This is a genomic window from Flavobacterium noncentrifugens, from assembly GCF_900100375.1.
GTDB lineage: Bacteria > Bacteroidota > Bacteroidia > Flavobacteriales > Flavobacteriaceae > Flavobacterium > Flavobacterium noncentrifugens.
In genome coordinates this window covers 749,729-865,071 of sequence record NZ_FNEZ01000002.1, presented here as the reverse complement: position 1 = coordinate 865,071, position 115,343 = coordinate 749,729, and the positions used below count along the sequence as shown (strand labels likewise).

The following is a 115,343-nucleotide window of genomic DNA, read 5'->3' as shown; positions in this document are numbered from 1 at the left end:
TCTGTTAACTCTACTACTATAACCCGCTCGTTGGTGATCCAGCCATTTTTGAAACGATACCCTTTTCTGACATTTAATACCTCTGGTTTGCCAATTAATGCTTCCCGCGCTGCATCGAGTGCGCTATCGGAATTATTTCTACTAACCGATTGACTAATAGCAAGAGGCGATACGCCTGTCGGATTCGAATTAATGCTAATACCTCCTATATCAACAGTGATTTTTATTGGAATCGTTGCCTCGAAAGTAAAGGTGTTATTAGATACTGGCAGCATATTTACAGGTTTGTTCACTTCGTCGTTGTTAGCTAACGATTCGGCGGTGGCCAGCCTAGTTAATGTCCCCGATTTTAATTTACTTAAAAGGCCTTTAATTATGGCAGCCGGCACAGCAAAATTAGCTTGCAAATATAATCCGGCAAAATGTAAGCCTACAGCTTTTCCCGTTGCCAAGCTAATTACTGCTGAGCCAGAGTTTCCACCTAACGTAGAACAGTCGTGTTGCAATTCATGTTCCTTAACTTTTAGAATAATACCCGGTGCAAGTCTTTTTTTATCATAAATATTTTTAAATACGCTTAAAACGAGTTCCTGATCTGGCACATCAGGATCACGTGCCGGATAGCCGATGGTTACTACTACTTCACCTTCCCCAACAGTATCTGCCAATGGAATTGGTTTAGGCAACACTGGTCCGTTTAACATACTTTTAACCTTTAAAAAAGCAACATCTGGCTGGCTATTATCATTCTCAGCCATCCATAAAACACGATCTATTGCAAATTCGAGCGTATTTGTACGTTGGTCTTCTTCAAGAAAATCCATTTGTGCTGATTGATAGCCGCTTGGATAACCCATTTTAAAAGCAAATCCTTCATTATTTTGACTGAAAAGACTTGCGACGTGACGATTTGTTACAATGATATTTGTATCAATTAACCAGCCTGTACCCACCCAGTTATATAGGATGTTATTCTTTACCTCAACTCTGCCAATAGAAGGAATTACCCCATTTAGAACCACATCTTTATCCATGATACGAGCTTTCCAAACCTCGACATCCGGCCCTTCGAATTCAGGCACAACTTTATTATCCCTGATTACGAGTACGGGTCTCAGTCTAGCTAATGCAATCGCCTCTTCTACTTTATTGTCAGCGAGTAGCGAGATATTGTTTAACTGAACTTTTTCAGAAATTATCTTGGTTGAGGCTTTTTCAATTAAAGTAGGTGATTCTTCGGTCCGCTGCGATGCAATATATTCATTGTATAATTCGGGATCATTGAGCTTTGTATGCTCAAGCAAAGCTGACAAGCTGCCGTTTCGGGGTTGAGTCATGTTTATATTGTGTTAAGGTTGAATTTTTAAACTAATGTTTGAATAAGGCCATACCAAGAAACGCATCTTTATCATTCATGAATGAGGGCGGACAGAAATAGTATCCTCCGGAAACATTTGATAAAACGCCGCTACCATACATAATATCAATACCAGTTCCCGGTTCAGGAAAATCAGGATTGGTTTGCCAGCTTTCAACCGGCCATTCAAATTGTTTTCTGAGGTTACGCGTAAACGCAAGAAATAATAAGCCACACGCTATTTTATCAGTACCGGTTTCCAGACCATCAAAATAAGGATAGCCACGCCTTAGAAAACGGCGTTCCAAATCTGCTACACCAAATAAATCTGTACCAGGCCTTCTTGGCTGCACCTTCCTAATATGTGCTGTCAATGGGCCATCTGCTTTGTCTTTTGGGTTAGGATATACGGGTGCCATTCCGCTGGGGCCTGATACCTCTCTTGAAAGCGGTACGCCTGAATCCTTTTTCCTGCCAATCATTTTTTCCTGTTCGTGATTTGCGAAAGCTTCCCAAAAAGGCAAATTCTCTCTTATTTTACGCCATGCAAGGTATGCTCCATTCGTTGCCCAGGCAGGTTCTCCATCGCTTTGTGTTACATATACAAATTTATCCAATTCGTCATCTTTGCTATTGGATAAATTGTCTATCCCGTCGTCAAACCTTAAAAATTCACGTCGGTCAGGTCTCGAAAATCCTTGATCAATCGTTTTAACAATTATACGCTTTTCCTTAATTCCCTGTTGCCCCCAATTTCCTTGACTTAAAGCCCTCGCAATAGAGATATTCACGTACGGGTGGTCGCTTGATATTAAAAAAATCAGGTCAGTCGCGGTTTTACTGGGATCAAATGTATCGCCTGTTACTTTGGGCATGGTTCGAAGCCACCTTGGTTTTAAATGTCTGATGCCAAATCTGTCATCGCCATCAGCAGTAATAAAAAGTAAACTACCCAAACCAACAGTTATAGTAACTCGCCAGGTTTTTGGTATTTCCTTTAATACTGGTATATGGTTATCATCTGGCAATCTGGTTATTTGTGCTTTGACAAAACTTGATAAGCTTTTAAACAAGCTGCAAAGCGATTCCTTTGTATCGACATTTACATTAGCTGTAACGACAGTTAAAAAATTCTGCGGGTCAATTCTGCCTGCCCGCTCGAAAGCATACTGTTCTTTTGCCGCTTCGTCATCCAAAATAATTTCAGGCGGAGAAACAGGCCATTGTGGATCTGTGATACCAGTTTGAAACGGACCATTTACTATTGGCTGCGGAAGTGGGAAGTTTATTATCATAATCGCTTAAGAGATGAATAGTGGACGGCGCCTGTGCTGTTCTTGGTGCTCTGGAAAAAGACATATAAAGAACTCCGTCCAACCGCCCATTCGCACACGTAAGAGATTGTAACTATCTGGGTCTTTTTGGGCATTGGCAAACGTAGCTGGATCAGCTACCGTATAGGTGGATATAGAACCCCCATTACCGTTAGCAAAGTCCCTAAGTCGCGCGACTAACTGATCTACCGGGTAATCTTCCGGCAAATTATAATCAGCAGGGGCTCCATCGCCTAATCTGTTCATGGAAGAATCAACATAACTTTCAAAACTTTTCTCAAGCGTGCCAACGCGAGCATGTCGACTCACACCATTAGCTGGTATTGCTGCAATATCGCGATGAACAGGCGCCGGGGAAAGATCAGATGCTATTGCGTCTCCAGAGCGACGACCATCAGCAGAGGCGCCCAAGAAAGACCCGCTGAACATATATTGCTCGAATGTTCCGACGCCGGGAATGAGTGAAATATCAAAAGTGTTTACGCTGTTATTATATCTATTTTGAAGTGCTTTATAAGCTTGCTGATGAACAGATGAAGAAAATGTATTATGCACGCAATCACAAAAAGTATTGATAAGATCCCAGGCCAATACGTCAACTTCCTTATTTCCGAAGCCGAATTTTGCTTGATCATTACATAGCGTTCTTATTTCATCAATACGTTTTGGTGATACAGCGATACCCAACGCAGGCAAAACATTTTCGTTCGAATGTATCAACCCTGCTCCCCAATTTGTAGAAAGCGCGGTCAATAGCTCGGTTAGGCTAAGTTCTTTTTCTTCGAAAACAAGTTTTTTTATTGCATAAAGGGAATCTGCTGCTGTACTAATACCAGTAAGTAAAGGCGAGAAAACATGGTATCTGGCTCCTCCGTCTGTTAAATCCCTGCCGCTTTCAATGCATCCGCCTATAAACGCTGATAAAAGTGGCGAAGGACAAACATTAACTTTATTGCCATAGTTAAGCATTAAAGTGTTGATATACCTGTGGCAACTCAAGACCATGTGTTCTTTTATCAATTTTAAAAACTTATCCCAAGATGTAATGTCTGGAGCAGCTTCCGTACGCCAGCTGTCTTTGGTCCCGATTAGGTGTATTGGTCCCGCGGCCGCAAGACCAGCACCGCGGTTCAATGCTTTTTCAATGAGTTCGGGAGCGGAAACAAAACCAAAGCTGAACTCGGATTCTCCGGCAATCATAGTTTCATAACAGCCATCGCAGGCATAATTGCGGGCGGCAGATAAAGAAATTTTTCCAGCCCCGCCTTCAATTAATCCTTTGATAATCTTATCATCATTTAAAAGAACTGGATGAGCACCGCCGCTTAATAAAGTTTGTGCTGCTAATTCCAGTATATCCTGTGGAGTATCAGTATGCACGCGTAGGTCAAGCGTTGGGCTATTGAGTGGTAATCTTCTTGAGCTTTGTATACACATGCGGGTAACCGCATTACTGGCATCTGTAACATATTGTTCATCATTAGGAAGTACTCCTCCAATTGTTATTTGTTGCATCCATTGATTTGCTAAACCACCCTGATCATAATTTGATGAACCAAAGAAGCCCGTTAACACGCCATCAGTTGCCGTACAACGGTTTTCAATATGACGTCTGTTTAGCATAGCCCGCTCCCCAAGCTTTATCCAGAAACAATCTAAAATCTCTTGCGCAGCTGTAGGCGTTAAAATTCCATTCCGGACGTCCCTTTCGTAAAATGGAAATAAAATTTGGTCCAGACGACCAATAGGAACAATTTCGGCCGTCCAATGGAATGCGCAGTGCAAAATATAGATACACTGAACTGCTTCGATAAAAGTATCCGGTTTTTGTGCAGGTATTTTAATCAGTCGTTGAGCGGCAGCAATCAATGAACTTATGCGAGCGTCACCATCAGGGAGCGTTGCAGCAACTCGCTTAGCCTCTTCAGCATACTGACTTGCGAAAAAGATAACGGCTTCGAGTGAGAGTTTTACCGAAGTGTAAAAATTTTCTTGATCAGGATTTTTTGCAGCGAGTTTTTCACAATCGTTTATAATGGCATTAAAACCAACAGTCACAGCTCGTTCATGGTTTGGCACAATGTGTCCCATTGGCGAACGTTCGCTCAAGTAACTAAGCATCGCTGTTAACCTTTCGTCTTCAGTTAAATACAATACAAATTCTTTTCCTTGACCAACCGAAAAAGGAGGCATTGTACCAAGTACCAACTCATCTGGATCGACACTAAAAGAACCAGCTTTTTCCGCGATAAATGGGTTTGTTATAACTTCAAACATTCTTTTAACCGCAAGTGATTTGCGAATGGAAACGGGAAGTTTAGCTAGTTCATCTCGTTCTTCTTCTGATAGGTCATTGCGATCCAAAAACAAGTGGCCAACATCATTTTCGTCAAGCCAAAGTGGTTTTTCTTTCCATCTCTGGAATATTCTTTCCAAAAGTCGGCAGACGCGAGGGGAAGGCAAGTCAATATGACCGGTATGAAGAGAAGTAAGGTATCTCCAATAATCAACATCGTTATGGTGCATCGCTTAGGTTTAGAGTGATTAATTCATTGATTTATAATGTTATAAAGTTAGTAAAATAAATATATATACCTCAAATTATTTTTTAATTACCATGAATTATTAAAATTTGAAATTTAGTTCAAGCTTGTTCGATACAGAGCGGAGAGAGTAGCAAATTAACGCCTGCGATTTATAAGATATACCTGCAAATAGACCGTTCTCCCAACACCTTTACTTCCGCATAAAGCTCCCCACATATTCCAACATCTTAACCTGCAAACTTTCCATCCACTGGTGGAACTGCAATAGTCTACTTAAGGTTAGAACGTATAGAACAATGGAAAATAATCCGATCGCTAAGAAGGCTGTATTTATAAATCAGATTAAAAAAATTTATGAGAATGTAAGTCGTCCGAAGGAAGAACATAATCTTGAAAAAACATCTTCTTATAAAAAAGTGGTTCTTGAATTGAACGAAAAGGGAGAATACACAATGACGCATGTCGATATAAGTAAAAGAAAAAAACAAACCAACTTTCGAACGTACCTAAATCGGGCAGTTTATATTATGGGTGACAAAAAAATCAAAAAACAAGCTAGGAAATCTCGAAAGATTGTTACAACTGAAATTCAGAAAAATTTACAAAAACCATAATTAGTTACCCCTATAATTACCCCTTCATAAAATTACCATTGCGGAAACACTGTAAATAAAGGGCTAACCAATTTAAGTTGTAATCCAGTCGAGGTCACGAATAAATCGCAAAAAAGAAAAAACGCCAAGTTTACTTGAGCGTTTTTTTTATTTTAGTGATTTTCAAAGCGGAGCTATTTTGGATCTTGGAACAAAATCCAGTCGAAGTCACGAAATAAAAAGTTCTAAATCAGATTTGGAACTTTTTATATTTAATCTTAAACCATAAGTCCAACTTACTTTTTCACATTCCAGAGTTGTATTTTCTGATATATTCTCTCGTTTTTAGCCCAGATTCTTTAAGATCTGAATCTTTCCAAAGCCCTTCTGACTTTGCAGTTTTTTTCAAAATAGAGCAGCTTTCGTCTTTATCAGATACCGACCATACGATCCAGCTGAGTTGCTTTGCTTCCATCCAGTTGATATATTCTTGCCAGGCCTTATAATTTAAGGCACCGTCACCTGTAGCTTCCATTCCGGCCGATTCTGAAATAAACACAGGAAGGCCGCTTTTAATCGCTTCGTCGGTGCGATCCCTGAGCCATTTTTCATGGGTCGCTGCATAAAAATGCATCGTATACATTAAATTTGAAAATCCTTTTATTGGATCTGCTGCAGGCAAATGAATGTCCTGATCCCAGTGCGGACAGCCAACAAGAATAATGTTATCAGGATCATTTTGCCTAATCTCAGCAATAACCTCTTCTGAATAGGCTTTTATTTCTGGCCAACTTTCCTCATCAGGCTCATTAAAAATCTCATAAATCACATTGGGATGCTTGCCGTATTTTTTAGACATTTCTGCAAAGAAAACTTTGGCTTCCTTAAGATTGATATTATGGCTGTGCCAATCAATTATGACGTAAATGCCTTCTTTTATGGCACCGTCGACAACGGCACAAATTTTTTGTTTTGCGAATTCAGGATCCTGAAGGTAATTGCGGTCGCCAACTTCTATTCCCATAGCAGCACGGACGACATTGCAATGAAAATCATCTTTGAGCCAGCCTACTGCTTTTTGATTGTAAAACCTGGGCCAGAAACTGTGCCACCCAAAACTCATTCCGCGAAGGGAAACTGGTTGGTTGTTCTGATCTGTAAGTTGCGTGCCGTTGACATGAAGTTGCCCGTGTTGTTTTACAAATTGCGCCTGATTTGCCATTGTAAAAAAGAACAGCAAAGCACTAAAAATGGATTTGTATTGCTTCATTATTTTGTAAGTCTTAGTACGATAACATCGTGTGCGGCCAGGTTTTCTTTGAAAGGTTTAGCGGTCGTACCGTTATTTTTATTTTTCCAGAGGTCTTTTATTTGATACGTTTTTTGGTTAAAATCGGCGGTAAAGCCAAAATCGGCATCTGATAAATTATTTTTCTTCCAGTCAAAAACGATATTTTTAGAACTTTCACTTCTGTTGATAAAGGCAATTGCCCAATTTCCATCAGACAAAGGTTTTACCCAGACATCAAGGTTTTTTTCGGGCGAATATTGAAATGCCTGAATGCCAAGTTTGTCCTGATTGATTGCAATCAATTCCTTGTTTGTCAGTATTTGTTTGGTTTCAGGAGACATTTTCCTCAAATCATTGCCCGCTATCAAAGGCGATGAAAGCATGCTCCAAAGTGAAAAATGGGTTTTGTCTTCGGTATCTGTCATGCCGTCACCTACTTCAAGCATGTCAAAATCGTTCCAATGGTCGGGTCCGGAAAACTTCCGAATGTCTTTGCGCATTTCTGCAATTTTCATGAATCCCCACGATGACCAATTGCCTTCATGCTTGTCTTCACAATCAAAGCAAGGAGAAATATCTCCAGAAATACGCCAGAGGTTTCCGATGGGTTTGCCCCATTCCCACGGTTTGGTATCGCCCCATTCGCAAAGGCTGAAAACAATTGGTTTTCCTGCTGTTTTAAGTGCATTGCTCATCGTTGCGTAAGCTTCTTTAGAATTGATTCCTTCGGTATTGCACCAGTCGTATTTCAGGAAATCAATGTTTAATCCGGCATAAAATCGCGCATCCTGATATTCATAACCGCGCGTTCCCGGATATCCGCCGCAGGTTTTTGTGCCTGCACAATTGTAAAGCCCGAATTTTAAACCTTTAGAATGTACATAATCGACAAGCGATTTCATTCCGCCGGGAAATTTCTTAGGATCCGGAACGAGGTTTCCATTGGCATCACGCTCCCTTGTCATCCAGCCATCATCGAGTACGATGTAATTGTATCCTGCGGCAGCCATTCCTGAAGAGACCATGATGTCGGCAGTTTCTTTTACGAGCTTTTCATCAATATTGGTTTCAAAAGTATTCCAGGAATTCCACCCCATTGGCGGAGTCATTGCAAGCCCTTCGAACTTTCCAACAGGCTGGCTATGCGTATTTCCCTGGCTAAAAACGGCAATTGTCGATGTTAAAGCAATCAGGGTTGTCCTTATTATTTTCATCTGTGTAAATTAAAAAATTATTAAAAAAACAATTCCCTGATAAAGCTACCAGGGAATATGTTCAACTAACTCAAACAAAACGTAAAATATTATCTTAGTATAAAACCAATATCGTCGAAGAATAATTTGTCGCCTCCAGCATTTGCAAATTCCTGAATCACAATTTCATTGAGGGAAGCTGGCGCGCCGCCTAGGTCGGCAAACGGAATAACGACTGAAGTCCAGTTGCTTGTGAATTCAATTTCTTTACCTGCACCATTATTTCCGTTCACGTAAATTTTTACTTTGCCAGCTGGTTTGGTGCTTTTTAACGAAATCCTGATCCCAGAATATGGGGCAGTTGAAACAGGTGATGCAAACATTGGGATTTTAAATCCGGTATATGCGGTATAATTGGCTTCGATTGAACTTTCTCCCTGTATTTTAATGCTCGTATTAACGGTAAAGCCGGAACCGTCCCATGGACCCAGCCAATTTTCAACAAAGCTGGCACGTGCGTCATCGTAAATTGCAGTGCCTATGGCTTGAGGTGCCGTATTTGAGCCTGAAATTGTTGTCACTTCAACATAGTCGTAATTGGAATCGGCAGGCATTACAAACTGGATTTCTGTCATTGTAGAAGAAATGACCGTGGCGGCCGTTGTCCCAACAGTAACAACAGGATCAAGGAAAAAATCACCATAAACCGTAACCGTTTCACCTGCAGCGGCATTGATCGGATTAAAACTATTTACAAGCGGTGCTGGCGGTGCAATCACAAAATGATATACTGCAGTTCCATTTGCGGTAACGACCTTCAACTCATCCGACGCATCGGCATAAGGCGTATCAATGTCGATATTGACAATAATCGTATTATCAGTCACAAATGCCGGATTAAAATAAGTATCGGTTTCGTTAAAATATACTTTTTGGACAGACGTAAATCCTGATCCGGAGATGATGTAATAATTATTGGCATACCCTAAATTAACCGGCGTCAGCGCAGTCGGATTTCCATTATCATCCACTGTAGATGCGCTGACACTCGAGATTACTGGAGGCGCACCAACATTTGTTTTGCTGTCGTCGTCACTACACGAGTTTAAGGATAAGAACGACAATAGCAATAAAAGAATGCCAATGCCTGAAATTTTTAGACTTTTCATAATACTGTTTTTTTAATTGAAGTTATAAGGTACAGGCGGCTGGGTCAACAGCGGATTTTTAGCAAGATCGTCTTCCGGGAACGGAATCAGGAAATCGCCTGGCTCAGGTGTAAAATATTCGGCTGTAATACGGTTTCCACGGTTTTGAGCCGCCATGATTGTCGTTGCCTGGCTTCTTGAAATGCGCCCAAGATCAAACCAATAATCCCCTTCGAAACACAATTCTTTCCTTCTTTCTTTGAAGATATCATCAAATGTGATCGATGCCAGATTTGACAATCCTGCCCTGGCCCTAACCGCATTGAAAGAAGCAAGTGCACCTGCATCGGAAGTACTTCCGGCATTGCCTAAAGTGGCTTCGGCGTGAATCAAAAGCAATTCTGCATATCGCATGATGTAGGTATTGTTGTCCATCATTCCCCACTGGTCTGCCGGGCCTGCCGCGTCCCCTTTGATTCCGAGGCAATACTTTTTGATTGCAGCGCCTGCATTTTGCCCGCCAATTTCATCTGCCGAGGGAACTGTTAAAAATCCGCCCTGCACCACTTTTACATCCGGATAGGAATCTCCCGGTAACATGATCGTTTCTTTTCTTCTAAGGTCACCCGCAGTAAAAGCAGTCAATACATCCTGAGATGGGGCAAATACGCCACCGTAAGAAACATTTGAAGTAGATACGGCGCTGGTCTGGATGCCGAATTGCGTATTGCAGTTGTTTGCCGAGCCATAATTTCCGTCACCTTTCCATTGCAGCGCAAATATGGATTCTTCGTTGTTATTTCCAGCATATTTAAATAAGTCACCAAAGTTTTTACCCGGCAACATGCTACCACCCAATAATTTGAATTCCCCGCTATTGATCACTTCTTCTGCCGTGGCTTTAGCTTTAGCATAATCTTTCATGTACAAATAAGCTTTGGCAAGCATGGCTTTCGCCGATCCTTTAGAAACCCTTCCGTTTTCGGCATAATTTGATCCTCTGGTCTTGGCATTCAGCTTTTCTGCTGCCATCAGGTAATCCCTTTCGATCAGAGTATAAATGTCTTCAGTTCTGTTCACCGGAATTTTTGGTGTTGACTGATAGTTCAGGTTGTTTTCAATAATTGGAACCGGCCCCCACATTCTTACCAAGTAAAAATAAGCCGTCGCTCTCATGAAATAAGCCTCGCCGATGGTATTTTGCAATACGCTGTCGGAAACGTCCGGGCCAACACGGGCGGCAAGAAAATTAATGATCGAATTGGCCTGAGCCACATTTGCCCAGAGCGAGCTCCATCCTCTTTTTAATTCGGGATCGGTACCTGTAAGCGAAAAGGTACGCAAGGCATTCACATCCGACGAATTGGTATACATATTTCCCGAGCCTACTTCTGTAACTGCCCAGAAAAATTTGTTTTCAAGCTGAAACCAGGTTCTGCTGTAAAGTCCGTTTGTTGCAGATTCGACCTGCTCGTTTGTGCTGTAATAAGCATCAAGGCTGATGGCATCTTCAGGTGGCCTGTTCGTGAAATCTTCCGTACAGGAAGCCATTGCAAACAGAGCCAACATTGCAGTAAAAAATTTATAACCGTTTATTTTTTTCGTTTTCATTTCGATTTTTAATTAAAATTCTACATTAACGCCTACAGAATATGTCCTTGGTGTTGGATATCTTCCGTTGTCTACACCTGTCAAAAGCGGATCTTGGTTGAATGACCCGATTTCAGGATCATAACCATCATATTTCGTGAACGTGTACAGATTCTGTGCGCTGGCGTAAAGTCTTACTCTTGACATCTTTAGTTTTGAGATCAGGTCGGCCGGAAGCGAAAACCCAAGAGTCACGTTTTGGATGCGCAGGTAAGATCCGTCTTCGATATATCTGTCTGAAATATTGATGTTTGGCGTACTTGTGCTGTTTACCGGCCTTGGATTTGCTGCATTGGTATTGGTCGGCGTCCAGAAATCGGCAGCGGAAACCAATTGGTTCGTATACAATTGTGAATTCGAAGTTCCATTTCTTTTGGTTAGGTTAAGGACATCATTGCCTTGCGAGCCTTGCAAAAATACCGATAAGTCGAAATTGCCATACTTGAAATTATTCGTGAAACCATACGTAAAATCAGGATGCGGGTTTCCGATAAAAGTTTTGTCATTCGCATCAATCACGTTGTCGCCATTGACATCTTTATATCTGATGTCTCCAAGATAAGTCTGCCCTGGAGCAGTTCCTATGGTTTGGCCGAATTGCAATGGTGCCGCATTAAGTTCTGCTAAATTGTTGAAAATTCCCTGCGTTACATAACCGTAAAACATCCCGATTGGGTTCCCTACTCTTGTATTGGTAACATCTACCGGCTGGTATCCATTGGTATTCACAGCAGAAGTCAATGGAAGTCCGTCCTGGATAGACAACAATTCATTTTTGTAATGTGAAACGACCAACGTTGAATTCCATGAAAATTTCCCGGTGCCTTTCGTACTGTAGTTGAATGTCAGGTCATACCCTTCGTTTTGCATTTCACCAAGGTTTGAATACGGTGCTGCGATTCCGCCATATTGCCCGCCTTCATTCGGTAAATCTCCTGTGAGGTACACTGCCAATGGCACCTGGTAAAGGAATCCTTTTGATTTTTTATTATAGACATCAATGTTTACAGCAAGTCTTGAATTAAATAATGTAAAATCCATTCCAAGGTTTTTTTGTTCTAATGATTCCCAGGTCAAATCCGGATTTGGGAAATTTGAAGGCAAAAAGCCCACACCCAAACCTGAGTTTTGCTGTCTTAAGATCGCACTATAGCGGTTGTTCGGGATTTGCTGGTTTCCGGTTTCCCCGTAACCAAACCTGAATTTGATGTTGTCGATGTATTTGCGTGTCGATTCCATAAAACTTTCAGCCGATAATTTCCATGACACTGTAAATGCTGCAAAATCCCCTTTTTGTTTTTGTCCTTCCGCTGCGGGATCAAATTTAGATGAAACGTCCTGGCGAATTGAGCCCGAAATGCCATATCTGCCTGCATAATCATAGATGATACGCCCAAAAAGCGATGCTATCGATGCGCTTCCTTTGTAATAATCTACTTTTCTGTTTGCAGGATCTGCAAGGTTTAAAGTGTAGATATCATTGGTCTGCAATCCCTCGGCTGTAGCCAACATGCCTTCCCAGTGGCTGTCAAGCGCTTCCTGACCGGCAAGAATTGTAAATTTATGGTTGTTAATGCCAAAATCGTAAGTCAATAAATTTTTGATGTTTGTAGAGTACCAGTTTTGCCTTCTTTCCGCAAGATCCGATGTCAGGTTGTATTGTGAACCCCGGTCGAATGACGGTGCAAATTCTGTATTCTCATTAAATTCTGTATTTGCAGATACTTCTATCCTGTATTTCAGACCTTTAAAAAGATTGGCTTCTGCATAAATATTTCCGAGGAAGTTTTTACGTACGAGTTTGTTTTCTTTCGTCAAAGCTTCTGCAACCGGATTGAAGTAATTGACATTCTGGCCTGCCGGCGGTGCAGCAAAGCTACCGTCAGGATTGCGGATCGCCATATCCGGAGCCTGTAGCAAAGTATTGCTGATCAAACCCTGGTAACTTTGGTTGATCGTAACGGTTTCATTTGAAATCCCTGCATTAAGGTTTGCACCTACACGAAGCCACGGCTTTACTTTCGTATCCAGGTTTAGCCTTGTCGTATAACGTTTGTAACCTGATCCGATAATAATCCCTTCCTGGTCTAAAAATCCTGCAGACAGGTAATAACTGGTATTTTCTTTTGCTCCTGAAAATGAGATCTGGTGGCTTTTTGCCATCGCAGTCCTGTAAATTTCCTTTTGCCAGTTTGTCCCATTTCCAAGGAGTTCAGGATGTGCAAATTCCGGACGGATGACATCGCTTGGCAATGCCGATGGGTTGTATAAAACGGCCAACTGGTTCTGGTATCTTGCATATTGCTGAAGGTTCAGCACATCGAGTTCTTTGTAAATCGTTTGGGTCGAAGTATAGCCTTCATAGGTGATTTTACCATTGCCGCTTTTCCCTGATTTGGTTGTGATGATGATGACGCCATTCGCTCCGCGTGATCCATAAATCGCTGTCGCAGATGCATCTTTAAGGATGTCAATCGACTGAATGTCATTCGGGTTGATCATCGACAACGGACTCACTGCATTGCTTCCGCTTCCGCCGTTAGATGAAAAATCGTTCCCTGCAACAGGTCGACCGCTAGTGGAACGTCCGGTCGCATCACCCGAAACCGGAACACCATCAATAATATATAGTGGCTCGTTTGTACCTGTAATAGATGTCGTTCCGCGCACCCTAATCGATACTGCACTTCCCGGCTGGCCACTGTTATTTGTCACCGAAACTCCAGCCGCTTTTCCTTGAAGCATCTGATCAACAGAAACCTGCTTCAAATTCTCTAAGTCTTTTGTTTTTATCGAAGAAATGGCACTGTTGACATCATTCCGCTTTTGCGTTCCGTAGCCAATTACAACCACTTCGTTAAGATCTTCACTGCTTTGTTTAAGTTTGATGTTTATGGTTGTTTTGCCATTTACACTTACCGTTTGGCTGGTAAATCCAACAAAACTAAAAGTAAGGGATGCATCGGCAGGGACATTGATTTCAAATTTTCCGTCAAAATCTGTAGAAACGCCTTTAGTGCTGCCTTTTAAGGTAACTGAAACACCCGGCAAAGTGAGTCCTTTATCATCAGAAACCACACCTTTAACGAGTGATTGTGCCTGAGCAGCGCTGCCCGCGAGTAATAATAACAACAGCAGTGGAATTCGTCTGAAAACGAAATCCCAATGGCTTAAATAAGACAAATGTTTTTTCATAATGAAGTGAAAGTTTAAGTTAGTTTGTTAATTGCTGAATGGTGAGAAACAGTAATCTTTTAGGTCATTGTAAATATTCGATTATAATTAACAAATCTATAACACACCTTAACATCAAATTAATATTATTATATCATTTGATGATAATATTTTTGCTTTATAACGATTGCGGAAATGAATTCTGTAAATAATCTACCTTATAATTATATTATCAGTAAATTACAGGCTTAATATATGATATTATAGAAATTTCATAATTATTATAAGATCCTTCTGAGTCCTGAAAAATCTTCCCGATACTGGCTCGGCGTACACTTTTTTATCACCTTAAAGTTTCGGTTAAAATTGGCTATATTATTAAATCCCGATTTGAAGGCAATTTCAGAAATGCTCAAATCTTTTTCAACCAGCCAACGCGCGGCATAACCCACACGGATGTTATTTACGTAATCTACAAAAGTCTTTCCGGTGCGCTTTTTAATAAAACGGTTGAACGAAATCGTGCTCATGCTTGCCACATCTGAAACCATTTCAAGAGTGAGTTTTTCAGAAAAATTCTTTTGTACAAATTCATAAATCAATTTCATTTTATCATACTCTTCAAACGTATCGGCATCTACTGTAAAAGTTGACAAAAGCCTTTGATTCCTTGAGTTTGCAAGGTCATACAACACCGAAATGATCTCAAGGAAATAATCCATTCCGTCCAATCTTGAAATTTTAAGCAATCTTGGCGTAAGCGCTTCTGCTGTTTCTTTTGAAAAAAGGATGCCGTGAATCGAACGGTGAAACATGTCTCGGATTGGCGTCATGATTTTCCTGGAAAGCAAAGATTCATGCAGCAGGTCGTTGTGAAACTGTATCGTAATTTCGTGTATTTGCTTGTTCCTGCATTTGTGCAATTCCCAGCCGTGGTATAGATTTGGACCAACGAGGACGAGCTCAATTTCTTCAATTTCTTCAATATTATCGCCCACAACCCGTTTAACACCTTTACCGTTAAGGATAAAATTGATCTCAAATTCCGGATGGTAATGCACCGGAAAATCAAAATTGTCCTTGATCCGGTCAAAAACCAGAAAACTGTCGCCTGAAGAAAGTGGAGCGATTTCCCTGTAGAAATTTTTTTGGCTGTTCATAATTGATAATTTTACTGCAATAATATGATATATAATTGATAAAATACTATTAATTAAAAGATGCCCGCCCAATTATCTTTGAAAAATACATTTAGCGTATTCCTAAAATATGATGGCAATTCAGAAGCGCAATGTTTTTTTAAGCCATTAAATTTATATTTTTAGTAAATACTGCCGAATTTTACACCTAAAAAACCGACGATGACCAAAACCTTATATTATTTTTTTCTTACCGCACTGATAGCTTCATGTTCCGGCTACGCGCAGGTAAAAAAATCGTCCTCTGCCCTTTCCGATCCGAATGCGACGCCAGAAACAGTCGTGCTCTACAACAACCTTAAAAAGTTTGCACAAAAAGGCATCATGTTCGGTCATCAGGATGATCTTGCTTATGGTGTGAACTGGAAATACGAACCCGGAAGAAGTGATGTCAAAGATGTGACTGGCGATTATCCTGCAGTTTACGGCTGGGATCTTGGCGGACTCGAAAAAAAATCAGATAAAAATATTGACGGAATCCCATTCGACAAAATGCGCGAATTCATCAAAGATGCGCGAAAACGAGGCGGAATCGTAACGATAAGCTGGCATACCGACAATCCGTTAACCGCAAAAAATGCCTGGGATACTACTCCAAAAACATTAGTTTCAATACTTCCCGGAGGCCAAATGCATGAAAAATTCAAAGGCTGGCTCGATGAAGCGGCAAAATACCTGAATTCTTTAAAAGATGCCAATGGAAAACCGATTCCCGTGCTTTACAGGCCGTATCACGAACTCACCGGAAACTGGTTTTGGTGGTGTAAAAACAACGCTTCGCCAGAAGATTTTAAATCATTATGGAAATTCACCCTCGGCTATTTGCAGTCCAGAGGCGTACACAACCTGATTTATGTGTACAACACCTCTGATTTTAAAACACGGGAAGAATTCCTTGAATATTATCCCGGAGCCGGTTGGGCCGACGTATTGAGCTTCGACAATTACCAATACAAAGATCCGGCTACCGACAATTCTTTTATCGAAAATTGCCAGCGGCAATTTGGTACTATGGATGCGGTCGCCAAAGAGCAAAACAAACTGACTGCTTTCGCGGAAACTGGCTATGAGCAAATTCCTTACAACAAATGGTGGACGCAAACACTTCTGCAAGCCATCGGCAATTATAAGATTTCATACGTTTTGGTCTGGAGAAATCACGGCTGGAACGAATACATGAATCCGCCACGCATGCATTATTACGCGCCATACAAAGGGCAATCGAGTGAAAAGGATTTTGTTGATTTTTACAATCTGAGCAATATTTTTTTTGAAAAAGACGCCGCAGCTGCCAAATTATACACCAAATAAATCCAAGACATGAAATTATCCACTATAGACCTTATTATTATTGGCGCTTATTTTTTACTGATGATCGTAATTGGCCTCATCATGAAAAACCGTGCAAAGAAAAGTAAGGACAATTACCTCATGGCCGGAAAAAAACTGCCTTGGTATATGCTCGGGCTTAGCGATGCCAGCGACATGTTTGATATTTCAGGAACGATGCTGCTGGTAAGCATGGCATTCCTTTACGGATTTAAAAGCGTCTGGATCCCGTGGATGTGGCCGGTTTTTAACCAGGTTTTCCTAATGGTATTCCTGAGCAAATGGCTACGCCGAAGCAATGCCACGACCGGAGCTGAATGGCTGGGAACGCGTTTCGGGTTGACAGACAAAGGCGTTCGGCAAAGCCATGCGATCGTAGTCGTTTTCGCTTTAATGCTTTGCATCGGATACATGGCTTATGCATTTGTTGGCGTAGGCGAATTCCTCGAAATATTTATTCCATACGAATCCATAAAAGAATATGTTCCATTTCTTGACAAGCATCTTGAATTATTTTTACCGGGAACTACTGATTATGAAACGGCGCTTTTTGCAGCCAAAAACACCACAGCACAATTCTACGGCATCAGCATTTGCATCGTAGCCACGTTTTACAGCATAGTTGGCGGAATGCATGGTATTGTCCTGGCCGATTTCATCAAATACATGATCATGATCTTCTGCTCTATTTTTGTTGGGATTATTGCAATGACGCATCTGGCCAATTCCGGAATTGTCATTACGGATCGCATGCCGCTGGGCTGGGACAATCCGCTTTTCGGAAAAGAACTCGGCCTCGACTGGAGCCAGATTCTTGGTGACGCACAGGTTAAATTGCAAAAAGACGGTTACAAATTATTCTCGGCCATCGTAAGCATGATGTTTTTCTCGGGCGTATTGAAAAGCCTTGCTGGGCCTGCGCCGAATTACGACTGCCAGAAAATCTTAAGTACGAAATCACCTGAAGAAGCTAGTAAAATGAGCGGATTCATTTCAATCATCCTGCTCCCGATCCGGTATTTCATGACGATGGGGCTTTGCATTTTGGGCGTGCTTTATTTCAAAGACCTAAACCTGCACCGCACAGCCGACGGCGTGAATTTTGAAAACATCATGCCTGCTGTCATCAACAATTACTTGCCTGTTGGCCTTGTCGGATTGGTGCTTGCCGGATTTCTCGGTGCGTTTATGAGCAACTTCTCCGGAACGCTGAATGCCGGCCAGGCGTATATCGTAAACGACATTTACCTCAAGTTCTTCAACCCCGATGCGCCACGCAAAAAAGTGATCAACGTGGGTTACATTTCCGGTATTGTCATGGTTTGCCTCGGCGTCGGGCTTGGCTTATTGATTAAAGATGTCAATATGATCTTCAACATTATTACGGCCGGACTTTACGGTGGTTTTGTTTGTGCCAATGTTCTAAAATGGTACTGGTGGCGCTTTAATGCCAACGGCTATTTTTACGGAATGCTTGCCGGGATCATTGCCAGTGCCATTCCGCCAGCCTTGTCCGTTTCGGGCGTAACAACTTTTTTTGACGGTACGCGCATGTTGTATTTTTTCCCGGTATTCATCATCATCCAACTGATTGCCTGCATTATCGGTTCGTATGCCGCGCCTGCAACCAATACCGAAACCCTAATCGAATTTTACAAAACCGTCAGGCCGTGGGGATTCTGGAAACCGATACACGAAATCGCATTGGCTGAAAATCCTGGACTCGAACGCAACAAGAACTTCAAGGTCAACATGCTCAATATCGTACTCGGAATTGCCGGGCAAATTTTATTAACGCTGCTGCCGATGTACCTGATCCTGTCCAAATGGAATGCGCTGGGCGTGGTCATCGCGCTGCTTTCGGTCATTGTGTTTACCATGCGTAAAACCTGGTGGCAATGCCTTTCCGATTATTAGAACCTGAATACATTTAAGAATATAAACTTACCCACATGTCTAAAACAGAAACAATTGCAAAAATCCACAATTACGACAGCCTAAACAAGTCGCACCAGGAATTGATCGCAATGCCAAACCTGCCGCTTCAAAATTCGAACGGAATATATGATCGTTATGAAAATCCGATACTCACGGCTGCTCATGCGCCTTTGGAATGGCGGTATGACCTGAATGCGAAAACAAACCCATTCGGGATGGAACGCATCGGGATCAATGCCACATTCAATGCCGGGGCGATGAAATTCAATGGCAAATATGTGCTGGCTGTTCGCGTGGAAGGTGCCGACCGCAAATCATTCATTGCAATTGCCGAAAGCCCGAATGGTGTGGACAATTTCAAATTCTGGGAAAAACCATGTGTCATTCCACAAACATCAGAACCAGATACGAATATCTACGACATGCGCTTAACGCAACACGAAGACGGCTGGATCTACGGGATTTTCTGTACAGAAAGAAAAGACCCGAAAGCGCTAAAAAGCGATACGAGTTCGGCTATAGCCAATGCGGGAATTGTGCGTACCAAAGATTTGATCAACTGGGAAAGATTGCCTGATTTGATTTCGAACACCGGCCAGCAAAGAAATGTCGTCCTGCATGCCGAATTTGTCAATGGAAAATATGCATTGTATACGCGTCCGCAGGATGGTTTTATCGATGTAGGCAACGGTGGCGGCATCGGATTGGGATTTGTAACCGACATGAAAAATCCTGTTGTAGAAAACGAAACGATCATCTTCGGAAAAGTGTACCATACGATTTACGAACTCAAAAACGGTCTTGGCCCAGCACCGATTAAAACAGAAAATGGCTGGCTTCATCTCGCCCACGGCGTAAGAAATACCGCTGCCGGATTGCGCTACACCTGTTATTTATTCATGACTTCGCTTGAAGATATTTCGAAAGTAACGCATGTTCCTGCAGGTCATTTCCTGGCTCCGGAAGGTATTGAACGAGTTGGCGATGTTTCCAACGTCTTGTTTTCAAACGGCTGGATCGCCGATGATAACGGAACGGTTTATATATATTATGCTTCATCCGATACGCGCATGCACGTCGCGGTTTCTTCAGTAGAAAAATTGGTTGATTATGTGTTGCATTCGCCGCAGGACACTTTTACTTCAGCAGGTTCGGTACAAACGATTATTAAACAAGTAGATCACAACAAAGAAATTTTATAGCGATGACTTACGAAATCGAACAGCTCCGCAAAGAAATGACTGCCGAACTCGATGCGATTTTATTGTATTGGGAAAAGCAGGCTGTTGACAATGTAAATGGCGGGTTTCTGGGGCAAATCGATTGCAATGAAATCAAGATTACCGATTCCGAAAAAGGTTCGGTTTTAAATGCGCGGATTTTATGGACGTTTGCGGCGGCTTATCAAAATACTAAAAACAAAGTTCATCAAGCGCTTGCTGAAAGGGCTTTTCATTATCTGGCCAATACTTTTTACGATCCGGAATTTGGAGGTATTTTTTGGAGCGTTGATCATCTCGGCCATCCAAAAGATACCAAAAACCAGATCTATGCGATCGCTTTTGCTATTTACGGACTTTCGGAATATTATGCGATTTCAGATGATCCAAAAACACTCGAAATGGCGATCTGCTTGTATGAAAAAATACAAAAATACAGCTACGATCCTATAAACAAAGGCTATCTCGAAGCATTCACGCGCGATTGGAAACCGCTGGACGACCTTCGCCTCAGCGATAAAGATGCCAACGAAAAGAAAACGATGAATACACATTTGCACATCATTGAGGCGTATGCGAATCTTTATAAAATCTGGCCAGATGCCGATTTGAAAAATATCATTACTGAATTGCTCGAAACCATCGAAACCCATTTTATCAATACCAAAACCGGACACTTAAAGTTATTTTTTGACGAACAATGGAAAGAACGCCCGGATGTGATTTCATACGGACACGACATCGAAGCCGCCTGGCTGCTGCTGCAATGTGCAGAAGTAACTCAGGACGAAAAATTGATTTCCAGGTTTCGCGATTATGCCATTTTAATGACCGATGCGACAAAAGAAGGCATTGATTCTGATGGCGGGCTCTGGTATGAATTTGATCCCGAAACAAAAACGTTCGTAGCCGAAAAACACTGGTGGCCGCAGGCGGAATTGCTGATCGGGTTTTACAATGCCTGGCAGCTCACGCGCAATAAAAGCTATCTTGATGTGGTTTTTACAAACTGGGCATTCATCAAAAATCATATTATCGACAGCAAAAACAGCGAATGGATCTGGGGCGTTTACGAAGATTATTCCCCTATTTTGAAAGACAAAGCAGGATTCTGGAAATGCCCGTATCATAACGGCAGGGCCTGCCTTGAACTAATTCACCGCATTGAAAATCCATAAATTGTATGAAAAATAAATTAGCTTATTTTCTTGTTTTACTTCCGATGTTTTGCCTGGCGCAGGCCAATCTGGTCAAAAACGGCGGATTTGAATCGGAGTTGAACTTTTGGCGCGGAGAAAACGGAACGCTGTCTGCTTACGTCAAAAAATCCGGAAAAAACGCGCTGAACATCAGTCAGTTTTCCGGGAAACAATGGAAAGGTTATGACCAGATTTTGGTGCTCCCGGAAACCAGTTATGCTGTTGAAATCAGTGCCTGGATAAAAACCGATGCCGTTGAAGGCGGAAAAGAAACTTATAACGCTGCGGTTGTGACGGCAGAATTTGCTACATCATCTGAAAAAAACATCCGTTATGAAAATCTAGCGACCGTTTTAGGTACGACCGATTGGACACTTTACAAAAAAACAGTTAAGGTTCCCGAAGATGCCAAAAAACTCCGCCTGATGCTCGCATTGGCAGAAACAAATGGCTCTGTGTTTTTTGATGACATCAAAGTCATTGCGGTTTCCGAAGAAAATTACAAATTGATCCAATCCAATACCAAATAAAATTAAAGATTATCCGGATGAAAAAGCTTTCCTATTTTGTTTTGCTGGTTTTATTTTATGGAAGCGGCTGCTCTTCAGAAGATCAAAAACCTGAAGAAAACCCAACAATTGCGCCTGAAGAGGAAAGTGTATTGACTCCGCAAAACGTCCGTACTTATATTTCCGATCCCAATGCCACTGATGAAACCGTCGCATTGTTTTACAATCTGATCAAACTGTCGAAAACTGGTTTTGCTGTTGGCCAACAGGATGCTTTTAATGCTTTTTACCAAAACAACAGCGGCGATTCAGATATCAAAAAAACGACCGGAAATGATCCTGCTTTGTTGGGTTCCGATTTTATGTTTATCACCGATAAAAACAATACCGGAGAAGCATCAAACTGGTTCCATCAACAGGAAATCATCATTACAAATGATGTGAAAGAAGCTTACAGCAAAGGCATGATCAACATTTTCTGCTGGCATTTGCGCGAGCCAAACCATGAAGAAAGTTTCTATGCATCGGATATGACCGACACAGAAAAAGCAACTGCTTTTAGAAGCCTATTACCCGGCGGCGCGAATCACGATTGGTTTAAATTGAAACTTGATAAAGTAGCTTTAGTACTGAATGCGCTTAAAGATGCAAACAACAAATCGATCCCAGTCATTTTCAGGCCTTTTCACGAGTTTGACGGAAGCTGGTTTTGGTGGGGCGCCAATTATTGCACGCCTGAAGAATACAAAACAGCCTACCGGTTTACCGTGGATTATCTGAAAAACACTAAAAACGTTCACAACGTACTCTATGCTTTTTCTCCCGACAATTCGTATGCAACCGAAGCAAATTACCTAAGCCGCTATCCCGGCGATAGATATGTAGATGTTTTGGGAATGGACAATTACGGCGACCTGAACAATCAGGGATCGGCTGGTGCCGGGCGCGCCAATGCCAAGCTCAAGATACTTTCGGATCTTGCCAATGCCCGGATTAAAATTGCCGCACTAACCGAAACAGGTTACCAGGTTACAGTTTCAAACCCTGTGATTCCGAATTGGTTTTCCGATTATTTGTACACCACAATGACCGGAAACAATATCAACCTGGCTTTTGTAATGTTTTGGAACAACAGCAACAACGGTTATTATGTTCCAACACCATCATCATCTAACGCTGCAGATTTCATTCAGTTTGCAAACAAGCAAAAATCATTGCTTCAAAACGAATTGCCTGATCTTTACCACATCGGAAACTAAAAACTTACTATTATGAAAATACCTCTGCTAAGTATTGCGGTAGCAGCCGTTATACTGAACGTTGCCGACGGTTATGCCCAAAAGAAAACCTATATCAAAGTAGAAGGAACGCATTTTGTAAAAGATGGCAAACCGTATACTTACATCGGTACAAATTATTGGTACGGTGCGTTATTGGCCTCCAAAAAATACGGAGACAGGGAACGGTTGTTGCGCGAACTCGACCTGATGAAAAGCAACGGAATCGACAACCTCAGAATTCTCGCCGGGGCCGATGGCGGCACTTACGATTACACCGTTTCCCCGGCTTTGCAAACTGCCCAGGGAAAATATGATGTGGAATTGTTTGACGGACTAGATTTCCTACTTTCACAAATGGAAAAACGCAACATGTATGCGGTTTTATACCTGACGAACAATTGGGAATGGTCGGGCGGCATGTCGCAATATTTAGAATGGAACGGTTACGGAAAAATCCCGAACCCAAACATCAAGCCCAACACCTGGCCGCAATTCATGGATTTTACTAAACAATTTTACAGTTGCGATCCGTGCAAAACCGGATTTGAAAACCACATTCGTTATGTTTTAGGCCGTACAAATGCCTACACCAAAAAGAAATATACCGAAGACCCTGCAATTATGGCGTGGCAGCTTGCCAACGAACCGCGCATATTTTCCGTTGATAATGAGGCTGCATTTACCGAATGGCTCAACAAAACAGTAGTGTTTATTCACAAACTTGATAAAAACCACTTGGTTTCTACCGGATCTGAAGGCAAAGCAGGTTCGAATGACGATCTGGAAACTTTTGCCCGAACGCACAACAACCCCGGAATCGATTATTTAACGATGCACATTTGGCCAAAAAACTGGGGCTGGTTCAAAGCAGAAGATGCTGAAAACACCTTGCCGATCGCCGAAAGCAAAGCGCTTGAGTACATTAATGGACACGTTGCCGTCGCCAAAAAATTAGGAAAACCAATCGTGATCGAAGAATTTGGATTGCCGCGGGCAAATGAAAGTCTGCTACCCGGAACTTCTACAGCAAGCCGCGATGCATTTTACGAAGTGTTCTTTAAAAGATTGGCCGAAAGCAAAAAGGCTGGCGAAACATTGGCCGGAATTAATTTTTGGGGATTTGGAGGCGAAGGAAAAGCGGTCAATCCAACAGGAAAATGGAACAAAGGCGATGCGCCGACTACCGATCCGCCGCAGGAACCGCAAGGCTTGAATAGTGTTTTTTCAACTGATGCTTCCACGCTGAAACTAATTAAGCAATACAACAACCAACTGCAATAAACCGAAAAAGGCTGCCCATAATCCGGCAGCCTTTTTTCACAAATAAACAAACTTCTCTTTCTTGCTTTTTTGAGTCTTCCAACTCTGAGTCGATCGACAATTAGTTAAGTTGGAAACTACTTTCAAGCCCTTTATCAGAACTTCCTCCAACCATGATTTTAAACATGCCCGGCTCAACTAAATAATTCCCTTCGTTGTCATAAAAGCCCAGTTCTTTATCGGTCAGCGTGAATGTGATGGTCTTACTTTCTCCTTTTTTAAGGCTTGCCAATTCAAAACCTTTGAGTTCTTTTACCGGACGTGCAAGACTTGCGGATTGGTCGTGAATGTACAATTGCACCACTTCTTTTCCGTCAAAATTTCCTGAATTGGTCACTACAACTGATACTTTTATCGCTTCGCCTTTTGCATAAATTGCCTTGGATACTTCAAGATTTTTATATTCGAAAGTGGTGTAACTTAATCCAAATCCGAACGGAAATAATGGCGTTTTTTCTACGTCTGAATAATGCGACCAAAATACATTTTTATCGCTGTCAACCGGGCGGCCTGTGCTGTAATTGTTGTAATAGATCGGCACCTGCCCGACATTTCTCGGAAACGAAACCGGTAACTTTCCTGACGGATTGTAATCGCCATAAAGTACTTCTGCGACTGCATTTCCCGTTTGGGTTCCCAAATGCCACGCTTCAACGATCGCCGGAATATTGGCTGCAGCCCAAGGCAATGCCAAAGGACGGCCATTGTTAAGTACCAAAACTATGTTTTTATTCACTTTATAAACTGCCTCAAGCAATTCCTGCTGGTTTCCCGGAAGGTCAAGATTCGTACGGCTGCGCCCTTCGCCGCTTTGAAAGCCGTTTTCGCCGAGCACCATTACAACCACATCTGCTGTTGCAGCTGCTTTTTTTGCCGCTTCAAATCCGCTTTCATCCGTTGTATTGAAAACCAATTCTTCGGTAAATGACGTTTTTCCAATCGTAAGATCGGTTCCTTTTTCGTATGCCAATGCAGGATCATATTTTTGCATGCCTTCGAGAACGGAAACTGCGGTATTGTCATCGGAAGCGATGCGCCAGCTTCCGAGTGGGCTGTTTTTATCTGCAGCCAATGCGCCGATAAGCACTACTTTTTGTCCTTTCTTTTTCAACGGCAACAATCCGCCATCATTTTTGAGCAGGACAATTGATTTTTTCGCCATATCCAGAACCGCATCGTTATTGGCTTTGCTGCCAATGGTTTTTTCATGTGCTTCATCGCAATATTTGTATGGATTGTCGAAAAGGCCCAGTTCAAATTTGACCCTTAAAATCCGGCGGACTGCATCATCAACCAAAGATTCTTTTACTTTGCCTTCTTTGACCAATTTAGCAAGTTCTGCGACATACAAATGCGATTCCATATCCATGTCCGAACCTGCGTTTACTGCTTTCATCGTAGCTTCTGCCCCATTTGCGGCATAGCCGTGTGCGATCATTTCGCGCACCGAAGCCCAATCAGAAACGACAAATCCGTCAAATCTCCATTTTCCTTTTAAAATGTCCCGTTGCAGGAAGGCATTGCCCGTTGCCGGGATTCCGTTTAGGATGTTGAACGAATTCATCAGCGTTTTTACACCTGCATCGACTGCTGCTTTAAACGGTGGCAAAACGACGTTGAACAAAGTCGAATTGCTGATGTCTACCGTATTGTAATCGCGCCCGGATTCGGCAAAACCATAAGCGGCAAAATGCTTCGCACAGGCTGCAATTTTGTTATTTCCTGAAAAATTATCGCCTTGAAAACCTTTAATTCTTGCTGTGGCGATTTTACTGCCGAGATATGGATCTTCACCTGCGCCTTCCATCATCCGGCCCCAGCGCGCATCCCTTGAAATGTCTACGTTTGGCCCGAAAGTCCAGTTGATCCCTGCGGCAGAGGCTTCATCCGCTGCAACGGACGCTGAATTTTTAATCGCGTCCATATCCCAGCTCGCGGCTTCTGCGAGCGGAATCGGACTTAAAGTTTTATAACCGTGGATGACGTCAAAACCAATAATTAGCGGAATGCCCAAACGTGTTTCCTCAACGGCGATTTTCTGTACGGCGCGCACTTCTTTAACACCGCGAACCGTAAGCATCGAACCTACCCAGCCTTTTCGAAGGTTTTCATATTTAAGTTCGGCATTTCCGCCTTTTGGCGCCGGCCCGGTTACATCCCAGAATCCGTTGTATTGATTCATTTGCCCGACTTTTTCCTCGAGCGTCATTTCCTTCATCAACAGGCTGATGCGTTCCTCAATTGGTTTTTTCGCATCGAGATGTTGTTTTTTCTGTGCATTCATATTGGCAAGGCTTAGTACGGTAAAAATTCCCGTAATCAGGTATTTATGGTTCATGGTTTGGTTTAATTTAAGTCAAAAATAGAAAGTCGAAAGACTTTGCAGTTATTCGGAGACGAAAGTCGAAGCCGGCAATTGTGCCGCATTAAATAAATCCGGCTGCGCATCGTTTTTCCAGGCGTAACGCACTTTTACGGGTTTTTTGACCTTATCGGATTTTACGATTATCGTATTGTTTTTGATTTCGGCTTTGGCGGGAAAATAGCCATTGTCTGCTCCGGCGATTTCGAAAAAGTTTGACGTTTTATTTTTAAAATGAAGGCCATCGGCGTAAGCAAAGTGAATGATAATGTTGTCTTTTTTTATACTTATTTTTTCATAGACCGGACCGAAAGCTTCCCCTGTTTTTATTCCGTATGTCTTGTCCAATGCCAGGTTTGCGAGCCTGACGCCAACCGATTTTTTATCTTTCGGATGGATGTCATCGGTTGTAGAAATATCTCCGGTAACCACCATTGCCGTATTTTTTACATCCATCGAAACCTTTCGCTGCGCGTTCCGGATTACTGCTCCGCCATCATGTTGATAACCGTCGTTAAAAGGAGCGATCTGTACGAAATAAAATGGAAAATCATCATTCCACAATGCCCTCCAGGAATTGATCAGGCTTGAAAATGTGAGTTCATAAACAGTCGAACCCACATTAGATTCGCCCTGATACCAGATTGTTCCTGCAATGCGGAATTGTACCAATGGATAGATCATCGCATTAAATGCACGCCCAGGCTGTTTCGGGCCCCAAATGTCTTCTTTTTGTTTTGTGGCAGCAGCAAGCAGGATCGGGTCATTTTGTACCAATGCTTCGGGCATCCAGATTTCAGCAGGTGATCCGCCCCAGCTTGACGATAGCAATCCAACAGGAATTCCGTTTAATTTTTCCTGGAGTTGCAGCGCAAAAAAATATCCGACAGCACTGAAATTTTTCATACTTTCTGGCGTACATGCTTCCCAGTTTCCTTTGAGATCGTTTTGCGGCGTGGTAGCGGTAAGTTTTGGAACCGTAAAAAAACGGATGTTTGGATGGTTGGCCCGTTTGGCTTCTTTCTCCCCATTTTTGATGCCCCAGTTGGGTGTCATTTCCATATTAGACTGTCCGGAACACAGCCAGACTTCACCAATTAGAATGTCTTTTAAAATGACTTCGTTGTATCCTTTAAACGAAATTGCAAATGGACCGCCGGCATCAGGCGTTTCTACGACCACTTCCCATATTGCCTGGCTGTTTGTTTTTATTACATATTCCTTTTGGTTCCAGCCGATGGTGATCTTAATTTCTTCATTTGGATTGGCCCAGCCCCAAAGTTTTACGCCTGTGTTGCGTTGCAGCACCATGTGGTCTGATAATACAGAGGGAAGCGTAATGTTTGCAAAGCCTTTTATCGAAAGTAAAAATGCAAATAAAAATCCTAATTTATTTTTCATCAAGCAGTTTTTTTAGGTAAGGGTGGAGTTGGTCGGCCATGATTTTATCATCTGCAATATCGGGATGAAAACCGCAACCATTGGGCTGCATCGGTTTGAATTCGAATATCGAGATGGGTTTGTGCTGCGTATCATTCGCAAAAGCGGCGGCAACTTCCTTGAGGCATTTTACCAGCAAGGTGTTGCGATCACCAGAAACCATTGGGCTATTCATCAATACAATCCTTGTTTGTGGCGATTGTTTGTAAACGGTATGGATAAAAGCAATGTATGCTTTGGTAAATTTAGCGGCATCAAAAGGCAGTCTCGGTTTGATTTTATCGCCTTCAGAAAGGTCATTTGTTCCCAGGCAAATGGTTACAATATCCGGATTGAAAGTAGAATTATATTTTTTGGATGCATCAAGATTTAGGTACAAATTGTCATAAACATCGGGAAGTACCGGCTGTTCGGTGTGCTCATCATTCCAGTTTCGGTAAATTCCGTATCCCGAAACTGAACTCAGTAACATCCTGGCCTGAAGACCGCGTGCTGTAACCGGCCCGTAAGAGAAATAGGCATTGTGCTGGTCAAACCATTGCCCGGTATTGCATGGAATTTCAAGATCATTGCCCATGCCGCAGGTGATTGAATCTCCTATAAATTCAATTTTCTTACTGGTAACTAAATCCATCGGAAGTAATTTTTCTGCGGTTGCGCTAGAAAATGCTACATTTCCGTTGGCTGCTTCAGTAGCCTTAAATATTTTTAAAGTATGGATGCCGGCAGTAGCTGTGACAATATAGTTTGCCGCAATACTCTCAATTCGTTGCCTGCGCAGGTATTTTCCGTCGAGTTCGAAAACTATAAAGTTATAATGATCCCAGGTGTCGATTGCCTGCAAAGACAAGCTACATGAATTCCCATTAAATTTAAATCCAACCCACGATGCAGAACCGATGAGAATTATTTGGTCGTTTGTTATTTCAGTACGCCCTTCAATCGTATATATACCGGTTTTCGATGCGCTTGCAATTGCACACACAAAAGAAAACAGCATCAACGGCAGGTATTTGTGCTTGCCCATTCTTTAATTTTTAAGGTAAAGATAGTCAAGCCTTTTAAAAACAATAGATACAAAATCATCAAATAACGCTACAAATCCTTCATAACTTTTAGGTCTTTAATGAAATTTGCGGTATTTTTTATGAATAAATGCAAGATGGGAAGTTTTGCTAGATGGTAAATTTCTTTAAATGTTGCCTAAAATGATTTGAGAATTTCAAACAAAAAAGCCCTTACAAACGTGTAAAGGCTTTTTCGCTTTATCCATTCCCCAACGAATAAATATCTTTATTTTTTATCCATGGTTAAGATATAATTTCCAGTTGCTGCTCATTTCAATGATGCGCTGTTTTTTTCCTTTTCCGACAAGTGTGGAATCGATTTCTAAATGGCGATGGGTCTTATTTTCAAATACCTCAACAAAGGTTTTGATAATGTCTTCTTTTGATTCTTCTTCCATCGGGTTTAAATGTTTTCCTCTTACATTCAGGCTTACATAAACACAATCTTCATACGCAGTTGTTTGATCATCTTCTAGCGGCAAACCTGCCAGGCCCGGATTGTAGCCAATATATTCAATACTCACATCTTGAGTGAGCAGAATGTGAAGAACCGTATCTATGACACTTTGTTTAAACTGCTCCCTGCTGTTTTCTGGAGGCGATTCAATTGAGCCGCAAATCTTTACTTTAAGTGTTGTTGTATCGTTAGTTTCCATAGCTGTAGTTTCTTCCAAATTGACGAATTTTACAGCTATTTTACATTATACGATTTGCAAAAATGGTTGTATGATATGCATAGTTTCCAAAAAAAAACCTCCAGATCTGGAGGTTTTAAATATGAACTATGATACTTGTCTTTTTCTAAGTTTCAGTATTGCAATGCAGGCGCCTGCAATTAAACCTGTATATAAATACCCATCAATTGGTGCAGCCGGCTGATCGTCAACATCAGGATCAAATCCTTCTTGAGCCATTACTGGCTGAATCCCCAATACCATCAGTAAAAAAGCCAGCATGAATAGGTTCTTTTTCATATGATTTTTTCTCTTTTTCATGCAATCTTTATTTTATAATTAATTTTTCAATCGTTGTGTTTCTACCATTTGAAATATGTACCATATAAATACCGCTTTGCAAAGTATTTTTCGGTTGTACTTTCAAAATTCCGTTTTCAGAAGCTCCTGTTGTGCTATAAACGGTTTGTCCCAATGTATTGACTAATTTCACATTTACTGCTCCATCGGTACCTGTTGGAAGTTTTACAAAGAATTTATCTGAAGCTGGGTTCGGATATATTTTCAATGCATTTGCAAAAGCGTTCTCAGAAGTGGCAAGCAAGTTTTCAAATACAATGTCAAAACGATTGGCAGCAATACTTTCTGCAACTGCATTGTCAACAGTAAACGGAACCGTTGTTTCTGAATCATTTGTCAATGCTGTTCTGGTATTGGTCAATTTGTCCAATAAATAAGCATTAACATTTGAAATCCCGTTAACGGCAACCTTATAAACGTAACTTGTCGTTCTGTATTGTGTTTGTGAAATCGGGATGATATCTAATGCAACCGGCAAAGCCCTGCTTTCATAACTTAATATTTTCCCACTATTCATCAATCCGATATTCTCATCCTGATTGGTTGGTTTGATCGCATCGAAAGCATCAACCTCATTCGTGTAATTTTCATCAAAACGAACTACAAAAGCATCTGCAGCCACTCCATTTGCTGCAAGAACAGTACTGTCATATAATGTAAACACCATATTAGCCGGATTTTCTTCAGCTTTGAATATTGTTGCTGTAGCTATTGCCGTATGCTTGTGCGACTCTTTGAATGTCAATGTCGGCGCACCGGCAGTAGCAGTCTGAATAAAGCAAGCTTGTCCTGGCTGAAGGTATTTATCTGCTACAGATCCAGAGAAATTGTTGCTTCCGGCAGGTAAAGTGACTGTAACATAAGCTCCTTTTGTATTTCTTGTCGGATCCCAAACGTAATAGAAATTTTTATTCAGTAATGATGAAGCATCAGTCATTACGGCAGCCATGTCAACAGGCGCCTGATATGGATTTCCAATAAGGCTGAAACCGCTTGCATTTTGGTTTAAATCAGTCACCACAACATCACCCGTTTTAATTGTACCTGTCGTACGCAAAGTCGTTACCGATGAAGGCGAATTGTTTAATGCTTGATTTACTGTACGGTCACCACGTACCAAAATACGGTAAGGAACACCAGCAACCATTGGTACATTTGTACTTGTTGATGCGAACCAACTTGTGCCTGCCGCAGGGTTTTGATTCAAAAAGGTGTATAATGACGGATTGTTACTGCCTGAAACGTCAAATCCATTCGTTGCACCACCAGCACCAGTAATATCAGTACCAAGCCCTACAGGATCGATAGTCGGCGCGCCTTCTTGCCAGTTTGAGCGAATTGTTTCTCCTGTAGTTGGAGAAGACAAGAAGCGGAAAGCCCTTCTTGAAGGAATAAATCTCTCAATAGTCAAATTACCGCTAATAGTACCAGTTACGGGAGCAATCATTGCTGTTGTATTGATATTACTTTTTAAAGTAAGGTGATTTCCTGTTGCAAATGTTCCAGCTGTAAGAGTAAGAACACCTGTTAGATCGTTATTACCTAACATCGTCACTCCTGCCGTGTTGTTTATAATAAGATTCTTAATTGTATTGCCCTGGAAGGCATTTGAAGGAATCGTCTGTGCAGATGTGCCCAAAAATGCAATTGTTCCGTTTACCGTATTTATCACCCCTGAATTATTGATAGCTCCTGCAATATCCAAAACACCGGTATCATTAACAGTAACACTAGCACCACTTGCTACAATAAGGTCTTTACAAATACCAGTAACAGACGAAAGCAATGGATAAACTGTACCTACAACCGGAATATTTGCACTGATTGTAGTACTTGGAACTACACTGCAAGTCCAGTTGCTCGCCGTATTCCAGTCAGAATTTGTAGCTCCAGTCCAGGTTGTAGATGTTGCTGTAATTGATGTCAGACTTGCAGTATTGCTTGTTACATTACCACCAACATTGCTTACAACTGCAGTATAGTCTGCAAGATCAGACAAAGCTACATTTGTAATTGTATAGGAAGTTGAAGTTGCTCCCGGAATATTTGTTCCGTTTTTCTTCCATTGGTAAGACAATCCGTCTCCCGTTGCAGCCACTGTGAAAGTCACATTCGTCCCTGCATTGGTACAAACCGCCTGAGAGACAGGATGTGTGGTAATTACCGGAATGATTGTAATAGCATTAGCATTGTAAGAATAGAAGGGAACATCATTGTCTCCGCCTGAATACACTTTAAATTTTGTAACAAAACTTGCATTTGCAGTGGTAATACCAAAGTCTGAAAGATTTAAACCTATCATACGGATGTCACGCGTAGCAGCACCTGCAGCACCATTCCCGCTCGGAGGAACTGTTGCATAAGACTGTCCGGAAGCCAGGGTAAATAAATCTACTTTATAGGTTCCAATGGCTGCGATGGTTTTAAATCCTGTATTGACTACATTTCCAACAACGTTCCCGCTGGCATCTGTAAACATATAATAATCGACTGTAGTTGCTGTCGAAGGATCTGCAATTTGTGCCAAAACGATATCCGGTTCGGTGTCAGCTATTTTAGAAGTAACGATTCCATTAATACTAAACTCAAAATTAGCGCCTGTAGACACATTTGTAAGTCCGGTTCCAATATCAAGGCCTTTAATTCCATCTGTGAGCACATCTTTTACCCTAAGGTTAATAATGGTGCTCGCAAGATAATTTGTTGTACCCGCGCTGCCGTCAATAGTGTTTGCCATAGCTAAAAAGCTGCTTGCTGAAGTTGATCCGGGAACGGTTGTAAAAGGAAAAGCGCGAAAATCTCCGGCGGTATAAGTGACGCGTGTATTTAAATTAGCATCTGCAGCACCTGTCGAATAAACGGTAGTAACGCTACCGGCAAGAACACCAAAAGCGAGAAGGTTATGCCTTGTATCAGGCTGATTTGCTGGGGTAGCACTTGTAGTTGTTGATGACCAGTAACCCGAAGCTCCATAGTCTGTGATAATCCGGTTCAGCGCTGATGCATTTGCTACGGCAGTATTTGTTGCCATTGTAATGGCAGGGCCTGTGGCCGTTCCAGTTGCCCTTGTAACCGTTACAGCTCCCGATGTCGTAGCAAAAGCAGTAATCGTTGTATTGTTTACTATAGTAAAACTGGCTGCCGCAGTACCTCCAAATTTCACAGAAGTAGTCGTCAAGAAGTTTGTACCTGTTATAGTGATGGTAGTACGTGTACTCACGTTCGTTGGAGAGACAGCTGTAATTGTCGGAACCTGCGCAAAAGCATCAGCCGAAAACAGCAATGCAAAAAAGACGATACACAACATATTGCCCGCCAACTTTTTACGCAAAAAAAGTAAATTTGTTATCATAGGATTAAATTGGTTTTAAGATTAAACATTCTTGTAGGTTTAAATTTATTTTAGGTGTTATAGATTTGGATAAAAATTGTAGTTCGTCGCTTAAATATTTATAAAGCGGTGATACCCAACTCCATTTTTCCATGCAAATAAAGTAATTATTTCTTGAAAAAACTAATGATTCCCGATGAATAACCTGCAAATCCGTCCTACAATCAACTTCCTCAATGTTTTTTAAATATTTGTAGGAATTGTTGATAAAGTCAAACTCAATCAAAATAAACTATTCGCCTTCAAAAAAATATAAACATATAACCATACGCATTTATAGCATTTTTAGTTTGATTATTTGTGATTTGTTTAAATGCTCAAAGTTATCTTACTAATAACTGATTCAAAAATAGTTGTACCATCAACATATCTAATAGAATTTTAACTAAATCAATCCAAAAAAATAAACCTAAAAGCGTACATTTGTTTTTCCCTAAATCAACTCTCACAATGAAAAATTTCCCTTACAAAGGCAATCCAGAAATGGTGTTGTCTTCTGACAATCCTTTTACATCAAACCTATTCCCTACTTCATTTCAGGAACAATTGCTCCAGGTTTATTGGGTTAAAAAAGATCTTGAGAACATTTTGCATCTCAATACCGAAAATATAAGTGACGATTTAACCGATGTTTCCCAATTGCTTGCTATCGTCGAAGCACAAATTATCCGCATCTTAAAATTGGCAGCAAAAAACGATGCTGAACTTCTTGAATATTGGGGATTTCGTTAACCTTCGTTTTTCTTTTCGTCTTCGTCAAACGTAAAATTTCGCAATTGTGGCGCCCTGAAATAAGTTGTCACGACCACACCAAGGGTAATGCAGCCTCCGGCAACAACGGCTTTTACAGTTCCAAGCCAGTGCGCCATCAACCCGCTTTCGAAATCGCCAAGCTCGTTTGATGAACTCACGAACATCGTATTGACTGCCGATACACGTCCGCGCATGTGATCCGGGGTAACCAATTGCAAAATCGTACTTCTGATGACAACGCTTACGGCATCAAACATTCCTGATAAAAGCAGCATGAAAAACGACAGGTAAAAATTTGTCGAAATCCCGAAAATAATGATCGTCAAAGCAAAACATCCGACAGAAATAAATAATTTCCTTCCGGGTCTGGTTTTCAAGGGTAAAAAAGCCAGCAATCCCAGAGTCAGCAGCGCGCCAATTCCAGGCGCCGACCTCAAAATCCCAAAGCCCATTTCATTAACGTGCAGGATTTCTTTCTGATACACCGGCAGCAATGCGACCGCACCGCCAAACAATACCGAAAACATATCAAGGCTTAGCGCCGATAAAAGTGCAGGCGTTTTCCATACGAATTTTAATCCTTCGGTAACGCTCTGCAAAACGGGTTCCTTTTCTTTTTTCATGATCGGCTTTACGCCAATGGACAAAATCGGGATCAATAACAACAGTTCAATCCCCAAAACAGCACCCAATCCCGCAGGAATGCCGTGCCAGGCAATCAGGAAACCAGCAACTAGCGGCCCAACGACAGATCCTGCCTGCCACGCCATGCTGCTCCAGCTGGTAGCATTTGGATACAGCGGTCTCGGCACGACCAATCCGAATAATGAAAACATCGAAGGCGCATAAAACGAGCGTAAAATCCCGCCAAGAAAAACAAAGAAATACACCAAATGCACGATATCATAAACATCGAGATGCGATTCGGTTACCGGCAAGGCCAGAAAAAGCAGGCCTCCGCCAATAAAAATATAGGCCAACACACAAAGCAATACCATTTTCCGCTTTTCGTTCTGATCGACGACATGTCCGGAAAAAAAGGAGCAGCAAATCGCCGGAATCACTTCAGAAAGCCCAACCAAACCCAGCGCCAGCTTGTCATTCGTAATATGGTATACCCAATAATAGATGATTGTAGATTGCATGTTGAGCGCAAAGATCAGCCCGAAACGCAGCGACAGATAAGTCTGGAATTCCCTGATTTTTAAAGATGGATTTTTCCCGAAGAAGCCTGTCGGTGGCGGAAGAGGATTTTCTGTATCCATAGATAGAACGGTATTTTTAGAAGTCGGCCTGGAAAAATTCCGAGTGTAAATTTAACGGTTTGGTTTTATTTTTCCGACTTAAAATGCAGCTTTAAATCAACATTAACAAGCTGCGAAAAGTTGGCATTTCCCAGCCCGAAATTTTGTTACTTTGTAAAACCCATGAGAACAGTCCCCGAATATTTCGCAGAAACCATTTACGATGCCATTATTTATGGTGAATCCGACGCCAATTTTAAGGAATTTGAAGGCTGCACATTCAACGGTTGCGATTTTAGCGCCTGCACTTTTTTAGCCGTGACTTTTATCGATTGCATTTTTAATGACTGCAATTTCAGCGGAGCTAAAATCAATTTTGTCGCTTTCAGGACGGTGACTTTTAACTATTGTCAGATTCGGGAAGTGAATTTTGCCATGTGCGACAAACTCATTTTCGAAATTCATTTCAACAACTGCAATCTCGATTTGTCAAAATTTTATACGCTAAAAATTAAAGGAACTACTTTTAAAGATTGCAGCATGGTCGCAGTCGATTTCATGAGCACCGATTTGACCGGAGTTTTATTCGACAATTGCGATCTGTACCGAAGTGAATTTGGAAAAGCAATCGCCAACAAAGCCGATTTCTTCACGAGCCGCAATTATACGATCGACCCTGAAAAAACAAAAATTAAAAAGGCCGTTTTTTCAAAAGCAGAAGTCAAAGGTTTGCTTTTCAAACACGATTTAGTACTTTCCCAGTAGCGGTTTTTCCATGATGTAATCTTCCATAAGGTAACCGTGATCAAGCTTCACATCTTCTTCGGCAACAATTTCAAAACCCAGTTTTTTGTAAAAAAATTGCGCGTTATTGTATCGGTTTACGTTTAATGAAAGCTTTTCAGATTTTGTTTCATTGGCCAAAGCTTCTACACAATCGATCAGCAATTTCCCAATTCCTTTTCCTTGCGTTTCAGGAAGAATGTAAATTTTATGGATGCGTGTAATCGGTCTTTCCTGGTATTGATGTTCGTATGAAAGGAACGCCAATGCTTCTTTATTTTCTTTTACCAGCAGGAAATGATGGTTTTTTTCGTTAGCATTTATCTGAAGGGCTTCCGCCGAATAAAACAATTCCAGCATGTAATTGAGCTGGGCCTTTGAAAGTATTGATCCGTAAGTCAGCGGCCAGGTTTTATGCGCAATGTCTCGGATGGTTTCGTAATCGTTTGTTTCAGCAATGACAATCATTTTTAACTATTTTTCGGAAGGTAAATAAAGAATTTCGTGCCTTCACCAGGAGCTGATTTTGCTTTGATGAAACCGTTGTGGTTTTCAATGATCTTTTTGCAGATGGCAAGCCCGAGCCCGGTTCCGGTATATTTCGAATCGGTTTCGAGGCGCTGGAAGAGCATGAAAATCCTTTCGGCATATTCCTGTTTGAATCCGATTCCGTTATCTGAAACTACAATTTTATAGCATTTTTTATCCGATATGGAAATGTCTTCATACTGATCGCTGCCATTGATTTTTTCTCCTGTAATGCTGATTTTCGGAACAACATTTTCCTTACTGTATTTCAATGAATTGCTGATCAGATTGATGAAAAGCTGCTCCATCTGAAACGGGATAGCCTGGATTACCGGAAGATTTTTAACCGTAATCTTCGCTTGTTTCTCCTCAATATTCTGGGATAAATCGGCCTGAACCTGATCGAGGATTTTTTCAAGGCTGGTTTTCACAAACACTTTATCGCCTTTGATCGTTCGCGTATAATTTACCAAGTCGATCATCAAAGTCTGCATTCTGTTTGCCGCAAGGTTGATCTTCGAGAAATATTCTTTCCCCTGATCCGAAAGCACATGGGCTTCTTTTTCATGCAACCTTGAAATAAACATCTGGATCTTGCGCATCGGTTCCTGCAAATCGTGGCTTACGATATTATTGAACGATTCGAGTTCGCTGTTGATCGCTTTGAGGTGTTTGTTGCTTTCTTCGAGTTCGAGCGTTTTCTGGTATTGTTCGGTAATGTCATAATTCACGCCAACTTTAACCAAATTACCAAGGCTGTTTCGCATAAAACTTCCAACCGACCTAATGTATCTGATCTCGCCACTTTTCAAAACGTAACGCAACATGATATTGGTGGATTGATGGTCAATCAGCGATTGTTTGTGTGTTTTCAGTACATATTCTGCATCATCGGGATGGATAAAATTCATTGCATTTTCGAGATTGGACTGAAATTCCTGCGGTTCCACGCCCATCAACCTGTAGTAATTATCTGAAAACGTATATTTCTGGGTATCCAAATTGTATTTCCAATGCCCGAAACCTGCAATTTTCTCGGCATTGTTGAAAGAATGGTTCAGGAATTTGAGTTCGTCGTTGGTTTTTTTAAGTTCATGGATGTCAACGCGCATTTTGTTGAAGGACAACAGCAAAATCAGCAGCGATAAAAGAACGAGCAAAAAGGCGCTTACGATCGAATCTTCGAGTTCAAACTGGTGGTTGTCGTTGAGTTTCTTGAGCTTTTGGGATTCGGTATTGATGCGTTTATAAACGAAAGCGCGCATCTGATTCGTGAAATTCGTGCTTTTGAGCAGCGCTTCATTAAGTTCGTTCCTATCGAAATTGTTACTTTTTGCAATGGTCAGGGTTTCACGAAAAAGCTTAAACCGGTGATCAAACATACGCTGCAAGCTGTCCAAATCTTTATTTACGATTGGATTATCAGAAGTAAGCAATTTTAATTTTTTGATATTAAGCGCAATTTCTCCGCGGCTTAGGAAACGGTCTTTAAGATAAACATCGTCTTTTGTGATGATGTAACTGCGAAGGCTTGTCTCGTAATTGCTGATGATCGACAGCAGTTTTTCGAGTTCAAGCTGCGTTTGGTTTGAAGTGGCGATCAGTTCTACCGAAGCATCGAGGCTTTTCATCTTCGAACAAAACACCGAAGCAATGTAGCCAATCACGACAATCGCGATGACCAATGCTATTTTGAAGATTTGGGTGCTTTTATAAAGCTTCGGAAATTTCATTATTTTCAACCATTAAATACTAAAGAAAAAAGTTTCTTTATTAAGTCCGGAAGAATGGAATTGCCAGTTAATGTTAACGACATCTTTTATCACTTTCTTCAGTTTTGAAAAGTCGTTTGGTTTTTTAATGTAAATGTTTGCACCGCCAACAAAAGTTTCCTCAATGTCTTTTTCAGACGAAGAAGTCGAATAAATCGCAATCGAAATATCCTTAAACCTGCTGTTTGCCCTGATTTCCTTTAAACAGTCGAACCCTGTTTTGCAAGGCATATTCAAATCGAGGAAAAGAATGTGCGGCAGCCTGGAATCTGGTTTTTCGAGATAATCCATCAGGTCTTTTCCGTCTTTGAACGTTGTGACCCGGTTTTCCATCTTAAGCTCAGTAATGGCTTCAGAGAAAAAGTTGCGGTCATCTTCATCATCATCCGCGAGGAATATTTGAATCGGATCTTTGTGTGTAATCATGGGTGGGGTTATTTTTGTCTTTTTTATTCAACCTGGTTTACGAGCAAACGGCGCTTGTCGATGATCCTCTTGAACATGGAGGGTGTCAGTCCGGTTACTTTTTTGAACTGGCTCGATAAGTGGGCAACGCTGCTGTAATTGAGTTTGTATGAGATTTCTGTTAATGTTAATTCTTCTTCAACAATGAGTTTCTTGGCACGCTCGATCTTCTGGATGATAATAAAATTCTCAATGGAAGTAAACGTGTATTCCGAGAAAATATTCGCAATGTATCCATAACTAAAATTCAGTTTTTCAGATAAATAATGCGAAATTGTCGTTGTTGGCAATTTGTCTTTTTCATAAACCATTTCCACGATTGCATCTTTAATGCGCTGGATCAGTTGGCTTTTCTGGTTGTTGAGGATGAAAATCCCGTATTTGTTAAGTGATTCTTGAAGCTCGGCAAAAGTTTCTTCCGTAACTTCTTCACTAATCTCGATTTCTCCAAGATCCAAAAGCTGGTATTTTACTTCCAGCCGTTCCAATTGTTCCTGCAAAATGACCCTGCAGGCTACAATACCGTCATATTTTATGTAAAGCTTCATTAAAAGGCAAATTATAAATGTTCTACAATAATTGTATAAATATACTCGAAAATTTATATATGCGTAAAAATATTTGACGATTATTCAACAAAAATAAACGGTCAGTAGATGTAATTCAGCGTAAAAAGCTGATTTTTAACCAATATCATTGCTTTCATAAATGATTTTATGAATCTTAAAATTTGCTTAAATTATCCATGGATGGTTTCGCTCTTGCCATAATTCTCGATGATCGATGCTTCAAAATCGAGCCATTCGCGCCAACGTTTTTCCACGTCAATTCCGTGTCCGTATTTGCGTGCATACGTAATAAAAGTAGTATAATGCCCGGCTTCACTTTCCATGAGTTCGCGGTAAAATGCTGATAATTCTTCGTCCTGAATGTTTTCTGAAAGCACTTTAAAACGTTCACAGCTTCTTGCTTCAATCATCGCAGAGAACAGCAGTCTTTCTACGAATCCCGACACACGGCTTCCGGTGTTGCTGCGTTTCATGTATTGGGCGAGTTCACCAACATATTCGTCTTTGCGCTCGCGGCCGAGTTTCAATCCGCGTTTTTTGATAATCTCGTGAACCATTTCAAAATGCTCGATTTCTTCTTTGGCCAAAGCCAGCATATCGGTTACCAGATCCGGGTATTCCGAATTAATCGTAATGATCGTGATCGCATTCGAAGCTGCTTTTTGTTCGCACCAGGCATGATCCGTCAGGATTTCTTCAATGTTTTTTTCAACGATATTGACCCAGCGCGGATCGGTTGGCAATTGCAGGCGTAATACTGACATAAGATTTGAATTTTGAAATGAAAAAACCGATTGCAAATTTACACTTTTTTAAAAGGCATACGGCTCAAATTATTCAGTGCCAAAATATTTTTTTATTGTGAGGTAGTTGTAAATTTTCTTATTCAATATATTTTGCAACAATAATGTATTCGCATTAACCTTAAATGATTTCGATGTAGGTTATAAATAAATAAACCCTTAAAAAAAATCAAACCATTAAGGGATTAAGAAAATTAAGCAAGGCGCAACGCTTAATTTTCTTAATCCCTTAATGGTAAAATTTCAAAAAAAATTTAGTTTAATTTTTCACTCGGTTCTGTTCGCTTTCCGCACCGCTTCGTTCCTGGCTGTTTTTCGATTCAAAACTTTTACCGAAACTGTACGTAAAAGTCAGTGCGCCAAAACGTGTATCGCCGCGGTTGTCATAATCGGCATATGTGTTTTTAAGGTTGTTGATCACGCCGCTGTTGATATTCGTATAAAAAATATCATTTATGCCAAGCCTGAGACTTCCCTGACCTTTTAAGATTTTCTTCTGGATCGTAAAATTCACCGTGCCTTTCGGGTCTGTCGTCACCTGACCAGATTCGACGCTTGAAATGTACCTGCCAAACAATTCTGCCGACCAATCTTTCCCAAATTTAAACTTGTTGTTGACCAATACAAAAAAGAAAGTACCGTTTGTATTGAGTTCTTCCGTATACAATTTGCTTTTGTAACTCAGGTTCGTAACTTCTGAATATACGTTTGCCGAATACCATTTTGTAATTTCAAATTCTGATTCGGCATTAATGCTCCAGGTTTGGCTTTTGCCAATGTTTCCCGGACGGCTGTAATAAATGCCGTTGTTGATCTCGATGGTTTCGTCAATATTGTCTTTTGTATGTCCGTAAGTCAGCGTCGTACTGAACAAACTTTTATATCGGTATGACAATTCGAAGTTATTCGAAAAAGACGGATTCAAATACGGGTTTCCCGCATAAAATGTGAATTTATCAAGTGGACTCAAAAAAGGATTCAAATCCTGGTAATATGGCCGGTCAATCCTTCTTCCAAAAGAAAAAACAACCTGTTTATTAGCTAATGAGTCGAGTTTGTACATCGCATAAAATGTCGGAAACAAATTCGTATAATCTTTCTTAAAAACCGAAGCTTCCTTCATGATATTCCCAAGCTGGTTGCCTTTTGAAACTGTATTTTCCAAACGCAAACCCGACTGAAATGAAAACCTTCCAAAGCTTTTACTGAAATTCACATACACCGCATTGATCATTTCATCATACTTAAAATGGTTGCTGCTGTCGTAATTCGGAATCGAAACATCGCCAAAAACATTAGCGTAACCAGCAACATTATCAGTTTTGGAATAACTGATTTTATAACCCGCGTCAATCGTACCTTCCTTTTTCAACGGATTGCTGTAATCCATTTTAAAGGCATAAATATTGATTTTTGACGGCAGTTTTCCGGTCGATTCATCGCTGCTGCTGAGCGAATTATCGGGCTGATAAATGTAATTTCTGTAACGTTGATCGGTATTGTCAGAATACGTCAGGAAATCCAGATCTGCTGAAAATTTTCGCCCAATCGTGTCAAAATCATGGCTGAAATTCAGATTTACTCCGCCATTTTTGAATTTCTTTTTTTCCTTATTATCCGCAATAATTGTCGAATCTAAAATCGCAGCAGCATTCGTCAACCGGCTGCTTCCATCAGATTTGTCCGTTCCATTTTTCGCCAATCCCGTAAAACTGATGCCCCAAGTGGTTTTCTCCGAAGCATAATAATCCAGCCCGATTTTTCCATTTGCCGTATTCACCGTATTGTCCATGTGCGTGTTTTGGTGAAACAGCGCTTTCGTACTTTGATCTTCGTTTTTATAATTCCGGAAAATGTACAAATCGGTTAAAAATTGCTGGGTCGCATAATTTGCATTTCCATAAATCCTGATCTTATCATTCTTGTAATTCAGGTTCAGTCCGTTGCGCGTATGCGTTGCTTTTCCCTGTGAAAGCCGCGACGAATAACTGCCGTTAAAACCTTTCGATTTGCTTTTTTTGGTTTTGATGTTGATGACTCCGGCATTTCCTGCAGCTTCATATTTCGCAGGCGGATTGGTCATGAATTCGATCTGCGAAATCGTGCTTGCAGGCAACGATTTCAGATAGGCTTCCAGTTCAGAACCTGATAAATAGGTAGGTTTGTCATCAATGAAAACCACCACGCCGGTTTTGCCTTTAAACGTAATCGTACCGTTTTGGTCGACTGTAATTCCGGGAGATTTTTCAAGGACATCCATCGCATCCGAACCTGCATTTGAAATCATCGCATCTACATTCACAACGGTCTTATCGAGTTTCCGTTCTACAAAAGGTTTCTTTTTGGTCACCGTTACTTCATCAAGCTTGTAGATTTCCGAAGCAATTAGAACAACCTCAGCCAATTTGATTTCAGGCTTTCCAGCAGAAATGGAAATGGTTTGCGATTGAAAAGTTTTGTAACCCGGATTTTCAACAACGATCAGATACTCATTTGCCCCGAGCGATTCAAACGAAAAACTGCCGTTGGCTTCAGATATTTCGGTTTTGATAAGCGAATTGTCATTTGCCCTGAGCAAGGAAACCAAAACCGATTCCAGTGGCTTTTTATCTGAAGAAGTTAACTTTCCTGTGATTTTTCCGGTCTGCGCCGATAAGATTCCCGATTGCAAAATTAGCAGCAGGAAAATGGCTTTTAAGATTTTTTTCATGTGATTGATGTTCGTTTTTGATTGATGATTGAAAGCACAACAATTCCTGTTCGCTGATTGGGCGAATAAAATTTTACTGAAATCTTTGTGGATTATTTAGCCGACGTTTTTGTGTTGTATTCGTAATTGTAAGCAATCGAAATGTCTTTCGATTTTACATATTTCGTGCTGAGTTTGCTTTGCAGATTTTGCGGTTGTTTGACTCCGTTCACGATCAAAGCATCGTGTGAAAGCAGGTACGAAAGGTTGTTATTTGTGTTGATGATCTTTTCAGAAATCAGATCAGATATGATGTTATTTGTCAACTGATCGACATCGATATTTGATGGCAAATCGTTGCCCGTAATTCCGGTTATTACATGAACGACTGAACGTTGGACTTTTTCAGGTTGATCGCCGGTAACTGTTGTCGTGGTTGATGTGGTTGTTCTGATTTTTTCTGCTTTTTGCGGTTTTGCTGCCGCTTCTACCCTTTTCAATTGTGCATTGGCTTGTTTTGCTTGAACATCGGTTTGTTTCGCAATAAAATCAGCTTGTGCTGCAATCGCATCTGCTTTTGCTGTTTCGAAATCCGCTTGTGCAACTTCAGCGTCGGCTTGTGCGGCAACGGCATCGGCTTCCTCAGGTTTGCAAACTGCTGCCGCTGCCTGGATATCGGCTTGTTGGGCAAACAAATCTGCTTTGGCTGCAGCCTGATCTGCTTCAAAAATTTGCTTTTCGTAGGCTACATTTGTACGCGAACTGATTGGGCTTTCAAATGGAATTTCCATCATTTTCCTGTTGGAACAAGCCACTAAAATTACTGCAATGGCAACCAAACTTACAGAAAGCAACGTTTTTTCAATCGAATTCAGCGTTTTATTGTTGTCGTAAATAATGCGTTTGGCACGATTAAGCAAATGGTTTTTACTTTTACCAAATCCCATCGCAAGTGAATTATTTTTGAGATTGTATTCTTCAAAAGAAACCAAAGCATGCACAAAACCAGATTTATTTTCTGTAGCCGAAATCGCAATATCATCACAGCAATTCTCGCGTTCGTCACGCAAAATCGACGACACCCAAAGCAAGCCCGGATTGAAGAAAAACAAGATTTCGGCGAAACTTTGCAAAATATTGATGGCGTAATCTTTTCTGCGGATGTGTGCAAGTTCATGCAATAAAATGGCTTCAATCTGGTCTTGTGGCAGATTGGCTAATAATCCGGCCGGAATCAAGATCATTGGCTTCATAAATCCGGTTACCGACGGCACTTTGACCAATCTCGATTCGAGCAATACAATGGTTTTGTGAAGTTTGATGCGCGTCGCCAATTCGGCTATTTTATCCTGCCAAAATTGCGATGGTGCCTGGGTTTTGTAATTTCGGATCCTGTAAATATAACTGAGGTTTCCAAAAATTCCGAAGCAACGGATGCTGAAAATAAGGAACCAAATTAGTACGATGAAGTTGGCATTGTGGTTTAAAAAGTCGATGATGATTTGGGAATAATCGCTATAAATAATCGTTGCTCCGGTTTGCCCGAATTGAAGCTGCAAATCCTGGACTGGCAAATTTAGCCGCGTGATCGTCTCTGCATTTTGATTTTGGAATTCATAGTTGAACGTCAATCCGCTCACAACCAAAAATCCGACAAACAAACCTGCAAGAATATTGTAACGCAGCGCCGAAGTTGATTTCTTCGTCAGTAAAATGACCAATCCGGCAAAAAATGCCAGTAAAAATCCCTGCCAAACCGAGTGAACCAATGTCCATGAAATCGCTTTTAATAACATATCATTTACCATAATCGCTGTATTTAATGGTTATTTGTTTTCGAGTTTGTCGAGCAGGTTTCTAATCTCGTCAATTTCGTGCTGTGATGTTTTTTTATTTCCAAGCAATTGCATCATTAAACTGCTGCTGGAACCATTGTACATCGCATCGACGAATTTATCAAGTAAAAATCCTTTCGTTTTTTTCTCTTCGATCGCCGCGCTGTAAATGTGTTTCATGCTCGACTTATCTGTGGTCAGCATTTCTTTCTCTGCCATGATCTGCATCAGTTTTAAAGTCGATGTGTATTGCACTGCCCTTTTCTGCTCGTTTAATTTGTCGTTTACCAATCTTACGGTCGACGGGCCAAATTGCCAAAGCACCTGTAAAATTTCGAGTTCTGATTTTGTCGGTTCCGATTGCATATTCTTTTCCATGGTCATTTTGTTTGAACATTTCAAAGGTAGGAAATTTTTCGTACGAACAAATTATTATACCGATTATTTTCAAAAAAATTTCGTTCAATAAAAAACCCGCAGGATTGGTGCGGGTTTCAATGTATTTGTTACAGGGGAATTTTAGAAAACAAAAATCGCGCGTTCGCTCATCATTTCATTGACTTCGTCGCCTACTTCAGCAATAATGTCTTCATTGGTATGGTTCATCAGTACGCGGTCGATCATGTCAACGATCTTTTCCATGTCCGATTCGACCAAACCTCTGGTTGTAATTGCAGGTGTTCCAATACGGATTCCCGATGTTACAAAAGGCGATTTGTCGTCAAACGGAACCATGTTTTTATTGACCGTAATTTCGGCTTTTACCAAAGCATTTTCAGCTTCTTTACCTGTGATGTTTTTATTTCTGAGATCGATTAGCATCATGTGGTTGTCAGTTCCGCCCGAAATTAAATCATAGCCTCTTTTCATAAATGCTTCGGCCATGGCTTTTGCATTTTTCTGAACCTGCATCGAATAATGGAAAAACTCATCAGTCAACGCTTCCCCAAATGCCACCGCTTTCGCCGCAATGATGTGCATCAATGGCCCGCCCTGGTTTCCTGGAAAAACAGCAAGATCCAATAACGCCGACATCATCCTGACTTCTCCTTTTGGCGTCGTCAAACCCCATGGATTTTCAAAATCTTTACCCATTAAGATCATTCCGCCTCTTGGTCCGCGCAATGTTTTGTGTGTTGTTGTCGTTACGATATGGCAATACGGAATCGGGTCGTTCATCAAACCTTTGGCGATCAATCCTGCCGGATGCGAAATATCGGCCAATAAAAGCGCGCCCACACTGTCTGCAATTTTTCTGAAACGCTCAAAATCCATGTCGCGGCAATAGGCCGATGCGCCTGCAATGATCATTTTAGGCTGCTCTCTTGTCGCAATTTCCTGAATTTTATCGTAATCGAATTGGCCTGTTTCTTTTTCAACACCGTAGAAAGACGGCGTGTATAATTTCCCAGAGAAATTCACCGGGGAACCGTGTGTCAAATGTCCGCCATGCGACAAATCAAAACCTAAAATTTTATCTCCGGGTTTTAAGCAAGCCGAATATACTGCGGTATTGGCCTGAGAGCCAGAATGCGGTTGCACGTTGGCATATTCCGCTCCGAAAAGCGCTTTGGCACGATCGATTGCGATTTGCTCAACAACGTCAACAACCTCGCATCCACCATAATATCTTTTGCCCGGATAGCCTTCTGCATATTTGTTTGTCAGGCAGGAGCCGGCAGCTTCCATCACTGCGTCACTGACAAAGTTTTCTGAAGCGATCAGTTCCAATCCGTGAATTTGTCTTTCCTGTTCTTCAAGAATTAAGTCAAAAATTTGTTCGTCGTGTTGCATTTTATAATTTTAAGTTAAAACTTTCCAAAAGTACGAAAATCGTTTTTTAAATACATCAATAATGATATATTTGATAACTGAAATTTTTTAACAAATACAAACCCAAAAATGCCAATAACTGCAAATAATCCGAATCGTAAATCCTGGTTAGACGTGCCGCAGGACAGTGATTTTCCCATACAAAATATTCCATTTGGGGTATTCATCACCAAAGACGACGTTGTGACCATTGGAACCAGAATCGGAGATTATGCTATTGATCTGGGCGCTTTGCAGCAGTTGAATTATTTTGAAGGCATTGAACTGACTGATGACATGTTCATGCAGGACACGCTGAACGATTTTATTTCTGACGGAAAAAAAACCTGGCGTTTGGTGCGCAACCGCATTGCAGATATTTTTGGCTCTGAAAACTCTGAATTGCGCGACAACAAAGACCACCGCACCATTATCGTTTGCCATATTGAAGATGTAGAAATGCAGCTTCCTGTGCTCATTGGTGATTATACCGATTTTTATTCAAGCAAAGAACATGCAACGAATGTCGGGATGATGTTTCGCGATCCTGAAAACGCATTGTTGCCAAACTGGCTGCACATTCCTGTAGGATATCACGGACGCAGTTCTTCGATTGTGCCATCGGGAATTCCGGTGCACAGGCCAATGGGACAATCTTTGCCTTTGGGCGAAACAACACCCGTTTTCGGGCCGTCGAGGTCGATTGATTTTGAACTTGAAATGGGTTTCATTACAACAGATGCCAATATTATGGGCGAGAACATTCCGGTTCATGAAGCCGAAGATTATATTTTCGGAATGGTGTTGCTGAACGACTGGAGCGCGCGCGACATCCAGAAATGGGAATATGTACCGCTTGGCCCATTTCTGGCAAAAAACTTTGCAACGTCAATTTCTCCGTGGATTGTAACGATGGATGCTTTGGAACCTTTCAGAATCAAAGGGCCGAAACAAAATCCAACGCCGCTTCCGTATTTGCAGCAAAAAGGAAAACATGCTTACGACATTAGCTTGGAAGTTTCGATTGAGCCTGAAAATGGCGAAGCGGTCGTGGTTTCCAATTCAAATTTTAAATACATGTACTGGTCGATGTGCCAACAATTGGCGCACCATACGTCTAATGGTTGCCGAGTGAATTCGGGCGATATGATGGGTTCGGGAACGATTTCCGGGCCGACATCAGACAGCTTTGGATCGATGCTTGAAATTACGTGGAACGGTAAAAATCCGATTAAAATGAAAGATGGAACTGATCGTAAATTTATTAATGATAATGATTCGGTAACCATCAAAGGATTCTGCAAGAACAATGAAGTAAGGATTGGCTTTGGTGAAGTTTGTACGAAATTATTGCCGCCGTTTGTAAGAAAATAAGATTTTCTAATATAGATGTATTTAAAACTCCGGTGTTACAACTGGAGTTTTTTATTGGTTAAACTGGAAATATCCGAAAAAAAATTGTCCTTCTCAAAACGATTGCAAATTGTCTAAAAACCTACCCATACTTACACTATCTTTGGGATCTAAGTGCATCAGATGAAAAAAAAATTAAATGCTACCGGTAAAACAAATATCAACGAGGAACACGATACATTAAATAACGCCGCAGCATTAATTACTGCCAATAAAAATCTCGCTTTTCAAATAGCCGACAAAGAAAAACGTGCCGCTGAATTGGTAATCGCCAACGCTGAACTTGCTTTTCAAAACCAGGAAAAAGAAAACCGGGCTGCGGAACTTATAATTGCCAACGCTGAACTTGCCTTTCAAAACCAGGAAAAAGAAAACCGGGCCGCGGAACTTATAATTGCCAACGCTGAACTTGCCTTTCAAAACCACGAAAAAGAAAATCGTGCCGCAGAACTTATTGTAGCAAACGCCGAACTGCTTTTCCAAAACCAGGAAAAGGAAAAGCGCGCTGCTGAACTTGTAATCGCAAATGCCGAGTTGCTGTTCCAAAACCAGGAAAAGGAAAAGCGCGCTGCTGAACTTGTAACCGCAAATGCCGAGTTGCTGTTCCAAAACCAGGAAAAGGAAAAGCGCGCTGCTGAACTTGTAACCGCAAATGCCGAGTTGCTGTTCCAAAACCAGGAAAAAGAAAAGCGCGCTGCTGAACTTCTTATTATCAATAAAGAACTTGAATCATTTACTTTTATTTCCAGTCACGACCTTCAGGAACCTTTGCGAAAAATCCAAGCATTTTCAAACAGGATTTTGACCGAAGAATATTCAAATTTATCCGAGAAAGGAAAATATTATTTCGAACGTTCACAGCATTCAGCGCTCCATATGCAAAACCTGATCAATGATTTGCTTGCTTATTCAAGAACTACCGAAACAGAGCGAAAATTTGAATATGCCGATCTAAATAAGATTGTCAAGGAAGTCATGGCTGCTTTAAAAGAAGAACTGCAGCAAAAAAATGCGACTATTGAAATGCCTGAACTCGGAAAAGCATACATCATCCCGTTTCAATTCAAGCAATTGCTGCAAAATCTGATTGGCAATTCACTTAAATTTACCAAGCCAGAATTGCCGCCGCACATTTATATCGAAAGCAATTATATCAAAAATGAAAATGACAATATGCTGAAATTTCCGATGCCGGTCGATTATTGCCATATCAGCGTAAGCGACAACGGAATCGGGTTTGATTTACAATATAAAGATAAAATTTTTGAGATTTTTCAAAAGCTGCTCGATAAGAAAGATTACGAAGGAACCGGAATCGGGCTTACGATTGTAAGAAAAATTGTAGAAAACCACAATGGTTTTATCACCGCGACGAGCGAATTAAATAAGGGCGCAACATTCGATATTTATATTCCTGCCGTACCGGTTTAATTTCAGCTGATTTTACTTTTCAAAACTTCTGCATCAATCCGGTCATGCGAAGTATCATAAACCGATTTTCCGTCTTTAATTAATAAAATTTGCGGCGATTGATGCACAACCTGAAAACGGTTTGCGATTTCATTTGAAACATCACGATGTTCGATCAAATTTAAAAAATACGGCTTCACTTCTCCATGCAGGTCAAATTCATTTTCAAATTGCTTCAAAGCCATACGGCTGATACTGCAACGCGTGCTGTGCTTGAAAATCACAACCGGCTTTTCGTTTGATTCTTCCTGAATTTCATTTAACTGTTGCAAATCTGTTAAATTGTTCCAACCTATTTTTGAAGATTCCGTACCTTTATTATTGCTGTTTCCGAAATTGAATATTCCCATTTTGTCTTGGTTTAGGACATTTTGTCTGCTAAAAAATTGATCGTGCAGACATTTTGTCGGTTTTTTCCTATTGGACTGTAATTTGAAAGCAGCCCAATCAAATTTAGAAAACTCAAATGGTTTATCTGTTAAACTTAAAATAAAATATATGAATATAAATATCTTAACCATTAAATCCCAGGAAGCTTTGCAGCAAGCACAGGTAATCGCTCAGAGTTATGGCCAGCAACAAGTCGAGAATGAGCATATTTTCAAGGCTATTTTTGAAGTCGATGAAAATGTAGCGCCATTTATCCTTAAAAAATTGAATGTGAATGTGCCGCTGTTCCAGCAAATCTTAGACAGCACGATTCAAAGCTTCCCAAAAGTTTCAGGCGGAAGCCTTTCGCTTTCGCGTGATGCCAATTCGGCGCTGAATGAAGCTGAAATCATCGCCAAGAAAATGAACGATGAATATGTTTCGATCGAACATCTGATCCTCGCCATTTTCAAATCAAGAAGCAAAGTCGCACAAATATTAAAAGACCAGGGTGTTACCGAAAAAGGCTTGCAATCAGCAATTGACGAACTCCGAAAAGGCGAACGCGTCACTTCTGCATCTGCCGAAGAAAATTACAACGCTTTAAATAAATATGCAAAAAACCTTAACGAACTCGCTAAAAACGGCAAGCTCGATCCTGTAATTGGCCGCGATGAAGAAATCCGCCGCGTCTTGCAGATTTTAACCCGAAGAACAAAGAACAATCCGATGCTCGTAGGCGAACCCGGAGTTGGTAAAACCGCAATCGCGGAAGGTTTGGCGCACAGGATTGTCGATGGCGACGTGCCGGAGAACCTCAAAGACAAAGTCGTTTTTTCCCTCGATATGGGCGCATTGATCGCAGGCGCAAAATTCAAAGGCGAATTCGAAGAACGATTGAAATCGGTTGTAAAAGAAGTTACATCTGCTGAAGGCGATATCGTTTTGTTTATTGATGAAATCCACACGCTCGTTGGAGCTGGCGGCGGTGATGGCGCGATGGACGCTGCAAACATCCTGAAACCTGCGTTGGCGAGAGGCGAACTGCGTGCCATTGGCGCTACGACGCTCGATGAATACCAAAAATATTTCGAAAAAGACAAAGCGCTCGAAAGGCGTTTCCAGAAGGTGATGGTCGACGAACCGGATACCGAAAGTGCGATTTCAATCTTGCGCGGCATCAAGGAAAAATACGAAACCCATCATAAAGTCCAAATTAAAGACGATGCGATCATTGCGGCGGTTGAATTATCGCAGCGTTACATTACGAACCGATTTCTTCCTGACAAAGCGATCGATTTGATGGATGAAGCAGCGTCAAAACTGCGCATGGAAATCAATTCAAAACCTGAGGAACTCGATGTTTTAGACCGCAAAATCATGCAGCTTGAAATCGAGATCGAAGCGATCAAACGTGAAAATGACGAAAGCAAGCTTAAAGGCCTCGGAATGGAACTCGGAAATCTTAAAGAAGATCGCAATGAAATTTTTGCCAAATGGAAATCAGAAAAAGACGTTGTTGATGCCATCCAAACCGTAAAAACAGAAATAGAGGATTTTAAATACGAAGCAGAACGTGCAGAACGCGACGGCGATTATGGAAAAGTGGCCGAAATCCGTTACGGAAAAATCAAAGATTCACAAATTCGACTGGAAGATCTGCAAAAGCAATTGGCAGAAAACCAATCAGGTGGCACTTCACTGATCAAAGAAGAAGTGACGCGCGAAGACATTGCCGAAGTCGTTGCCAAATGGACCGGAATCCCGATAACTAAAATGCTTCAGGGCGAACGCGAAAAATTGCTGAAACTTGAAGATGAATTGCATAGACGCGTTGTCGGGCAGGAAGAAGCAATCCAGGCAGTAAGTGATGCCGTACGCAGAAGCCGCGCAGGTTTGCAGGATTTAAAAAAGCCAGTAGGAACTTTTTTATTCCTTGGAACAACCGGCGTCGGAAAAACCGAATTAGCGAAAGCATTGGCCGAATATTTATTCGATGATGAAAACGCCATGACCAGGATCGACATGAGCGAATACCAGGAAAGACATAGCGTGAGCCGTTTGATTGGCGCGCCTCCGGGCTATGTAGGCTATGATGAAGGCGGACAATTGACCGAAGCCGTACGAAGAAAACCATACTCTGTGATTTTGTTAGATGAAATTGAAAAAGCACATCCGGACACGTTCAATATCCTGTTGCAGGTTTTGGATGAAGGGCGTTTGACCGACAACAAAGGACGTTTGGCAGATTTCAAAAATACGATCATCATCATGACATCGAACATGGGAAGCGGGATCATCCAGGAGAAATTCGAAAACCTTAAAGGCAGCGTTGAAGCAGCGACTGAAGCGGCAAAAATCGAAGTTTTAGGGTTGCTGAAACAAACCGTCCGCCCGGAATTCATCAACAGGATTGACGAGATCGTAATGTTTACACCGTTAACATCGGCGAACATCCAGCAAATTGTTGGATTGCAGTTGAAGTCAATTACGAAAATGCTCGCACAACAAGGGATTGCCATGGATGCCACTCCGGAAGCGATCGCGTACTTATCAGAAAAAGGTTACGATCCGCAATTTGGCGCAAGGCCTGTAAAACGCGTCATTCAAAGGGACATTTTGAACCAGCTTTCAAAGGAAATCCTTTCGGGAGCGATTGCAACCGACAGCATTATTCTGATCGATGCATTTGACGGCCAATTGGTTTTTCGCAATCAAACGAAAGAAATAGAGTAAATTCTGATGGCCGATTTTCAGATAACCGATAAATAGTTACATCATTACCCAAAAACAGAAGATTTTCATTAAATGTTAAATCTTCCGTGATTTTTTATCCGTAAATTGAAGCATACTTGATTTGGCTTTGCTATGCACAAACTCAAAAATCAATGTATGGATAAAACAAATGTGATCATTAAAATTCCCGGTTTACTTTATGAAAACGACCATTTCATAAACATAGAGGAGGAAAAATTGATCGAAAAGACGATCGAATTGTTGCGCAGCAGAAAAAGCATTATCAATGTGCTTTTCAATTCAGACCACAAGCCAGCAACCAAAAAAGTAGATACGCTGACAAAGGTCGAAATTCTGCTGTCAGACGAAACGGGAAATTTCAATTATTACGAAGATTAAATGTGAAAGGCCGGATGTAAAATCCGGCTTTTTATTTGTATGAATTTGAAATGCTTAGCGCTTGAAAACAGAAAATTTCTATATATTTGAAAAAAATACGATATGAAAAAGTGGCTGTTTATGATTCTTCCTTTTATGTCTGTCGCGGCATCGGCACAAAATAATGTGGCGACAAATATGACGGCTGCCGCTTCTGAAAAGGTTTTCCGCACGCCGGATGTCGATTCGAAACCGCAGTTAAAAAACGGCATCAACGAATTGTCGGTTTTCATCGGGAGCAATTTTAAATTTCCGCAGATCAAGAACAAGCAGATCAAAATATTTGTCAGTTTTATCGTAGAACCAAACGGAACCACCAGTGATGTGAAGGCTTTTTATGTCAATGTGAAAGACCTGGTTTCAAATGGCGATGATCAGGTGAAAATCGAAACGGAAGCCCAGAAAGAACTTCACGCCGAACAATCCAGTTCACTCAAAAAAGAAGCTGTTCGGGTGATTACCGCATTTAATGAAAAGTGGATTCCGGCTAAGAAAGACGGCCAAACCGTGCGCTGCCTTTACAATTATCCGATTAACTTCAATATAGAATAAAAGTACCTCAAATGGGTGCTTTTTATTAAAAATCCAACCTAGATTATTTCTCTTTTAAAAATTCATACGTCACATTATCGTAAACATACGCTACCATTGATTTATCGGCATTGAACTGGAATACCATATTTTGTGGGGCGCGGTTTTCAAATTTATCGGGTCCGATCGGATATAACATTTGTTCTCTTCTTCCAAAACTAAACATCAAAAATCCGTTTTTCTCTGTAAAGATTATTTTTGCTTTTGGTTGTTTTTTATTGGCGTAAGTTCCGATATATTGTTCTGCAATTACATCTTTTTCCAAAGTGTTTTTCCCAGAAACCCAACTATTGTTTGTTGCATTGCTGTCTGGAAACACATGATTCGGATCGATTGTGACACTTTCAATTTCTTCTGTGGACGGATATTTGAAGGTCCAAGTTTTGTTGCGCTGCCAGATCTCCACCGGAAGGTTTTCGTTTAATATTTTTCCGCTTTTGGTTTTGATCGAAAGTACCACAGGCATCGCCATTTTTTCAAGATTTTCAACAGTTACCACCAAACCTTTTGCCGGATCATTTTTAAGGTATTTCACACCAGTGATCGCCTGGTCAAGTTTCCAGTTATTGATGAAAAATCCCCTCCAGAACCAGCCTAAATCTTCTCCTGAAACATTTTCCATCGTCCTGAAAAAATCGTCTGGCGACGGATGCTTAAACGCCCATCGGGAAATATAGGTCTGAAAAGCAAGATCAAAACGCGCTTCTCCCAAAACCTGTTCCCGCAAAATTGTCAAGGCTGCGCTTGGTTTAAAATACAATAAAACGCCGATATTTTTTTCCTGCATGTTATCTGCAGAACTCATCACGCTTTCCAGTTGCGGATTGGTGAGGTATGATGCAGATTGATTCATATCAGCCGCCGGGCTTTTGTATTCGCCATGGTTGAAATCGGTTTCGCTGAGCGAATTGATAAACGTATTGAAACCTTCGTCCATCCATCCGAAGAGCCTCTCATTTGAACCCACAATCATCGGAAACCACGAATGCCCGAATTCGTGATCGGTCACACCCCAAAGATCAAGGCCTTTTGCATCCCAACCGCAAAAAACAATTCCCGGATATTCCATTCCGCTCGCATTTGTAGCGACATTTGTAGCCGCGGGATAAGGATATTGAAACCATCTTTTTGAATAATTCTCTATTGATGTTTTTGTATATTCTGTTGCCCTGCCCCAGGCATCGTTGCCGCCAACTTCAGCTGGATACGCCGAAATCGCCATTGATTTTTTTCCGTCAGGAAGATTGATCTTCGCTGCATCGATCACAAATGCCGCCGATGAAGCCCAGGAAACATCACGAGCATTTTTCATTTTGAAATGCCAGTTGAGTGTCGCTTTTCCTAACGGGCGTGAACCCGGATTCATTACTTCATCCGCAGAACGGATCGCAACCGTTTTATCGCTTTGTGCTGCAGCAGCCCAGCGTTTTTGCTGTTCTGAGGTATACACTTCACTCGCATTCACAAGCTCACCCGAACAAACTACAATATGGTTTGCCGGTGCTATAATGTTGATGTCAAAATCGCCATATTCGAGATAAAATTCACTTGCGCCAAGGTATGGATTCGTGTTCCACCCACGAATGTCGTCATACACGCACATTCTCGGATACCATTGGGCAACACTGAATATCTGACCGTTTTTCGTATCTTGGATCCCCATTCTGTCCGATCCGTAAATCGGGGAAATGAACGAAAATTCGATTTTGATTTTGACTACGCCGCCGTTTGCTGCAAGTTCCTGCGGAAGTACAATCTGCATGCGCGTGTCGTAAATATTAAATTTAAGTTCGGTTTCTGAAGATCCAGTTTTGGATGTGGTAATCGCTTTAACCGATTTGATTTTATGGCCGCCGTCGAAAACTTCTCCGTTTGCACCATTTCGGCTGCCTTCAAGCGGGATCAGTGCAAGCCCGCGCGAATCTTTATCGAATAAATTCTGGTCGACATTCATCCATAGAAAAGACAATTTATCCGGACTGTTGTTCGTGTAAGTCAGTATTTCTGAGCCTGAAATTTCTCGTGCCTGTTCGTTTAGTTTTGCAGTCAGTGCATAATCAGCGTGATTCTGCCAATATTTCCGTCCGGGCTGTCCGCTTGCCGAACGAAATTCATTGCCGTTTCTACTGTAAAAGTTATTCGCAAAAGTTTCGGAATAATTGTATTTTGAAATGGGGTTTTCCTGTGCGTTTACTACTGAAACCGCACATAAAAATGCCATCGAAAGCATTTTACTGAAGATATTTTTCATGTATTTAAAATCAGAATGATGCCGTAAAATTACTTCAATTAATTGCAATATTGAAATTGGCAAGCAAAAAAAAACACCAACCGAGGCTGATGTTTTTCATTGGAGTATTTTATAACGATTTGTAAATCCTGTTGATGGGTATCGAAAATCCTTTTTTGAGGATGACCATTTGGTCAGTGACGCCCCAAACTGTGGTTTCAACAACTTTTTTAGACTGGCTGTCTTCAAAGAAAATCTTAATTTTTGAGTGTTCCAGATTGCCTAATGACAAGGCGCGGTTGAGTTCGCTTTCGCGCTGGTATTTTTCGTCGCGGTCATTTAAAACATCACTTTTAGGGAACTGAAGGGAATCGATATGTTCCTTCTCGATGGTTTCGAAATTGGTTTGCATAGGGTTACAATTTAATTATTAGTAGATTAATTGGGATTATAAATTTAATGAAATATATTTACCAGCCAAGAAAAACTATTAAAATTTAAAATATTTTGCATACAATCATTTCAAAATCAGGAATAATCGCAAGGTTTTTAGAAAATGGCGCCGAATTAATCTCTCTAAAAAACCATTCCGGTAAAGAATACATCTGGGAAGGAAATCCGAAGTTCTGGGGCAAGCATTCGCCCGTGCTTTTCCCGATTGTTGGAACATTAAAAAATGATTCCTATTTGTACAACAATCAGCAGTATCATTTGTCAAGGCACGGATTTGCACGTGATCGTGAGTTTTCGGTTCTGTCAAAATCTGAAAATAGTATCGTTTTTTCATTAACTGATTCAGATGAAACCCTGAACGTTTATCCATTTCATTTTGAGCTTCAGGTTGAGTATACTTTAAATGAAAATTCGCTTAAAACACGTTACAGAGTCATCAATAAAAACGATTTTGAAATGCCGTTTTCACTCGGAGCGCATCCGGCTTTTGCTTTGTCAGAAAATTTTGAAGATTACAGCCTGAAATTTGAAACCAATCAAGAATTAGCGTATCATTTGCTTGACAAAGATTTAATTTCCGATCAGACTTCAACGCTGCACTTAACGGATAAAACACTTACACTTGGTTACAAATTATTTGAAAATGACGCATTGGTCTTCAAATCAGTTCCGGCAAAAAAAATTACCATTCTTGAGAACGGGAAACCGCGGATAAAAGTTGGTTTTTCAGATTTTCCCGATCTTGGGATCTGGACAAAAGTGGGCGCGCCGTTTTTGTGCATCGAACCTTGGTTTGGTTATTCTGACAGCGCTGCATCGAATGGAAACCTCATCGAAAAAGGCGGCATTCAAATATTAAACCCGAAAAAAACATTTGAAGCGGCTTTCAGCATTGAAATATTTTAAGCACTTTTTAATATTTTTAAACATAGAGTATTTGTAACATATATTGTGATAGATATTAGAAACGTTTTTTTGTAACATCCTAATTTTGTTGCGGACATTTTACGCTGTCCGTTTTACAAATACCACAAAAAGCCGATGCGCCATTTTTTATTACTTTCCTTACTGCTGATTGTTTCCAGTTGCGCCGTTACGAGAACTTCAAATGATTTTATTTTTCCAACAAAAGAAGGCAAGGCAAAATATGTTGCTGCTTATGACGACACCCTAAAATCGTTGTGGAATGTCCCTTTTAAAGAAGATGACGTGCCCACGACTTTTGGCTTGGCACACGTGATCATCAGCGGGCCGGAACACGGCGAACCTGTCGTTTTATTTCACGGGACCGATGCGAGTTCTACAATGTGGTTTCCAAATATCAAAGCAATCAGTAAAGAGTACCGCGTGTATGCAATTGATTATCCCGTTGAAGCTGGAAAGTCGCTGATGAACCTGCCCGACCTCAGCAACAAGCAAATGATTAAGTTTTTTACTGAAATTTTCGATTGGTATGCTTTGGAGCATATCAATTTCGTAGCCGCTTCTCGTGGCGGCTGGATTGCGACTTATCTGGCGCTACAGCCTGAAAATCGGGTAAAAAAACTCATCCTTGTAAGCCCGGCACAAACTTTTGGCGGTGTCGACAAAAAGGGAAAAGCACTTACAGCTTTGGTCCTGAAAATGTTTCCCGACCGCGCCAAGCTGGCCATCTTTTTTGACCGTTTTTCATTTTATCCTGAAAAAATTGATGCGAAATACAAAGAACAATTCTATCTTGCCAATAAATATGGAAAAAGCAAACCCGGACTCACGAAGATGCTGCAGTTTCGGGAAAAGGACATTTCGTCATTGAAAATTCCTGTGCTGGTCATGGTTGGCGATCATGACGTGATCAACAATGTAAAGGTTTTGGAGAAAGCCAAAGCATTGCTTCCGGATTGTGAAACGGCGATTATCGAAAATGCAGGTCATTTCATTTCGATCGACCAATCTGAAATCGTAAATAAAAAAATAGTGGATTTTTTAAATAAAAATAGTGATGCTCGAGATTAATTTTTCTCCTTTTCCGAATTTGGAAACACACAGGCTGTTGCTGAGGCGCGTAGAATCGAATGACGTAAATGAGATTTTTGCCATTCGTTCAGACGCCGAAACCATGAAATACATTCCGCGCCCATTGGTAGAAAATATTCAAGAAGCCCAATCGCACATTGACATGATCAATGATAAAATCGAAAATAACGAAGGCATCAATTGGGCAATCACTGTAAAGAGCAATCCAAAACTCATTGGCATCATTGGTCATTATCGCATAAAACCCGAGCACTACCGCGCCGAGATCGGTTACATGCTGCATCCGGATTTTCATGGAAAAGGTTACATCACAGAAGCCATTGAAAAAGTCGTCGCTTTTGGTTTTAATGAAATGAAACTGCATTCGATCGAAGCGATTATCGATCCCGAAAATTGCGCATCGGCAAAAGTCTTAGAGAAGAATGGTTTCGTAAAAGAAGCGCATTTAAGGGAAAATGAATATTACAACGGGAAGTTTTTGGATACGGTGATTTATTCGATCCTTGAAAGCGATTTTAAAAAATAGGCTAACCTTTATTTGTTTTGCAGAATGAATCAGTCGCGATTTAATTTCGGCAAAGTTTTAACATACAATTCTTCTACTTTTTTCCTTGCCCAATTGGTTTTCCGAAGAAAAGTCAGGCTTGATTTAACGCTCGGATTTTCAGTAAAGCATTTGATCCTGATCAATTCGCCCAAAGTATCAAAACCATAAAATACTTCGAGCTGTTCGAGGATTTTCTGAAGCGTGATTCCGTGAAGCGGATCGGGCGATTTCTTTTCGTGCATGCTGCAAAAGTATTTAATCCAGACCAACATCCATAAAAAAACCGCCAATAGTTTCCTGTGGCGGTTTCATTTTTAGTTTTTTTATTGAACAGCTTGCAAGGCGTTGATGTTTCCATAACCAAATTCAGGATTTTTCGTCGGATAAAAACGCGCTGACTGCTTCATTTTATTCAACACCTGATCGCGCGTCCAGGTTGGATTTTTCGCCCAGACCAAAGCCGCAATCCCGGCAGTTGTTGCTGTTGCCACAGATGATCCGCCCACATAATCCGACTGGTTGTCATAATAACTCACAACCGGTGTGGTATTTCCTGTTGCCGTGCGCTGCATTACAACTGTAAAATCAATTTTGCTTCCGCTATGGCAATCGTCGCATTTTTCATAAGTTGCGCCTTCTTTAATTCCGGTAACAGCAACTGCTTCGGCCATAGATGCAGGAAAAATCACGCCTACGAAAGTCGTAAAACTCGTAGAAGTTCCGCCTGCACAGAAGATCAGCTTGCCTTTACTGTATGCATATTTGATTCCGTCCTCAATTTTTCCGACAGAGAAAATATGGCCCATCGACATTGAGATGATTTTCACATTGGTATTATTTCCCAAAGCAGTCAGCGCATTTTTGACGCCCGATTGCTCCTGAAATCCGTCAAGAACTACATTTGAAGCGGCGCGGTACGTGACTAAATTCGCATTGTAAGCCACGCCAACCGGCAAACCATTGTCGTTTCGTGGCGCAGCTGCAGCCGAAGCCATGCTCGTTCCGTGTCCGCATTGGTCGTTCGGGCCATCGGTTGTTGTTGACCACGGCCAGACTGAATCCACGTAAGTGCCATATTTCTGGATCGTTCTTCCTGTCGAAAGTCCATCATTGAAATTGCTTCCCAACAAAGTCTGGTTTGGAGAAACGCCCGTATCTACAATCCCTATCGTAATGCCGCGGCCGGTGCTGTAATTCCACGCCGCCGGAATGTTGTGCTGGTAAAGCGTCCATGCGGCTTTTGCATTTGGCGTCACGACTGTATAATCGGCACTGCTGAGTACAGAAGAATCAAATCCGCAGCCAGATCCAGAACTTGAATTTGTAGATTGCTGGCCTTTTAGCATGCTTCGAACCGCAAAATATTTGTAATCGCCGGGTTCTATATAGCGGATGTATTTTGATTTTCGCAAGGCTGCAATCGTTTGTGGTTTGGTAACGATAACATCAATAGAATTCAGGAATTCGTCCTGGCTGATGAGTGTTTTATCCAAAGTTGTCGCTTCATTATCCAAAATGATTTTTAAAATGGCTTCCTGGATTTTTTGATTGCTTGCCGATTTGCTGCGGTCGAAATCATTTTTGCCGTTTCCAAAACCGATCGAAACAATATAATTGCCATTTTTAGTGGCACTCCATAAAATATAAGTAGAAGCTTCACTCCAGTTGAAAGATCCCTTTGATTGAATGCTTCGGTCGATTTCTGAATTGATTTGTTGTGGCGTCATCGGATCAGATTTAAACGTTTCGACGGCGACTTGATTTTCAATGCTGATGCTGTTGTCGTCTTTCGAACAGGAAACAATTAAAAACAAAAACAACAGCAGTTTTAAGTTGGATTTTATCATATTGGAATTATTGTGAGATTCGAAAACCAATTTAGGTAATTTTTTAACATATTTAAATCTAAATTTATTATTTTATTAACACTTTAAATTCGGTTGCTGCATTTTGGTTTTGATCCAAATCGCTTATCTTTGCTGCGCTATGCTAAAAACTATAAACATCCTGAACAAACGCGCCCGCTTCGATTATGAGATCATCGAAACTTTTACGGCCGGAATTGTGCTGACAGGAACCGAAATCAAATCGATCCGCCTTGGGAAAGCCCAGATCACCGAAAGCTTTTGTGAATTTAACGACGATGACGAGCTTTTCGCAATCAATACTTCGATTGAGGAATATGCTTTTGGAAACCAATTCAACCACAAAGCGCGTACGGAAAGGAAACTGCTTTTAAACAGGCGTGAACTCAAAAGCCTGCGCAAAAGCGTCGAAACGAAAGGCTTGACGATCGTTCCGTTGAAGTTGTTTACCAATGAGAAAGGCATGGCCAAACTGGACATCGGGCTTTGCCGCGGAAAAAAAACGTATGACAAACGCGAATCTTTGAAAGAACAGGACACCAAGCGCGACCTTGCCCGCATTAAAAAAGAATTCAAATAATTTTTTCGGACGAATGAAAATGCTGAAGCAAGCCCGCGAGAAAAAAGGATTTACGACGCGCCAGGTTTCGGAGATGCTCAAAATCGACCAGGCTTTGATCAGTAAATTCGAGAATGGATTGCGCCGGCCGACGGAGAAACAGCTGTTGGGATTGGCAGATTTGCTTGAGATTGATTTTGAAACATTGGCCACCGAATGGCTCAAAGGCAAAATCATCGAACTTGCCAATTCACACAAATTCGGGCTGAAAGCATTTAAAGTTGCTGAAAAAGAATTGTTTGCACAAGCAAAATCCGAATCTCCATCCGATAAGTTTCAGAAGCTTTTTGATGAAATGGAATCTTTAAGATCGATATTGGTACAAAAGGATAAAGAATAATTACTTCTTCAAAAGTTTTTTTACCGATGTCTTTCCGTTGGTTTCGATTTTCGCAACATACAAACCTTTAGCGAAAGCTGTGGTGTTGATTGTTGTTCGAACAGACAGATTAGCAGTATAAACCATTCTTCCTTGTATATCAAAAATGCTGATGTTCGCCCTATCGGAAACATTTACCTGAAGCTCATTTTCAAAAGGATTTGGAAGCAGGTCGACCTTTGAGCTATTGAAATTTTCAGTTTTCAATAAACATTGTGGCGCTGAACCGGCAATTGCAGTAAACACGCCGTTGTTTGCCGACCAATTTTCCCAGTTTCCGCCTGAACCTCTTGCATCTTTCCAGTTGTTGATATCGAAATAATTAGCGCCATTCATGGTTCCGGGAACTTTGTATACTTTGAGTGCGTGTCCGTCAAAATTCCACGTTAGCGGCGTATTTGGCGTGCAAGTTTCGACGGCATTTTCAGAAGAACAATCCGGTTGGATAAAATAAGCAAATTCCTGATAGTTTGGATAATCGCCATAAACGTGGGCGATGCCATCAGATCCGATGCAAACGGCGACATATTCATTGCAGGCAATTCCGTTGACATCGATTCCGAGATCGGTTTTGAAACGCGCCAGAAATGCGGTTTGCCTGCCGCGGCGGTCGGGATTGTCATAATGCGTATCGGTAATCACATTTTCCATAAACGGAATGTGTAGGAAATCATCAACACCTAAAGTCATATTTGCGCGGTACGGATTTGCAAGTGCTTGTGCAGAAGTCACCGAACCGTTTTGTGCAGAGAAATATTTGCCGCCGAGAATCGCCATTCCGGCGCTGGTTCCGCCTATCGGGCCGTGCTTGACATTGATGAAATCGTTGAGCAGGTCACCAAGTGCGCTGTCGCGGAAATACGACACATAATCAAATTGGTCGCCGCCTGCAAACCAGATCATTTCGGCATGGGCGACTTTGTCGAGTACGTAAGGATTTTCGGCACCGGCGACTGACGTGATCACCAGCGTTTCGACAGAATTTACTTCTACACCAAGTTCACTATATAAATAATCGTTATAACCGTCGCTTCCGGAACTTCTTAAAACCACGACATCGCCACCATTTGCTTTTTGCAGCAGCCACTTCATCGCGCTGTCGTGCTCTGTTGCGCCGCCCATCATGCAAATCCCAAATCGCGGTGTTGGATCGATGTTGACGGAATTTCCGGTGAAATAACTCGTATAACCCTGTGAAAATGCAACAATCGGGAATAATAAAGCGAGTAGAGATTTTGTCATAGTTTAGTTTTTGTTTTCCAATAAAGGTACGAAACGAAATTCTCCAAATTCATGTTTTTCAAACTGCGTTTCATTTTTACGGATCAGCATCGTCATGATCTGGTGTTCTTCGCCCAGCGGGATCACGAGCCTGCCTCCTATTTTTAGTTGTGCCATTAATGGTTTTGGGATGATCGGCGCGCCAGCCGTTACAATAATACTATCGAAAGGTGCGTGGTTTGGCAGCCCTTTGTAGCCATCGCCAAACGATAAATGCTTAGGCCTGATGCCGAGTTTTGGAAGCAATACGGATGTGGTTTTAAACAATTCATTCTGCCTTTCGACGCTGTATACTTTTGCGCCCATCATAAATAAAACAGCAGTCTGGTAACCCGATCCGGTACCGATCTCGAGTATCTTGTGGTCTTTTTGGATTTCGAGCAGCTGGCTTTGGAAGGCAACGGTGTAAGGCTGGGAAATGGTTTGGCCTGCACCGATCGGGAAAGCTTTGTCCTGATAAGCATAATCTTCAAAAGAAGAGTTCAGGAACAAATGGCGCGGGATTTTCTTAATGGCTTCGAGCACATTTTTATCGGTAATTCCTTTTTGCGCCAGAATCGCGGCAAGCTGGTTTCTAAGTCCTTGGTGTTTGGCAGTATCTTTCAAAATCGGGGTGAATTTTAGTTGCAATAATACGGAAAAATTAGGTTTTTTTAGGAGCTATTTCCTGCTGTTCGTTACAATCTTTTTTCTCGTGCCTTGTAAAAAGGATTTTCACTGCCATCAGGGCTAGGGCATTTCCTTCCAAATCAAAATTATCCCCAAAATAAACTTCAAATGTGATTCATCCATTATCATTAATTCTTATTTTTGTTCAAAATTTATCAATATGCTAAAAGTCGGGGTTTTAGGTGCCGGTCACTTAGGAAAAATTCATTTGCGCTTGCTGCAACAATCCGAAAAATACGAACTGGTTGGCTTTTATGATGAAAATCAGGAAAACGCCCAGAAGATCTCAAAAGAATTCGGCTACACACACTTCACTACCATTGCTTCCTTAATTCATGCTGTTGATGTTATTGACATCGTAACACCGACGCTTTCGCATTACAAATGTGCAAAAGTTTCGATCAAATCTGGCAAGCATGTTTTTATAGAAAAGCCCATTTCAAATACGGTTGAAGAAGCCGAAGAGATCATTGCTCTTGCAAAAGAATATGATGTAAAAGGACAAGTTGGCCATGTGGAAAGGTTTAATCCTGCTTTCATCGCCACCAAGCACATGATCGAGAATCCGATGTTTATTGAAACGCACCGTTTGGCCGAATTTAATCCGCGCGGCACAGATGTTCCTGTGGTTTTGGATTTAATGATTCATGACATTGATGCGATTTTAAGCGTGGTAAAATCGCCTGTAAAACATATTAACGCGAGTGGTGTTTCGGTAATTTCAGATACTCCGGATATTGCGAATGCAAGGATCGAATTTGAGAGCGGCTGCGTGGCCAATTTAACGGCGAGCCGCATTTCGCTTAAAAACATGCGCAAGTCGCGTTTCTTTCAGAAAGACGCTTACATTTCGGTTGATTTCCTTGAAAAGAAGTGTGAAGTGGTAAAAATGAAAGATGCGCCTGAAACCCCCGGAGATTTCGACATGATCCTGCAAAATGCCGAAGGCGTCAAAAAGCAGATTTATTTCGCCAATCCCGATGTGGAGCAAAACAATGCGATCCTTGACGAACTGGAATCGTTTGCCGATGCGATTAAAAATGACACTACACCAGTCGTTACGCTAGAAGACGGAACCGAAGCGCTGCGCGTGGCGTATCGGATCATTGACTGCTTTAAAAAATAATTTTAATCCTATAAGAAATTGAAGGAATTTAGTTTTTGCGGCGCGGAATCTTTTAATCTTTCAATCGTTAAATCGTTCAATTAAATATGAAAAACATTGCCGTAATCGGAGCCGGAACTATGGGCAACGGAATCGCCCACACTTTCGCGCAAAGCGGATTTACCGTAAAATTAATCGATCTTTCTGAAAAGTCACTCGATAAAGGCATGGCGACCATTGCTGGAAATCTAGACCGGATGGTTGCAAAAGGAGCAATTTCTGAAGAAGACAAATTAAAAACCATCGGAAACATTATCACTTATACCGATATTAAAGACGGTGTTGTTGGCGTGGATTTGGTCATTGAAGCAGCAACAGAAAATGTCGATCTGAAGCTGAATATTTTCAGGCAGTTGAATGAGGCGTGTTCGCACGATACAATTTTAGCGACAAATACTTCTTCGATTTCGATTACACAAATCGGAGCTGTAGTTTCACATCCGGAGCGTGTTATCGGAATGCATTTTATGAACCCGGTGCCCATTATGAAACTCGTTGAGATCATCCGCGGTTACAATACAGCTGACGACGTCACGAAAACCATTATGGACTTGTCTGAAAAACTCGGAAAAGTACCGGTTGAAGTCAACGATTACCCTGGATTTGTAGCCAACAGGATTTTAATGCCGATGATCAACGAATCGATCGAAACCTTATACAATGGCGTGGCCGGTGTTTACGAAATCGACACGGTCATGAAACTTGGAATGGCGCATCCGATGGGACCATTGCAATTGGCAGATTTCATCGGGCTTGATGTTTGCCTTGCCATTTTAAACGTGATGTCTGACGGTTTTAAAAACCCTAAATATGCACCTTGCCCATTATTGGTAAACATGGTTCGCGCAGGAAAACTGGGTGTGAAAACCGGAGAAGGATTTTATGATTATTCGGAAAGCAAAAAAGCGGAAAAAGTTTCAAAACAATTTAAATAAATGGATAATTGACCATGCTTTTTACGCGCAGTTCATTATCAATTATCAATTAAAAAAGTGGCTCAAATCATCCCTTTCAAAGCAGTGCTTCCTTCACGGGATAAAGTCAGTCTGGTAACTTCGCGGTCTTATGACGAGTATTCGGCAGCAGAACTGGCGGCGCAGCTTGATTTTAACCCGTTTTCATTTTTGCATGTGCTGAATCCGGCTTATGTGAACCAGCAGAAAATCGGACTTGAAAAACGGTTTAAGCTTGTGGCGCAGAAATACAAAGATTTTAAAAACGAGGAGGTTTTGGCAAATGAGGAAAATCCTGTGTTGTTTTTGTATGAGATCCAGAGCAAAAACCAGGTTTTCAACGGAATTATCGGGGCGACTTCAATTGCAGATTATCAGAACAATGTGATTAAAAAACATGAGGATACGCTGCAATACCGGGTAGAAATTTTCAAGGATTATTTGCATCAGACCCGATTTAATACAGAACCGGTTTTGATTACATATCCTGATGATGCCGATTTGGAATCCTGGATCCAGAAGAAAAAAGGAACCGATTCGTTATATGAATTTTCAACGAAGAAGAAAGAAAAGCACACGCTCTGGAAGATTTCCGATGCAGATGAGATTCATTGGCTGCAGCAAAAATTTGAAAAAATCGGGGATGTTTATATTGCTGATGGCCACCACCGCTCAGCTTCTGCCGAATTATTATACGAACAGGACAAAACTTCGGGCAACAAAAACCTTGATTATTTCATGAGTTTTTTAATCGCTGAAAGTAACGTCAAAATATATGAATACAACCGCATCATCCGCGACTTGAACGGGCATTCGAAAGAAGGTTTTATCCAAGAATTGTCGAAGCTGTTCTGGATCAAAAACAAAGAGCAGGAATTGTGGAAGCCTTTGAAGAAATTCCAGTTCGGAATGTACCTGGACGGTGAATTTTACAGTTTGGAACTGAAGGATACGAATGATTTTAAAACGGTTCTTGACAGTTTGGATGCACAGATCTTATATGAAAAAGTGCTGCTGCCAATTTTAGGGATTTCCGATTTGAGAAACGACGAACGGATTGATTATATTCCAGGAAACCAATCGATTACGACGATTAAAGAAGTGATTGACGAAGGCGAATTTGAAATCGGGTTTATGTTGTTTCCGACAGAAATTTCGGAAATTAAAGCATTGGCAGACAATGATTTGATCATGCCTCCGAAAAGTACTTATATTGAACCAAAATTCAGAAGCGGATTGGTCGTTTATGAAATATAATTGAACCATTTAATTATTTAAAGATTAAAAATTCGAGATGTCGATAGAAAAAAATTTGCTGGAAATTAAATCGGAGTTGCCCGAAAACGTGACGCTTGTTGCGGTTTCTAAAACCAAGCCGGTTTCTGAACTGATGGAAGCTTATAACGCCGGTCAGCGCATTTTCGGGGAAAACAAAATCCAGGAAATGGCCGATAAATTTGAGCAAATGCCGAAAGACATCGAATGGCACATGATTGGGCATGTCCAGACGAATAAAGTAAAATTCATGGCGCCGTTTGTGAGTTTGGTTCATGGTGTGGACAGTTTGAAATTGCTTGAAGAAATCGACAAACAAGCCCAGAAAAACAATCGGATCATTGATTGCCTGCTTCAAATCCATATTGCCGAGGAAGAGACAAAATTTGGTTTGGACGAAATAGAATTGTTCGAAATTTTACAATCCGAAACATTCAAAAGCCTAAAAAACATACAAGTCAAAGGCTTAATGGGCATGGCGACTTTCACCGAAAACGAACAGCAGATCAAAAAAGAGTTCACGATTTTAAAGCAGCTTTTCGACAAAGTGAATGCATTATCCATTATCAATTATCCACTATCCATTATCTCCATGGGCATGTCTGGCGATTACAAAATTGCTATTGACTGCGGAAGTACGATGGTTCGGATTGGAAGCAGTATCTTTGGCAACAGAAATTACAATTAACGCATTTTGTACGCAATACTCGACATAGAAACCACCGGCGGGCAATTCAACGAAGAAGGAATTACCGAAATCGCGATTTATAAATTCGACGGGCACGAAGTGGTCGATCAGTTTATCAGTCTGGTAAATCCTGAAATTCCGATCCAGCCGTTTGTGATCAAGCTTACAGGCATTAACAATGCGATGTTGCGGTCGGCACCAAAATTTTACGAAGTTGCCAAAAGGATTATTGAAATCACCAAAGATTGTATAATTGTGGCGCACAACGCTTCATTTGATTACCGGATCTTACGCACGGAATTCCGACGTTTGGGTTATGATTTTGAGGCGCAGACCTTGTGTACCGTAGAATTGACAAAAGTGCTGATTCCGGAACAGCCTTCTTACAGCTTGGGAAAACTCGTACGCGCACTTGGCATTCCAATGGCCGATAGGCACCGCGCTTCGGGTGATGCGATGGCAACAGTGAAATTGTTCAAGATGTTGTTGGATAAAGACCTTGAAAAAACCATCGTCAAACAACTGATTCAGACAGAAATCATAAAAGGATTGGCGCCTAAATTACTTGATATCGTAGAACATCTGCCATCAAAAACCGGGATTTATTACATCCACCGCGAAGACGGAAAGATCATTTACATTGGCAAAAGCCGGAACATCAAAAAACGCGTCAACCAGCATTTTACGGGTACTTCTCATAAATGCAAGAAAATCCAGCTCGAAGTTTTTACGGTGACTTATGAAATTACGGGCAGCGAATTGATCGCATTTTTAAAAGAAAGCGAAGAAGTCAAGATCAACAAGCCGGTTTACAATAAAGCGCAGAGCAAAACGGTTTTGCCATGGTCGCTGTATTGTGAAAAAGACGCCAATGGTTACCTGAATTTAATGTTGGCTAAAACCGATGGACGGAAAAAGGAAATTACGTCTTATGCATCATTAGCAGAAGCGAAAAATGCGCTTTTCAGAATTACATCCGATTTTAAATTGTGCCAAAAATTAACAGGATTGTATCAAGCTGAAGCCGAATGTTTCCAGTATAAAATTAAAGAATGCGACGGCGCCTGCATTGGAAAAACTGAAGCAGCCGAATACAATTTACGTGTTCAGGAATTTATCGACAAGCACACTTTCGAAAATAAAAGCCTGATGATCATTGACCGTGGAAGAACAATCAATGAAAGAAGTGCGGTGCTGATTGAAAACGGCATTTATCAGGGTTATACTTTTTACGATTTAAACCATCAGATCAATACGATGCCGGTGCTTAAAAACATCATTATTCCAATGCCGCACAACCGCGATACGAAATCGATCCTGCAAACGGCACTCCGAAAAAATAAGGGAATTAAGGTGATTTCCTTTTAGGAATTGCCTATTTTTGGAAGACTACAAAACCAAAAGCCTTGCAAGTCAAAACGCCTGTAACGATCCGCCGTAAATTTCATGAAGTCATTTATGAAGCCGATACTTTTGCGGGAAAACTGTTTGATATTGTCTTATTATTCCTGATTATCATCAGCATTGCTGCGGTCATGTTTGAAAGCGTTGCTTCGATCAAAGCCAAATACGGATTTGAATTGATGGTTATTGAATGGATCATAACCATCTTTTTTACATTTGAATACATTGGCCGGATTTTGTCTGTAGGCAAACCTTTAAAATACATTTTCAGCTTTTACGGAATTATTGATTTGCTGGCGACTTTGCCTGCTTATATCGATTTGATCTTTCCCGGATTGCATTTTTTGCTTTCACTCCGCGCCTTGCGTTTGCTGCGGGTTTTCAGGATTTTGAAGCTCGGCCATTTTGTTGGCGCCGGAAACTCACTGATCGAAGCTTTGAAAAAAAGCAAGGATAAAATAGCGGTTTTCCTATTTGCGGTTGTGGTGATGTGTATCATTCTGGGAACGATTATGTATATGGTTGAAGGCCCGGAAAGCGGGTTTACAAGCATTCCGGTGAGCGTATATTGGACGATTGTTACCCTGACAACTGTTGGTTTTGGCGATATTACTCCGCAAACGCCGCTCGGACAATTTATATCTGTAATCATTATGATTCTGGGTTACGGAATTATCGCTGTTCCGACAGGATTGGTCACCGCGCAATTCATGTCTAAAAAAGAAGAAGAGCAAAGTGACAATAATACACAATCCTGCCCGAATTGCGCGGCAGAACACCATAGAAATGACGCCGTATATTGCTACCATTGCGGATCTTTGCTCAACGAATAATATTGATGGAAAACCAAAAAAAGAAATTTTTAATTGTCATCATCGGGCCAACAGCGATCGGAAAAACAGTGCTGAGCATTAAGATTGCACAGCATTTTAATTGTGAGATCATTTCATGTGATTCGAGGCAATTTTTTAAGGAAATGACCATCGGAACTGCTGTTCCATCGGAAGAAGAACTTGCTGCTGCGCCGCATCATTTCATTCACAACAAATCGATTTTTGAGAATTATACTGTGGGTGATTTTGAAAAAGAAGCAATTTTAAAACTCGATTTTTTATTTGAAACCAATGATTATGCGGTATTGGTTGGCGGTTCTGGTTTGTATGTTGATGCGGTTTTAAAAGGCTTTGATGATTTTCCTGAAATTGATCATGTTGTCCGGAATCTCGTTGCTAAGAATTACGAACAACAGGGTATTTCGTATTTGCAGGACGAATTGGGAAAACGAGATCCCGATTATTTTTCGGTCGTAGCCAAAGAGAATCCACAGCGTTTAATGCGCGCGCTTGAAGTGTGCATCGGAACCGGGAAACCGTATTCTTCATTCCTAAACCAGAAAAAAAGCCATCGGAATTTTACTCCGATCCTCATCGGGCTTGAAGCCGAAAGGCAAATCATTTATGACCGGATCAACCTTCGCGTCGACATGATGATGAACACCGGATTGTTGGCCGAAGCCGAAAAATTATATCCACACAGAAACTTAAATGCTTTGCAAACTGTTGGCTATCGTGAATTATTCGAATATTTCGACGGCAATTTTACATTGGATTTTGCTATTGAAGAAATCAAAAAGAATACGCGCCGTTTTGCAAAAAGGCAACTGACGTGGTTTAAACGAACCGAAAATGCAAAATGGTTTGATTATCTTTCGCCGGTTGGGGAAATTTTGAGTTGCATCAAAAATAAATAAAAAGCCACGCAACTTTTATCGAAATACTTGTCTATCAATAAAAATCTTATGAAAAAAATCCTGTTGTTTTTTATTTTGCTGGCCGCCGTTTCGTGTGAAACGATTGAATACGATGGCCAAACCAGGTTGGTTATAGAAGGAAAAGTAGTTGATAAAAACCAGAATCCGATACCGGAAACCACTGTCAGAATTGTGGCTTACAATAGTGCAATTTATGAGAAGACAGAAGATTTAATTTCATTTGGAACTACGGATGCATCGGGAAATTTTCAGCTCATTATTCCGGCGCCCAAAGAAAACGGGCAATTTCTGAGTGTGCAAATCAATACACCGGAAAATCAGAACCAGCAGAAATTTTACAATTCGATACTCCGAAAAAACTTTACCGATTATAAACTCAGGCTCGATCCTGTTGTGTTGTATCCGTATGGGGAACTGACGCGTCTTACTGTACTGACAAACCAGTTAAATAGCAGCAAGGCCATTTCTGATATCCGGATAACTGCCGGAATCCAGTCGGAAGATTATTTCGAATTCAATCCTTCCCCAGAAGATTTTATTTCCAATGAATTTTATTTCAGGGTATTGAAAAACCAGATGATCAGCGTCAATTATAAAGTAACGGATTACAGCAGCGGCAATGCCCCAGTCGTCAATGAATATGTCGATTCCTTTATGGTAAACAGCGACGATATTGTAAACCACACTATCAATTACTAATGAGAGCACTTACTTTTATCATCGTGTTACTGGGTTTTCAAATGGTTTTAAGCCAGGAAATGAAAAAAGAAAAAGCATTTTTTCTAGAGCCTCTTTTTAGGGTTTACGGAATTGTTCCGATTTCTTTTGGAGACAATTATCTGGCGAAGGCCAATGATGCCAAAATTTCTGCAGGAGTCAGCATGAGCATGTTTGAATACCACGATTTTAGGTTAACCGCAGGATTTGACCACATTTATTATGATGTGAACGATGTGAAACTTGCAGGAACTGTCGATCATTCCAGGTCGAATGCGGTGTACGGAATTGTTTCGTATGAGATTCCGGTCGTAAAATCACTGACTTTGCAGCCTTATCTGGGTGGCGGCTGGTCTGAGATCAATTTTATGCGTCAGGACAATATTCCGCTGAACAGCAACAACAGCAGCGTCGATCATCAGCAGGGCGGGCATTTCAGGATTGGCTTTTATACCGATTACAGAATTGACAAGATCTTTTCGTTTTTTGCCGGTGTCAATTATGTGAAATCAAAATATGCGATCGATACGGCTCCGGAATTTGTATCTTTTTTTGATCATGCGCAAACGGTTCAGGTTAATTTTGGGATTAAAGTTGGTTATTCGAAAAAAGAAAAATATAAAGAAAAAATGGACAATTAGCTTCGCTCCGTTCGGCTGCGCCTCGGGTGTGAATGGACAATTGATAATGAACAATTAATAATTTGCGGAGCTTTGTAAATTAAGATGCTTAGCCACCCGGTAACTTAAAAAAAATGCCTGTTTCTCCAGATTTTACTTCAGTGTATTCCCATGAATGGGAAATTAATTTTACGCAGTGCGCGCCGAATGGTTTTTTGAAATATGTCGATTTGTGCAATTTGCTGCAACTCACAGCTGCTGAACATTCTATTTTGGGTGGGTTGAGCTTTAATGACATGCAGGCATTCGATCAGGCGTGGGTTTTAAGCAGGATTCGGATTGAAGTGGATCGTTTACCCAAATGGCAGGACAAAGTCGTTGTAAAAACGTGGATTGAGAGTTTGCAGGGTTCGAGTTCGATACGGAATATTGAAATGTACCTTGACGGAAAGAAGATTGCCGGAGCGACGAGCTTTTGGGTGGTTTTTAATACGAAGATTCGAAAGGCCGAAGCTCTGGCATTACCACATGAACATTATGAGAAATTTCCGGATGTGCATTCGACTGAAATTCCGTTTTCTAGAATTAATGTCCTGAAAGAAACTTATGAAATCGGGCAGCGAAAAGTCGTATTATCCGATCTGGATATTGTGAATCATGTGAACAACACGAAATACCTGGAATGGTGCCTGGATGCTTTAGATGTGAAATTGGTGTTGCAGAAAGAGATCAAAACTTTTGAGATGAATTTTCTTCGGGAACTCAATCTCGATGATGAAGTGCAGTTGAATGTGGATTTGGTGGAAAGACCTGAATATTTCTCGGTGACGAAAAACGGGAAGGTAATTTTCGCGCTTGTTTTGGAACGAAATTCTTAACAGTAAATATCATAAATTACATTCATTGGTAATGACATTCGATATCGGTTCCCTATGAAAAAATCGAATTTTAAACCATTAAGGCATTAAGTTTCATTAAGCCTTAATTATCTTAATTCCTTAATGGTTAATTTTAGTAGAAAATAACCGGGAACTAAAATGCCTAACCCCGATTGCAGCGGAAAGCATTTTGAAATAAAAAAATTACATTTCCTGAAATAAAAAAGCGACCGCAAGGAAGCTCTTTTTGTTTTATTGGAAATGTTTTTTTATAAGAAATCCTGAAGCGAAAAGCGGGAACATGTTTCTAATAAAAAAGCCCCGATTTCTCAGGGCTTGCATTTTCATTTATTCGGTAGCGGCAGGTTTGTTTTTTACAACCAGCCTGAAACCTTCTCCGTGGATGTTGAGGATTTCTACTTCTTCGTCCAATTTCAAATATTTTCTGAGTTTGGCGATATACACGTCCATACTTCTTGAGGTAAAATAATTATCGTCTCTCCAGATTTTTGTGAGCGCCAATTCTCTTGGCATCAGGTCGTTTTCGTAAACGGCAAGCATTTTAAGCAATTCGTTTTCTTTTGGCGACAATTTGATTGGTTCGTCGTTTTTGAACGTTAAGAATCGCAATTTTGAATTGAGGTGGAAATTTCCGATCTGGAACTCAAATTTCACATGGTCATTTTTCACGTCTGCGGCTTTTCTCTGAATGATCGCTTTGATTTTCATCAGCAATACTTCAGAATCGAACGGTTTGTTCAGGTAATCGTCTGCGCCAACTTTGTAACCTTTGAGTACATCTTCTTTCATCGATTTTGCCGTGAGGAAGATGATGGGCACATCCTTGTTTTTTTCCCTGATCTCTTTTGCCAGCGTGTAACCGTCTTTGTACGGCATCATTACGTCGAGGATGCAAAGGTCGAAAGTGTCTTTTTTGAACTTTTCAAAACCTTCCATTCCGTTTTTGGCTAGGGTTACGTCAAAATCATTTAGGGTTAAATAATCTTTTAGTATCGCTCCGAAGTTCTGATCGTCCTCTACTAAAAGGATTTTTTTATTTTCTGTTTCCATAATTATTAATTAATGAGTGGTATTTTAATTATAAATGTACTTCCTTTTCCTTTTTCGCTTTCAACGAATATCTGGCCATTGTGGTCATCTATAATCCGTTTTACATAAGCTAAACCAAGTCCGTGTCCTTTGACGTTGTGCAAATCACCGGTGTGTTCGCGGTAGAATTTTTCAAAAATCCGCTTTAATGCCACCTTGCTCATTCCGGCGCCCTGGTCTTTAATTTTAATGATGACGAAATCTTTTACATTTTCAGTATAGATATCGATTTTTGGTTCGTTTGGCGAATATTTGATTGCGTTGTCCAATACATTTACGATTACATTTGTAAAATGGACGTCGTTTAATAAAACGGTGGTCCGGTTTGCACTGAAATGCGTGGTAATGGTTCCCTGACGGTCTTCAATAATTAAATTGACATGCTCAATGGCTTCTTCGATAATTTCCTGTACGTTGTTGGATTCTTTGCTGATCTCGAGCTCCTTCTTCTCTAATTTAGAAATCCTGAGTACATTTTCTACCTGTGCGTGCATGCGTTTGTTTTCATCGCGGATCATTTGCAGGTAACGCGTTACTTTTTCCCTGTCGTCGATGATCTTCGGATTTTTGATTGCGTCTAAAGCCAGGTTGATCGTGGCGATTGGCGTTTTGAACTCGTGCGTCATATTGTTGATGAAATCGGTTTTGATCTCTGAAATATGGCGCTGGCGGATCAATTGGTTCAATGCGCTGGAATAGGCAATGATAATGATCAGTGTAAATACAATTGACAGAATCGTAATTCCTACAAGTTCTGAAAAAAGAAATTTTTCTTTATGCGGAAAACCTACGAGCAACTGGTATTTATTATTTCCTTCATTGTCGGTGAAAATCGGGATCGTATACGTATCGTTTTTTGAATAACGAAACTTATCAGATTGGATCTTCGTAGCCAGGCCGTTGCTGTAAATTCCGAATTCAAATGGCGTTTTTACACCGTATTGATTGAGTTCAGCGGCAAGCAACTTTTGCAATCTTTCTTTTGAAACCCTTTCCTGCAACGGCTTTGCAGAAGCAATGTCTTTAAAGAAAATTTCAAATTGTGCATTGTCGAGAATGTCGAGCTTTCCTGTTTTCTGGATTTTGATGTCCGGGGTTACTTTTTTGAGGCTCGTATTGTCGATGCCGTTGTTATAAACTTCGGTTACCCTTTTTGAAGAAAAATTTTTTAATTTTAAACTGTCAATTTTTTTATCAAAGAACGATGATGAAATGTTGTAATCTTCGGAAATAATATTGTTTGAATAAATGATGGTTTCATTCGTACGGGAATTTCTCTGATAATATCCAAACTCTAAAAAATCGCTTTTCTGGGGTTCTTTTCCGATACTGTCTTTGAGTTTTTTGTACTTATCTATGAAGCTATATGCTTCTTCTTTTTGCAATTTATCGGCGACATTTCCAATCACCTGCTTTACATGAAAGCGAAATTGCTCCTCATTATTCTTAAAAGATGTGTTGAACCAATATACCTGAACCAGAATAATCCCTATCAATGACAGGCTCATAAGCAAAACAAGCAATCGGAAAAACAATTTATTCATCTTAACAAAGTTAGGATTTTAACATTTGTGGTATTAATACATTAACCAAAGATTAACATTTAATCCTAATTTTGTTGAATTGTTAGTTTTTTTAATAAATCTATTGCTTGATTTTTAGTTTTAGTAAGGTCCGTATTGTCAATTGTATAGTCGCTTTTAGAGATGCGTCTTTCGTCCGTCCATTGATTATTGATCCTGTTAAGAATATTTTCTCTGGTCGTTTTATCCCGCTTTAATACGCGTTCAATCCTGAGTTCTAACGGAGCGGTTACCGTGATGATGACATCGCAATCAAGGTAACTTCCACTTTCGAATAAGATAGCCGTTTCTTTAATCACAAATCGGGCATTTGAGTGATTTTTTAGCCAGTTGTCAAAGTGTTGTTTCACAAGTGGATGAATGATCGCATTGAGCTGTTTGAGTTTTTCAGGATCATTGAATACAACGGCAGCTAATTTTTCGCGGACTAATGAATTTTCATTGAATGCTTCGCTTCCGATTTTGTTTCGAATCTGAGCAAGCGTTTCGGGAAGTTCTGTTAATTTCCGGGCTTCGTCATCGGCGATGTAAACCGGGATTCCAAATTCTGAAAAATAGCTGGCAACTGTCGTTTTGCCGCTTCCGATTCCGCCTGTCAAACCGATGATCTTTGTCATTTCTTAAAAAATAATTCAGGGAATGCCTGTTGTGGATTTTTTTTCAGAACCTGAATCAGAATAAATGATTTTAAAAATCCGGTGCCATAACCATAGAATTGTTTCCAAACGGCAATAACCGATAAATATCCAATTTTGAAATTTTTGTTCTGATAGGAAGATACGAAAAATACCGCGAAAAAATAAACGGCAAAGGAAAAAATACCGATTATTTGTCCAAATGCCAACAATACGATCGCTGCAAAAAACATCAGAATAAAACCTGTTGGAACAAAATAGGTCAGCTTGCTGAATTTTGGATACCAACTGTTTAATATCGGACGCGCTTTGCCAAATTTGTTGACCTGTATCGAAAACTTATTCCAGTCGATCCTTCTTTTATGATACACGTAAGCTTTATGAAAAAGAGCAGTTTCAAAACCGAGATTCCACAAACGCATCGATAAATCTGGATCTTCTCCAGGATGGATATTTCCAAAACCTCCGGAAGCGTCAAATGCTTTTTTTGAAATGCCCATGTTGAAACTTCGTGGCTGGAACTTGTCTATTTTTTCAGATCCGCCCCGAATGCCGCCTGTCGTAATGAAAGAAGTCATTGCAAAATTGATTGCTTTCTGGACATCTGAAAAAGAATCAAGCGCCTGATCCGGACCGCCAAAGCAATCTACAAATCTTGACCGTAAAGCCTGGTCAACTTCATTAAGGTATTTTTTTGGAATGATGCAATCTGAATCAAAAATTAAGAAATAATCGCCTTTGGCTTTTTTCATCCCGAAATTCCGCGAATCACCAGGGCCTGAATTTTCTTTATAATAATAGGAAATCTTGAGATTGCTGTTGTGCTTTTCTATAATATGATCACAACGCTCAAATGAACCATCTTCAACAATAACCACTTCAAAGCCATCCGAAAACTCTAATTCAGAAAGGCTTTCCAGAAGTTCATCTACTTCATTTGGACGGTTGTAAACCGGGATTATTAAAGAATAACGCATGCGGGAATTTTGAACAAATATACCTTTTATAAAATAAAAAAGCCGTCAGAATCTGACGGCTTAATCAATTTATTTGCAATTGTAAATTACATTTTTATAATCTTAATTGTTTTAGTTTCGTTTCCAGAAGCTACTTTAACAATGTAAGTTCCGCCATTCAAAGAAGAAACGTCAATTTTTCCAGTTGTCGCATTAACCGACTTAGAAAGTACTTGCTGCCCTAACATATTAAATACTGCTACGTTAGTAATGTTTTTTGTATAAGACACGTTTAAAACATCAGCAACAGGGTTTGGATATGACTTAAATTCAGAATTTGTGAAAGATGTCGCAGCCAAAGCTGAAGAAACTGAAAGTGAAAATGGCCCTTCTGGGTTATCTGTAGATCCACTAAATTGAGCAACGTTTACAAAATAAGTAGTCCCAACTTCAGTAGCAGCTACCGTAACAGTTTCACCACCATCAGTTCCACCATCATCTGCGCTTCCAGCACACGTAAATTCGCCACATGTTCCAGTGTAAACGCTAAGTTCAGGATCCCATCCAACTATTTCACTAATTGCAACTGTAATATCTGCTCCATCACCAGTGAATGTATACCAAACTCCGTCGTTTGCCCCAAAAGCACATGCCGCAACGAATCCGTCATTATTTGTAGCAGCAGTTGCGTCCTGTGCATTTGTATATGGTAAAGATTCGATCGCTGTAGCTGTTGCACAACTATCATTTTCAGGAAGTTCAGCAGGAACATACGTATCTAATGAAATTGTAAAAGGCCCTTCTGGATTATCAGTAGTACCGTTATAATGTCCTACATTTACGTAATAAACAACTCCAACTTCTGAAGTGAAACCAAAAGTTTCATCATCAGAATTGCCTCCATTATCTTTGAAACCTACACAAGTAAAATCTCCACATGTTCCAGTATACACACCAATTTCAGGATCCCAACCTTCAACATTAGTAAGGTTTACAGAAATACCTGTACCGTCTCCTGTAAAAGTATACCACACACCATCATTCATTCCAGTACCGCAAGTTGTAATTGTACCATCATTATTTGACGCAGTAGTCGCATCTTGTGTATTGGTGTAAGGCAAACCATCCACTACAATTGCATCAGCACACGCATCATTTGCAGGCGGAAGCGCTCTGGTTGTAAAAGTTAATGTGTTCCATGGCCCGTAAATACCACCACAGTCTGTTCTTACATGGAAATAATAAACGGTCTCCGGAGTTAAATCCGTTGCAGAAAAAGTAGCTTCAGTAATTGGAGTTCCGTCAGCTGGCGCAGCTTCCATTTCATCAAGTGCATATTGGTAACCTGCAACACCCGATACAGCTGTCCATGTTAAATTAGCACTATCTTCAAGTATGTCTGCAACAGCCAGGTTTGTTATTCCAGAACATGCTACTGACATCAATGTTGGTGAATCAAAGCAAAATCCATAATTCCAGGCTGCTCCATCCGGATCATCATCGTAAAAAATCCTGTATTTAAAACCTGATAATTGTGTGGAAGTAAAATTCGAAATGTCCAATCCCGCAGTTACGTGCGTAGTTTTTGTAGCTGAACAAAAATTATCTGTTGCTGATCCATTGTCAGGAACATTATCACCTGTCCAAGCAACCCAGGCAGATGCGTCTGCGTCCCAGTATTGAAACTGCAATACATCATTTGCATACTTGTTAAAAGCATAAGAAACAGAAATTTCCAATGATTTTTCATTGGCACTAAAAGCCGCGTTTAAATCAATGATGGGTGATTCAGCAGCAATATGATCTTCATTTGCTAAAGTAGAGCTACCCGAATCGTCATCGTCAAAAGCAAAATTTGCAGTTGTTGTAGGATCTGCTTCAAAAGCCAAAGGATCTGGATTGTATTCACCTGTAATAGTCCAGTTTGCATTAGGCCAGCCTGCAGGTTCGTTTAAGACCTGCGCATCAACCTGGCTGCATAGCGCCATGATAAATGCGAAAGAGTAGATTTTTTTCATGTTGTTATTGTTAAAGTTTATATAAAGGCTAAGATACTAAAACTTTTAGAAGCTTTTTAAATTTTAACGCAGAAATAAACACAAAAAAACCGTTCTGTTAAAAACGGTTTGAAATGTATTAATTTTAGATCTACTTATAGGAAATCTTTCAGATTACTCAGGGATACTATCAACTTTGACCATTTCATTGGCTTCCTTTTTATAATCGACAGCTGCGAAATCAAAGCCGAAAAGTTGGTAAAAATCTTTTCGGTAACCTTCCAAATCACCTATTTCCGCCAGATTTTCTGTCGTTGCATTTTTCCACAGTTCAGCTACTTTTTCCTGAATGTCATCACGCATTTCCCAATCATCTATTCTGATCCGGCCTTTTTCATCTGTAGGAACTTCTTTTCCGGCATACAATCTTTGGGAATACAAACGCTGGATTTGCTCAATGGTTCCTTCATGTACGCCTTCGGCTTTCATGATTTTATACAACAACGAAATGTATAATGGAATCACCGGAATTGCAGAACTGGCTTGCGTGACCAATGCCTTATTCACCGAAACATAAGCTTTTCCGTGAATGTCTTTTAAACTATCCGTGATTGAAAACGCAGTAGCTTCCAAATCATCTTTCGCACGACCAATCGTTCCTTTTCTGTAAACCGGCTCTGTAACTGCCGGCCCAATGTAAGAATAAGCAATCGTTAAAGCGCCGTCGGCAAGCAAGTTTGCATCTTTCAATGCCTTCATCCACATCGTCCAATCTTCACCGCCCATGACGGCAACCGTATTTTCTATGTCTTCGTCTTTAGCGGGTTCTATTGAAACTTCCGATACTTTACCTGAATGGAAATCAACCGTTTTATTCGTATAAGTCGTTCCGATTGGTTTCAAAACCGACCTATGCGTAATTCCCGTGACCGGATTTGTTCTCACCGGTGAAGCCAGGCTATAAATAACAAGATCAACCTGTCCCAAATCTTTTTTGATCAATGCAAGTGTTTCGTCTTTAATTTCGTTTGAAAACGCATCCCCATTGATGCTTTTTGCATACAAACCTGCTTCTTGAGCGAATTTTTCAAATGCGGCAGAATTGTACCAGCCCGGCGATGCTGTTTTTCCTACAACAGGAGGTTTTTCAAAAAATACACCGATCGTTGCAGCATCAGATCCAAAGGCACTTGTAATTCTTGATGCAAGGCCAAAACCTGTTGACGCACCAATGACTAGCACTTTTTTTGCGCCTTCAATCGCGCCTTTTGACTTCACATAATCGATTTGATTTTTCACATTTGCTTCTGCTCCGTCAGGATGTGCAGTCAGGCAAATAAAGCCTCTCATTCTTGGTTCTATAATCATAAAAGTGGAATTATATTTTCTTTGAAAAAGTTGTAATTGGTGTTAATCCGAAAACAAATATACCTTGTTTTTATCAGTTCAGCAAAGCTTTCGCGTGATTTATGGCCGAATCAGAAACGGCGCTGCCCGAAAGCATTTGGGCTATTTCTGTAATCCTTTCGTCTTTGGAAAGCAGTTTTAAAGCCGTAGTGGTCTGATTGTCTGCGGTTGTTTTGAACACTTTAAAATGGTCGTTTCCTTTGGCAGCGATCTGAGGCAAATGCGTGATGGCCAAAACCTGCATCTGCAGACTCATATCCTTCATGATCTCACCCATTTTATCTGCAATTTCGCCCGAAACCCCGGTGTCAATTTCATCAAAAATAATGGTGGGAAGCTTTGAATATTGTGCGAGAATTGCTTTTGTAGCCAACATGATCCTCGACATTTCACCGCCGGAAGCTACTTTTTTGAGAAGTCCAAAATCGGAACCTGCATTTGCAGAAAATAAAAACTGCAGTTCGTCCTTTCCATTATTCAGGTAGGATTCGGTCGGGCTGACTTCAATTTTGAAACGCACATTCGGCATGCCGAGCAACAATAAGATTTCTGCCCATTTTTTAGTCAGCACCGGAATCGCAGTTTCCCTGTTTTTATAGATCGAAACGGCAATTGCATCTAAATCTGAAGCGGTTTTTGCCAATGATTCTTCGAGTTTTTTGATATCGGTTTCCAGTGTCGATGCAGACAAGGCTTTATTGTCTAAATCGTTTTGGATTTCCAGTAATTCCGAAACAGTCGAAACCTGGTGTTTTTTCTGAAGGTTGTAAATCATTTGCAGTTTCTGATTTACGAGTTCGAGTTGCTGCGGATCGTGAACTAGGTTTTCACTGAATTTATTAATCTCATCCGAAATATCATCAAATTCAATGGCCACACTGTTCAAACGCTCAAAAATCGATTGGTATTCTTTTGAAAACCCCGAAATTTTCTGCAATGCCGTTTTGATTTCTTTTAGATTCTGGATCACGCCAAACTGTTCCTCACTGGCTACAGCCAGCGATTTATAAAGATTTTCCTTGATAAATTCTACATTATTCAATTGCTCGAATAAAGACTCCAATTCGGTTTGATCTTCGGATTTTAATTGTGCTGCGAGCAATTCTTCCAATAAAAAAGCATTGTAATCCTGTTCTTTCAAGATGGCTTTTAATGATTCGTTTAGATTCGCTAAAGCAGATTTGTCTTTTTTATAGGCTTTTAAAAGTTTTGAATAATTGGATAGAAATGCCTGGTTTGAACCCACGGCATCGATGATCCTGAACTGGAAATCATCTTCAGACAATTCCTGTGTCTGGTGCTGCGAATGAATATCAATTAAATAGGCACTCAAATCCTGCAATTCAGCAAGGTTTACAGGCGTGTCATTGATGAAAGCGCGCGATTTTCCCGATGGCAAAATTTCACGCCTGATGATCGTATCGGATTCATAATCCAGGTCATTGGCTTCAAAAAAAGATTTTAAATCGTAAGCAGCAATATTAAAATGCGCTTCAACCACACATTTTTCTTCTTTATTTTTCAACGACGATAAATCGGCGCGTTTGCCCATAATCAATCCGAGCGCCCCGAGCAAAATCGATTTTCCCGCCCCGGTTTCCCCTGTAATAATGGAAAAACCTTCAGAAAAATCAATACCCAGCTTTTCTATCAATGCAAAATTGCTGATCGAAAGTGATGTGATCATGAATGGTAATGTTTATTATTGAAAAACTATTGTTTGATCCCGGCCCATTTAGCCGAATTCAGTGGAGAAATCCTGTTCAACGTATCGGCAAGATCAGTAACGGTCACTTGTGGGCCACCTGAAAAAATCGATACCAGCTCATCTGATTTTGCATCAAAAAAGACCCGCATCAAAAACGAGTTTGGCCTTACTTTATAAATATCGGAAAGCGTCGCAATCGCGGCTTTAATTTTTTCTTTCGCGCCTTTCTGATCGCGGTTCATGTTGTCAATGCCTTCAAAACTGTATTGGTACATGGCGTCGCGATACGGCTGGTATGTTGGCGAGAGCATGTCATTCACCAAAAAGAAACGGTTTGAATTGCCTTCGCTTCCACTCCATCCTTTGTAACCTCCGGCTTGCGCAACAGTAGCAATTTGCTGGGCCGTTTCAAGATATGGCGTTCCACCTTCGGGAGCAAATGTATCTGCATCCATGCCAATGATCATCAGACAGTAATAGGACACGACTGAAACCAGGTTTGAATCGAATGAATTTGGGTTGTAATTTAGATTCTGAAACTCCGTATAGTCAAAGTTGAATTCTTTATCGTTGAAGTTGAAAACCGGCGTCGAATAAGTCGAATTGAATCCCGGCCTTGACGATTGTACCTGTAAAGTGGCGGTAAAAGTGGATCCTGTCACAGCCGATACATTAATGAACATCGAACAATTGATGCGTTCATTATTCTTAAAACCCTGATTTGTCCAATCGGTTTTATTGATGAAATCGGTCAATGATTTTTGAAGTGTTTTGTAGACTTGCGTATTCGTTCCGCCAACCTGGTCGGCATTTACGGTAACGGTGCAATTCAGTTCCTGCGCATACGAGAAACCAACAAAAAAGATCAGTAATAAACTCAGGATTTTACGCATAATGTGCTATGATTTTATTTAGGATATCGGTTGCCACGGCTTCTTTAGATTTGAGCGCCATCGGCTCGATATTAAAATTTTTATCGATAAAGGTAACTTTATTTGTCAATTTTCCAAAACCTGCGCCTTCATCCTGTAACGAATTCAGCACGATCAGATCGAGGTTTTTCTTAATGATCTTTTGCTTGGCATGTTCGATTTCATTTTCGGTTTCCAATGCAAATCCGATCAGGAATTGGTTTTTCTTGATTTCGCCAAGCGATGCCAGAATGTCTTTTGTCTTTTCGAGCGCAATCGTAAAGTTGGCTTCCGTTTTTTTAATTTTTTGATCAGCAATATTTTTCGGACGGTAATCTGCGACAGCGGCGGCAGCAATGGCAACATCAACATTGTTAAAATATTGATGGCAGGCATCATACATTTGTTGTGCAGAAACCACCGGAACCAATTTAATCCTGGAACCCTGAACTTTTAAATGTGTAGGCCCCGAAATCAGAATGACTTCTGCACCTAAATCTGCGGCAGCATTTGCAATGTCAAAACCCATTTTGCCAGATGAATGATTGCTGATAAAACGCACCGGATCGATCGCTTCGTATGTTGGCCCGGCAGTAATTAAGATTTTTTTTCCTTTGAGCGGCATTTTGCTTTCGAGATCTGCTTCGATGAATGCCACGATATTTTCAGGTTCCGCCATTCGGCCTTCGCCGGACAATCCGCTGGCGAGCTCGCCATTTTCTGCAGGAATCATGATGTTTCCAAACTGTTGCAAGGCTTTAAAACTCTGCAAAGTCGATTCGTGCCTGTACATATCAAGATCCATTGCCGGAGCAAAATACACCGGGGATTTGGCCGACAAATACGTCGCAATCAATAAATTATCAGAATTTCCCGTTGCCATTTTTGAAAGCGTGTTGGCGGTTGCGGGTGCAATAAGCATCAAATCGGCCCAAAGGCCAAGTTCAACATGATTATTCCATTGGGCATTCTCGTCCTTTTCATCAAAGAAACTCGAATGAACGGGATTTTTGGAAAGTGTGGATAAAGTCAGCGGTGTGACAAAATCCTTAGAAGCAGGCGTCATGATCACTCTGACCTCGGCGCCTGCTTTTATGAATAACCTGACCAGTGGTGCAGTTTTATAAGCGGCAATTCCACCAGAAATGCCCAGTACTATTTTTTTACCGCTTAATGCTGACATGCTTGTCTTATTTTGTAGTATCTCTATGGTAAATTTTACCGTCAAGCCATTCCTGAACTGCTAATGCATGCGGTTTTGGCAATTTTTCGTAGAATTTAGACACTTCGATTTGTTCTTTATTTTCAAAAACCTCTTCCAAAGAATCGTTGTAAGTAGCAAATTCTTCCAGTTTCTCAGTCAGTTCTTTTTTGATCTCAGAGTTGATCTGATTTGCTCTTTTAGCCATAATTGTTATCGCTTCATACACATTTCCGGTTGGTTCCTCAATGACACTTTTGTTGTAAGTGATCGTATTTACCGGAGCATTCGTCTTTTTTAAATCCATGACTTTGTTTATTTAGAAAATTGTTGTAAATCCTTGTCTATTCTGGCCAGCATGTCGTCGGCTTTTGCTTTATGGGAAGTTGATGGATTGAATTTCACCAAATTTCCATGAGCGATTTTTGCATTGTTGAGCCTTTCTTCCATTTTGGCAGGCACACTATTGATGGCAAGTTTGTAGGCCGAATCGAACTTGTAAAATAAGGCTTCTTCCTTGAATTGTGTACCGGGATAATCGGCAATGAAATTATCCAGTGCTACGATCGCCGATTTGAAATCGGAAATTGTATTGTATTGCTTCGCATTTTCAAAAACCTTTTTTTCAATTTTATCAGTCAGGGTTTTTAATGTAGTATTTGCTTCTGCAAAGTAAGGTGAATTCGGATACGTATCGATAAAATTCTGCAATTTGCCGATCGCTTTATTTGTATCTGTCTGATCCAAACTATAAACCGGCGACAGCATTGAGTAGCTTTTGGCGCCTAAATATGCCGCTTCTTCTACTTTTTCGCTTTTCGGATAACCTGAAACAAAACTTTCGAACTGATAGCCGGAAAGGTAATATTGTTCGGTCTTGTAATACGATTGTGCGAATAGGTAAAACATTTTTTCTGCCTGTGGCTTTCCGCGATATGCTGGCGCTATTTGTTCGAAAAGACGAATCGCTTTGTTGTATTTTCCTTTGTCATATTGCTTGATCGCGACGTCAAACTTCTTGGCCGGATCTTCAGATTTCAATGCTTTTTGGTATTCGCTGCAAGAGCTGAACAAGATGCAAATGAACAATACAGATAAAAATTTCTTCATTATTTGTTTTTAGTTTTCTTGATTTATAAGGCTTTACCGCCTCAAAAACCTCCCGAAACGTCGGGAGCAAATTTAGTTATTAATTAGAGACTACAAAATATTTTTTTGCCAATTAAAATACAAGAGATTTTAGTCGATCAGCCGTTGATTTTCTTAATAAAAGTTGCTATTCTGGAGGCCAGGTTTTCGTCGGCAGAAACCAATGGCAAACGCACGGTATTTTCAGACAATCCGAGCAGTTTGAATATTTCCTTGATTCCGGCGGGATTTCCCTGTTCGAAAATCAGGTCAATAACATCGGCGATCTGGTAATGCAATTCGTATGCTTCATCTGCTTTTCGCTGAAGCCCAAGTCGTACCATTTGTGAAAACTGTTTTGGAAAACCTTCACCAATGACTGAAATTACGCCGCTTCCGCCAGCCAAAACCATTGGAAGCGTAATCATATCGTCGCCTGAAATCACAAGGAAATCTTTAGGTTTGTTCTGGATCAGCCTCATAGCCTGGACAATATCACCGGCCGCTTCTTTGATCGCCACTACATTTTTAAAATCTTTTGCCAGGCGAATCACCGTTGAAGGCAGCATATTACTGGCTGTTCTTCCCGGAACATTGTATAAAATCACCGGAATTGGCGACGCTTCAGCAATTGCTTTAAAATGCTGGTAAATGCCCTCCTGGGTTGGTTTATTGTAATATGGAGAAACTGAAAGCACCGCAGTAAATTTTGAGAAGTCACGCGATTTAAGTTCTGCAACCACTTCAGCGGTGTTGTTTCCGCCGACACCTAGCACCAACGGCAATTTCCCGTTGTTGGCTTCGATGACCGTTTCGATGACAAGCTCTTTTTCGTCAGAGGTCAACGTTGCAGCTTCTGCCGTCGTACCCAAAACCACTAGGTAATTGATGCCGTTTTCAATCTGGAAAGCAACAATTTTTTTTAACGCGTCAACGTCAACTGAAAAATCTTTTTTGAATGGGGTAACCAGCGCAACTCCGGTTCCAATGAGTGATTGCATATCTTATATTTTGTTTAGTATTTTGAGGTATTTGAACAATTCGTCAACAAAAACCTTGTAATTTTCTGCATTTGTGTTGATCATGAAATGGTTCAGTTTTTTATCTATCGATGAAAAACCGACTTTAAATTTTGCTTTCGACTGGTTTGTTACCAACAACAATGCGGCTTTTTCGGTATCGTAATAATTGATTAATAAATCGAATTTTTTGGCGATGAAATCCTTTACTTCAGATTTGTCGAATGTTGCCGCCCAGCTTAAATCTTTATGGCTAAAAACCGGATAATCAAACGATTCGTTTTTCGGGATCTTATTTTTAAAAACCAGAATACTGATTTGGCTTTCGTAGATTCCGTTGCTTATTAATTCCTGAACCAGCGCATCTTTTTCATAAAAATAACTTTCATCGAAAATGATCCCAACGGTTTTTATCTTGGCTTCAGTATCACTATGCTTGACATTTGATAAACTTTTCTTAACTGTTTTTTGGGTAAAAAAATTCTTTATGTAATTTAAAAACATACTACTTTTACATGGTTTACAAATTTAATCAAATAAGCAGATTTTCGGATGGTAAATCTAAAAAACTATAACGTTGGAATAAAGTTTTTTGTTTTATTCTTAACATTTAATTTAACCCTTTCCTGCAGCCAGCAAAAACTATATGTTACTAAGGTTGAAGGCAGGGAAATTGGGATCACCGATAAAAATACGGGCGTTGCATCTATTGAGAATTTCATCAAGCCGTACCGTGAAAATATTGACAAAGATTTAAATGCGCCGCTGGCTTATGCACCGCAAACTTTAGATAAAAACGGCCAATGGCAATCGACGATCGGAAACCTGATGTCTGATGTGACTTTAGCAAAATGCAACCCGATTTTCTTGTCGAGAGAGAAAAAACCCATTGACATTTGTTTGTTAAATCATGGCGGAATCCGTTCGATCATAGGGCTGGGCGTTGTCACTGCAAGAACCGCTTACGAGATCATGCCGTTTGAAAACACCGCTTACGTTGTGGCTTTAAAAGGCGAACAAATTCTTGAAATGGTCAATTACATTATTTCAGAGAAAAAGCCGCATCCGTTGTCGGGAATGACTTTTACGATTGGAAAAGACAATGTGGCGAAGAGCATCATGATCCAGAAAAAACCATTTGATATCAACGCTACTTATTATGTCGTGACTTCGGATTATTTGATCAATGGCGGTGACAATATGAATTTCTTTAAGAAAGCGACGGCAAAATACGATTTGGATTACAAACTTAGAAACGTGCTGATCGATTACTTTAAAGAAACCGATACGATTCCGCTTATCAACGATAAAAGGATTAATGTTGAATAATTTACAACTGGCCTAGCCCCGATTGAGACGGCATCCTTTGTGAGGCACGAACAAAGATAGAGGCGAAAGCGGGAAATAGCTCCTGAACAAAAATGGAAAGAAGAGAATTCATACAAAAAACGGCTGCCGGAACTGCATTGGTGGGTTTGGGGTTGTCATTGAGCAGTTTTAAAACGGTTGCCACAAAACATCTGACGATTTTGCATACGAATGATGTGCACAGTTATATTGATCCGTTTCCGCCGACGCACCCAAAAAACCCGAATATGGGCGGCGTGGCGCGGCGTGCAGCTTTGATTGAAAGCATTAAAAAGGAAAACCCGAATGTGCTTTTGCTCGATGCTGGCGACGTTTTTCAGGGCACGCCTTACTTTAATTATTATGGCGGCGAACTCGAATTTAAGCTGATGAGCATGATGCAATATGACTTGGCGACAATGGGAAACCACGATTTTGACAATGGCATCGACGGGTTTTATGCGCAATTGCCGAATGCGAAATTTGACTTTGTTTCGGCGAATTATGATTTTAAGAATACGGTGCTGAACGGCGTTGTAAAACCGTATAAAATCTTCGATAAAGACGGGATAAAAGTCGGTGTTTTCGGACTAGGTGTAGAACTTGAAGGTTTGGTCGATAAGAAAAATTACAAAGAAACGGTTTACCATGATCCTGTTTCGGTTTCCCAGGACATGGTTCGGATTTTAAAGTATGAACAAAAATGCGACCTGGTAATTTGCCTGTCGCACATTGGGTATCAGTATAAAAATGAGCCTGATAAAATATGTGATTTGAAACTGGCTGCTTTGACGAAAGATATTGATCTGATCATTGGCGGACATACGCATACTTTCCTAGACAAGCCTACGGTTGTGAAAAATGCTGACGGAAAAGATGTGCTTGTGAACCAAGTGGGCTGTTACGGCATTAACCTTGGGCGCATTGATTTTTATATGGATTCGGATAAAAGCAAATCGGCTGCAGGAAGATCTATAGTAGTCTGATTTCTTTTTCTGCAGGTTTCTCGGATTCGATGACAAATTTGTAGAAAGCATAATGTCCGAAAGTGAAAATCAATGCCGAAATCGGCTGGAATACGATGTTCGTAATGTAATATTTCTGAAACATAAACAGAAATATCAAAACGATGAACAACAATGTACTGATTGCGAGCCATGAATTGGTCTTATTGTCTTCCATCACATAATTTGACAGGGCCAAACCTGATAATGCAGAAATCAAGACTGCATTGATCGCAGCAGGATAAAACGCTGTAGCCTCCGGATTAAGCGTTAAATTCAGCAAACACGAAAAGATAAAAAGGAACGGCAATGTGGCTACAATAAACGGCAGCAGGAAAAAAATTTTGATCAGCTTGATTACGATATAGATACAGATCATCCGATGGATCATAAACGATAGAAATCCGTAAAGCACCATATTTTCTGCAGTAAACATAAAGGAGATGTTTGAGAGCAATGCAAACAAAAGGCTCAGGACATAAATGGGATTTCTGACTTTTGAAGTGTACAAATACAATACGATCAATGCCGGGATGAGTGTTGGCTTAAAAATATAAATCACAGATTTTGCTTCGAGCAATTCGGCAATTGCCAGGATTGATGCAATGGTAAAATAAATCCTGGTTATGGTAGTTTGATATTGATATGTCGCTGTCTCTTTCAAAATCCATCCTATTTATCGTTCAAATTTAATATAATATTTGAATTGCCTTGAAGAACTTGCTTTTAAACAAGATTTTTTCCTGAAAATTACAGCATTTGTACGATTTCCTATACAGTATAAATTGTTTTAGCCTGCAGAATGGCTTTCTGCAACTGATAAATTTTCCTGGGCGACCATGAATTTGCACAACAAAAACTGGGCGCCTACAAACAATATGATCGATAACGGCTGAAAAACATCCACTGACAAATAAAATAATTTGATCAGGAACAGGAATTGGGTAAATGCAAAAAACATCGCGCTTGTTACCAGATACATACTGGCTTTATCTGGTTTGAAGATATAGCTTCCCAATGCAATTCCGCTAAAAATGACCGACAATATACCTTGTATCGAAAAGGTGTAAAACCTTGTGCCCAGTTCGTCATACGTCAGGTTGATGGCAAAAAGATAAAGAAATAAAAATGGCAAACAGCCTAAAATAATCGGCAATGCTCCGGGCATTCTTATCATTTTAACCAACAGGTAAATCATAATGGCCCGAAAAACCGAGAATAATATCGAGCCGATCGTAATAAAAGGAAATGTCTTGTAAATGAAGAAGATGTTCCCAACCCATACAATCATCAATGAAAAAACAAACAACTTATTTTTTTTGCCTGATGCCCGCCAATAAATGAACATCAAAATCGGCATCAGTAAAGGTTTTGTCAAAAAAATGACCGTCTGGTCCTGAAAATATTCTGCGATTACTTCAACAAAAGCAACTAAAAAATACGCTGCAATTGCCACTGTAGAAAATTGGGCATTTTTTGAAACGGCTATCATCGTCCAATTGCTGTTGCTTGTTTCATCTTGATATGTATTTTACGATTGATCATGTATTTTACAAAGAAATAATACGACGTTAATTGCATGGCCGCATTGATGTAATTCAGTACCGGAATATGAAAATGCTGGTTGTATAAAATGTAAAATACATCTGAAATAATCGAGCAGCCACAGGCTACGAGCAGGTAAAATCCTGAAATGGTTTTTAGCGCCATAAAATTATAAATGGAAAGACAGACCAATGCCGCGAGTACAATTCCGTAAGCGATTATAGGATAAATCAGATTTTGCCTGTCTTCGGTGTGAATGTCTGTCAGCAAGGATAAAATAAACATCAAAAGCGTAAATAAAACCATCGAAAAAGCAAGCGCTGAAAAATGGATATGGGCTTTCACGGCATCTTTAAAAACAAATTTAATCATCAAAAGATAGGAGATCAGGTAAGGAACCATTGTAAATATCAGGTTATCCAATTTTAACAATACAACCGCATCCCCAATAAAAGTAAAGACAAAAAATAATGTAAACAGCAAATTTGGCCTGCGCGCAATGATCAGGTAGTAAAAATAGATAGACGGAATAATGATCGGTTTGGTGACCAGCAATAGAAATTCATTGTCTGCGACTAAGCCAACGATCGCGATGACGCTAGAGATCGTGTATAAGTATAATGCGGTCTCTTTAATTTTCATTCAATAGCTTGATAAAATCGTCTTCAGAAAGGATCTGGATTTTCAACTGGTTGGCTTTTTCTAATTTTGCCGGACCCATATTTTCGCCGGCAATGACAAAATCGGTTTTGGACGAAATCGAACTTCCTACTTTTCCACCGTTGTCTTCGATGGCTTTTTTGAGGTCGTCACGCGAATATTTCTCAAATACGCCCGACACGACAAAGGTTTTTCCAATGAGTTTTTCAGTAGCATCCGGATTGGTTTTTGAAACGGCTTCCATTTGTACCCCATAACTTTTGAGTCTGTCGATAATAAACTTATTTTCCTGATTTTCAAAGAATTCGACCACACTATTTGCGATGCGCTCCCCAATTTCGTCTACAAGTACTAAATCCATGACGCTTGCCAATTCTAAAGCGTCTATTGTTTTATAATGGCGTGCCAGTTTCTTGGCTACGGTTTCCCCGACAAAACGGATTCCAAGCGCAAACAACACGCGCTCAAACGGAATTTCTTTCGATTTTTCGATGCCGTTTACCAAATTCTCTGCCGATTTTTGCGCCATTCTTTCAAGCGGCAAAATCTGTTCGACTTTCAATTCATATAAATCGGCATAATTTTGAACGAGGCCATTGTTGAATAATAAAGCCACGGTTTCTCCGCCCAAACCTTCAATATCCATGGCTTTACGTGAAATGAAATGCTGCATTCTTCCAATGATCTGTGGCGGGCAGCCGTAAAAATTCGGACAGTAATGCTGGGCTTCACCGAGCGTTCTAACCAATGCTGTCTGGCATTCGGGACAATGCGTGATGTATTTCGTTGGTTCAGAATGTTCGGGACGTTTGCTTAAATCGACTGCAATGATTTTCGGAATGATCTCGCCGCCTTTTTCTACGAATACCGTATCGTGAACGCGGATGTCGAGTTTTTCAATCTGGTCGGCGTTGTGCAACGAAGCGCGCTTGACGATCGTTCCTGCGAGTTGCACCGGCTCTAAATTGGCTACTGGCGTGATGGCTCCCGTTCTTCCAACCTGATAGGAAATCGAATTTAATCTTGTAAAAACCTGTTCTGCTTTAAATTTATAGGCGATGGCCCAGCGCGGCGCTTTTGCGGTATAACCCAATTCGTCCTGATAGTGCAGGCTGTTGACTTTTATCACAACACCGTCAGTTTCATAAGGCAAATTGTGGCGGTGCGTGTCCCAATAGTCAATAAATTGGAAAACTTCATCGAGGCTTGTGGCGAGTTGCGCTTCTTTTGGGACTTTAAAACCCCAATTTCTGGCGTGCTGCAATCCGTCGAAATGGGTTTTGAAAGGCAATTTATTTCCAACAATTGAATACAGCAAGCAATCGAGCGGACGTTTAGCAACTTCGGCACTGTCCTGTAATTTCAAACTTCCCGAAGCGGTATTTCTCGGATTGGAATAAGGCGTTTCACCAATTTCAATCAGTTCCTGGTTCATTTTTTCAAATCCGGCAAACGGCAGGATAATTTCACCGCGAATGTCGAATTTCTCTGGAAAATCACCTTTTAAATGCAACGGAACCGATTTGATGGTTTTGATGTTATTCGTCACGTTGTCGCCCTGAAAACCGTCACCTCGCGTAATGGCACGAACGAGTTTTCCGTTTTCATAAGTCATGCTGATCGATGCGCCGTCATATTTTAACTCGCACGTATATTCGATATTGACATTTCCCAAAACCCGTTGTACACGGTTTTCCCATTCAACTAAATCTTCTTTGGAATACGAATTGTCGAGCGAATACATGCGGCTGTCATGAATAACGGTTTCAAAATTTTTAGTAATCATTCCGCCCACACGCTGCGTTGGCGAATGTTCATCAAAGAATTCGGGATGGTCTTTTTCGAGTTGCTGCAACGCTTTAAGCTTTACGTCAAAATCAAAATCGGAAATCGTCGGGTTGTCCAGAACATAATAATTGTAGTTGTGCTGGTTGAGTTCGTCGCGAAGTGCCTGAATTTTTTGTTGGATGTCCATAAATTCCTGAAAAGAATAAACGATTTTTATTGTGGTATATTTTCCCTAAAAATAATAATTCTAAATGAGAATATGCACAAATATTTAAAAACCATTTTTCTGGCTTGCCGATGAAAATTTTATGGTGGCATGTTGATTTTAAACAAATTAATATATATTTGCCCACCCGATAATTCAATACCACTGTGCAAACAGGATTTTTCGGACTATAGAAGCCCATTCTACATATATTTAACGTTCAGAGGTGTGAGAAAGCCTCAATTTTGTGATGGAAAATATTCATCAACTTATTGATTGCCGCCTATTTTATAGGCTGATATTTTATTGCAAAAAATGAACAAAGAAAATCCCGTTGACACCAATATCGTTTTGAGAAAGCTGAAGATTTCTTTAAACGCAAATACTGACATCCAATTGGCCGAGCTTTTAAACGTAAAACCCAATACAATTTCCACCTGGAAAAAGCGCAATTCATTAGATTTTAATGCGGTCATTTCGATATGCCATACGCACGGCATCGACCTGAATGAATTGTTTTATAATGATGGGAATCATCTAACTTCAAACCACTCTTAAAGCAAAAAACTTATGAGTCCATTACGTTGTGGATTTGCTTGTAAAGCTGTCCATCGCTTAAGAATGCACCTTGTTTGATGAGTTCGAAAATGGAAATGTTGCGGTCTTCGGTGAATTCTTTTTTACCGATTTTCATTTCGATGTTATCCGTAAACATATTGTCGCCGAGCCATTGCAGGCCTTCTTTTGAAAGGAAATTGGCTTCAGTAACGAGCGATTTCAGGACGATTGAATGCACGTGGGTTTCACCGCATTGAAATAGGAAAATATGGTTTGGAGAAAAGTGCTCCAAGTAGTCGGCGCGTGTTAAAACGCCTTCCCAAATAAGATCGGAGAATACGTCGAGTTCCTGCTCTGCGATTTGTGGTTGTTCGAGTTTGATTTTGTCCCATTCGGCTTTATCGATCGATTGAGTGGCGAGGAAATTGATGAATTCGGCGTGGAGTTCTTCGAATTGTTCTTTGGTGAGTCTGCTGTATTTCATAATAAGTTACTGAGTTATTGAGTGCCTAGGTTGCTGAGTTTTTTTTTCTAAATTCGTTGATCAACACCCATTGTTCAAAATTCAATTTTTAAATTTGATTAACGAATCTTGAATTTTGAAGTGTGCTGCCCTAGCCCGGATTGCAGCGGCATCCTTTTGCGGAATGCAATGCAGCAAAAGATAGAGCGGAAAGCCGGAAACAGCTCTTAAATAAAAAAATCCCGAAATACATCGGGATTTTCTATTTCAAAACTGAAAAATATTATTTCTCAGCTACGATTTCGTAAGGCAATTCAACGATTACATCACGGTGCAATCTCACGTTAGCAGCGTATTTCCCGGTACGTTTTACGATCCCTGAAGTGATGAATTTTCTGTCGATTGGTTGTCCTGCTTTTTCTAAAGCTTCAGCGATATCAATATTGGTGATCGAACCGAAAAGTTTTTCACCACCTGCTTTTGCAGAAATTTTGATTTCAAGCGCTTTTAGTAATTCAGCTTGTTTTTTAGCGTCATCAACTACTTTTGCTTCTTTGTGTGCTTTTTGCTTTAGGTTTTCAGCTAAGATTTTTTTAGCAGAAGACGTTGCCATTTGAGCGTGGCCTTGTGGAATTAAGAAGTTGCGTCCGTAACCTGCTTTCACAGTTACTACATCGTCTTTAAAACCTAAATTCTGTACATCTTTCTTTAAGATAATTTCCATGTTGTTGTCCTTTTATTTGGAGAAGTTAGGTTTCATATGTTTTGATGTTACTTTTTATAGGTAACATATGTTATCGCTTATTTAATTTGTATTTGTTTACAACAAATTATTTATTTGAAGCGATTTCATGTTTCAGAAAACCAACAACTGTTAATTTTTATTATTTAAGTAAATCCGCCACGTATGGCATTAATGCTAAATGTCTTGCTCTTTTTACAGCTACAGACACTTTTCTTTGAAATTTCAATGAAGTTCCGGTTAAACGTCTTGGTAAAATTTTACCTTGCTCGTTAACGAATTTCAATAAAAAGTCAGCATCTTTATAATCTACATATTTGATACCTGACTTTTTGAAACGACAATACTTTTTAGTTTTGTTTGTTTCTATATTTAAAGGTGTAAGATATCTGATATCCCCATCTTTTTTGCCTGAAGCCGATTGTTGTAAAGTTGCCATAATAATTACGCTTTTGTTGCTTTTAATTTAGTTCTTCTTCTTTCAGCCCAAGAAATCGCATGTTTATCAAGACTTACAGTCAGGAAACGCATGATTCTTTCGTCACGTCTGAATTCCGTTTCAAAAGCGATTAAAACTTCGCCAGATACTTTAAATTCGAATAAATGGTAAAAACCACTTTTTTTGTTTTGGATTTCGTAAGCCATTTTTTTCAGGCCCCAATCCTCTTTAGATACCATTTCTGCTCCTCTGGTTGTAAGAAAATCTTCGAATTTGCTTACTGTTTCCTTTACCTGAACTTCAGATAAAACGGGATTTAAAATGAAAACAGTTTCATAATGATTCATAAACTATGTTTTAAATTGTTAAAATGGCTGCAAAAGTAGTAATTAAAATTGAATAACCAAGAGAAAAGCAATTTTATTCGTTGTACGGCAAAAAAAGCCGATAAACATTAGGTTTGTTAGAAAAAACTTTTTACTTTCGTCCTACCAAATCTATAATAAAGAATAATTATGAAACTAAATTGTGTAGTTGTCGATGACAGTTCCATTCAAAGGATGATCATCGCAAAGTTAGTGAATAATCACCCCAATCTGCATTTGATCGGTGATTTTTCTAATGCAATTGAAGCAAAAAATTGCATGTCGGTTCACTCCGTTGACCTGATTTTCCTCGATATCGAGATGCCGGTCATCAGCGGATTTGATTTTCTTGACGGACTAAAAGTGAAACCCCAAATCATTTTTATCACGTCAAAGGCTGAGTATGCTATGAAAGCGTTCGACTATGATGCAACGGACTACCTACAGAAACCGATTGCTCTTGACCGCTTCAACGCTTCAGTAAAACGTGCGATGGATTTCCATTTGCTGAAAAAAGAAAATCAGGAAGAAGATGGAGAACACATTTTTATTAAGAGTAATCTTAAGAAACTGAAAGTGTTCACTGCCAAGATCAAATGGATCGAAGCTTTTGGCGATTATGTAAAAGTGGTGACCGAAGACGACAGCAACCTCGTGTTGTCTACCATGAAATCTTTCGAGAAAGACTTATCCAAAGACAAATTTATCCGTGTGCATAAATCCTACATTATAAACATTGATAAAGTAGAACGCTTCAACAGCAAATTCGCAGAAATCGGAGTTACAAAAATACCTTTGAGCCGAAACAAGAAAGAAGATCTTGTCCGCGCGCTTGCAATCGCTTAAAAATCAACATTCACAGCGGTTTTAATCGCTCTGTATTGTGACACCATATCAAAACTGTCCAGAATCTTTTGGACAGTTTTTTTTGTGCCTGTTAGTGGCAAGTTTTGCGGAATCTTAATCATGATCGTTCTGATGTATTCGTTTCGTATCCGGCTCACCGGCGGCTCTTCCGGACCTAAAACAGGCAACGCCAGATTTTGCTGCAACACCTGATACAACCACATCGATCCTTCTTTAAGCTTTTCATAATCGCGGTGCTTCAATGTGACTTTGATCAAACGGAAATATGGCGGATATTTATAGATCTGCCGATCGTACAATTGCTCTTTATACATCGCACTATAGTCGTTCTGCGTTACTTGTTGGATTGTATTGTGATTCGGATTATAGGTTTGGATAATGACTTTTCCACGTTTCTCAGAACGTCCTGATCTTCCCGAAACTTGCGTCATCATCTGGAAACTTCTTTCAAACGCCCGAAAATCGGGATGGTACAGCATGTTATCTGCGTTCATGATTCCGACTAAACTCACATTATCGAAATCCAAACCTTTGGCCAGCATTTGCGTGCCAACCAAAATATCAATTTCACGATTCTTAAAACTGTCAATGATCTTTTCAAATCCGAATTTTCCGCGCGTCGTGTCCTGGTCCATTCTTCCGATTTTGGAATTTGGAAACAACGCAATCAATTCCTGCTGGATTTGCTCGGTTCCGAAACCCTTTGTGGTTAAATCAACACTGCTGCACACGTGGCAATTCGTAGGATTTGCCATCGAATACCCGCAGTAATGGCAGCGCAGCTGGTTTTTGTGTTTGTGATAAGTCAGGCTGACATCGCATTGCGCGCATTGCGGAACATGGCCGCAAGTCATGCATTCGACCACAGGAGAATAACCACGGCGGTTTTGAAATAAAATAATTTGTTCGCCCAAAGACAACGCTTCCCTAATCGATTCGATCAGCTCATCACTAAAATGCCCTGACATTTTCTTGCGGAAATATTTATCCTTTAAATCAACCAGATGAATTTCGGGCATTTGCACTTTACCGAAACGCTCAAAAATTTCAACCAAACCGTATTTTCCGGATTGGGTATTATAATAGGTTTCAATACTTGGCGTTGCCGAACCCAACAGCACTTTTGCTTTATGCGAATTGGCAAGAACAATCGCCGCATCGCGCGCATGATATCTTGGCGCCGGATCAACTTGCTTGAAAGTCTGTTCGTGTTCTTCGTCAACGATGACCAAACCGAGGTTTGAAAATGGTAAAAACAGCGCCGACCTCGCTCCTATCACAATTTGCGCTTTTGGCGAATTTTCCAATAATTGCTTCCAAACTTCCACACGTTCGTTGTTGCTGTATTTCGAATGAAAAACCGCGACTTTATTTCCGAAATAAGCCGTTAATCGCGAAACGAGTTGTGTCGTCAAGGCGATTTCCGGAAGCAAATACAAAACCTGTTTGCCTTTTTCCAAAATCGTTTCGATGAGTTTGATGTAAATTTCAGTTTTTCCGCTGGAAGTTACGCCATGCAATAAGTTCACGTCTTTGACCTCGAAATTGTAATTGATCTCGTCGAATGCCAATTGCTGCGCATTGCTGAGTTCAAGTGTCATTTCCTGCAGATTTTCATCAAAATTGACGCGATCATGCTGTATGTGATATTCTTCGAAAATGCCTTTTTCAATTAATGCTTTTACAACAGTTGCAGACGAATTTGCGGTTTCAATCAGTTGTTTGACTGTAATCGGTTTTCTTGCGGAGTTTAATTGGAAATAAGCCAACACCAAATCCTTCTGCTTCGCCGCGCTTTTTAAAATCTCAAGCAATGCATTTAAATTGTCCGGATTTTGGAATTCTGCATGCAGGCGAACATACCGAATGAGTTTGGGTTTATAGGTTTCATTCATTTCTTCCTGCAATTGCAAAATGCCTTTTTGAAGCAATTGCTGAATGACTGGAAAAACGTTTTTTTTATTTAAGATTGAAATGATGTTTTCAATTTTGAGCGAACTGGTTTGCTGCAACGCCTGATAGATCAAAAACTCATCGTCTGACAATTGGCTTTCGTCTATAAAAATGTCCTGCTTTTGAGAAATGATGGTTTCGTTTTCCAATATCAACGCACTTGGCATCGCACTTCGATACACATCGCCGATCGCACACATATAATAGGAAGCGATCCATTGCCAATGTGCGATTTGGAATTCATTTACAATTGGTGCTTCATCAAGGATTTGATGGATCTCTTTGGCGTCATACAACTGTGGTTCGTTTTGATGCAATTCAATGGCGAGTGCCGTGTAGATTTTGCTTTTGCCAAACGGAACTGCAACGCGCATTCCGGGTTTGATGTAATCGTATTCTGTTTTAGAAACGCTGTAGGTAAACGTTTTTGCAAGTGAAAGCGGCAGGATGACTTCGACGAAATGTGGCATGTATTGACTGAATGGCTGAGTTACAAAGCAGCAAAGTTACAAAGTTTGGCGCGGTATTAAAATGTTATTTTACGCGTTCCCAATATTGCGTCCTGCCTAATAATGAAATCCCGATGTAGCCGCGGACTTTGAGTTTGTCTGCACTTTCGAGCGTAATGTAGCATTTGTAAAGTTTGCCGTGTTTGGGATCTAGGATTTTTCCGTTGGAATATTCGGTGCCGTCTTTTGTGAGGCCTTTGATCACGATTAAGCCGAGAATTGGTTTGTTATGGTCGTCGCCGCTGCAATTTTCACACAAGCGCTTGCGGCTTTTTGGATTGAAGATTTCGATTACCTTTCCGTAAATCCTGCCTTTGCTTTCGAAAATTTCGACAACTGAAATGGCTTTTCCGGTTTCGTCGTCGATGGTTTTCCATTTTCCGATGACGGAATGCTGGGCGAATGTGACGATGCTGAAAAACAAAAAGGCGAAGGCAAATGCTGATTTCATACGGTTGTGTTTTAGCCCGGATAATAGTGAAAAGCCCGGAGCGGAAAAAACCTGTCTTTTGCCGGCATAAAAAAGCGACTGCAGGAAGCTTATTTTATGGCGTGCAAAAACTGTTTTTTTGCGAGGACTTGAAACGGATAGCCGGAATAGCTACTGGATATTTTTCTGTGCTTTTTTCTTTAACTTATTGATGGTGCCGTTGAGTTCGAACCCGAGCAGCAAGATCATGCAGTTGATCCAAATATAAAACATCATGATCAATAATGTACCAATCGAGCCGTATAATTCGTTGTATTTTGAAAATTTGACGACCCAGATTCCGAAAAAATAAGACGAAATGATGACCAAAATGGTGGTAAAAACTGATCCGATGGAGATGAATGAACGGTTTTTGTCGCGCTTGGTTCCGAATTTAAATAAGATGGAAACTCCGATCAAGATCATTAAAATGACAAAAGCATAACGGCCCATAATGATCAACGGAATTTGGTCGCTGAGCACGTCCTGGATTTTGGTTTTCTGAATGAAGACTTCGAAAACAACGATGGAGGCAATCGTAATGATTAAGATGAACGACAGCAACAATGACATACCGACAGAAACGAAATACTGCCGGAAAAAACCGCGTTTCATAATGACGTGTTTTGAATTTTCGAATCCGCCAAGGATGGCGTTGAGTCCGTTTGCCATCAACAAAACCGCCAAAACGATACCCCAGGAAAGCAATCCGGAGTGGCTGTTGTTTAAAATGTCGTTGATGATGTTTGCAATTGCGTCGTAGGTGTTTGGCGGCACGCTTTCTTCAACAAATTGCAGGAAATCCTGTTGGAAATTCTGGATCGGAATGTACGGAATCAGGTTTAAAATGAACAATGCAAATGGAAAAAGCGCCATGAAAAAGCTCCACGCCACCGACGCCGCGCGGTATGAAATGGCACCTTGGGCAATCCCTATAATGTACAATTCGAGCAAATCATAAAGTGAAAATCCGTTGAGCCACGGCAGCGAAATTCCTTTCGTAAAACTTACAAGGTTTCGGATTACGGGGATTTTTTCAAATTTGGCTTCGAGGATTCGGGTCATTTGTATTTTAGAATTGAGATGTTTGAACTGAGAGCAAGAAACAAGATTTTTGGCTTTCGGCTTTCACGTATGCCTTGCTAATCAATCGCTTTTAAACTCAAATCCATATTGTAAATCGAATGTGTCAATGCGCCTGAGGAAATGTAATCAACGCCGCATTCTGCATAATAACGAATTGTTTTTTCGTTGATGTTTCCCGATGATTCGGTTTCGCAAATGTCGCCGATTAAATCTACCGCTTGTTTGGTTGTTTCGTAATCGAAATTGTCTAACAATATTCTGTAAATGCCGTTGCTTTGCAGGATTTCGCGGACTTCATCGAGACTTCTAGCTTCGACGATGATCTTTAAATCGAGATGGTTGTCTTTTAAATATTGCTGGGTTTTTGAAATTGCCAATGTGATGCCGCCCGCAAAATCGATATGGTTGTCTTTAAGCATCACCATGTCGTATAATGCAAAACGGTGATTGACGCCGCCGCCTATTTTGACTGCCCATTTTTCGGCAGCTCTGAAACCCGGAGTGGTTTTTCTAGTGTCTAATACGCGCGTATTTGTGCCTTCTAATAGTTTTACATATTGCTGTGTTTTGGTTGCGATGGCCGACATGCGCTGCATCGAATTTAAAACCAGTCTTTCTGCTTTTAGGATGGATTGCGAACTTCCGGAAACATGAAAAACAACATCGCCATATTTTACAGCGGTTCCGTCATCAATAAAGGTTTGGACCTGAAGATCGGGATCGACATATTTAAAGATCATTTTTGCAAATTCGACTCCGGCAATAATGCCTTGGTCTTTAACGAGCAGTTTCGCCTTTCCATTGGCGGAAGCCGGAATGCAGGCGAGCGAACTGTAATCGCCTGCGCCGATGTCTTCGCGGATGGCATTGGCAATGATCAATTGTAATTCGGTTTGGAATTGTGCTTCGCTAATCATTTTTAATGGTTTTAACTGTCGGCTAAAATAGGAAAAAGCTTTTGATAATTGGCATTCGCAGCTTTCAATTGGGATTTTTTTATTACACTTGCATTTGAGAAAAAACCGATGATATGCTTCGAATAGAAAGGACAAATTCTGAAAACCCCAATTTTGAAAAATTAGTCGTTTTGCTCGATTCTTATCTTGCAGTTCTTGACGGTGAAGACCATGCTTTTTATGCGCAGTTCAACAAAACGAATTTTATTACAGAAGTCATCGTAGCGTATGAAAATGAAGAAGCCGTGGGTTGTGGGGCGTTTAAAAAGTATGACGAACAAACGGTTGAGATCAAAAGAATGTATGTGCTGCCGGATTTCCGCGGAAAAAAAATCGCCCAAAGTCTTTTATCCGAACTTGAAAAATGGGCAGCTCAACTCGGTTTTTTAGCCTGTATACTCGAAACCGGCTACAAACAGGAAGCTGCAATCAAACTTTATCACAATTGTGGCTACCATGACATTGAAAATTATGGCCAATATATCGGCATTGAAAACAGTGTTTGCATGAAAAAAAACTTATAATTTTTGTACCTTTATAAACTTTAAATTTAAAAAATGGATCCGAAAAAAAGACTTCTTTTTGCTGCTGTAATGTTAATCATTTGTATTGCAAATTACATGCGTTTGCCGGACAGCGTAACGATCAGGGGCGTGGCATTTTTACAGATTTTTGCCATTGGGGCGCTTTTCACAGTAGTGATCCGTGAAGTTCTTGGCAGGATCAACAACAAATAAGATCATGAAAAAAAGCCAGATTTTTATTTTATTTCTTATCGGAACAGCGTTAATTCTGACTGGTGTTTACTTCAAACGCCAGGATGAGAAAATTGCAAGTTTATTGCTGATTGTCGGGATTACTTTTGAAACCGTCGCCATTCTTGCGATGCTCGTCAAGCGGATGACAAAAAACAATAAAGACCATTCTTCAGAAAGCTAATTTTTCAACATGAATCTTAAGCTTATCGCCATTGGCAAAACCGACAACAAAGCCTTACAGACTTTAATCGATGATTATACGAAGCGTTTGTCGTTTTACATCAAATTCGAACTTGAAATCATTCCGGATATCAAGAACGTCAAGAATTTATCCGAAAGCCAGCAAAAGGAAAAAGAAGGCGAATTGATTTTATCAAAAATCACCGCAACCGACCATTTAATTTTACTCGATGAAAACGGAAAGCACTTTTCAAGCATCGGTTTTTCAGAAGAATTGCAGAAGAAAATGAATTCCGGAATCAAAACTTTAGTGTTTGCAATCGGCGGCCCGTATGGCTTTTCAGAAACGGTGTACCAGAAATCACAAGGCAAAATTTCGCTTTCGCAGATGACCTTCTCCCACCAAATGGTGCGCTTATTTTTCATCGAGCAATTGTACCGTGGATTTACGATCTTAAAGAACGAACCCTATCACCACCAATAACAATGGATGATGACCGCAATCCAAAATTATCAATTATACATTAATCTAAAGAGTTTGACGCTTTCGACGGCTTCTTTCACGTCGTGGACACGCAGGATTTTTGCGCCTTTGGTTAACGCGATCGTGTTTAAGACTGTGGTTCCGTTTAACGCTTCTCTGGCAGAAGTTCCAAGTGTTTTGTAGATCATAGACTTTCTTGAAATCCCAATTAAAATCGGCAAATCCAGCAATTGAAACAATTGTGCTTTTTGCATGACTTCAAAATTTTGTTCCAATGTTTTGGCAAATCCGAACCCCGGATCGACAATCATGTCATTGATTCCGAAACTTCTTGCGATTGCGATTTTTTCGGAAAAATAAAACAGCATTTCCTTTATAATATCATCATAATTTATCAGTGATTGCATCGTTTTTGGCGTGCCACGCATGTGCATCATGATGTATGGCACTTTAAGGTTTGCAACGGTTTCGATCATTTTATCATCTAAATTTCCAGCGGAAATGTCGTTGATGATCGCCGCGCCGTTTTCAATGCAAATCTTAGCCACTTCACTCCTGAAAGTATCAATGGAAATTATGGCTTCGGGGAAATGTTTTACAATTAATTGTACCACAGGAAGTATTCTTTCAATTTCTTCTTTTTCAGAAACAAATTCGGCAGAAGGTTTTGACGAATACGCGCCAATATCAATAAAATCAGCGCCTTCAGCAAGCATTTTTTCAACGCGGTTCAGGATTTCCGATTCATCAGCATACTTTCCGCCATCAAAAAAAGAATTCGGCGTTACATTTAAAATGCCCATGACTTTCGGGGTTTCAAGATCGATGAGCCGTCCGTTGCAATTGATCGTCATTGGCAAAAAGCATTTAATATTTATTAACAATTTAAATTGAAACATTAGCGCGTTGGCGTAAGCATTCAAAAAAATAATTCCTATTTTTGACGCGAAGCCATGAGGCTGACAGCATGCAAGTTAAAAATTCGATACAAATATACAGCAATTCATGAAGAATACTTCTGAAGAATACGACAAGATCATTGCCATTTGCCGGAATCTTTTCATCAATAAAATGACCGATTACGGAAGCGCCTGGCGCATTTTAAGACTGCCATCGCTAACCGACCAGATTTTCATCAAAGCACAGAGAATCCGCAGTTTGCAGGAAAATGAAGTTCGCAAAGTGGATGAAGATGAAACCGGCGAATTCATAGCGATCATTAACTATTCGATTATGGCACTGATCCAACTGGATCTTGGCGTGGTCGACCAGCCTGATCTTGACACGGTAAAAGCAACCGAATTGTACGATGCCAAAATCACACTCACAAAAAACCTCATGGAAGCCAAAAACCATGATTATGGCGAGGCGTGGCGCGACATGCGCGTAAGTTCACTAACGGATTTGATTTTACAGAAATTGCTTCGCGTGAAGCAAATCGAGGACAACAAAGGAAAAACGTTGGTCTCCGAAGGCATCGATGCCAATTACCAGGATATGCTTAATTATGCGGTGTTCGCTTTAATTCTGATGGATTTCCATCATTCATAAAATATTAAAAATGAAAAATATACTTACGCAGTTTTCACGGATTTTTGTCGGAATTTTATTCATCATTTCCGGTCTTATCAAACTCAACGATCCGGTTGGATTTTCATACAAACTCGCCGAATATTTCGGGGAAACCGTTTTAAACCTGCCGTTTTTTATCCCGTATGCACTCGCTATTGCGGTACTTATCGTAATTTTCGAAACCGTGTTGGGTGTCATGCTACTGATTGGTTTTAAACGAAAATTCACCGTGTGGAGTTTGCTGCTGATGATCGTATTTTTTACGTTCCTGACATTTTATTCGGCTTATTTCAACAAAGTCACCGATTGTGGCTGTTTTGGCGATGCGCTGAAATTAACGCCTTGGCAATCATTTACAAAAGACGTGGTTTTATTGGTATTCATCCTGATTTTGTTCTTAAACCAAAAATTGATCAAGCCTTTATTTTCGAATAAAATCCAGAATATCATTGCTTTAATTGCTGTCGGATTGTGCGCTTTCATGGGTTATTGGGTCTTAAACCATTTGCCATTGAAAGATTTCCGTGCTTATAAAGTGGGGACAAACATCCAGAAAGGCATGGAAATTCCGGATGGCGCACCAAAATCGGTAGTAGAAATGGTATTCATCTATAAAGTAAATGGCGTCGACAAGCAGTTTAAAGAAGCCGATTTGATGAACATTCCTCAAGGCGCAACCTTTGTTGACCGAATTGACAAAGTGATCACCGAAGGCTACAAACCGCCCATTCACGATTTTTCAATGGAAAAAGACGGAGCCGACCATAAAGATGAATTTTTACAGGAACCAAAATTGCTTGTTTTCGTATCTTACGACCTTGCAATCTCCGATCCCAAAGGAATGGCGCAACTTGAAAAACTGAATAATGAAGCGAAAGCAAAAGGCTATAAAGTCATCGGAATGACTGCTTCGCTTGAGGATGAAATTGCAAAAGCGAAAAAAACTTTCGGGTTAACATTTGATTATTATTTTTGTGACGCAACAACTTTGAAAACCATTGAAAGGGCAAATCCGAGCGTTGTTGTTTTAGAAAATGGGACAATTAAACAAAAGGTGCATTTCAATGACATTTCAAAATTGAATTTGCAATAAACGACTACAGTATGAGCAGCAGCAGAAAGACAAAAAAAGCATACAAGACCCTGAAAATATCCGCTATTTGCATCATCGCATTTGCATTGGGTTATTTTTCTTTGAACCATATTTCAACCTGGGAAAGGCCGCGATTTGGAAATACACTATACATTGTTGGCGGATGCGTACTTATGGCGGTTTCATCGATAGTATTGCTGATTACGCTTAAGAACCAATTCGCCCCAAAGAAAAGACGGTCCAGCAGGCATGTTTTTCTTGAAGACAAATCAAGAAAAAGCAGGTCTTCCAGATCAGCTCCAAAAGAGTAAAATTCATTTTCACCAATTCAAATGGAGCCAAAAATAGAAAATGCATCTGCCAAAATTTTTATTGGATTTCGAATGAAAATGTCTTTGACAAACAACCAGACTTTCACACTTTGGAATGCGTTTATGAAACGCCAGAAAGAAATCAAAAACCGCATTAGCAGCGATCTGTTTTCATTACAATGCTACCAGGAAGGTTATTTTAATCATTTTAATCCGGCAAATGAATTTGAAAAATGGGCTGCTGTAGAAGTGGATGCCGTTGCATCGGTTCCAGAAAATATGGAAACATTGAGGTTGGCAGCCGGAAATTATGCCGTTTTCACACACATTGGCGGAGCAGAAACCGCAGCCAAAACATTTCAGTACATTTTTCAGCAATGGCTTCCACAATCTGAGTATGATTTGGATAACCGGCCACATTTTGAAATCCTTGGAGACAAATACAAAAAAGGATCACCGGATTCTGAAGAGGAAATATGGATTCCAATTCAACCTAAGCTTAAAAATTAATAAATGTTTGTGAATCTTTGCAATGAAGCTGTTTAACTTTGTGAGGGTTAAAAAAATAGAAAATCATGAAAAAATTTAGTCTTTTATTTGTTATTGCCTTTGCTGTCATCTCATGTGCACAGGCTCAAAAAACACAATTTTCTGATGCTGCTTTATCAGAGAAATTAAATACCCTGAATCACGAACGCGTTCCGTTTGCAGATATTTTGAAAAATCATATCGGAAAAGTTACAGTAATCGAAATCTGGGCTTCCTGGTGTAGTGATTGCGTGAAAGCGATGCCGAAATTAAAAGACATGCAGAAGAAAAACCCGGATGTAGATTTCGTTTTTATTTCAATGGATAAAACTGAAGACAAATGGAATGCCGGAATTGAAAGACATGACTTAAAAGGCGACAATTACTGGTCGGCAGAAACCATGAAAGGCGCTTTCGGGCAAGCCATCGACCTGGATTGGATCCCGAGATATATTATCCTTGACAAAACCGGAAAAATCGTAACCTACAGAGCCGTGGAAACCGACTTTGATAAAATGAATGCTACTTTAAAAACCCTTAAATAATGAGACAAAAGATTGTTGCCGGAAACTGGAAAATGCATAAAAATGCTGAAGAAACTGAAGATTTATTGAATGACCTGATCGACAAATTGCCAACTGATAAAGAAGCAAGAATCATTGTCGCTCCAACATTTGTAAATTTATCTTCTGCGGTTTCCCATCTTGAGTTTACCAATATCGATGTGGCTGCACAAAATGTTCACCAGGCAGAAAGCGGGGCTTTTACAGGCGAAATTTCTGCAGACATGCTCAAAAGCATTGGCGTAAATACCGTAATCATCGGGCATTCTGAACGCCGCGCTTACTTTAATGAAAGTGATGCTTTGCTGGCTTCAAAAACCGATACGGCACTGAAACACGACATGACGGTCATTTTTTGTTTCGGTGAAGAATTGAAAGACAGGCAATCGGGCAATCACTTCAATATTGTTGAAAACCAGTTGCGTGACGGATTGTTTCACCTTGAAGAAAAATCCTGGGAACAAATTGTATTGGCTTATGAGCCGGTTTGGGCCATCGGGACAGGCGAAACCGCTTCTCCGGAACAAGCGCAGGAAATGCACGAATTCATCCGCGAAACGGTTAGAAAACAATTCGGGAGCGATGTTGCCGAAGAGGTGTCGATCCTTTACGGCGGAAGCGTAAAACCTGAAAATGCCAAGGAAATTTTCGGAAAACCTGATGTTGACGGCGGCTTAATTGGCGGCGCAGCTTTAAAAGCGGTAGATTTTGCTGCGATCGTGGAAGCAATCTGAATTAATGTATAATGAATAATTAACAATTGATAATTAAAAAACAGCGGTGATTCATTACCGCTGTTTTATTTTAGAGTATCATCAATCGGAAATTTAATGTTTCTATCTTTTTTATCGACAAGCAAATCATTATCAATTGTCAATTATCAATTATCAATTGATTTAAATTCCGATCTCAATCTGAAAACGAACATACCAATTTTCTTTCGACGTGCCGTTGTAAGGATCAAGGTTTTCATAAGTAAACTCCGATTGCAGTTTTAAAGCGTGCTCCCAAATGTATTTGTTGACACCAATGCTGTATTGATCGGTATCAGGCGCATACATTTTGATTTCGTCTTTGACTTTTTGCTGGGAAAAACGCCCGACGATCTCATATTTCGAACGGAAGATGTAACTAAGCTGATAATCGTGCCCGTAACCTGTAAAAACCGGATGGATCATTGTTGGATCAACTGGATTTATAGTAATCGGATCTTTCGCATTTCTGTTCATATAATCGGCTGTAAAAGCCCAACCATTATACTTCGCAATAAAATCGAGCAATACAGACGACAAGTTTTTGGCTGCATATAAAAAATCCCCGGTTTGCCCGAATGTTTTGCGCGCTTTATCATTAAAATTATACGCGCCTGAAACCATGAATTTTACTTTTTCCTCGCGCAGAATATCGCCTTCAAAATAATGTCCGTCCTTTTTAAAAGTTCCGAGTGGCAGCAATTCGATTTTTCCGGTATATGACAATCCGTTGTTGTCTTTAAGGTTGCTGTTGGTGCTGTTCGTCGTCCAGTTCCTGCCCTCGCCCATCGTAACGGCGCCTTTGAAATTATACGAAAACTTATCTTTAAATTCATTCAAATTGGCGATATGCAACCCGAAATCACGGTCGATGCCGAATTTAAAATGATTGATATTCCGATCGGTAAACTGCAATGCTCCGGATGAATTCACCGTTTGCCTCGCTCCAGGCAATTTCGTTACTCCAAATCCCCATTGCCAATGCTTTCCGGGTTTGTAATACAGCATCGCATCGCGGATCACATTTAAATTTTCTCCGGGTTTTTCTGTACCAACATCGCCCGCGCCAAAAGAAAGCTGCATCACATATAAAAATTTCGGGTTTCCGATGAATCCATCAAAACGCAAACGCAGTCGTCTAACCTGGCCTTCAAAAAAAGCATCCTGGCCTTCATTTTCAAAATAAGTCAACCGGTTTTGCATCCGGAAACGGATATTGAACTGGAACAAACTGTCGGGCGTCGTGATGCCCAAACCTTTTCCGTAGTTGTAATATGGCAAAGATGACAGCTTTAAATCATTGTCTTTCGGATTCTTAATAATTTGCTGCGACTGAGCGGAAATCGCCGAAAACAGCAAAATCAGGAACGTAATTTTCTTCATATTGTGTTGTTGTATGTTAAGCAAATGTAAAATAAAATTGTTTTGCAAAAATAGAATCGATGATGATTGTTACCTTTGCGGAAACTTTCAAAAAAAGACCATGTCAAATATTTATTTAGGATATCATTTTACGGTCGAGCCAAAAGAACTGGGCTCGGAAATCTTAGTGGCTGAACTCGGCGAAAAACCGTTTGAAAGTTTTGTCGAAAGTGAATTTGGCGTTACAGCATACATCCAAAAGCAATTCTGGACTGAAGATATCCTTGAAGATATGTTCATTTTGAATTCGCCCCAATTTTTCATTACGTATACTATTGAAGAAATCGAGCAGGTGAACTGGAATGAAGAATGGGAAAAGAATTTTGAGCCGATTGATGTGGATGGAAAATGCCACGTTCGCGCGCCATTTCATCCAAAAACCGATGCCGAATACGACATTGTCATCGAACCGAAAATGAGTTTCGGAACCGGACACCACGAAACGACCCACATGATGATCCAGCATTTGCTCGAAACAAATGCCGAAGGTTTAAAAACATTGGACATGGGCTGCGGAACTGCCATTTTAGCGATTTTAGCAGAAATGAAAGGCGCGCAACCAATCGACGCAATCGACATTGACAATTGGTGTTATTTAAACTCCATTGAAAATGCCGAACGCAACAATTGCAAGCATATTACCGTTTATGAAGGTGACGCCGCTTTGCTTGAAGGGAAAAAATACGATCTGATTATCGCCAACATCAACCGCAATATTTTACTGAATGACATGCAGGCTTACGTAAATTGCCTGAACGAAAAAGGAATTCTGCTGCTCAGCGGTTTTTATGAAGAAGACATTCCGGTAATCGATGCTTCATGTGTTGAAAAAGGGCTCACCTATGTTAAAAAAATCCAGAGAAACAACTGGGTATCTTTAAAATATGAGTTGCAAAGTCGCTAAGTACCAAAGTGATAAAGTTTTATTAACGTTATGTTTTGTAACTTTGCTGCTTTGCCTCCAAAAATAAAATTATGAGTACAAGAGAAAAAGTTTTAGAGGAAGTTTTGGTTGAAGAGGCCGTTGGCGTCAACAATGAGATCGTTCTTTACAATGATGATGTGAATACTTTTGACCATGTGATCGATACATTGATCGCGGTTTGCAGCCATACTTCGGAACAAGCCGAGCAATGTGCTTTATTGGTACACTATAAAGGAAAATGCACGGTGAAAACCGGGGCTTATGACGAACTCAAACCACAGTGTACACAGTTGCTTCAGGCTGGTTTGAGCGCTGAAATTATTTAGTTTTAAATTTCGTCTAAGAAAGCTTTCAATTACTTCGAATCATTACTATTAAAAAAGCCCCGCAATTAAAACGGGGCTTTTTTTAAAAATTATGATAGTATTAATTGTACAAATGGGTGTGTAAATTTTCAGTTTGTAAAATCCCTTTTGCTTTGCTTACTTCTTCCTGATTGCCACGAACTACTAAGATGAATTTCCCTTCTTCCAGATGTTCCGTAAATTTAGTAACATCTTCTTCTGAAGAAAACATTTTAGCAATTACAGAAACAAGCCCGCCGGTAACAATTCCAAGATCCAAGCCGGCAATTGCACCAACTAAAGCACCTGCTCCGTATAAAACACCAAATCCCGGTATTGCAAAAATTCCGATACCTGAAAGAAGTCCGACCAGCGTTCCTGCACCAACGCCTACGTAAGCAGGAATATTGGTGGCTTTATCAACTTCTTCGGTATGCACATGGTCATCAATGATTCCTGCTTTCCCGATTAAGGAAATGTGCCCCATTGGAAAACCCTGTTCATTTAATGTTTTTAATGCGCTTACAGCTTTTTTGTGCGAATCGAATACTGCTACCTGTTGTTCCATGATATCTTTTTTTTAATAAATGAATGTTTTATTTCTTTTAAAGGTACTACAAAGCAGTCGAAAGCCGCGTGAAGATTATGTTAATAACTGAAGTTGAATTCAGAAAGAATTGCGGAATGGGAATTTTTTAGTTTGGAAGTTTATCCTTGAGCAATCCGTAGATGAAAGTTCCGATCATCGCTCCGATCAGGATTAGAATCACGCTCCAGAATCCGGCTCCGATGAGGATAAAAATGGGTCCCGGACAAGCGCCAACCAAAGCCCAGCCCAATCCGAAAATCAATCCGCCAACCCAATATCTAAAAGAGCCTTTTTCTTTATCTGCAATCACGATCGATTGTCCATCAATGTCTTTGATATTGTTTCTTTTGATGATCTGAAGCCCGATCAATCCCGTTGCAATGGCCACCGAAATGATGCCGTACATGTGAAACGACTGAAACTGGAACATTTCATAAATGCGGTACCACGAAACGGCTTCCGACTTAGTAAGTACAATTCCGAACAAAAATCCGACGAGCAAATATTTGATATAATTCATCATTAAAAGATTAAAGGTAAAAGGAAATGTGCCATGATCAATCCGCCGACAAAGAATCCGATGACGGCTTTGAGCGACGGAATCTGCAGGTTGCTCAATCCTGAAATAGCGTGACCTGATGTACAGCCACCGGCGTAACGCGATCCGAATCCGATTAAAATTCCGCCAATTAGTAAAATCAAAATCATTTTAGGTGACTCAAAAATTTGATTTCCGAATAAAGCCTGGGGCGCGAGTTTTCCATTTGGCGCATCGATTCCCAAAGCCGCGAGTTGTTCGATTGTTTTCGGATTGATGTCGACATTCGACGGATTGTTCATATAATGAACGGCAACAAATCCGCCAAGCATCGCCCCGGCCAAAACTGCGAGGTTCCAGCGCTGCGCTTTCCAGTCAAACTTGAAAAAATCGGCAAATTTATCAGCACCGGCAATGGTGCAAAGCGTTCTCAAATTCGAGGACATTCCGAAAACTTTTCCGAAATAATTCAGCAAAAGCATCACAATGCCAATTAAAAAGCCGGAAACATACCACGGCCAGGTTTGGGTTACAATATCCATTGGAAATAATTTTTCACAAAAGTAACAATTCCTGTGATTTTTATGGCTTGTTGTGCAGAACAGTCAAAAAACTATTAATTTTGGATGGTAAAACAAATTGTATGAAAAAATTCTCCATTGAGTTTAAATGGGCCGTCAATTTCAGCATCGCTTCGCTGATTTGGATGATCGTTGAAAAAAGCACCGGATTGCACGATGTTCACATTGACAAATATTTTATCTATTCGAATATTTTTGCGCTCGTTGCCGTTGCAGTTTATTTTTTTGCTTTGCTCGATAAAAAGAAAAATTTCTACAACAATGCCATCGACTGGAAACAGGGATTTATTTCGGGGATTATTTTGTCGTTTTTCATCGCGTTGCTGAGTCCGCTTGTGCAATATGTTTCTTTTGTTTACATCAGCCCGAAGTATTTTGAAAATTTCATCCAGCACGCTGTAGCGAATAAATCGCTGACTTTAGAACAGGCGAAAGCCTATTACAGCGTCAACAGTTACATCTTGCAAGGCGTTTCAAATGCTTTGTCGATGGGTGTAATAACATCAGCCATTGTCGCGTTAGTCATTAAAACCAAAAAATAAAACCATGAAAAAATATACTGCTTTGCTCCTGTTATTTGTGCTTTCGATTTCCTGCGTCAGTACAAAATCGACCATTAAAAATATCGATGAGAACGCGCCGATTCCGAAACTAACGGCCAACAATACTTTCGTATTAACAGAATATGCCAAAGACAAAAAATACGGCTACGATCAAGATTATCCGATCAATGTCTTTTTCAGGAATGTAAAAGACGAAAGTATCAACCAACAGCGGTTCCTGAATGCGCTGACCGGCCCGAAAGGCGAAAAATTAACCTATTCCAAACTCGAAAGCTGCTGCCCGTTTCCGACAAAAAGAAACGATATTGGCGCCGGATTGCTCGATGTTTATGAAATTACGTGGGAAGGCAACAAAACACCGGTCAAATTGTATTTTAATATTTTTGAAAAAGGCGCCTTGTTGTGTCCAATCGGATTCAAAATCAAATAGATAACTTCGCTTCATCGAAAAGTTAAATATTTTCAAACATCATCTTAAAAAATCCGTAAACCATTTACCTTTGCCGGGTCAAATACAACATTATGAACTTACAACATATTCCGCAAATCAAGAATACTGATAGCGGCAACTTTTTTGTCCTTGCCGGACCTTGTGCCATCGAGGGCGAAGAAATGGCAATGAGAATCGCTGAGACTTTAGTCGGCATCACTGACAAACTACAAATCCCTTACGTTTTCAAAGGTTCCTTTAAAAAAGCCAACCGATCGAGAATCGACAGTTTCTCTGGAATCGGTGATGAAAAAGCGTTGAAAATCCTTAGAAAAGTCTCTGAAACTTTTCACATCCCAACAGTCACTGACATCCATACCAATGAAGATGCAGAAATGGCGGCGCAATATGTTGATGTGTTGCAAATTCCTGCATTTTTAGTACGCCAAACCGATTTGGTGATCGCTGCTGCCAATACCGGACGCACCGTAAACCTCAAAAAAGGACAATTTATGAGTCCGGAAAGCATGAAGCACGCCGTTCAGAAAGTGCTCGACTGCAACAACGAAAACGTCATGGTTACTGATCGCGGAAGTATGTTTGGCTACCAGGATATGATCGTTGATTTTCGCGGGATTCCAACGATGCAAAATTACGCAACGACAGTTTTAGACGTCACGCATTCGCTTCAGCAACCCAACCAGACTGCAGGTGTTACTGGCGGAAGACCAGACATGATCGAAACGATTGCCAAGGCCGGAATTGCTGTTGGCGTTGACGGAATTTTCATAGAAACCCACTTTGATCCGGCACATGCGAAAAGCGACGGCGCGAACATGCTGCATCTTGATTATTTTGAAGGATTAATGACCAGGCTGGTTGCGATCCGCAAGACGATCAACACTTTTTAATCCGTATTCATTTAATCTCCCATATTTTGAAATATCCATTTTTATTGGCTGTACTTACTTTTTGTGTGTTTTCACAGTACGCTTTTTCTCAGGACGAAGCGAAGATTCCGGAAAAATACACAGCCCACAACAAAGGTAAATTTTACATTTCCTGGGGTGGAAACCGTGAAAGTTATTCGCGTTCAGACGTAAATTTCAAAGGCGACAATTATGATTTTACCGTTGAAGACATGCAGGCGCACGACAAGCCGAAAGGGTACAGCATCGACTACATCAATCCGGCAAGGATGACAATTCCGCAAACGAATTTCAGGCTGGGTTATTACGTTTCAGATCATTACAGTGCTTCTGTGGGTTGGGACCACATGAAATATGTCATGTCACAGGACCAAATCGCAAATGTTTCTGGTTACATCAACACGCACGAAACATCGGCTACGACCGGACAAAGTTTTGACCAGACTTTCAATCATACGCCTACGCAGATGACTGAGGATTTTCTGACGTACGAACACACAGACGGACTGAACTATGTGAATGCCGAATTTGCACGCCACGACGACATTTCTAAATTGTTTACCATTGGCAACACCGATAAGATCCAGATCAATATCTCTGAAGGATTGGGCGCCGGGGTTTTGTATCCAAAGACCAATACAAAATTGATGGGCCGTGAACGACATGATGAATTTCATGTTTCGGGTTACGGATTGTCTGCGAAAGCGGCTTTGAACATTACATTCCTGAAATACTTTTACGTTCAGGGCGAAATCAAAGGCGGTTACATCAACATGAATGACATCAAGACCACTTA

At 40.5% G+C, this 115,343-nt stretch carries 112 protein-coding genes (2 of these 112 running past the window's edge); 50 read left to right on the top strand and 62 right to left on the bottom strand.

Annotation, left to right across the window (positions count from 1 at the left end; genetic code table 11):
• The 3 genes in view from BLS32_RS08590 to BLS32_RS08580 are tightly spaced (at most 31 nt apart) and all read right to left on the bottom strand, a layout consistent with a single transcriptional unit that may run on beyond the window.
• Positions 1-1,337, bottom strand: partial view of a phospholipase D-like domain-containing protein gene (locus tag BLS32_RS08590; RefSeq protein ID WP_091394091.1) — the 5' portion only. It extends 1,456 nt beyond the left edge of the window; the window shows 1,337 of its 2,793 coding nt (coding positions 1-1,337); the start codon lies at positions 1,335-1,337; its stop codon lies off the left edge, out of view.
• A 31-nt stretch (positions 1,338-1,368) separates the two neighbouring features.
• Positions 1,369-2,652, bottom strand: coding sequence for a Dyp-type peroxidase (locus tag BLS32_RS08585; RefSeq protein ID WP_091394089.1), 1,284 nt, complete (start codon positions 2,650-2,652; stop codon positions 1,369-1,371).
• Positions 2,653-2,658: 6 nt separating this feature from the next.
• Positions 2,659-5,217: a pyruvate formate lyase family protein gene (locus BLS32_RS08580; protein WP_091394086.1), complete on the bottom strand. Its 2,559-nt coding sequence runs from the start codon at positions 5,215-5,217 to the stop codon at positions 2,659-2,661.
• 316 nt (positions 5,218-5,533) lie between these two features.
• Here BLS32_RS08580 and BLS32_RS08575 point away from each other — a divergent pair, with 316 nt between their 5' ends.
• Entirely contained in the window at positions 5,534-5,851 is a 318-nt protein-coding gene (locus BLS32_RS08575) for a hypothetical protein (RefSeq protein WP_091394083.1), read from the top strand.
• 283 nt (positions 5,852-6,134) lie between these two features.
• Here the strand turns inward: BLS32_RS08575 and BLS32_RS08570 are convergent, their stop codons facing one another.
• From BLS32_RS08570 to BLS32_RS08545, 6 genes are all read right to left on the bottom strand, one after another.
• A complete protein-coding gene (locus BLS32_RS08570; protein ID WP_091394082.1) occupies positions 6,135-7,100 on the bottom strand; it encodes a glycoside hydrolase family 5 protein in 966 nt (321 codons plus the stop codon).
• Positions 7,100-8,335 (bottom strand): glycoside hydrolase family 27 protein, encoded by a 1,236-nt coding sequence (locus BLS32_RS08565; protein ID WP_091394079.1) that lies wholly within the window; start codon positions 8,333-8,335, stop codon positions 7,100-7,102. Before BLS32_RS08565 ends, BLS32_RS08570 begins: the two co-directional genes overlap by 1 nt.
• Before the next feature lie 89 nt (positions 8,336-8,424).
• The gene (locus tag BLS32_RS08560; protein WP_091394076.1) at positions 8,425-9,483 is read right to left on the bottom strand and encodes an IPT/TIG domain-containing protein; all 1,059 of its coding nucleotides are present in this window, start codon (positions 9,481-9,483) and stop codon (positions 8,425-8,427) included.
• A gap of 12 nt (positions 9,484-9,495) precedes the next feature.
• Complete coding sequence (locus BLS32_RS08555; protein WP_091394075.1) at positions 9,496-11,073, bottom strand: RagB/SusD family nutrient uptake outer membrane protein; 1,578 nt, start codon at positions 11,071-11,073, stop codon at positions 9,496-9,498.
• A gap of 12 nt (positions 11,074-11,085) precedes the next feature.
• Positions 11,086-14,307: a SusC/RagA family TonB-linked outer membrane protein gene (locus BLS32_RS08550; protein WP_091394071.1), complete on the bottom strand. Its 3,222-nt coding sequence runs from the start codon at positions 14,305-14,307 to the stop codon at positions 11,086-11,088.
• Positions 14,308-14,567: 260 nt separating this feature from the next.
• Positions 14,568-15,446 carry a helix-turn-helix domain-containing protein gene (locus BLS32_RS08545; protein ID WP_091394066.1) on the bottom strand — a complete coding sequence of 293 codons (879 nt, stop codon included), beginning with the start codon at positions 15,444-15,446 and terminating at the stop codon, positions 14,568-14,570.
• A 201-nt stretch (positions 15,447-15,647) separates the two neighbouring features.
• Here BLS32_RS08545 and BLS32_RS08540 point away from each other — a divergent pair, with 201 nt between their 5' ends.
• From BLS32_RS08540 to BLS32_RS08510, 7 genes are read left to right on the top strand one after another with little or no spacing between them, the layout of a single operon-like run.
• Positions 15,648-16,796, top strand: a complete 1,149-nt coding sequence (locus BLS32_RS08540; protein WP_091394064.1) for a glycoside hydrolase family 26 protein — start codon at positions 15,648-15,650, stop codon at positions 16,794-16,796.
• Between the two features lie 9 nt (positions 16,797-16,805).
• Positions 16,806-18,731 carry a sodium:solute symporter family protein gene (locus BLS32_RS08535; RefSeq protein WP_091394061.1) on the top strand — a complete coding sequence of 642 codons (1,926 nt, stop codon included), beginning with the start codon at positions 16,806-16,808 and terminating at the stop codon, positions 18,729-18,731.
• Positions 18,732-18,766: 35 nt separating this feature from the next.
• Positions 18,767-19,954 carry a glycoside hydrolase family 130 protein gene (locus BLS32_RS08530; protein ID WP_091394057.1) on the top strand — a complete coding sequence of 396 codons (1,188 nt, stop codon included), beginning with the start codon at positions 18,767-18,769 and terminating at the stop codon, positions 19,952-19,954.
• A gap of 2 nt (positions 19,955-19,956) precedes the next feature.
• Positions 19,957-21,150: an AGE family epimerase/isomerase gene (locus BLS32_RS08525; protein WP_091394055.1), complete on the top strand. Its 1,194-nt coding sequence runs from the start codon at positions 19,957-19,959 to the stop codon at positions 21,148-21,150.
• Between the two features lie 5 nt (positions 21,151-21,155).
• Entirely contained in the window at positions 21,156-21,701 is a 546-nt protein-coding gene (locus BLS32_RS08520; RefSeq protein WP_091394053.1) for a carbohydrate binding domain-containing protein, read from the top strand.
• Between the two features lie 17 nt (positions 21,702-21,718).
• Entirely contained in the window at positions 21,719-22,939 is a 1,221-nt protein-coding gene (locus BLS32_RS08515) for a glycoside hydrolase family 26 protein (protein WP_091394050.1), read from the top strand.
• Positions 22,940-22,951: 12 nt separating this feature from the next.
• A complete protein-coding gene (locus BLS32_RS08510) occupies positions 22,952-24,241 on the top strand; it encodes a glycoside hydrolase 5 family protein (RefSeq protein ID WP_091394047.1) in 1,290 nt (429 codons plus the stop codon).
• A 100-nt stretch (positions 24,242-24,341) separates the two neighbouring features.
• On the opposite strand, the gene bglX is transcribed toward BLS32_RS08510, so the two are convergent.
• The 6 genes from bglX to BLS32_RS08480 form a co-directional block, all read right to left on the bottom strand.
• Positions 24,342-26,618: a beta-glucosidase BglX gene (gene bglX / locus BLS32_RS08505; protein ID WP_091394044.1), complete on the bottom strand. Its 2,277-nt coding sequence runs from the start codon at positions 26,616-26,618 to the stop codon at positions 24,342-24,344.
• A 48-nt stretch (positions 26,619-26,666) separates the two neighbouring features.
• A complete protein-coding gene (locus tag BLS32_RS08500) occupies positions 26,667-28,043 on the bottom strand; it encodes a sialate O-acetylesterase (protein ID WP_091394041.1) in 1,377 nt (458 codons plus the stop codon).
• Positions 28,033-29,109 carry an SGNH/GDSL hydrolase family protein gene (locus BLS32_RS08495; RefSeq protein WP_245699370.1) on the bottom strand — a complete coding sequence of 359 codons (1,077 nt, stop codon included), beginning with the start codon at positions 29,107-29,109 and terminating at the stop codon, positions 28,033-28,035. The genes BLS32_RS08500 and BLS32_RS08495 overlap by 11 nt, the downstream gene beginning before the upstream one ends.
• A gap of 273 nt (positions 29,110-29,382) precedes the next feature.
• Positions 29,383-29,823, bottom strand: coding sequence for a hypothetical protein (locus BLS32_RS08490; RefSeq protein WP_139171715.1), 441 nt, complete (start codon positions 29,821-29,823; stop codon positions 29,383-29,385).
• Positions 29,824-29,931: 108 nt separating this feature from the next.
• Positions 29,932-30,144, bottom strand: a complete 213-nt coding sequence (locus tag BLS32_RS08485) for a hypothetical protein (RefSeq protein WP_091394034.1) — start codon at positions 30,142-30,144, stop codon at positions 29,932-29,934.
• A gap of 7 nt (positions 30,145-30,151) precedes the next feature.
• Positions 30,152-33,490: a T9SS type A sorting domain-containing protein gene (locus tag BLS32_RS08480; RefSeq protein WP_170227551.1), complete on the bottom strand. Its 3,339-nt coding sequence runs from the start codon at positions 33,488-33,490 to the stop codon at positions 30,152-30,154.
• Positions 33,491-34,024: 534 nt separating this feature from the next.
• On the opposite strand from BLS32_RS08480, the gene BLS32_RS08475 reads away from it, so the two are divergent.
• Positions 34,025-34,306, top strand: coding sequence for a hypothetical protein (locus tag BLS32_RS08475; RefSeq protein WP_091394028.1), 282 nt, complete (start codon positions 34,025-34,027; stop codon positions 34,304-34,306).
• On the opposite strand, the gene BLS32_RS08470 is transcribed toward BLS32_RS08475, so the two are convergent.
• Complete coding sequence (locus tag BLS32_RS08470) at positions 34,303-35,592, bottom strand: MFS transporter (RefSeq protein ID WP_091394024.1); 1,290 nt, start codon at positions 35,590-35,592, stop codon at positions 34,303-34,305. The genes BLS32_RS08475 and BLS32_RS08470 overlap by 4 nt on opposite strands.
• A 162-nt stretch (positions 35,593-35,754) precedes the next feature.
• On the opposite strand from BLS32_RS08470, the gene BLS32_RS08465 reads away from it, so the two are divergent.
• A complete protein-coding gene (locus BLS32_RS08465) occupies positions 35,755-36,336 on the top strand; it encodes a pentapeptide repeat-containing protein (RefSeq protein WP_091394021.1) in 582 nt (193 codons plus the stop codon).
• Here the strand turns inward: BLS32_RS08465 and BLS32_RS08460 are convergent.
• The 9 genes from BLS32_RS08460 to glyA all read right to left on the bottom strand — a co-directional run bounded on the left by BLS32_RS08460 (position 36,319) and on the right by glyA (position 46,809).
• Positions 36,319-36,822, bottom strand: coding sequence for a GNAT family N-acetyltransferase (locus BLS32_RS08460; RefSeq protein WP_091394018.1), 504 nt, complete (start codon positions 36,820-36,822; stop codon positions 36,319-36,321). The genes BLS32_RS08465 and BLS32_RS08460 overlap by 18 nt on opposite strands.
• A gap of 2 nt (positions 36,823-36,824) precedes the next feature.
• Positions 36,825-38,615 (bottom strand): ATP-binding protein, encoded by a 1,791-nt coding sequence (locus BLS32_RS08455; protein WP_091394016.1) that lies wholly within the window; start codon positions 38,613-38,615, stop codon positions 36,825-36,827.
• Between the two features lie 12 nt (positions 38,616-38,627).
• On the bottom strand, positions 38,628-39,080 hold the full coding sequence (locus BLS32_RS08450; RefSeq protein ID WP_091394013.1) for a response regulator: 453 nt from the start codon (positions 39,078-39,080) through the stop codon (positions 38,628-38,630).
• Positions 39,081-39,103: 23 nt separating this feature from the next.
• Entirely contained in the window at positions 39,104-39,667 is a 564-nt protein-coding gene (locus tag BLS32_RS08445) for a helix-turn-helix domain-containing protein (protein WP_091394010.1), read from the bottom strand.
• A gap of 191 nt (positions 39,668-39,858) precedes the next feature.
• A complete protein-coding gene (gene miaE / locus BLS32_RS08440; protein ID WP_091394007.1) occupies positions 39,859-40,452 on the bottom strand; it encodes a MiaE family protein in 594 nt (197 codons plus the stop codon).
• Positions 40,453-40,750: 298 nt separating this feature from the next.
• Positions 40,751-43,201: an outer membrane beta-barrel protein gene (locus BLS32_RS08435; RefSeq protein WP_091394004.1), complete on the bottom strand. Its 2,451-nt coding sequence runs from the start codon at positions 43,199-43,201 to the stop codon at positions 40,751-40,753.
• A 92-nt stretch (positions 43,202-43,293) separates the two neighbouring features.
• Positions 43,294-44,988, bottom strand: a complete 1,695-nt coding sequence (locus tag BLS32_RS08430) for a M56 family metallopeptidase (protein ID WP_091394000.1) — start codon at positions 44,986-44,988, stop codon at positions 43,294-43,296.
• An 18-nt stretch (positions 44,989-45,006) separates the two neighbouring features.
• Positions 45,007-45,393, bottom strand: coding sequence for a BlaI/MecI/CopY family transcriptional regulator (locus BLS32_RS08425; protein WP_245699368.1), 387 nt, complete (start codon positions 45,391-45,393; stop codon positions 45,007-45,009).
• A gap of 141 nt (positions 45,394-45,534) precedes the next feature.
• Complete coding sequence (glyA, locus tag BLS32_RS08420) at positions 45,535-46,809, bottom strand: serine hydroxymethyltransferase (protein WP_091393997.1); 1,275 nt, start codon at positions 46,807-46,809, stop codon at positions 45,535-45,537.
• Between the two features lie 108 nt (positions 46,810-46,917).
• On the opposite strand from glyA, the gene fahA reads away from it, so the two are divergent.
• Together fahA and BLS32_RS08410 are read left to right on the top strand one after the other, a co-directional pair.
• Positions 46,918-48,201, top strand: a complete 1,284-nt coding sequence (fahA, locus tag BLS32_RS08415) for a fumarylacetoacetase (RefSeq protein WP_091393994.1) — start codon at positions 46,918-46,920, stop codon at positions 48,199-48,201.
• A gap of 162 nt (positions 48,202-48,363) precedes the next feature.
• Positions 48,364-49,671 (top strand): sensor histidine kinase, encoded by a 1,308-nt coding sequence (locus BLS32_RS08410; RefSeq protein ID WP_091393992.1) that lies wholly within the window; start codon positions 48,364-48,366, stop codon positions 49,669-49,671.
• Positions 49,672-49,673: 2 nt separating this feature from the next.
• Here BLS32_RS08410 and ytxJ read toward each other — a convergent pair whose 3' ends face one another.
• A complete protein-coding gene (ytxJ, locus tag BLS32_RS08405) occupies positions 49,674-50,060 on the bottom strand; it encodes a bacillithiol system redox-active protein YtxJ (protein ID WP_091393989.1) in 387 nt (128 codons plus the stop codon).
• A gap of 148 nt (positions 50,061-50,208) precedes the next feature.
• Here ytxJ and clpB point away from each other — a divergent pair, with 148 nt between their 5' ends.
• The 3 genes from clpB (at position 50,209) to BLS32_RS08390 (ending at position 53,805) form a co-directional block, all read left to right on the top strand.
• Positions 50,209-52,815, top strand: coding sequence for an ATP-dependent chaperone ClpB (clpB, locus tag BLS32_RS08400; protein WP_091394714.1), 2,607 nt, complete (start codon positions 50,209-50,211; stop codon positions 52,813-52,815).
• 156 nt (positions 52,816-52,971) lie between these two features.
• Positions 52,972-53,214, top strand: coding sequence for a hypothetical protein (locus tag BLS32_RS08395; RefSeq protein WP_091393986.1), 243 nt, complete (start codon positions 52,972-52,974; stop codon positions 53,212-53,214).
• A 102-nt stretch (positions 53,215-53,316) separates the two neighbouring features.
• Positions 53,317-53,805 carry an energy transducer TonB gene (locus BLS32_RS08390; protein ID WP_091393983.1) on the top strand — a complete coding sequence of 163 codons (489 nt, stop codon included), beginning with the start codon at positions 53,317-53,319 and terminating at the stop codon, positions 53,803-53,805.
• A 43-nt stretch (positions 53,806-53,848) separates the two neighbouring features.
• Here the strand turns inward: BLS32_RS08390 and BLS32_RS08385 are convergent, their stop codons facing one another.
• The gene (locus BLS32_RS08385) at positions 53,849-56,095 is read right to left on the bottom strand and encodes a M1 family metallopeptidase (RefSeq protein ID WP_091393981.1); all 2,247 of its coding nucleotides are present in this window, start codon (positions 56,093-56,095) and stop codon (positions 53,849-53,851) included.
• Positions 56,096-56,204: 109 nt separating this feature from the next.
• The gene (locus BLS32_RS08380; RefSeq protein ID WP_091393978.1) at positions 56,205-56,486 is read right to left on the bottom strand and encodes a hypothetical protein; all 282 of its coding nucleotides are present in this window, start codon (positions 56,484-56,486) and stop codon (positions 56,205-56,207) included.
• A 95-nt stretch (positions 56,487-56,581) separates the two neighbouring features.
• On the opposite strand from BLS32_RS08380, the gene BLS32_RS08375 reads away from it, so the two are divergent.
• The 3 genes from BLS32_RS08375 to BLS32_RS08365 all read left to right on the top strand — a co-directional run bounded on the left by BLS32_RS08375 (position 56,582) and on the right by BLS32_RS08365 (position 59,069).
• Complete coding sequence (locus BLS32_RS08375; RefSeq protein WP_091393974.1) at positions 56,582-57,433, top strand: aldose 1-epimerase family protein; 852 nt, start codon at positions 56,582-56,584, stop codon at positions 57,431-57,433.
• Between the two features lie 135 nt (positions 57,434-57,568).
• Positions 57,569-58,522, top strand: a complete 954-nt coding sequence (locus tag BLS32_RS08370; RefSeq protein WP_091393971.1) for an alpha/beta fold hydrolase — start codon at positions 57,569-57,571, stop codon at positions 58,520-58,522.
• Positions 58,509-59,069 carry a GNAT family N-acetyltransferase gene (locus BLS32_RS08365; protein WP_091393969.1) on the top strand — a complete coding sequence of 187 codons (561 nt, stop codon included), beginning with the start codon at positions 58,509-58,511 and terminating at the stop codon, positions 59,067-59,069. The genes BLS32_RS08370 and BLS32_RS08365 overlap by 14 nt, the downstream gene beginning before the upstream one ends.
• A 29-nt stretch (positions 59,070-59,098) precedes the next feature.
• On the opposite strand, the gene BLS32_RS08360 is transcribed toward BLS32_RS08365, so the two are convergent.
• Positions 59,099-59,332: a VF530 family protein gene (locus BLS32_RS08360; protein WP_091393966.1), complete on the bottom strand. Its 234-nt coding sequence runs from the start codon at positions 59,330-59,332 to the stop codon at positions 59,099-59,101.
• An 81-nt stretch (positions 59,333-59,413) separates the two neighbouring features.
• Positions 59,414-60,937: a S8 family peptidase gene (locus tag BLS32_RS08355; RefSeq protein WP_091393963.1), complete on the bottom strand. Its 1,524-nt coding sequence runs from the start codon at positions 60,935-60,937 to the stop codon at positions 59,414-59,416.
• 139 nt (positions 60,938-61,076) lie between these two features.
• Between BLS32_RS08355 and smpB the strand changes: the two genes are divergently transcribed.
• Positions 61,077-61,535, top strand: coding sequence for an SsrA-binding protein SmpB (smpB, locus tag BLS32_RS08350; RefSeq protein WP_091393960.1), 459 nt, complete (start codon positions 61,077-61,079; stop codon positions 61,533-61,535).
• 13 nt (positions 61,536-61,548) lie between these two features.
• Positions 61,549-61,914: a helix-turn-helix domain-containing protein gene (locus BLS32_RS08345; protein WP_139171714.1), complete on the top strand. Its 366-nt coding sequence runs from the start codon at positions 61,549-61,551 to the stop codon at positions 61,912-61,914.
• Here BLS32_RS08345 and BLS32_RS08340 read toward each other — a convergent pair whose 3' ends face one another.
• A complete protein-coding gene (locus BLS32_RS08340) occupies positions 61,915-63,195 on the bottom strand; it encodes a T9SS type A sorting domain-containing protein (RefSeq protein WP_091393956.1) in 1,281 nt (426 codons plus the stop codon).
• A 3-nt stretch (positions 63,196-63,198) separates the two neighbouring features.
• Positions 63,199-63,840 carry a protein-L-isoaspartate(D-aspartate) O-methyltransferase gene (locus tag BLS32_RS08335; protein WP_091393953.1) on the bottom strand — a complete coding sequence of 214 codons (642 nt, stop codon included), beginning with the start codon at positions 63,838-63,840 and terminating at the stop codon, positions 63,199-63,201.
• A gap of 223 nt (positions 63,841-64,063) precedes the next feature.
• Here BLS32_RS08335 and BLS32_RS08330 point away from each other — a divergent pair, with 223 nt between their 5' ends.
• The 10 genes from BLS32_RS08330 to BLS32_RS08285 all read left to right on the top strand — a co-directional run bounded on the left by BLS32_RS08330 (position 64,064) and on the right by BLS32_RS08285 (position 73,374).
• Complete coding sequence (locus BLS32_RS08330; protein WP_091393950.1) at positions 64,064-65,029, top strand: Gfo/Idh/MocA family protein; 966 nt, start codon at positions 64,064-64,066, stop codon at positions 65,027-65,029.
• Between the two features lie 86 nt (positions 65,030-65,115).
• Positions 65,116-66,003 carry a 3-hydroxyacyl-CoA dehydrogenase family protein gene (locus BLS32_RS08325; protein ID WP_091393948.1) on the top strand — a complete coding sequence of 296 codons (888 nt, stop codon included), beginning with the start codon at positions 65,116-65,118 and terminating at the stop codon, positions 66,001-66,003.
• Positions 66,004-66,060: 57 nt separating this feature from the next.
• Positions 66,061-67,278 (top strand): DUF1015 domain-containing protein, encoded by a 1,218-nt coding sequence (locus BLS32_RS08320; RefSeq protein WP_091393945.1) that lies wholly within the window; start codon positions 66,061-66,063, stop codon positions 67,276-67,278.
• Positions 67,279-67,315: 37 nt separating this feature from the next.
• On the top strand, positions 67,316-67,984 hold the full coding sequence (locus tag BLS32_RS08315; RefSeq protein ID WP_091393943.1) for a YggS family pyridoxal phosphate-dependent enzyme: 669 nt from the start codon (positions 67,316-67,318) through the stop codon (positions 67,982-67,984).
• Between the two features lie 6 nt (positions 67,985-67,990).
• Positions 67,991-69,352 carry an exonuclease domain-containing protein gene (locus BLS32_RS08310; RefSeq protein ID WP_091393940.1) on the top strand — a complete coding sequence of 454 codons (1,362 nt, stop codon included), beginning with the start codon at positions 67,991-67,993 and terminating at the stop codon, positions 69,350-69,352.
• A 38-nt stretch (positions 69,353-69,390) separates the two neighbouring features.
• Positions 69,391-70,221 (top strand): ion transporter, encoded by an 831-nt coding sequence (locus BLS32_RS08305; RefSeq protein ID WP_245699367.1) that lies wholly within the window; start codon positions 69,391-69,393, stop codon positions 70,219-70,221.
• 5 nt (positions 70,222-70,226) lie between these two features.
• Positions 70,227-71,138, top strand: a complete 912-nt coding sequence (gene miaA, locus BLS32_RS08300; RefSeq protein ID WP_091393938.1) for a tRNA (adenosine(37)-N6)-dimethylallyltransferase MiaA — start codon at positions 70,227-70,229, stop codon at positions 71,136-71,138.
• Between the two features lie 48 nt (positions 71,139-71,186).
• On the top strand, positions 71,187-71,858 hold the full coding sequence (locus BLS32_RS08295) for a peptidase associated/transthyretin-like domain-containing protein (RefSeq protein WP_091393936.1): 672 nt from the start codon (positions 71,187-71,189) through the stop codon (positions 71,856-71,858).
• Positions 71,858-72,517 (top strand): hypothetical protein, encoded by a 660-nt coding sequence (locus tag BLS32_RS08290; protein WP_091393934.1) that lies wholly within the window; start codon positions 71,858-71,860, stop codon positions 72,515-72,517. Before BLS32_RS08295 ends, BLS32_RS08290 begins: the two co-directional genes overlap by 1 nt.
• A 113-nt stretch (positions 72,518-72,630) precedes the next feature.
• The gene (locus BLS32_RS08285) at positions 72,631-73,374 is read left to right on the top strand and encodes an acyl-[acyl-carrier-protein] thioesterase (protein WP_091393931.1); all 744 of its coding nucleotides are present in this window, start codon (positions 72,631-72,633) and stop codon (positions 73,372-73,374) included.
• A gap of 348 nt (positions 73,375-73,722) precedes the next feature.
• On the opposite strand, the gene BLS32_RS08280 is transcribed toward BLS32_RS08285, so the two are convergent.
• The 13 genes from BLS32_RS08280 to BLS32_RS08220 form a co-directional block, all read right to left on the bottom strand.
• On the bottom strand, positions 73,723-74,445 hold the full coding sequence (locus tag BLS32_RS08280; protein ID WP_091393928.1) for a response regulator transcription factor: 723 nt from the start codon (positions 74,443-74,445) through the stop codon (positions 73,723-73,725).
• Between the two features lie 5 nt (positions 74,446-74,450).
• On the bottom strand, positions 74,451-76,028 hold the full coding sequence (locus tag BLS32_RS08275) for a sensor histidine kinase (RefSeq protein ID WP_091393925.1): 1,578 nt from the start codon (positions 76,026-76,028) through the stop codon (positions 74,451-74,453).
• A gap of 65 nt (positions 76,029-76,093) precedes the next feature.
• Entirely contained in the window at positions 76,094-76,684 is a 591-nt protein-coding gene (gene coaE / locus BLS32_RS08270; RefSeq protein WP_091393921.1) for a dephospho-CoA kinase, read from the bottom strand.
• Positions 76,681-77,679, bottom strand: coding sequence for a glycosyltransferase family 2 protein (locus BLS32_RS08265; RefSeq protein ID WP_091393919.1), 999 nt, complete (start codon positions 77,677-77,679; stop codon positions 76,681-76,683). Before BLS32_RS08265 ends, coaE begins: the two co-directional genes overlap by 4 nt.
• Positions 77,680-77,765: 86 nt before the next feature.
• The gene (locus BLS32_RS08260) at positions 77,766-79,676 is read right to left on the bottom strand and encodes a T9SS type A sorting domain-containing protein (RefSeq protein ID WP_091393917.1); all 1,911 of its coding nucleotides are present in this window, start codon (positions 79,674-79,676) and stop codon (positions 77,766-77,768) included.
• Between the two features lie 153 nt (positions 79,677-79,829).
• Entirely contained in the window at positions 79,830-81,023 is a 1,194-nt protein-coding gene (fabV, locus tag BLS32_RS08255; RefSeq protein ID WP_091393914.1) for an enoyl-ACP reductase FabV, read from the bottom strand.
• 73 nt (positions 81,024-81,096) lie between these two features.
• The gene (gene recN, locus BLS32_RS08250; protein WP_091393911.1) at positions 81,097-82,749 is read right to left on the bottom strand and encodes a DNA repair protein RecN; all 1,653 of its coding nucleotides are present in this window, start codon (positions 82,747-82,749) and stop codon (positions 81,097-81,099) included.
• 26 nt (positions 82,750-82,775) lie between these two features.
• A complete protein-coding gene (porD, locus tag BLS32_RS08245) occupies positions 82,776-83,663 on the bottom strand; it encodes a type IX secretion system protein PorD (RefSeq protein WP_091393910.1) in 888 nt (295 codons plus the stop codon).
• Positions 83,656-84,864 (bottom strand): bifunctional phosphopantothenoylcysteine decarboxylase/phosphopantothenate--cysteine ligase CoaBC, encoded by a 1,209-nt coding sequence (gene coaBC / locus BLS32_RS08240; RefSeq protein ID WP_091393908.1) that lies wholly within the window; start codon positions 84,862-84,864, stop codon positions 83,656-83,658. The genes porD and coaBC overlap by 8 nt, the downstream gene beginning before the upstream one ends.
• Before the next feature lie 7 nt (positions 84,865-84,871).
• A complete protein-coding gene (locus BLS32_RS08235; protein ID WP_091393905.1) occupies positions 84,872-85,189 on the bottom strand; it encodes a DNA-directed RNA polymerase subunit omega in 318 nt (105 codons plus the stop codon).
• 8 nt (positions 85,190-85,197) lie between these two features.
• On the bottom strand, positions 85,198-85,992 hold the full coding sequence (locus BLS32_RS08230; protein ID WP_091393902.1) for an outer membrane protein assembly factor BamD: 795 nt from the start codon (positions 85,990-85,992) through the stop codon (positions 85,198-85,200).
• Between the two features lie 137 nt (positions 85,993-86,129).
• Positions 86,130-87,011, bottom strand: a complete 882-nt coding sequence (gene dapA / locus BLS32_RS08225) for a 4-hydroxy-tetrahydrodipicolinate synthase (protein WP_091393901.1) — start codon at positions 87,009-87,011, stop codon at positions 86,130-86,132.
• Between the two features lie 3 nt (positions 87,012-87,014).
• Positions 87,015-87,533 (bottom strand): DUF6913 domain-containing protein, encoded by a 519-nt coding sequence (locus BLS32_RS08220; protein WP_091393897.1) that lies wholly within the window; start codon positions 87,531-87,533, stop codon positions 87,015-87,017.
• A 48-nt stretch (positions 87,534-87,581) separates the two neighbouring features.
• Between BLS32_RS08220 and BLS32_RS08215 the strand changes: the two genes are divergently transcribed.
• Both BLS32_RS08215 and BLS32_RS08210 read left to right on the top strand, forming a co-directional pair.
• Positions 87,582-88,358 (top strand): 5'-nucleotidase C-terminal domain-containing protein, encoded by a 777-nt coding sequence (locus tag BLS32_RS08215; protein ID WP_091393892.1) that lies wholly within the window; start codon positions 87,582-87,584, stop codon positions 88,356-88,358.
• A 92-nt stretch (positions 88,359-88,450) separates the two neighbouring features.
• A complete protein-coding gene (locus tag BLS32_RS08210; RefSeq protein WP_091393890.1) occupies positions 88,451-89,362 on the top strand; it encodes a bifunctional metallophosphatase/5'-nucleotidase in 912 nt (303 codons plus the stop codon).
• On the opposite strand, the gene BLS32_RS08205 is transcribed toward BLS32_RS08210, so the two are convergent.
• The 4 genes from BLS32_RS08205 to ligA form a co-directional block, all read right to left on the bottom strand.
• On the bottom strand, positions 89,349-90,044 hold the full coding sequence (locus BLS32_RS08205) for a hypothetical protein (protein WP_091393887.1): 696 nt from the start codon (positions 90,042-90,044) through the stop codon (positions 89,349-89,351). The genes BLS32_RS08210 and BLS32_RS08205 overlap by 14 nt on opposite strands.
• Before the next feature lie 126 nt (positions 90,045-90,170).
• The gene (locus BLS32_RS18275) at positions 90,171-90,548 is read right to left on the bottom strand and encodes a hypothetical protein (protein ID WP_139171713.1); all 378 of its coding nucleotides are present in this window, start codon (positions 90,546-90,548) and stop codon (positions 90,171-90,173) included.
• Between the two features lie 320 nt (positions 90,549-90,868).
• On the bottom strand, positions 90,869-91,567 hold the full coding sequence (locus tag BLS32_RS08195) for a lysoplasmalogenase family protein (RefSeq protein ID WP_091393881.1): 699 nt from the start codon (positions 91,565-91,567) through the stop codon (positions 90,869-90,871).
• A complete protein-coding gene (gene ligA, locus BLS32_RS08190) occupies positions 91,557-93,560 on the bottom strand; it encodes an NAD-dependent DNA ligase LigA (RefSeq protein ID WP_091393878.1) in 2,004 nt (667 codons plus the stop codon). Before ligA ends, BLS32_RS08195 begins: the two co-directional genes overlap by 11 nt.
• A gap of 333 nt (positions 93,561-93,893) precedes the next feature.
• Between ligA and BLS32_RS08185 the strand changes: the two genes are divergently transcribed.
• Positions 93,894-94,136, top strand: coding sequence for a helix-turn-helix domain-containing protein (locus BLS32_RS08185; protein ID WP_091393875.1), 243 nt, complete (start codon positions 93,894-93,896; stop codon positions 94,134-94,136).
• 10 nt (positions 94,137-94,146) lie between these two features.
• Here BLS32_RS08185 and BLS32_RS08180 read toward each other — a convergent pair whose 3' ends face one another.
• The 4 genes from BLS32_RS08180 to rpsF all read right to left on the bottom strand — a co-directional run bounded on the left by BLS32_RS08180 (position 94,147) and on the right by rpsF (position 96,127).
• Positions 94,147-94,620, bottom strand: a complete 474-nt coding sequence (locus tag BLS32_RS08180) for a DUF6495 family protein (protein ID WP_091393873.1) — start codon at positions 94,618-94,620, stop codon at positions 94,147-94,149.
• A 262-nt stretch (positions 94,621-94,882) separates the two neighbouring features.
• Positions 94,883-95,323, bottom strand: coding sequence for a 50S ribosomal protein L9 (gene rplI / locus BLS32_RS08175; protein WP_091393869.1), 441 nt, complete (start codon positions 95,321-95,323; stop codon positions 94,883-94,885).
• A gap of 160 nt (positions 95,324-95,483) precedes the next feature.
• Complete coding sequence (gene rpsR / locus BLS32_RS08170; RefSeq protein ID WP_091393867.1) at positions 95,484-95,780, bottom strand: 30S ribosomal protein S18; 297 nt, start codon at positions 95,778-95,780, stop codon at positions 95,484-95,486.
• Between the two features lie 5 nt (positions 95,781-95,785).
• Complete coding sequence (rpsF, locus tag BLS32_RS08165; protein WP_091393864.1) at positions 95,786-96,127, bottom strand: 30S ribosomal protein S6; 342 nt, start codon at positions 96,125-96,127, stop codon at positions 95,786-95,788.
• A gap of 168 nt (positions 96,128-96,295) precedes the next feature.
• On the opposite strand from rpsF, the gene BLS32_RS08160 reads away from it, so the two are divergent.
• A complete protein-coding gene (locus BLS32_RS08160) occupies positions 96,296-96,991 on the top strand; it encodes a LytR/AlgR family response regulator transcription factor (RefSeq protein WP_091393861.1) in 696 nt (231 codons plus the stop codon).
• Here BLS32_RS08160 and priA read toward each other — a convergent pair.
• From priA to nadC, 4 genes are all read right to left on the bottom strand, one after another.
• On the bottom strand, positions 96,988-99,435 hold the full coding sequence (gene priA / locus BLS32_RS08155) for a replication restart helicase PriA (RefSeq protein ID WP_091393858.1): 2,448 nt from the start codon (positions 99,433-99,435) through the stop codon (positions 96,988-96,990). The genes BLS32_RS08160 and priA overlap by 4 nt on opposite strands.
• A 64-nt stretch (positions 99,436-99,499) precedes the next feature.
• Positions 99,500-99,925 (bottom strand): DUF2147 domain-containing protein, encoded by a 426-nt coding sequence (locus BLS32_RS08150; RefSeq protein WP_091393857.1) that lies wholly within the window; start codon positions 99,923-99,925, stop codon positions 99,500-99,502.
• A gap of 150 nt (positions 99,926-100,075) precedes the next feature.
• On the bottom strand, positions 100,076-101,008 hold the full coding sequence (locus BLS32_RS08145; RefSeq protein WP_091393853.1) for a YihY/virulence factor BrkB family protein: 933 nt from the start codon (positions 101,006-101,008) through the stop codon (positions 100,076-100,078).
• Positions 101,009-101,085: 77 nt separating this feature from the next.
• Positions 101,086-101,946 (bottom strand): carboxylating nicotinate-nucleotide diphosphorylase, encoded by an 861-nt coding sequence (gene nadC, locus BLS32_RS08140; protein WP_091393852.1) that lies wholly within the window; start codon positions 101,944-101,946, stop codon positions 101,086-101,088.
• A 113-nt stretch (positions 101,947-102,059) separates the two neighbouring features.
• On the opposite strand from nadC, the gene BLS32_RS08135 reads away from it, so the two are divergent.
• The 4 genes from BLS32_RS08135 to rlmH are packed head-to-tail and all read left to right on the top strand — an operon-like array spanning position 102,060 to position 103,407.
• Positions 102,060-102,509: a GNAT family N-acetyltransferase gene (locus BLS32_RS08135; protein ID WP_091393849.1), complete on the top strand. Its 450-nt coding sequence runs from the start codon at positions 102,060-102,062 to the stop codon at positions 102,507-102,509.
• A 33-nt stretch (positions 102,510-102,542) separates the two neighbouring features.
• Positions 102,543-102,722: a hypothetical protein gene (locus tag BLS32_RS08130; RefSeq protein ID WP_091393847.1), complete on the top strand. Its 180-nt coding sequence runs from the start codon at positions 102,543-102,545 to the stop codon at positions 102,720-102,722.
• A gap of 4 nt (positions 102,723-102,726) precedes the next feature.
• Positions 102,727-102,924 carry a hypothetical protein gene (locus BLS32_RS08125; protein WP_139171712.1) on the top strand — a complete coding sequence of 66 codons (198 nt, stop codon included), beginning with the start codon at positions 102,727-102,729 and terminating at the stop codon, positions 102,922-102,924.
• Between the two features lie 9 nt (positions 102,925-102,933).
• Positions 102,934-103,407 (top strand): 23S rRNA (pseudouridine(1915)-N(3))-methyltransferase RlmH, encoded by a 474-nt coding sequence (rlmH, locus tag BLS32_RS08120; protein ID WP_091393843.1) that lies wholly within the window; start codon positions 102,934-102,936, stop codon positions 103,405-103,407.
• 29 nt (positions 103,408-103,436) lie between these two features.
• On the opposite strand, the gene folP is transcribed toward rlmH, so the two are convergent.
• Positions 103,437-104,261, bottom strand: a complete 825-nt coding sequence (gene folP, locus BLS32_RS08115) for a dihydropteroate synthase (RefSeq protein WP_091393841.1) — start codon at positions 104,259-104,261, stop codon at positions 103,437-103,439.
• Between the two features lie 151 nt (positions 104,262-104,412).
• On the opposite strand from folP, the gene BLS32_RS08110 reads away from it, so the two are divergent.
• From BLS32_RS08110 to tpiA, 6 genes are all read left to right on the top strand, one after another.
• Positions 104,413-104,958: a DUF1599 domain-containing protein gene (locus BLS32_RS08110; RefSeq protein WP_091393840.1), complete on the top strand. Its 546-nt coding sequence runs from the start codon at positions 104,413-104,415 to the stop codon at positions 104,956-104,958.
• Positions 104,959-104,968: 10 nt separating this feature from the next.
• The gene (locus BLS32_RS08105; protein WP_091393838.1) at positions 104,969-106,072 is read left to right on the top strand and encodes a BT_3928 family protein; all 1,104 of its coding nucleotides are present in this window, start codon (positions 104,969-104,971) and stop codon (positions 106,070-106,072) included.
• Between the two features lie 11 nt (positions 106,073-106,083).
• Positions 106,084-106,383, top strand: coding sequence for a hypothetical protein (locus BLS32_RS08100; protein ID WP_091393836.1), 300 nt, complete (start codon positions 106,084-106,086; stop codon positions 106,381-106,383).
• A gap of 21 nt (positions 106,384-106,404) precedes the next feature.
• Positions 106,405-106,893, top strand: coding sequence for a GyrI-like domain-containing protein (locus BLS32_RS08095; protein WP_091393834.1), 489 nt, complete (start codon positions 106,405-106,407; stop codon positions 106,891-106,893).
• Between the two features lie 65 nt (positions 106,894-106,958).
• A complete protein-coding gene (locus tag BLS32_RS08090) occupies positions 106,959-107,456 on the top strand; it encodes a TlpA family protein disulfide reductase (protein WP_091393832.1) in 498 nt (165 codons plus the stop codon).
• A complete protein-coding gene (gene tpiA / locus BLS32_RS08085; protein WP_091393830.1) occupies positions 107,456-108,208 on the top strand; it encodes a triose-phosphate isomerase in 753 nt (250 codons plus the stop codon). The genes BLS32_RS08090 and tpiA overlap by 1 nt, the downstream gene beginning before the upstream one ends.
• 162 nt (positions 108,209-108,370) lie before the next feature.
• Here tpiA and BLS32_RS08080 read toward each other — a convergent pair whose 3' ends face one another.
• Complete coding sequence (locus tag BLS32_RS08080; RefSeq protein ID WP_091393828.1) at positions 108,371-109,609, bottom strand: porin; 1,239 nt, start codon at positions 109,607-109,609, stop codon at positions 108,371-108,373.
• Positions 109,610-109,709: 100 nt separating this feature from the next.
• Between BLS32_RS08080 and prmA the strand changes: the two genes are divergently transcribed.
• Both prmA and BLS32_RS08070 read left to right on the top strand, forming a co-directional pair.
• On the top strand, positions 109,710-110,552 hold the full coding sequence (gene prmA, locus BLS32_RS08075; protein WP_091394707.1) for a 50S ribosomal protein L11 methyltransferase: 843 nt from the start codon (positions 109,710-109,712) through the stop codon (positions 110,550-110,552).
• A 71-nt stretch (positions 110,553-110,623) separates the two neighbouring features.
• On the top strand, positions 110,624-110,899 hold the full coding sequence (locus tag BLS32_RS08070) for an ATP-dependent Clp protease adaptor ClpS (RefSeq protein ID WP_091393826.1): 276 nt from the start codon (positions 110,624-110,626) through the stop codon (positions 110,897-110,899).
• Between the two features lie 100 nt (positions 110,900-110,999).
• Here the strand turns inward: BLS32_RS08070 and BLS32_RS08065 are convergent, their stop codons facing one another.
• From BLS32_RS08065 to BLS32_RS08055, 3 genes are all read right to left on the bottom strand, one after another.
• Positions 111,000-111,485, bottom strand: coding sequence for a hypothetical protein (locus BLS32_RS08065; RefSeq protein ID WP_091393824.1), 486 nt, complete (start codon positions 111,483-111,485; stop codon positions 111,000-111,002).
• 127 nt (positions 111,486-111,612) lie between these two features.
• Complete coding sequence (locus BLS32_RS08060) at positions 111,613-112,026, bottom strand: DUF6691 family protein (protein WP_091393822.1); 414 nt, start codon at positions 112,024-112,026, stop codon at positions 111,613-111,615.
• 2 nt (positions 112,027-112,028) lie between these two features.
• The gene (locus tag BLS32_RS08055) at positions 112,029-112,586 is read right to left on the bottom strand and encodes a YeeE/YedE family protein (RefSeq protein WP_091393820.1); all 558 of its coding nucleotides are present in this window, start codon (positions 112,584-112,586) and stop codon (positions 112,029-112,031) included.
• Positions 112,587-112,687: 101 nt separating this feature from the next.
• Between BLS32_RS08055 and BLS32_RS08050 the strand changes: the two genes are divergently transcribed.
• The 4 genes from BLS32_RS08050 to BLS32_RS08035 form a co-directional block, all read left to right on the top strand.
• The gene (locus BLS32_RS08050) at positions 112,688-113,167 is read left to right on the top strand and encodes a DUF4199 domain-containing protein (RefSeq protein ID WP_091393817.1); all 480 of its coding nucleotides are present in this window, start codon (positions 112,688-112,690) and stop codon (positions 113,165-113,167) included.
• 4 nt (positions 113,168-113,171) lie between these two features.
• Positions 113,172-113,618 carry a 2-dehydro-3-deoxyphosphooctonate aldolase gene (locus tag BLS32_RS08045; protein WP_091393815.1) on the top strand — a complete coding sequence of 149 codons (447 nt, stop codon included), beginning with the start codon at positions 113,172-113,174 and terminating at the stop codon, positions 113,616-113,618.
• A 92-nt stretch (positions 113,619-113,710) separates the two neighbouring features.
• Positions 113,711-114,529 carry a 3-deoxy-8-phosphooctulonate synthase gene (gene kdsA, locus BLS32_RS08040; RefSeq protein ID WP_091393813.1) on the top strand — a complete coding sequence of 273 codons (819 nt, stop codon included), beginning with the start codon at positions 113,711-113,713 and terminating at the stop codon, positions 114,527-114,529.
• 26 nt (positions 114,530-114,555) lie between these two features.
• Positions 114,556-115,343, top strand: the 5' portion of a protein-coding gene (locus BLS32_RS08035; protein WP_091393811.1) for a hypothetical protein. 79 nt of this gene lie beyond the right edge of the window; 788 of the gene's 867 nt are visible here — the first part of the coding sequence; the start codon lies at positions 114,556-114,558; its stop codon lies off the right edge, out of view.

What these genes read in the sequence shown, in the direction of transcription:
- BLS32_RS08585 (WP_091394089.1), bottom strand. Translation starts at nt 2,652, where the DNA reads ATGATAATAAACTTCCCACTTCCGCAGCCAATAGTAAATGGTCCGTTT.
- BLS32_RS08580 (WP_091394086.1), bottom strand. Translation starts at nt 5,217, where the DNA reads ATGCACCATAACGATGTTGATTATTGGAGATACCTTACTTCTCTTCAT.
- BLS32_RS08575 (WP_091394083.1), top strand. Translation starts at nt 5,534, where the DNA reads ATGGAAAATAATCCGATCGCTAAGAAGGCTGTATTTATAAATCAGATT.
- BLS32_RS08570 (WP_091394082.1), bottom strand. Translation starts at nt 7,100, where the DNA reads ATGAAGCAATACAAATCCATTTTTAGTGCTTTGCTGTTCTTTTTTACA.
- BLS32_RS08565 (WP_091394079.1), bottom strand. Translation starts at nt 8,335, where the DNA reads ATGAAAATAATAAGGACAACCCTGATTGCTTTAACATCGACAATTGCC.
- BLS32_RS08560 (WP_091394076.1), bottom strand. Translation starts at nt 9,483, where the DNA reads ATGAAAAGTCTAAAAATTTCAGGCATTGGCATTCTTTTATTGCTATTG.
- BLS32_RS08555 (WP_091394075.1), bottom strand. Translation starts at nt 11,073, where the DNA reads ATGAAAACGAAAAAAATAAACGGTTATAAATTTTTTACTGCAATGTTG.
- BLS32_RS08550 (WP_091394071.1), bottom strand. Translation starts at nt 14,307, where the DNA reads ATGAAAAAACATTTGTCTTATTTAAGCCATTGGGATTTCGTTTTCAGA.
- BLS32_RS08545 (WP_091394066.1), bottom strand. Translation starts at nt 15,446, where the DNA reads ATGAACAGCCAAAAAAATTTCTACAGGGAAATCGCTCCACTTTCTTCA.
- BLS32_RS08540 (WP_091394064.1), top strand. Translation starts at nt 15,648, where the DNA reads ATGACCAAAACCTTATATTATTTTTTTCTTACCGCACTGATAGCTTCA.
- BLS32_RS08535 (WP_091394061.1), top strand. Translation starts at nt 16,806, where the DNA reads ATGAAATTATCCACTATAGACCTTATTATTATTGGCGCTTATTTTTTA.
- BLS32_RS08530 (WP_091394057.1), top strand. Translation starts at nt 18,767, where the DNA reads ATGTCTAAAACAGAAACAATTGCAAAAATCCACAATTACGACAGCCTA.
- BLS32_RS08525 (WP_091394055.1), top strand. Translation starts at nt 19,957, where the DNA reads ATGACTTACGAAATCGAACAGCTCCGCAAAGAAATGACTGCCGAACTC.
- BLS32_RS08520 (WP_091394053.1), top strand. Translation starts at nt 21,156, where the DNA reads ATGAAAAATAAATTAGCTTATTTTCTTGTTTTACTTCCGATGTTTTGC.
- BLS32_RS08515 (WP_091394050.1), top strand. Translation starts at nt 21,719, where the DNA reads ATGAAAAAGCTTTCCTATTTTGTTTTGCTGGTTTTATTTTATGGAAGC.
- BLS32_RS08510 (WP_091394047.1), top strand. Translation starts at nt 22,952, where the DNA reads ATGAAAATACCTCTGCTAAGTATTGCGGTAGCAGCCGTTATACTGAAC.
- bglX (WP_091394044.1), bottom strand. Translation starts at nt 26,618, where the DNA reads ATGAACCATAAATACCTGATTACGGGAATTTTTACCGTACTAAGCCTT.
- BLS32_RS08500 (WP_091394041.1), bottom strand. Translation starts at nt 28,043, where the DNA reads ATGAAAAATAAATTAGGATTTTTATTTGCATTTTTACTTTCGATAAAA.
- BLS32_RS08495 (WP_245699370.1), bottom strand. Translation starts at nt 29,109, where the DNA reads ATGGGCAAGCACAAATACCTGCCGTTGATGCTGTTTTCTTTTGTGTGT.
- BLS32_RS08485 (WP_091394034.1), bottom strand. Translation starts at nt 30,144, where the DNA reads ATGAAAAAGAGAAAAAATCATATGAAAAAGAACCTATTCATGCTGGCT.
- BLS32_RS08480 (WP_170227551.1), bottom strand. Translation starts at nt 33,490, where the DNA reads ATGTTGTGTATCGTCTTTTTTGCATTGCTGTTTTCGGCTGATGCTTTT.
- BLS32_RS08475 (WP_091394028.1), top strand. Translation starts at nt 34,025, where the DNA reads ATGAAAAATTTCCCTTACAAAGGCAATCCAGAAATGGTGTTGTCTTCT.
- BLS32_RS08470 (WP_091394024.1), bottom strand. Translation starts at nt 35,592, where the DNA reads ATGGATACAGAAAATCCTCTTCCGCCACCGACAGGCTTCTTCGGGAAA.
- BLS32_RS08465 (WP_091394021.1), top strand. Translation starts at nt 35,755, where the DNA reads ATGAGAACAGTCCCCGAATATTTCGCAGAAACCATTTACGATGCCATT.
- BLS32_RS08460 (WP_091394018.1), bottom strand. Translation starts at nt 36,822, where the DNA reads ATGATTGTCATTGCTGAAACAAACGATTACGAAACCATCCGAGACATT.
- BLS32_RS08455 (WP_091394016.1), bottom strand. Translation starts at nt 38,615, where the DNA reads ATGAAATTTCCGAAGCTTTATAAAAGCACCCAAATCTTCAAAATAGCA.
- BLS32_RS08450 (WP_091394013.1), bottom strand. Translation starts at nt 39,080, where the DNA reads ATGATTACACACAAAGATCCGATTCAAATATTCCTCGCGGATGATGAT.
- BLS32_RS08445 (WP_091394010.1), bottom strand. Translation starts at nt 39,667, where the DNA reads ATGAAGCTTTACATAAAATATGACGGTATTGTAGCCTGCAGGGTCATT.
- miaE (WP_091394007.1), bottom strand. Translation starts at nt 40,452, where the DNA reads ATGTCAGTATTACGCCTGCAATTGCCAACCGATCCGCGCTGGGTCAAT.
- BLS32_RS08435 (WP_091394004.1), bottom strand. Translation starts at nt 43,201, where the DNA reads ATGAAAAAAATCTTAAAAGCCATTTTCCTGCTGCTAATTTTGCAATCG.
- BLS32_RS08430 (WP_091394000.1), bottom strand. Translation starts at nt 44,988, where the DNA reads ATGGTAAATGATATGTTATTAAAAGCGATTTCATGGACATTGGTTCAC.
- BLS32_RS08425 (WP_245699368.1), bottom strand. Translation starts at nt 45,393, where the DNA reads ATGGAAAAGAATATGCAATCGGAACCGACAAAATCAGAACTCGAAATT.
- glyA (WP_091393997.1), bottom strand. Translation starts at nt 46,809, where the DNA reads ATGCAACACGACGAACAAATTTTTGACTTAATTCTTGAAGAACAGGAA.
- fahA (WP_091393994.1), top strand. Translation starts at nt 46,918, where the DNA reads ATGCCAATAACTGCAAATAATCCGAATCGTAAATCCTGGTTAGACGTG.
- BLS32_RS08410 (WP_091393992.1), top strand. Translation starts at nt 48,364, where the DNA reads ATGAAAAAAAAATTAAATGCTACCGGTAAAACAAATATCAACGAGGAA.
- ytxJ (WP_091393989.1), bottom strand. Translation starts at nt 50,060, where the DNA reads ATGGGAATATTCAATTTCGGAAACAGCAATAATAAAGGTACGGAATCT.
- clpB (WP_091394714.1), top strand. Translation starts at nt 50,209, where the DNA reads ATGAATATAAATATCTTAACCATTAAATCCCAGGAAGCTTTGCAGCAA.
- BLS32_RS08395 (WP_091393986.1), top strand. Translation starts at nt 52,972, where the DNA reads ATGGATAAAACAAATGTGATCATTAAAATTCCCGGTTTACTTTATGAA.
- BLS32_RS08390 (WP_091393983.1), top strand. Translation starts at nt 53,317, where the DNA reads ATGAAAAAGTGGCTGTTTATGATTCTTCCTTTTATGTCTGTCGCGGCA.
- BLS32_RS08385 (WP_091393981.1), bottom strand. Translation starts at nt 56,095, where the DNA reads ATGAAAAATATCTTCAGTAAAATGCTTTCGATGGCATTTTTATGTGCG.
- BLS32_RS08380 (WP_091393978.1), bottom strand. Translation starts at nt 56,486, where the DNA reads ATGCAAACCAATTTCGAAACCATCGAGAAGGAACATATCGATTCCCTT.
- BLS32_RS08370 (WP_091393971.1), top strand. Translation starts at nt 57,569, where the DNA reads ATGCGCCATTTTTTATTACTTTCCTTACTGCTGATTGTTTCCAGTTGC.
- BLS32_RS08365 (WP_091393969.1), top strand. Translation starts at nt 58,509, where the DNA reads ATGCTCGAGATTAATTTTTCTCCTTTTCCGAATTTGGAAACACACAGG.
- BLS32_RS08360 (WP_091393966.1), bottom strand. Translation starts at nt 59,332, where the DNA reads ATGCACGAAAAGAAATCGCCCGATCCGCTTCACGGAATCACGCTTCAG.
- BLS32_RS08355 (WP_091393963.1), bottom strand. Translation starts at nt 60,937, where the DNA reads ATGATAAAATCCAACTTAAAACTGCTGTTGTTTTTGTTTTTAATTGTT.
- smpB (WP_091393960.1), top strand. Translation starts at nt 61,077, where the DNA reads ATGCTAAAAACTATAAACATCCTGAACAAACGCGCCCGCTTCGATTAT.
- BLS32_RS08345 (WP_139171714.1), top strand. Translation starts at nt 61,549, where the DNA reads ATGAAAATGCTGAAGCAAGCCCGCGAGAAAAAAGGATTTACGACGCGC.
- BLS32_RS08340 (WP_091393956.1), bottom strand. Translation starts at nt 63,195, where the DNA reads ATGACAAAATCTCTACTCGCTTTATTATTCCCGATTGTTGCATTTTCA.
- BLS32_RS08330 (WP_091393950.1), top strand. Translation starts at nt 64,064, where the DNA reads ATGCTAAAAGTCGGGGTTTTAGGTGCCGGTCACTTAGGAAAAATTCAT.
- BLS32_RS08325 (WP_091393948.1), top strand. Translation starts at nt 65,116, where the DNA reads ATGAAAAACATTGCCGTAATCGGAGCCGGAACTATGGGCAACGGAATC.
- BLS32_RS08315 (WP_091393943.1), top strand. Translation starts at nt 67,316, where the DNA reads ATGTCGATAGAAAAAAATTTGCTGGAAATTAAATCGGAGTTGCCCGAA.
- miaA (WP_091393938.1), top strand. Translation starts at nt 70,227, where the DNA reads ATGGAAAACCAAAAAAAGAAATTTTTAATTGTCATCATCGGGCCAACA.
- BLS32_RS08295 (WP_091393936.1), top strand. Translation starts at nt 71,187, where the DNA reads ATGAAAAAAATCCTGTTGTTTTTTATTTTGCTGGCCGCCGTTTCGTGT.
- BLS32_RS08290 (WP_091393934.1), top strand. Translation starts at nt 71,858, where the DNA reads ATGAGAGCACTTACTTTTATCATCGTGTTACTGGGTTTTCAAATGGTT.
- BLS32_RS08285 (WP_091393931.1), top strand. Translation starts at nt 72,631, where the DNA reads ATGCCTGTTTCTCCAGATTTTACTTCAGTGTATTCCCATGAATGGGAA.
- BLS32_RS08280 (WP_091393928.1), bottom strand. Translation starts at nt 74,445, where the DNA reads ATGGAAACAGAAAATAAAAAAATCCTTTTAGTAGAGGACGATCAGAAC.
- BLS32_RS08275 (WP_091393925.1), bottom strand. Translation starts at nt 76,028, where the DNA reads ATGAATAAATTGTTTTTCCGATTGCTTGTTTTGCTTATGAGCCTGTCA.
- coaE (WP_091393921.1), bottom strand. Translation starts at nt 76,684, where the DNA reads ATGACAAAGATCATCGGTTTGACAGGCGGAATCGGAAGCGGCAAAACG.
- BLS32_RS08265 (WP_091393919.1), bottom strand. Translation starts at nt 77,679, where the DNA reads ATGCGTTATTCTTTAATAATCCCGGTTTACAACCGTCCAAATGAAGTA.
- BLS32_RS08260 (WP_091393917.1), bottom strand. Translation starts at nt 79,676, where the DNA reads ATGAAAAAAATCTACTCTTTCGCATTTATCATGGCGCTATGCAGCCAG.
- fabV (WP_091393914.1), bottom strand. Translation starts at nt 81,023, where the DNA reads ATGATTATAGAACCAAGAATGAGAGGCTTTATTTGCCTGACTGCACAT.
- recN (WP_091393911.1), bottom strand. Translation starts at nt 82,749, where the DNA reads ATGATCACATCACTTTCGATCAGCAATTTTGCATTGATAGAAAAGCTG.
- porD (WP_091393910.1), bottom strand. Translation starts at nt 83,663, where the DNA reads ATGCGTAAAATCCTGAGTTTATTACTGATCTTTTTTGTTGGTTTCTCG.
- coaBC (WP_091393908.1), bottom strand. Translation starts at nt 84,864, where the DNA reads ATGTCAGCATTAAGCGGTAAAAAAATAGTACTGGGCATTTCTGGTGGA.
- BLS32_RS08235 (WP_091393905.1), bottom strand. Translation starts at nt 85,189, where the DNA reads ATGGATTTAAAAAAGACGAATGCTCCGGTAAATACGATCACTTACAAC.
- BLS32_RS08230 (WP_091393902.1), bottom strand. Translation starts at nt 85,992, where the DNA reads ATGAAGAAATTTTTATCTGTATTGTTCATTTGCATCTTGTTCAGCTCT.
- dapA (WP_091393901.1), bottom strand. Translation starts at nt 87,011, where the DNA reads ATGCAATCACTCATTGGAACCGGAGTTGCGCTGGTTACCCCATTCAAA.
- BLS32_RS08220 (WP_091393897.1), bottom strand. Translation starts at nt 87,533, where the DNA reads ATGTTTTTAAATTACATAAAGAATTTTTTTACCCAAAAAACAGTTAAG.
- BLS32_RS08215 (WP_091393892.1), top strand. Translation starts at nt 87,582, where the DNA reads ATGGTAAATCTAAAAAACTATAACGTTGGAATAAAGTTTTTTGTTTTA.
- BLS32_RS08210 (WP_091393890.1), top strand. Translation starts at nt 88,451, where the DNA reads ATGGAAAGAAGAGAATTCATACAAAAAACGGCTGCCGGAACTGCATTG.
- BLS32_RS18275 (WP_139171713.1), bottom strand. Translation starts at nt 90,548, where the DNA reads ATGCCCGGAGCATTGCCGATTATTTTAGGCTGTTTGCCATTTTTATTT.
- BLS32_RS08195 (WP_091393881.1), bottom strand. Translation starts at nt 91,567, where the DNA reads ATGAAAATTAAAGAGACCGCATTATACTTATACACGATCTCTAGCGTC.
- ligA (WP_091393878.1), bottom strand. Translation starts at nt 93,560, where the DNA reads ATGGACATCCAACAAAAAATTCAGGCACTTCGCGACGAACTCAACCAG.
- BLS32_RS08185 (WP_091393875.1), top strand. Translation starts at nt 93,894, where the DNA reads ATGAACAAAGAAAATCCCGTTGACACCAATATCGTTTTGAGAAAGCTG.
- BLS32_RS08180 (WP_091393873.1), bottom strand. Translation starts at nt 94,620, where the DNA reads ATGAAATACAGCAGACTCACCAAAGAACAATTCGAAGAACTCCACGCC.
- rplI (WP_091393869.1), bottom strand. Translation starts at nt 95,323, where the DNA reads ATGGAAATTATCTTAAAGAAAGATGTACAGAATTTAGGTTTTAAAGAC.
- rpsR (WP_091393867.1), bottom strand. Translation starts at nt 95,780, where the DNA reads ATGGCAACTTTACAACAATCGGCTTCAGGCAAAAAAGATGGGGATATC.
- rpsF (WP_091393864.1), bottom strand. Translation starts at nt 96,127, where the DNA reads ATGAATCATTATGAAACTGTTTTCATTTTAAATCCCGTTTTATCTGAA.
- BLS32_RS08160 (WP_091393861.1), top strand. Translation starts at nt 96,296, where the DNA reads ATGAAACTAAATTGTGTAGTTGTCGATGACAGTTCCATTCAAAGGATG.
- priA (WP_091393858.1), bottom strand. Translation starts at nt 99,435, where the DNA reads ATGCCACATTTCGTCGAAGTCATCCTGCCGCTTTCACTTGCAAAAACG.
- BLS32_RS08150 (WP_091393857.1), bottom strand. Translation starts at nt 99,925, where the DNA reads ATGAAATCAGCATTTGCCTTCGCCTTTTTGTTTTTCAGCATCGTCACA.
- BLS32_RS08145 (WP_091393853.1), bottom strand. Translation starts at nt 101,008, where the DNA reads ATGACCCGAATCCTCGAAGCCAAATTTGAAAAAATCCCCGTAATCCGA.
- nadC (WP_091393852.1), bottom strand. Translation starts at nt 101,946, where the DNA reads ATGATTAGCGAAGCACAATTCCAAACCGAATTACAATTGATCATTGCC.
- BLS32_RS08135 (WP_091393849.1), top strand. Translation starts at nt 102,060, where the DNA reads ATGCTTCGAATAGAAAGGACAAATTCTGAAAACCCCAATTTTGAAAAA.
- BLS32_RS08130 (WP_091393847.1), top strand. Translation starts at nt 102,543, where the DNA reads ATGGATCCGAAAAAAAGACTTCTTTTTGCTGCTGTAATGTTAATCATT.
- BLS32_RS08125 (WP_139171712.1), top strand. Translation starts at nt 102,727, where the DNA reads ATGAAAAAAAGCCAGATTTTTATTTTATTTCTTATCGGAACAGCGTTA.
- rlmH (WP_091393843.1), top strand. Translation starts at nt 102,934, where the DNA reads ATGAATCTTAAGCTTATCGCCATTGGCAAAACCGACAACAAAGCCTTA.
- folP (WP_091393841.1), bottom strand. Translation starts at nt 104,261, where the DNA reads ATGACGATCAATTGCAACGGACGGCTCATCGATCTTGAAACCCCGAAA.
- BLS32_RS08110 (WP_091393840.1), top strand. Translation starts at nt 104,413, where the DNA reads ATGAAGAATACTTCTGAAGAATACGACAAGATCATTGCCATTTGCCGG.
- BLS32_RS08105 (WP_091393838.1), top strand. Translation starts at nt 104,969, where the DNA reads ATGAAAAATATACTTACGCAGTTTTCACGGATTTTTGTCGGAATTTTA.
- BLS32_RS08100 (WP_091393836.1), top strand. Translation starts at nt 106,084, where the DNA reads ATGAGCAGCAGCAGAAAGACAAAAAAAGCATACAAGACCCTGAAAATA.
- BLS32_RS08095 (WP_091393834.1), top strand. Translation starts at nt 106,405, where the DNA reads ATGGAGCCAAAAATAGAAAATGCATCTGCCAAAATTTTTATTGGATTT.
- BLS32_RS08090 (WP_091393832.1), top strand. Translation starts at nt 106,959, where the DNA reads ATGAAAAAATTTAGTCTTTTATTTGTTATTGCCTTTGCTGTCATCTCA.
- tpiA (WP_091393830.1), top strand. Translation starts at nt 107,456, where the DNA reads ATGAGACAAAAGATTGTTGCCGGAAACTGGAAAATGCATAAAAATGCT.
- BLS32_RS08080 (WP_091393828.1), bottom strand. Translation starts at nt 109,609, where the DNA reads ATGAAGAAAATTACGTTCCTGATTTTGCTGTTTTCGGCGATTTCCGCT.
- prmA (WP_091394707.1), top strand. Translation starts at nt 109,710, where the DNA reads ATGTCAAATATTTATTTAGGATATCATTTTACGGTCGAGCCAAAAGAA.
- BLS32_RS08070 (WP_091393826.1), top strand. Translation starts at nt 110,624, where the DNA reads ATGAGTACAAGAGAAAAAGTTTTAGAGGAAGTTTTGGTTGAAGAGGCC.
- BLS32_RS08065 (WP_091393824.1), bottom strand. Translation starts at nt 111,485, where the DNA reads ATGGAACAACAGGTAGCAGTATTCGATTCGCACAAAAAAGCTGTAAGC.
- BLS32_RS08060 (WP_091393822.1), bottom strand. Translation starts at nt 112,026, where the DNA reads ATGAATTATATCAAATATTTGCTCGTCGGATTTTTGTTCGGAATTGTA.
- BLS32_RS08055 (WP_091393820.1), bottom strand. Translation starts at nt 112,586, where the DNA reads ATGGATATTGTAACCCAAACCTGGCCGTGGTATGTTTCCGGCTTTTTA.
- BLS32_RS08050 (WP_091393817.1), top strand. Translation starts at nt 112,688, where the DNA reads ATGAAAAAATTCTCCATTGAGTTTAAATGGGCCGTCAATTTCAGCATC.
- BLS32_RS08045 (WP_091393815.1), top strand. Translation starts at nt 113,172, where the DNA reads ATGAAAAAATATACTGCTTTGCTCCTGTTATTTGTGCTTTCGATTTCC.
- kdsA (WP_091393813.1), top strand. Translation starts at nt 113,711, where the DNA reads ATGAACTTACAACATATTCCGCAAATCAAGAATACTGATAGCGGCAAC.